Origin of the sequence: Pseudoalteromonas byunsanensis, from assembly GCF_001854475.1 — a bacterium.
GTDB classification, from domain to species: domain Bacteria; phylum Pseudomonadota; class Gammaproteobacteria; order Enterobacterales; family Alteromonadaceae; genus Pseudoalteromonas; species Pseudoalteromonas byunsanensis.
Genome location: NZ_MNAN01000027.1, coordinates 115,344 through 230,686 on the forward strand (window position 1 = coordinate 115,344; position 115,343 = coordinate 230,686).

A 115,343-nucleotide genomic window follows, 5' to 3' on the forward strand; every position below is an offset into this window, starting at 1 on the left:
GGATGCGGCCAGTCATGATGGTAACGACCAAAATTGGGTTCAGCCAAATTTAGACGCACCTGTGGTAAAAAGTTTAGATGGCCAGTCCGTCAGTTTGCCTGGCTTTGTCGTACCACTTGAAGGAGACAGTCAAGTGATCAGTGAATTTCTACTGGTACCCTATTTTGGTGCTTGTATCCACGTTCCACCTCCACCACCTAACCAAATAGTGCATGTTAAAATAAAGGGCGGCGTGCCTATCGAAAGCTTATATGACGCGATTACGGTCACGGGTGTTATCAAAGTCGAAACATGGCAAGGGGATCTCGCACAGACAGGTTATACGATGCAGGCTGTTGGCGTGGCACCATTTGAGCTGTGATAACACATTCCCTAACATGGGAAATTCTTTTCAGCTAAGCGTTGCTAACAACAAAACAGACCAGTACTGTATCGACATATGCGGTACAAACCGGTTATAATATGTACTGAGGCCGAGCCTTATGGTTTCGAACATATAAAGCACTAAGTGTGTTCGACCCAATTACACAGACCAGCAAATTTGTGTATAGTGTGCTGTTAAAGTAATACTCAGCGAGTACATACTCCATGTATCTCTAAGTAAGGCCGCCGCTGCGGCCTTACTTGTATTCTCACCTTTTAGTCATCCCGCTGCCCAGGGTAATAAATAATCGCAGGTTCAGAGTAATTTGGCACATGGTCATAACTGAAAACCGCATAGTATTTAGCAATATCTGCATTACCAAAATTATCCAACGTGTATTGATCCTGACCCCCGTATAATTTCACGCCGTCAAATGGTGAGCGCGGAGGATGAAACCTATTGCGCACCACAAAGCTACCAACTAAATCAGAACTATCCGTATTTAACCAAGTTAACTTAACCACACCATTTTCCACTTGCGTTTGCAGGTGAGTTGGCGCTGGCAAAGCCTCTATTCGCCGCTCTATATATTCAACGTGTAACTGCGCTGGTTGCGTATCCTGACAATCTCGCCAATTAACCAAAGCATTGCGCGCTTGGGATTCGGCCGTCGCGCGTATAATGAAATACAGTGGAGTCTGTGCTTTATGTAAACGGGCAAGCTCTTTTAGGCTGTAGCTATCAAAGATGAAATTATGGGCCGTGCGCTCTTTGAGCTGCTCATTACTCACCTCATAACCAATATACTCAATCTTTTGCCTTTGCTTAACATGCTTAAAATCCACATCTTTTAGCTCAACCAACTCCACAGTAAAGCGCACGTCTTTCGCAAAGGCCAAACAATTAGAGCTGTACAATGTCAGGCAAGCACCAGTAAACACCGTGCGTTGAGGGTCGAAACATTCATTGAGTTCGAACGCTAACTGTCCATAGACAATTTCACCATCAGCGTCAAAACCGGATGAAAGTTTATCTGCTAGCACCTTGTCTTTATAAATCGTATTACAACTACTAGCATAAACCGTCGATGATAGCTCAGGTAACTGATAAATCAGCTCAAGGTTTGGGCGATAATGTAAGCCTCCACCAAAAGAGCCATAACCAATATCGAACTGCATCACTTGTGAATCATTGCCTATGGGGAGTGTTTGTGGCCCCTGAATTCTGAGCAACAAGGTGTTCTGACCAAGCAAAGACTCCAACAGCGTACGCTCCACGCCATTAAGTGCCCAACGCAGCCATATCCCCTGCGTCATTTTGTCCGATTCAATTGTTTGCCCTAAGGTATGAAGTGGTTTGGCATCGTGAATTTTCGCGAAGTCATAGATATCGTCAATTAAGCTGGCATCTAATATTGAAATTGACCACTCTCCATACTTTTCAATTTTAGCGGCTACCCGATTCATCGGGTATAAAAAGAACTGCGCCGTTTCAATGTGCGAGCCCTCAGGAATCGTACTCAAATCAAACGCAATAACACCAATGCTAGTACCACGATTTTTATCGACACCAATAAACATCGAATTGTAACCAAAGTGCTCTTTATTCTTGCTTAAATAGTTTTGTGATAAATACCCTACCTGCTCTCGGGGCGGGAATAAAGTACGTCCACATTGGTTGTCGGCCAGCGTCGTTTTTAAGCGTAACTCTGGACTAAATGGTGATTTTATTTTAGTAACTTTATCAACCGCACGAATGTTATAAAAATAGAAGTGACCGCTTTTAAGCTGAGAGTCCACAAATGATAAAGACTTGGTGATCGCAACTAGATTCTCTTCAGTACACGGGGCTTTATTATGCTCACTGCGATACACTTCAAAATAAATATCATCTCGTTCCAGATATTCCCACTCGAGTTCCACATTGTCATGTCCAACATGCTTAATGGTAAAATCGGCTACTCGCGCAGGAGCTAAAGGAGAGTAATTAATGGCTTCGCTCAGCGCATAAGCAACAGCCGGAATATTTTCAGCCACGCTTTGAGCCATATTTTTCATATAATCTGGAATGTTACGTGTGCCCACCTCAACCACTGTCGCGATGATCCCTTTTCGGTAGTAATATTCTCGTCCACTTCCTTGGATCAGTTGAGCAGGAGGTTTGCCTCGGTGGATACCGTACTGGCGTCCCGTCACCTTTCTGATCTCATTGTTCATATTGGCACACAGTACATTTAGATCTGTGCCTTCAATTTCTACTTCATGGTTAAATTTATGGGCAGGGAAAAATACATTACCTTGTGAGTGATAATCTAGTGCAATACGAATATTCTCATGCCTTTCGACAAAATCTCTAATAGCCGACGTTTCTGGTTCTGAAAACGCGTGTGGCCCGCCATATGTATTTGATTGCGTGTTCTGATTGCGCATGAACTTAGCATCAAAATTTCGATTCAAATCCACCCCAAAAGTGCCATCCCCATTATTACGGCGGTTTTTACGCCAGAATGAGAAATGATTTCGTGAGTACTCAAATCCATCGGGATTTAAACACGGCACCATATACAAGGTATTACGTGTTAAAGCCGTTTGCAGTTTGGGGTTGAACTTATAGTTATCAATTACATACTGAATAAATTTAATCGCTAACTCATTCCCAATCCACTCTCTGGCGTGAATAGATCCGGTGTAAAGTAAAGCAGGCTTATCATCCGCATAAGTTACATCCAGTGAAACGGTCACTAGCATAATTGGCCGCCCTTCCCACGTTTCACCAATACTTTGCAGACGGATCAGGTGGGGATGCTCACTCATACTCTGGCGTAAAAAATCAATGGTATCTTGATACGATGCGTACTGGATTTTCATAATATTTCCATACAACTAACAACATTTTATTGCCTCAAAAATCGCCATGTCACACAGGTGACACGGCTATGAAGCAACCATACAATGAGAGACACAAACTTAATGACACGACTTTGCGACCTGTTGCCAGTGGGTCAGTATCTTTTCGAGCTTTTTATCTTTGAGATTTTTAACCGTACACAATTGCTCGGGCGCAGTATTGAGTGCTTCAACCACACCATGGGCACCAAATGTATTCATGATTTCATCAATCATCTTTTCCCCAATTCCTTTGACTTGAGATAAGATTTCACGAATTTGCGCATCATCAAATTGCATGCTGGGATAACTATTGAGTTGTGTTGTTTCGTCACTGCCTGGCACAGTCTTTAGTGTTTTCGCACTCACAACAATGCCTTGTAACTTGAAATTATCTTGGTAATTCCATATCTCGCTAGGCCACTCTTCCTGAGCACTGTATTTGGTGTCTAAAATTGGGTAGTTTTCATCGTCCATACGTGAGAACAACTCGCCACAGTCTTGGCTTGGGGTGTAGCGAGAAAAACCGATATGACGCATAGTGCGCAATAAACGTGAATCTATCTTCCCTAACTCTTCCCAGTTATAAAGTGGAATATTTGGTTTTATGAAACGGCCATCACTCAATAACCACATCAAATACTGACCGATCCAATCACGGATGTATGGAAACGCAGCGAATGCGGTGGCGCACTCTAAAATACGTAATTTACCATCCTTACCAAGCGCTATATCACATGCCCAATATTCTGCATTAGCGGCCTTAGAAGCAAGGACTGCCAGCTCTAATACGTTTTTTGGTACATCCTGATAATCCATGCTGCCACCTTGGCTGGTATTGGTTAACCACTCCCCTTCGGGTGGGCGACGCCAAAATGCACAAACCGGTTTATGCCCCACCAGCATTACACGTATGTCAGCTTCCATTGGAATAAAATCCTGCACATACACTGGGTAGTAGTTCTTTTCATTAAGTAACGCCAGAGCTTGCTCATAACTATCTACTTTGTGCACAAAATAGCCACCATAATTTGATGGCCCATATGAGCGTTTAATAATCTTTGGATACTGCGTGCTGGCTAGATATTTTTTTGCTTTTTCAGGAATATAGAAAATCTCAGTATGGGGCGCGGGCAGGTTATATTTACGACAAAAATGCGTGACATTTTCTTTTGATTTATTAGCAAACTGGCTATCAAGAGAGGGTAAAAATCTCACGTTAGGCAGTGAACGGGCAATATCTCGAAACGTTTCATACGCGGTCGCAGGAATATTACCAATCAGTACATCTATTTTTTTTCGCTTCACCTCAGCGATAAAGCGCGCTTTATCGTTACCCCAGTGATAGGTAACCTGTTCAATTTTATCTGGCCACCCTTTAAAATTAGACTTGTCGAAAAAGCGCAGTACATAATCTAGATAGAGCAGCCCTATTTTGGGCAAAGTGTTTTTTATTGTCATCGTCTTACGCCACCTTAACTGAGTGAAGAGCTCTTTTTTGCTGAACAGTTCTTTCTATCAGTTCCACCATTGCATCAAGCTTGTCCTGATTGAAATTAATACCTAGCTGCTCTTGCTCAGGCGTCGCAAAGGCTGGAATAGTGTTCACCTCTAACACCACATACCGCTCTTGCTCTCGGTCATAAATCAGGTCTACGCCCGCTATTTCCAAACCCAATGCTTGTGTTGCCTTAATTGCCAGCGCAACCACTTCATCATTTGGCTCACGAACAAATACCGAACCACCGCTGGTAATATTGGTTTTCCAATCGTCTTTTGGGGCTTTGCGGCCATAGCAGCCAACACATTTTCCATCCACAATATCAATACGGTAATCAGTATTGTCATAATCAATAAAGCGCTCAACGTAGAAATAACGCAAATCCGTGCGACTAAGAAACGGCAACAACATATCGAGGGCATGTTCGCCATCAATTTTCACAATCCCTACACCACCCCAACCATCGGTTGGCTTGTAAACCAACTTGCCGCCAAAGTCACGAATTGCGGCCTTTAACCCAGCAATATCGTTTTTATGGCACAAGCGGTAATCGGCTGTAGCAATACCATGGCCATTTAGTAAGTGAGAGGTACGAAACTTATCTTCTGCTAGCGCAAAGGAGCTAAAGTTGTTGAGTGTCGGAATAGACTGACTAAGAGCTTGATATAAGTACAACTGATATTGCGTTTGCTGCCCTGCGTTATAACTCAAAAACGCATCTAGGTGCTCCATTACAATACCATTACATAGTATTTGCCCGCCCTGTGCACGTGCGTCTCGCAGATTTAGTCCGGTACTTGACTGAATGCCACGTTCAGCCAATGCATGAACGAGCCTTTGTTCAATGGCTTTACCGCCACCGTTTTCGTACATCCAAATTCCGACATGAGGTGCTGTCACTGTGTTCTCCTTGATCCTTTAGTTGGGGGTGCGTTTTTCTACCCGGCTATTGTAAAAGGATCTGTGTGACACATTTTTGACCAAAAGCAGCGGACAAAATTTGTTCATAAAAGCTTCACTGAAATGCAACTGAGCCCAGCCACGATGAGCGCCAATGCAACCAAGGAAAGCCGTGATGACAAAATTAAATTTTGACGAGCTAGCAAGCCTCATTACATGCAACTCTCACAGTAAGAATAAAGCGGGCGTGGATCTACACGGCGAGCAAATGATCGAATTATTAGCGCCATTAGGGTTTTCTCTGACACGCTATCAACGTGAAACAATTGGCGATCACCTATTGTTTCACACACCAAAGCAAGCGGGTAAAAAGGTACTGTTGCTTGGTCACTTAGATACTGTATTCCCAGAACACACTTTTACTGACTTTAACCAAGATGAACAATGGGTATACGGTCCTGGAGTATGTGACATGAAGGGCGGCAATTTTGTCGCATTGAATGCTTTGCGCGCTTTACGTTCGCAATTTGGGCCTTTACACAATATTGATTTTTTACTGGTCAGCGACGAAGAAATCGGCAGTGACGACAGCAAATATTTAACTGCAGAATTGGCCAAGCAATATGATGTTTGCCTAGTTTTTGAAGCCGCGGGAGAAAACCACGAAGTGGTGACTGCTCGCAAAGGCATTGCCACATTTGAGATAGATATCACAGGCAAAGCTGCTCATGCAGGTAACCATTATAGCGATGGTGTGGACGCTAACTTTGCTTTGGCAAACATGCTGCTAGAGATGACGAGTCTAACTAACTTAAAACGAGGCAGTACCGTCAACGTAGGTAAAATCCTAGGAGGCATTGGCGCCAACACCATTTCGCCCCATGCAAGTATGGTTGTGGAAGCCCGTTTTTCTTCCCTTAGCGAGCAACAGCGCTTGTTAGAAGGGATCGAAAATATCTGCTTGGCTATCGAAGTGACTGGCGTCGACATTACAATTAGAGGAGGCCTACAACGTGGCGTAATGACTCCTAGTGCAGCGCAAAAAGCATTGTTAGAAGAGATCAATCAGATTTTGGGCAAACCTTTACTCACTGAACAGCGTGGCGGAGTGTCAGACGCCAATATCGTATCCTCTGTGGGCATTCCTACATTAGATGGTTTTGGTCCATTTGGAGATGGCGATCACACCCGTCATGAACGGGCGTTAAAATCGAGCTTTGAATTGCGGATTGAGCAAGTCACTAGGATCCTAGCTACTTGGTGCTTTGAACATAACAAACATGCCGCACAAAGCTTAACCGATGAAGCGTTAGCGCAATAAATAAATTATTTTTGACATTGAGCGCAGTACACCGTGCTGCGCTGTCCTAAGCGAATTTCTTGTAACGAACTTTCACAGCGAACACAGGGCTTTCCTTTGCGGCCATAAACAAGTAGTTGCTGCGCAAAATAACCCGGCTTACCATCACTTTGCGCAAAGTCTTTTAGGGTGGTTCCACCTTGTTTTATTGCCGCACTCAGCGTCTCTTTGATAATGGGCGCTAGAGATTGATAGCGTTTCAATGAGACTTTTCCAGCTTCTCTTTTGGGATGAATGCCCGCTTTGAACAAAGACTCATTGGCATAAATGTTCCCCACCCCAACAACCACATGGTTATCCATAATAAATTGTTTTACAGGTACTTTTTTATTTCTTGAACGTTCGAATAACCACTGTGCGTTAAACGCATCGGTTAACGGCTCGGGGCCAAGTTTTGCGAACAGAGTATGGCTATGCTGAGGCTCCTGCCATAAACAGGCGCCAAATCGGCGAGCATCATTGAGCCTAAGCGCTTTGCCATTACTAAAATGAAACTCGATATGGTCGTGTTTTTTCAATGCTTCACTTTGCGGCACTATGCGCAAATGACCCGACATACCAAGGTGCAAAATCACACTACCCACATCGGTATCCAACAACAAATACTTTGCTCGTCTTCGTACCGAACGTATGACCTGCCCCTCAAGACTACGTACCTCATCTGGCACGGGCCAACGCAGACTTGAGTTATGGACTAAAACCTTAGTTACTGTTTGCTGTTTTATATGGGGTTGAATACCTAAACGGCTTACTTCTACTTCGGGTAACTCTGGCATGCTTTTCTCAAAATGTTTATTAAAGTTTGTCCAGTGTGAGTGGTGCAAATAACTGTTGCGCCTGCTCGAATGACAGTACGAGCCAGTGCTGCTGCTGTTTATCAAACAAGTAATATTGACCATCCGCTTGATAAAGCTGATAACTCAATGGCAACTCCTGTGCAGCAAGCCAAAATTGGGCAACACTAAGTGCTTGCTCTTGATGTAATGACACCTGTGCGACATCTAATTGCATAGTTTGCCACAAGCTGATCAGCGCCTGCAATTGTTTGGGCTGCGCCTGCCACGGCCCATCTATACGCCAAGACGTGCCGATTCGCTCAATTTTGAAGCCAGGAAATGCCAAAGCAAGCACAAAACTTTGCTCTGGGAGCAATCGCTGGGGTCCCTCGGACTCCGTTTGAGGATTCAATTTGTGGTGCAAACCATTGAGAAAAAAGATCATCAATAGCATCGAAATAATCACCACATTATTCCACGCTTTAGTGCCTAACCTCATGTGCTCTCCAAATTGCTGTGTTATTAACTATACCCTGTGACACAGCCAGAGTATTTTTAATCATCGCAAGATAATAAAGGTTATTGGTGAGTATAGCCATGCCCTCTGCCTGTGATGGTTAAGTTATGACTCTTCCAGTTGCACTACCTTCATCAAGGTCTGTTCAACTATTTGCTCATTTTTGCAGTACTGGACATTCGCATAAGAAACTAAAACCCAAATAGATATAGAATTTAAATACAAAGCGGTTAGGCTCAGGTGCATTATTACTTATCTAATTTGACCTAAATAAAATTGGTTAAGTATTTGCGCGAGCGCTTGCGGTTGTTCCAGTGGTAACATATGTCCGCAGTCATCCAGCCACAGAAGTTCTGCATTGGATAGCTGTTTAGTCATTGCTTGTAAATCTTCCTGGGGTACTTTTTGATCCTGTCGCCCACCGATTATCAGTACCTTACACTTGAGTTCTGCGAGTAACAAACTTAAATCTTGCCGCCATGACGTTTCTTGAATTTGTCTGAGTAACGTTGCACCACCTAGCGATTTATCCATATCTTTGATCACGCTGTGCAGCTCATGATCTTGCCATCGCTGTTGACTAACAAACTGCCTTATCCGAGCGCTCGACATCCCCTGATAGGTGTGTGTTTGTAGAAAATCGAGCATCCCTTTACGAACTTGCTTTTCATCATCACTTAAGCCAAGGGCGCTGCTGGCTAGCAACACCAGTGAATGCACTTTATTAGGATGCTCTAATGCATATTGTAAAGCTAAATAGCCGCCCATAGAAAAGCCTAGCAAATGTCCTCCCAGAGAGAGTGCCCTGTCAATTTCTGCCAGCATTTGTGCATGTGTGGCACATCTTTCTATTGCTACATGATTGGACTGTATCTCTCCATCTAGTAATGGTACTAAACGCTCCCACAAACGCTGATTACATTGTGTGCCCGGAACCATAGCTAGGTTTAATTTGCTCGAACTGCTCATCTGACATCCATATTAAAGTGATAAAGTTGTATGTTCTGGTCTCGCTCATCAATTAACACGGTACTAGAATCTCGATAAATATCGAAGCCCACAATTAAGCGGAACAACAAGGCCATTGCCATAATACGCCAATAGCAATGTTTGACGTCACGATTTATCCCAATATAAACACTAATACAACGATAAAAATAAACATTTTAATAACACTAATACTGTGATTTATAACAGCCTATCAAGTAAGCGGCTTTTTAGCTGTTTAATTGCTCATATTCTTTGCTAAAATGGCGACCAAAATTTAAGGAGTTCCGTCTAATGGCAATGTACGTAGTGGGTCACAAGATCCCAGATTCAGATTCTATTTGCGGTGCAATTGCACTGGCATACCTAAAAAACAAAATCGGTGAAGCCGCTATCCCAACACGTTTGGGCGAAGTATCACCTGAAACTCAGTTTATTCTTGACCGTTTTGGGTTTGAAGCGCCTGAGCTTAAAATGAGCTATGCGGGTGAAAACGTATATATCGTTGACCATACAGAAAAAACACAAGCACCTGATGATATCGATCAGGCAACCGTTGTAGGCGTAGTTGATCACCATAAGTTAGGTGACTTAACGACCTCTACACCACTTGAGTGTTGGATCCGCCCGGTAGGCTGTAGCAACACCATCATTAAAATGATGTATGACTTCTACGGCGTAGAAATTCCTAAAGATATTGCTGGCATCATGATGTGTGCCATCCTAAGTGATACGGTTATCTTCAAATCACCAACGTGCACCACCGCTGACATTAAGTGTGTTGAAGCACTTGCTGAGATCGCAGGTGTTGAAGATTTCAAAGAACTTGGCATGGACATGTTCAAAGTAAAATCAGCAGTCGAAGGCACACCTGCACGTGACCTAGTTATGCGTGACTTTAAAGATTTCAATATGAACGGCAAGCTTGTTGGTATCGGTCAATTAGAAGTAATTGATTTATCGGTATTTGATGATATCAAAGCTGACCTTGAAGCTGACATCGCCAAGCTAAAAGAGGAAGGTGGCCGTCACTCTGTATTGCTACTTCTTACTGACATCATGAAAGAAGGGTCACAAATGCTGATCGCATCAGATGATGAAGGTGTAATTGAAGCAGCTTACGGTGTGAAGCCAGAACAAAGCCGCGTTTGGCTAGATGGCGTACTGAGCCGTAAAAAACAAGTCGTACCGCCACTGCAAGATGCGTTTGCTTAATATATTAAACGTTTAAATAAAAAGCCGAAGCACATGCTTCGGTTTTTTGTTATGGTCAAAACATGAAAACGCTATTTTTAGAGCCCGGTATACTCGCCATTCACACTCAAGTGCTAGACACAACAATGCACCAGCATGCGTTAATACAAGTCACTTTACCCGACCGGCAAAGCACTTTGAGCGTTGCAAAGCATCCTCCCATACATAATGTGATAAGCCTCTTAGAAGCGAATATCCTGCATCAGTTAACCATGCAACAAGGCTGGGTGATCCTCATAGAGCCAAGTAGCCAATTAGGTCTTCAAGCAAGTACCATACTCGATAATAATCATTATAAAACGTGGCCACCCGCTGACATTTCAAACATGGTCAACCTCAGCGAGTTGCTCACAATTGTAGGGCTGCATTACCAACCGGCCATTTGTGAAGAAAGTCGCCATTTAGACCCTCGTATTGCCGCTTTGCTTGCAAAGCTCAATCAATGCTTTAGCCAAGATTGCATAAAACCCGAACACTGGCTTGCCAAAGATATTGCCCATACACTGAACTTATCCGAAAGTCGTTTTTTACACTTATTTAAAGACAATATACACTTACCATGGCGGCCTTATTTGCTCTGGCGACGTCTAATATGTGCAATACAAGCACTCAATAAAGGACATAACGCAACACAGGCAGCATATATTGCTGGTTTCTCCGACAGCGCCCACCTTAGCCGCACATTTAAAAAGCAGTTTGGGATTACTTTACGTGATGCCCTAGCAAGCTTATGAATAGTGATTGAACATTCTAATAACTTTGTATCTAACGCTCAATGTGACTCTTACTAACGACTCATTATTGCAATAATATTTAGATTGCACCAAGAAACTTTAAATAGTATTTTTAAAACGTTGGCTTAACTATTAAAATCAGCACCTAAGCAGCTTTTTTTAATTAAGTTAAAAACTTAGTCAATTAAGCATGGACAATGAAAAAGGAGTAAAACAATGAAAAAGTATTTATTATTATCTGTAGTAATTTTAGCAACAGGATGTGCAACAACTTATCAAGCCCCACAAACTCCAGAAAAAGTAATTTCTGCTCAACACTCAAAAAGCACTTCTGAATTATTAAGGTCAGCAAAGCAAGTCTTACTTTTAGAAGGTTATCAAATTCAAACTTATGACGATCAAGCTGGTATTATTTCGACTACTTTAAAGAACAAGAAACTCACAATTGCACAAGCTGATTGTGGGACCACGATGGGTATTGATTACTTAAAAGACAATCGTACCAAAACAGAAGTTGCCCTCAATATAATTGTGAACGACAGTGCTATCACTGTTAAGTCCAACATTCATGGTGAATATAAGCCTGGTAGTGCAACCAATGATATTACTTTGACCTGTGTATCGAAAGGGACTATTGAGTCTGAAGTTCTTAAAAAGATCACTAGCTAAACAGAACATACCTCTTTGCACTCAGATGATGCCTTGTTTGAGTGCACGCTCTCTGAACAACGACTGAAAATAGTAAATAGCCGGTTTATTCAATTTATTCCTTCAGCACATTGGCATACTCGTAAAAACAACGAAGGAGTATAACCATGAAAGAATATCTAGCCCCGACCCCATTATTAAACTTTGCACACCCCGCAATACAAAAATTACTTAAAACACAGCAGTGGCAGTACCTCAATAGCCTTGATGCGCTCAAAAGCATCTACGACTTTGTTAAAGATGAGATTAAATTTGGCTACAGCAGCGATGACACGCTCAGTGCTTCACACGTGTTAAAAGTGGGGTATGGTCAATGTAACACCAAAGGCACGTTATTAATGGCGCTACTGCGTGCCGTTGGTATTCCCTGTCGCTTGCAAGGTTTTGTCATTAGCAACGACTTAAAGCAAGGCGTCATGCCCTCTTGGATATTATCACTTGCCCCCAAAACCATCATTCATAGCTGGGTTGAAGTCTATATCAATGAGCACTGGCTAGAACTGGAAGGATACATCATAGACAACGCCTATTTAAAAGCGATACAGCAGCGCTTTAAAAACCATCATGGACCATTTAAAGGGTTTGGTATCGCAACTCCTTGTCTACAAAAACCGGGCAATGAATTTGTTGGCAGCCATACCTACATACAACGTGACAGTATCATCAAGTCTCTTGGATTATTCACTATTCCCGACTCGTTTTATCACAGATTCAGTAATTTAACCGGTATAAAAAAATGGTTATATCAGCATTGGCTGCGTCATATTATCAACCGAAGAATTAAAAAAATTAGAGCCAGCTTATGAACGAAAAAAGCCGCATTAAGCGGCTTTTTATTCAACTAAGGGCAAGCCTGTCCACTGCACGTAACACCTTTATCGAGCAAAACTTCCGTTAGTTTGTTATTCATCGTTAAATCAATTTCCAACAGCAGGTTACCTTCTAAACGTAATGTTTCCAGTACCAAGTTTTGACGTACATCTATTGCTGTTAAAGAATTTGCCGTTAAATCTAGCCAAGTCAATTGCGTGTTGGAACGGGTATCCAAGTAGCTTAGATTAGCCCCAGCAATGGAAATGGACTTTAGCTGGTCATTTTTACTCAAATCTAAAAAAGTCAGTGGGTTATCAGATAATTCTAGGCTTTTTAACAATATATTGTTCGTTAGGACGATATCTGTAAGCAGATTATCCTCTATACGTAATTGTTCCAGTTCTGAGTGTTTAGATAGGTCTATATGAGATATATTATTATCAAATGCCCACAGCAGCTTAAGCTTCTCATTGTTGCTCAAATCTAATTCAGTGAGCTGATTAAGTTGAATGAATAAATCTTCCAGCGCTGTATTTTGACTCAAATCCACATTTTGAAGTTGATTTAACTCAAGATGTAACTGCCTAAGATGAAAATTATTACTTACATCAATACTGATCAAATTATTTGAAGCAACGCTCAATGATGTAAGGCTAATATTATTGGTCACATCAATACTATCCAGCTTGTTTTGTAGGGCATTCAATTCTACAAGAGTTACATTATTACTCACATCAAGGTTAGATAGCTGGTTGAATGCAACATCCAACTGCTGAAGTTGAGTGTTTTTGCTAACATCGATTTCCGTCAAAAGGTTATTAAGTAGCACAAGCTTTGTTATTGCAGTCATGTACTCAATCCCCTGTACTGAAGTGATCCCTTTATTTACACACGATAGCTCATCCACTTCAAACGCATATGTGTAGCCAGCATCCAAAGCACACTGCAAAAAAGAATCATCTGCGATAACATCTGCTAGACGTTTTGCTTCTACAACCCTTACTATTCGCTGCAATGATGCTTGATTTCCAGATTTATCAGTAGCTGAATAAGTTACCGTGTAGTCACCTTCTTTTGTGATATCCAGATCATGGGAAATCGTCACGGGTAGCACACCATCCACATCATCGACTGCAACGGCTCCGAGCTCTTGATAGCCTTGTTGCATGATAGCTGTTACATCAGCTTCTCCATTGAGGGTAATAACGGGTGGAGTCTTATCTACCTGCTGGCTGCCACCCGTATTCGATATCGAACCTGTGTTAGAGTTGGTCCCCGTATTAGATTGCCCTTCTGAGCTTGAACCACCGCCACACCCAGCTAATAATGCAAAGCTGAGTAACCCTATTATTTGATATTTAATTAAATTCATTTATTTTTTTGGCCATTTATTATATTTGCGAGCAGCGTGACACAACTCTGTGTTCAGGTTAATTGACGAGCAATAATATCTAACTCTTAACCTAAAATGAATACAAGTGTTAACATAGAATGAACTAACCTTTTCCACATATGTCTTTAACTGCTACTCATTTGCCGTGCTTAGTAATCTAAACTACTTTTGATATGAACCAGTTACGTTTAACAGACGTACCTGTCTGGTCGGTTAATTTCTGCCTCAGACACTTGTAAATAACGAAAACTGACAACAATCAGCATCCAAAAATCACTTTGACACGTTTGGCTATATACACTTGGAAATAAACAAGCATTCGCGCAATTGTATCAGGCAACCTGTTCGCAGCTTTATTCGGTGAGCTTTAAGATGTTAAAAAATAAAGCATTCCTCCAATGGAGGCTGGAGCGTTTTTAAAGAAGGACTTAAAAGCACGCTGCAGTCATCAATATCAAAAAAGCCGCATTAAGCGGCTTTGGACTGTGGACACAGTCACTTGTAGGAAATGGCTAGGTGTAACACTTGCTGTGAAAATAAGCGTTACACCGAGTGCTGCGCTAGTGTTGTTCAAGTACTTTGGTGAGCGCTTCTATCACTGTTTCTGGGTGCTCAAACAGTACTTGATGGCTGGCATTTTCTAACGCAAAGTAATGACCTTGGGTACGATGAGCGATGTCTTTACTCCATTGAGTGCCTTGTGTTTGCCATTGGATCAATCCTTCCTTTTCCTCTTCAGTCTCAGCATTGGCAATATCTAAGCGTTCAAAATCACTGTCTATGATGGAGATTGGTATGTTAATACTCTCAGCAAGGTAACGCGCAGCTTCAAGATCATCATGGTAGTTCATCATTTCTTTGATACGCGTGACTTGCTTGTTGATTTGACTGCGTTGCGCCGTCACAGCATCATAATAATCCCAGTCCATGTGCGGCATATTCTTTTGTGAAATGAGTAACCCTATTTCTTCTCTTTCTTGTGCGACACGCGCTATCGAGGCTTCAGTCCAAGGGCCCTCTGACACATATTCAATGTATTCCTCTTTATACTCTCTAAGAGAAGCAACTGGTCCAGACTGATATTGATTGATTGAATGTGGCAGCAAAATATCGGGGTCTATCCAGATCATCCCTTGAGTGTTCACTTTTTCACTAGGTGCATGTTGATAGATTAAAGTCGCTAAATTGCCATTAGCAAATGCCACAAATATTGCCGACTCTACCTTAAGTGCTTCTAGTAGCTTTGGTAAATCAGCAGCAAATAATGAAAACGAAGGTTCTTGAGTATCACTACTCCAAGCATTGCCTAGACGGTCTATCACATGTACCTTGCCTAGTTCGGCCAACATAGGATGAATAAGAGTGCTCCATGCTGAATCGCTGTGAAAAAACTTATTGGCACCTGAGAGCAAAATAATATCGCTTTTGCCATTTGACTCACCCATGCTTCGAACATGGTAGTCTCCATTTTCTAATCGATACAAAGCAGAATGAGCGGGTAATTTTATATCACTGCTTTGATCAAAGAATGCCAATATTTGCTCACTGGTATTAAAATTATCGAAAGACCAAGTATGAAAGCCTCCCTTAATTGTAACCAATTGATTCACAACAGACTGCTCACTGCGATATGTTCTAAGTAATACATTTTCGGCCAATGAGTCACTATCATAGGGAGAGTCTATTTGATTTTGATGGGCAATTAACTCAATAGCACTCGGCGCAGAGATCAAACCAAAGTTGCTATGTTCAAGCCCGCTATAGGGCAAAACACTGTCTTTGTCGCCCTGCACCAGCATATAATTAGTTGGCGATGAAATTGTGCATACTTGAGCTAGCTGTACCGACATCGGTGATGCCACACTTGCAACGCCTTTGAACAGCTCACTATACTTACACATCATATTTTGGCTGAACAGGCCTCCTTGCGAAAAACCAACTGCGTAGTTTTCACCTTCTAACAGATTGTACTCGGCGTGCATTTCCTGAATGATTTCAACCACAAAACCAACGTCTTGTGCATTAAGCCTATGGGCAACATTACAGCCGCACCCATCATCCCACTCCACTTCTTTTGACTTTGGATAAACAACAAGATAGTCATCACTCAAAGATTCAAACTTTACCATCTCCTGCATCCCCTTGGCACTTTGCCCAGAGCCATGAAAAGCAAGTAATAACTTGTAGGTCTTATGTTCATCAAAGCCACTATCGGGAAATGCGAGACGATACATTCGGCCGTTCAGTGATATTTCTTTAGTTGTGTCAATTGGTTGAACTTGCTTCGCCTCACCTGGAGCATCTGACTGTGTTGAATTGTCATTACCACCACAAGCTCCAAGTAAGGTCACACATAGCAACCAAGGTAATAGTTTAAGCATATTGTTCTCCTTGTGTTTTGCCGTTACCCTAGATTGCCTGATACATTGGTGCTTAACTTATCATCGAATTTATCATTACCTTTTCGTTACCATTAAAATAAGCAAAATAATCAATAAGTTGAAAAATGAAATATCTGCTAAATGGAATAGTATTTGACCCTAAACAACGTACACTGACTGACCATACCCAAGTCATTCAGTTAGAAGCAAAGTCATATGCGCTGTTAATGGTATTTGTGACACATCAAGAACAGGTATTGTCACGAGATAAGTTAATTGAACTTGTCTGGCATGGTAGCGTTGTTACCGACGGCGCCGTTAATAAAGCAATCTCGAAGCTACGCCAGCACTTTGTGCAGTTAAACCCTGAAGCTGCAGAAGTTATCATCACCAAGCCAAAGTTTGGTTATGTGCTTAATTGTGTTGTACAAGAGTATATTGAAGCTAAGCCCAAGGGCAGATATCTAACGCCAAGAACCTATTTAGTCGCCTTAGCACTATTAACTCTGGCAGTACTATTATTGGTGCTTTTTACGCCTAGAACCAGTTCACCTCCTACCATCATTAATGTTGAACGCGTTACCGCTCTCGAAGGTATAGAAACGATACTCAGCGCCAGCCGTACTGGCGAAATATTATTTTTTTCCAGCACATCTTCACGTTCTATGCCACAACTTATCTTAAAATCTTTGCATCGCGGGGACACTCAACACATTCCAGCAGACCCCAATGCAACTATTTTTGCCAGTCTAAGCCCTTCAGGTAAACAGATTGTTTGGGTTGAGCAAACGCCTAAGCAATGCCAAATAAAGCTCTATCACATTGCCAGCACCCATCAGCAACAAATCTATGATTGTGCTGCTTTACAAGGTATAAAGTTAAGTTGGCAAAATGATGAGCAAGCAATTTTTATACGTGCACGTGACAACAATGCTTCGCCTTATGTGGTTTATAAGCTGATGATTGCAACTAGCACTCTTCAACAGCTTTCATTGCCGCTGCAACATGCACATATGAAAGGAGACTTCTTACTCGCAGCGCATCCAAGCAAGCCTTTGCTGGCGTTCGTACGCTATGTGGAATCAAGCCTAAATGAAATACATATTTTAAATAGCAACAGCCTAAAAACACTGGCCGTTCACACCATTGACCATACACTTAACGCAATCACATGGAGCACACAGCAGGATGAACTATTTATTGTTAACCATAAATCACTGTACCGCCTTGCCATTGACACAGGTGCCAAACAACATATAAAACAATTGAGTTACCCCATTGAATCTATTGCTGTAACCAGACAACAGCCTGAACGGCAAATGGTCTTGATCAGTCAATATCATGCCAGTTCAAAAATACAAGCGTACAACCTTGCAGACGATAACACGACGACTCTTTTTAGCAATGCGGCCTTGAACCGACTTCCAAGGAGCAAAGGTAATGATATTTTTTTCATCTCAGATATGGGCAACCAACATACTCTTTGGCAGCACCACAATGAACAACTATCAAAACTAGATATGCCATTTGAATTTGGCTTTACTCGTTATCATATTGCACCAACACAGAAAAAACTTGTCTTTGAAAAACTTGGTGCAGTTTACGAATATGATATTAGCAACGCGCAATTACATACATTATTTAGCGCAAGCCACCAAGCTTATGCCCCCAACTATGCACTCAACACCAATTCGGTGCTCTACAGTAGTAATAAAAGCGGCCAGTGGCAATTATGGCTGTACGACAAAAAGCAGAAAACACACCAACAGCTCACAGAGAAAGGCGGCTACAGCGGCTATTTCTATAATGGAGAGTTATATTTCAGCAAGCGCGACCAGGGGGGATTATGGAAATTAGTAGCAGGTGAAGAACAACTAGTACTCAATGACTTTAGCAATATAAATTGGCTTAACTGGCAAATACTAAACAATCATGTGTACTTTTATCGTAAGGGTTCCGGTATTTGGCAATACAACCTACAAACTCAGATACAAAAAAATGTCATGACCGAACCGGAGGGTTTCCTTCACCAATATCATGTAAAGGCTGACGAGCAACAAATCATCTTTGCACAATTACAGCCCATGCAAGGCGATATTCAAGCACTTATTATTGAATAATACTCATTGCACAGCACAAATAATGTAGGGATATGTAAAACAAAAAACCCAGCAAATGCTGGGTTTTTAGTATTCTGTAAAAAGCAAAATTACTTGATTTTTGCTTCTTTGAAAATCACGTGCTTACGAACTTTAGGATCGTACTTTTTGATTTCCATTTTTTCAGGCATGTTACGCTTGTTCTTGTCGGTAGTGTAGAAATAACCAGTACCAGCAGTTGAAACTAAACGGATCTTATCACGCATGATTCAAGCTCCTTAAACTTTTTCGCCGCGAGCACGGATATCATTCAATACCGCGTCGATGCCTTTCTTATCGATAATACGCATACCTTTAGTAGTAGTACGTAATGTAACGAAACGTTTTTCGCTTTCAACCCAGAAACGGTGTGTTTGTAGGTTAGGTAGGAAGCGACGCTTAGTAGCGTTGCGCGCGTGTGAACGGTGGTTACCTACCACTGGGCGCTTACCTGTAACTTGACAGACTTTAGACATGTCTATGTATCTCCAATAACTTCGCTCGAGCTTAATTTTCCCTTGGACCTTAACTGCGTAGCCCCGGGGTAAATCAGAGGGCGCTCTTTATACAGCATCTACAGGCAGAGATCAAGGATCTGATCCTATCTAATCAGCTCATGTGTAAATTTGATAGCGGCCAATTATAATGATCGAATGCCCCTTAGGAAAGCAAAAACTGCATTTAAATTAAACTAATTTGTAAAAAACGCCGCAAAGTGATGTTTTTTACAACTTTGTTACCCCAAAGAGCTTAGATTAAGCCCCTGTGTGCAAATGAGATACACTGATTTCCCGCTACAATAAGGTGATCAAGTACATTAATATCAACCAGCGCAAGTGCATTTTGTAATTTTTTGGTGATTAATTTGTCTGCCTGGCTTGGTTCGGCCACACCTGATGGATGATTGTGCGCAAATATCAAAGCGGCCGCATTATGCTTTAGTGCCGCTTTAACGACTTCTCTAGGGTACACAGAAGCCGCATTGATTGTACCTGTGAACAAAATTTCATCCTTTATAAGCCGATTTTGATTATCAACATACAATGCCATGAATACTTCGTGGCTTAACCCTCGTAACTGTATCGTTAGATAGTCGCTAACAGCCTGTGGCGAGTCAAATAACGTTTCACGATGACAGCGCTCCTTTAAATAACGCTTACTTAGCTCCAGTACCGCTTGCAACTGCACATATTTGGCAGTACCAAGCCCCTTTAAAGCACTGAACTCACTTAGACTGGCATTAAACAAATTGTCTAGCGTATGATTTTGTGTCAACAACGATTGGGCCAACTCAATGGCATTCATACCTCGAGTTCCGGTACGTAAAAAAATAGCTAACAGTTCAGCATCAGTTAATGCTTCAGGGCCACTGTGGAGTAATTTTTCACGTGGGCGCACATGCGCCGGAAGGGTATTTAATTGCATCTCTTATCCTTAGAGTTATCTGTCCTTAGAGCTCTAAGTTTAGCGACCAAATTCGATTATTCAAAAGCATCTGTTTGCTGCCATAAAAATACCTCTGTGTTATCTTTAGCGTCTACTTAATTAATTCTGGATTTTGGACATGAGCCAACAAAATAAAAATATTGTTCTAGGGATCAGTGGCGGTATAGCTGCATATAAATGCGCTGAGCTTGTCAGACGTTTAAAAGAGCAAGGCTGTACAGTAAAAGTAGTCATGACCGAATCCGCTAAGCACTTTATCACTCCACTCACTATGCAAGCTGTATCTGGCGAGCCCGTTTCTGACTCGCTGCTTGACCCAAATGCTGAAGCCGCAATGGGGCATATTGAGTTTGCTAAATGGGCGGATCTGATCCTTGTCGCCCCCGCCAGTTGTAATATCATCGCCAAAATGGCACAAGGTATTGCCGATGACTTGCTAACCACCTTGCTACTTGCTACACCTGCTCAAGTAGCTATTGCGCCAGCGATGAATCAGCAAATGTACGCGCATGCCGCGACTCAAGCCAATCTTCAAACACTTCAATCCAGAGGGGTTGCCATCTGGGGGCCAGGTAAAGGTGAGCAAGCTTGTGGTGATGTAGGCGCAGGTAGAATGTTAGAGCCTCATGAATTACTGGAGCTATGCCTGGCACCAGAACCCGCAACTGTACTTGCCGATGTCACCGTAACAATTACCGCGGGCCCAACTCGAGAAGCATTAGACCCAGTTCGTTTTATAAGTAATCACAGCTCAGGAAAAATGGGCTACGCGTTGGCAAGTGCTGCTTTAATGCTCGGTGCTAAGGTTAATCTGATCTCTGGTCCCGTTACTATCAAAGCACCTAATGGCGTGAACTTAATTAACGTTGAAAGTGCAATACAAATGCGAGATGCCGCTTTAGCGTATGCACCAAAGTCAGACATTTTTATTGGCTGTGCTGCTGTAGCTGATTATCGAGCTGCTCAGGTGGCGGAGCAAAAAATTAAAAAACAAGGTGATGATATGCTCGTCACTATGGTTAAAAATCCTGACATTATTGCCGAGGTTGCAGCTTTGACCAAAAACCGCCCTTATACCGTTGGCTTTGCAGCAGAAACTCAGAATGTCGAACAATATGCGCAGGGTAAGTTAAAAAACAAAAAGTTAGACATGATCTGCGCCAATGACGTTTCTCGCGAAGGGCTAGGGTTTAACGCAGACCATAACGCTTTAACGCTATTTTGGTCCGATGACAGTGTGGAGTTACCCGTAGCTGACAAACAAGCACTAGCGATGTCAGTATTGCATGAGATCACAAAACAACTAGATAGTGAAGGTCGATAAATACAACCTTTTAAAGTACTGGCACCGAACTGAATAAAACATTAACATAAGTCCCCGAGCATAGGTGTGAGCTGCTTGGGGTTTACACTGACCATAATAACGATAACGAAAGGAAAGTTCATGCCAGCGACTAAACGCAGTAATCGCAAAGAGCAAATACTACAATCTCTCGCACAAATGCTTGAAACTAGCCCAGGTCAACGCATTACTACGGCTAAGTTAGCCGCAGAAGTTGGTGTATCAGAAGCCGCATTGTATCGACACTTTCCGAGCAAGGCGCGCATGTTTGAAGGCTTGATTGAGTTTATTGAAGATACCTTGCTTTCGCGTATTAACCTGATCTTAGAAAATGAAAAAGAAACCCAAGGACGTATCTACAATATTCTGATGCTATTGTTAGCTTTTGCAGAGAAAAACCCAGGGATCACGCGAATTTTGACCGGCGATGCACTGCAAGGTGAACAAGAAAGATTAAGAGAGCGTGTACAAAGCCTGTTTGAAAAGCTGGAAACCCAATTCAAGCAAGTGCTACGCGAGAGAAAGCTCAGAGAAGGTAAAGCGTTTGCTACCGAAGAAGGAGCCTTAGCTAACCTGTTTCTTGCTTACGTTGAAGGGAAAATGAACCAGTTCGTGCGTAGCGACTTCAAAGCTCTACCTAGCAGTCAGTTTGAGAAACAGTGGCTCGAACTACAAAAAATATGGCTCGCATAACAATGTGAGCCAACCAACATAGTTCGCACTAAAGACAATAAAAAGCGCTTTTTTATCTCCTTCACTATGACATTTGCCGCAAGAGACTTTAGAGCACCCGCTTGTTCGTGTTAAAACAGGCTATTAATAATTAACAAGCCTTAGCACATGAAACCTATCTACTCCCTACTGAGCGCGAGTATATTACTTGCAGGCAGCACACAAGCACTTGCCGCCTCGGACAAAAAACCACTCGAATTTAAAGATGTTTTTGATTTTCGCTATGCACATGACAGCGTATTATCGGAAAATGGACAGTTTTTATCATTCTCAGCACAGCCATATCGTGGCGACGGTAGTGGGCATGTGTACGATTTAACAGCTAATGAACTGATTGCTCAAGTACCACGTGGCGTAAAACCGCACATCAATAAGTCTGCAACTTGGGTGGCATTTACCCAAAAACCGTCCTTATTAGCACAAGAAACCGCGAGCAAAGAAGATAAAAAGAAGCTCCCTTTGCAGTTAGTACTGGTAAACACAAAAACTAAACAACAACAGACATTCGACAATGTTGTAGATTATCAGTTATCTAATGACGGCACCTGGCTGGCTTATCGAGAAAAAGCAGACGATAAAAACAAGCCATCCAACAGTGATACTAAAGACAAAGACGACCCTGTTGGTATTGCACCGGATAAAAAAGACAAAGCGTATGAGCTTGTCATCATCAATCTAAACAACGACAATCTTCAACGCATAAAACGTGTAGGCCAATATAGTCTAAGTCCCACAGGACTTGGCGTGTTATTCAATCAAATAAGTGATGATGGTAGCAACAATCGCATTAGCTTTGTTGAACTAAGCAATTCACAACAGCATATCTTATTTGACGAACCTGGGATCACCCTAAGTCAAGCTGCTTGGCACCCACAAGGACAAAAGGTTGCGTTTTATCAAGGTAACTACGTAACAAATGATGCTCGTCGTCGTCACTACCAACTCACGCTGTGGGATGCTAAAAACAACTTAACAAAACAAGTTACCAATCCACAGGAGTGGTTTAGCGCCAAAACAGCATCTTTAAAATGGTCTGAACATGGCGAGCGGTTATATTTTGAGAACCGCCCGGTGCTGGATACGAAAGAAAAACAACACAAATACAAAGACGATGCATCACTGACGGATTTCGAGACAATCCGCGCGCAAAAAGGCCTTAAAATCTGGCACAACAACGACCCTGAAATCAAAACTCGTGAAGTTAAAAGCTGGGAAGAAACGAATAAACATCGTCATTATCAAGCCGTCTATCATCTTAATGGTGAACGCATTGCTCAGTTGAGTGACCCTCGTACACCCAATATTGAGCTCAACACTGAAGCTGAGTTCTTGTTGGTCAGTAATGATCAACCCTATCTTGAACAAATCATGTATAAAGGGTTTTATCGTGACTACTACGCGGTACAGGTTAGCACAGGCGCTAAACACTTTATTGTTAAAGAATCGCCATTTACACCTAGCCTCTCCCCCACAGGACAACATGCGCTATTCTTTAAAGACCAGCATGTGTGGCTAAAAGCATTAGACTCGCAAAAGGAATCTGTGCTGACTAAGGCGATTCGTGATGCTATCTTTGCCGATGATAAGCACGACTACCCAGAGCCTCAGCCGGGTTATGGTTTCGCCGGTTGGCAACTTGATGGCAGCATTGCGTATGTTTATTCCAAATATGATATTTGGGCGTTTGATGTAAATACCCAACAGGCCACTCGTCTAACTCAAGGTAGAGAAACGCACACCCAGTATCGCATTGTACAATTAGATGACAACAAGCTCGGGTTTGCTCACAATGAAACCCTACTGCTGAAAGCTCACAACCTTCAGAACAAACAAACACATGTGGCAACCCTGGCACTGGACTCAGGCAAACTCACGACCCAACTAAGTGGTAAAGCACGTTTTGATTTAGTAAAAAAGGCCAAACATAGCGATAAAATCATTTTTACCAAACAAAGCTATCACCAGTTTCCTGATTATTGGCAAACTGATACGCAATTTAGCAAACCACAGAAAGTGACCAACCTTAACCCCCAGATGAGTCAGTTTGCATGGGGTAAAAAGCCAGAGCTGGTGCAATACAAAGGCTATAACGGTGAAGACTTGCAAGGTGTGTTGATAAAACCGGCCAACTATAAAGAAGGCGATAAAGTGCCTGTGGTGATCTACTTCTATCGCTACATGAGTCAGCGTATGTACGACTTTCCAAAAATGGAGCTCAACCATAGACCAAACTTCCCGATGTTTACATCAAATGGTTACGCCTTATTCTTACCGGATATTAGATTTGAAATTGGTCATCCTGGACGTTCATCAACGCAAACCATGATCAATGCAGCGCAAAAACTAATAGATATCGGTGTCGCTGACCCAGATAAGATTGGCTTACAAGGTCACTCATGGGCAGGCTATCAAAGCGCCTTTATGGTGACTCAAACCAACATGTTTAAAGCAGTTGTATCTGGTGCTCCGGTGTCAAACATGACCTCAGCCTACAGTGGTATTCGTCTAAAATCAGGGCTTGCTCGCCAATTTCAATATGAGTCAGGCCAAAGTCGCATTGGCAAAACCTTGGTAGAAGCGCCAGAGCTTTACATTGAGAACTCTCCGGTATTTTTTGCCGACAAGGTTAACACCCCTATTTTGATTATGTTCGGTGATGAAGATGGTGCAGTGCCATGGCAAGAAGGTATTCAGTACTACTTAGCACTACGTCGCCACAATAAAGATGCGATTTTCTTGCAATATGAAGGCGAACCACATCATTTAAAACAGTTCCCTAACCAGTTGGATTTTTCAATTCGCATGATGGAGTACTTTGATCACCACCTCAAAGGCACACCAGCTGCAAACTGGATAAAGCAGGGCGAAGCATATACAGCCGAGTAACCCACCAGGGCCCAAGTAACTCGCTTGGGCCTTTTATTGACTAGCTTATATCAAGCGTAACGTTTAAAATGTGCGTTTAGTTTAGATATTGGCTACGGCAAAGCTTCGCCACTTCATTTTAAGAGCAACATCCTATGACAACGACAACACGTGGTAATCTATTTATTTTGTCAGCCCCATCAGGCGCAGGAAAATCAAGTTTAATCAAAGCTCTACTAGAAAAGCACCAAGACATAAAAGTGTCTGTATCTCACACTACTCGTGCTGCGCGTCCGGGCGAAAATAACGCTGAACATTACCATTTTGTTTCGGTTGAACAATTCGAAACTCTCATTCAGCAGGGCGATTTCTTCGAATGGGCAAAAGTATTTGATAACTATTACGGCACCTCTAAAGCCGCTATCGAAGAACAACTAAACAGTGGTATTGACGTATTTTTGGATATTGACTGGCAAGGTGCGCAGCAAGTTCGTAAGTTGGTGCCTGACGTTAAAACCATCTTTATCCTACCACCATCACAGCAAGAACTTGAAAACCGCTTAAATGGTCGCGGACAAGACTCAAAAGAGGTCATTGCCTCACGCATGGCACAGGCTAAATCAGAAAGCTCTCACTACAATGAGTTTGATTACGTGCTAATCAATGATGATTTTAACACGACCCTGAGCCAGCTTGAACATATCGTTATGGCTGCACGTATGGAGCTTAGCGCACAACAAACTCGTCACGCAGCACTAATTAGCGATCTTTTACGCTAAATTAGTGATAAATTTTAACCATCCACTTGGCGTAGCGGCTCCCTTGCAGTAAACTAGCCTTTTGGAAATGAATTAACTTTGGAGTGCTTCGATGGCTCGCGTAACTGTAGAAGATGCAGTAGATGCAATTGGTAACCGTTTTGATTTAATCTTGGTAGCAGCGCGTCGCGCTCGTCAAATCGCGGTAGGGGGCAAAGACCCTATGGTTGACGCTGAAAACGATAAGCCAACGGTTATCGCTTTACGTGAAATTGAAAAAGGTCTAGTGAACAGCTCTTCATTAGATGTAATCGACCGTGAAGAACAGCAAAACCAAGAAGCTGCTGAGCTTGCAGCTGTTGCAGCCATTGTAGGTGGCAACAACTAAACCTGTTTCGGTTTGTAAGACAATGCCAGCATTTTTGCTGGCATTGTTGTTTTACACTTCTGATAAAATAAAGTCCCGACTAGTCGTTGGTTTATCTTTCAATTCATCGTATATTCGTTACATATCGATAACTTCACTGGAACATTGGAGTGTGAATGTATCTTTTTGAAGGCCTAAAAAAGAAGATCTCTGAGTATTTATCACCCACTGACGTAGAGCTGGTACAAAAAGCTTATGTGGTGGCCCGTGAAGCCCATGAAGGGCAAACGCGCTCAAGCGGAGAGCCTTATATTACCCACCCTGTGGAAGTGACACAAATACTCGCTGGTATGCGCCTAGATCATGAAACCTTGATGGCCGCATTAATGCACGATGTGATTGAAGATACCGACTTTAGTCAGCAAGACTTAGCGGAAATTTTTGGTGAAACAGTCGCAGAGCTGGTTGAGGGGGTGAGTAAACTAGATAAACTCAGCTTCAAAGACAAAAAGCAGTTTCAAGCCGAAAACTATCGCAAAATGATTATGGCAATGACGCAAGATATTCGCGTTATTTTGATCAAACTTGCCGATAGAACTCACAATATGCGTACTCTTGGCGCTCTCAGACCTGATAAACGCCGCCGTATTGCCCGTGAAACACTGGAAATTTTTGCACCAATTGCTAATCGACTGGGTATTCATGATATCAAAAATGAGTTGGAAGACTTAGGATTTCAAGCGCTCTACCCTATGCGACATCGCGCATTGCGCTCTGAAGTCGCTAAAGCTCGAGGCAACCGTAAAGAAGTCATCAGTAATATTCAGACTGAGATTGAATCTCGTTTGGCAGAATCTGGTATCAAAGCGTCTGTCAGTGGTCGTGAAAAGCATTTATATAGCATCTACAAAAAAATGCTCAACAAAGAATTGATGTTCAACGAAGTGATGGACATTTATGCCTTTAGGATCAATGTAGATAACTTAGATACTTGCTATCGAGTACTCGGTGTGGCGCATAACTTGTACAAGCCCATAGAAACCCGCTTTAAAGATTATATTGCGGTGCCTAAAACCAACGGCTATCAGTCATTGCATACTTCGTTAGTGGGCCCACATGGTATTCCTGTTGAAATTCAAATTCGCACTCATGACATGGATCACATGGCAGACAAGGGTGTGGCAGCCCATTGGATGTATAAAAAAGCGGGCGATAGCGCGGGCCACACAGCGCAACAACGTGCCCGCCAATGGATGCAAAGTCTATTAGAACTACAACAAAGTGCAGGGTCTTCATTTGAGTTTGTTGAAAACGTTAAAACAGAACTCTTTCCAGAAGAAATCTATGTATTCACACCCGATGGCCGCATTGTTGAACTTCCTATGGGCGCAACTGCGGTAGACTTTGCTTACGCAGTGCATACCGATGTTGGTAATACCTGCGTGGGTGCTCGTGTCAATCGTAAACCATACCCATTGAGTAAAGCCCTCGATACAGGTCAGACCGTAGAAGTGATCACCAGCTCAGGCGCACACCCCAATGCCACTTGGTTGAACTTTATCGTAACTGGTAAAGCACGCTTAGGAGTGCGTAACTACCTCAAGAGTCAACATCAAGAAGAAGCGATTCAGCTTGGACGCCGTTTATTAGACTCAGCCCTTGGCGAGAACAAACTCGATGATATTCCTCAAGAAAATATCGATCGCGTACTAGAGGAACACAAACTCAGTACCTTGCTCGAACTTCTGGTAGAGATTGGCACCGGTAATATTATGAGTGTATTAATTGCCAAACGCCTGTTGCAAACCGATGATGGTATTGAAAATGTTGCCAAAAGAGCCAAAGCCGCTATTATCGGAACAGAAGGTATGCTGGTCAATTACTCGAAGTGCTGTCGTCCAGTACCGGGAGATGCCATTACAGCCTATGTGAGCCAAGGTAAAGGTCTCAATGTTCACCGCCAAGAGTGTAAAAACATTAAAGGCTGGGAAAGTGAGCGCTCCAAGTATTTTGTTGTAAAATGGGAAGACAACCCAGAAAAAGAATATATTGCTGCATTAAGAGTGGAAATTATCAATCACCAAGGTGCATTAGCAAAGCTCACCAACGTGGTAGCAAGTACACAAGCCAATATCGTTGAAATCGCTACCGACGAAAAAGAAAGTAACTTATACGTGATAGATTTAGGCATTACCGTTAAAGACCGTATTCACGTCGCTAATATTATGCGCCGTATTCGGGTTATGCCAGATGTACAACGCGTATATCGCAAGAAATAGGATTAAAAATGAATAAAGCGATTATCTCTACCGATCAAGCTCCAGCGGCTATCGGTACTTACAATCAAGCAGTTAAGGTAGGCACGGCAGTTTACCTTTCTGGCCAAATTCCATTAGTGCCAGAAACAATGGAAATGATCTCAGAAGACTTTGCTGAGCAAGCGCAGCAAGTGTTCAAAAACCTAACCGCTGTATGTGAAGCGGCCGGTGGTCAATTGCAAGATATGGTAAAAGTAAATATCTTCTTAACTGACCTAAGCAACTTTGCCACGGTGAACGAAATCATGAGCCAACATTTTAGAACACCTTACCCTGCTCGCGCAGCTATCGGTGTAAAAGAATTACCTAAGGGTGCTCAAATTGAAATTGACGGCATTATGGAACTTCCGTCAACAAACTAATTATTTAGTATTAAAAAGCCACCACGAAGTGGCTTTTTTTATGTCTATTCTTTGATCTCAAGCACTTGACTCTATACTCTTTATTAAGCACTCTAAAGCTAATACTTTGGTTTTTGTTATGGTTTCGTTATTGAGCCTCAAAGGTAAGGGTGATAAACGTGTTCAAATTGGCACACAATGGAAATGTCCTGTTAGACGTTGCTCAACTAAATCCACCTAATGCAGCTTTCATTATTGAAGCGCTAGAACGTTCTCCTTATGCCGATTGTGAGGTCGACAGAGACTCTATTGATGCATTTTTTAAAAGCGACTTCCCTGAGAAGCAACTTGTTGTCGCCAAAAAAGTCGACGCACAATTAACCATTGAGCTCTCGGAAGACAAAATGATCGCTACCGCCCACTTGGTAACCGCAAAAGGCGGCGCAATGATCAACCTGGAAAAAGCTAAAAAAGCGATCATCAACGCGGGAGTAAGCCGCGGATACAAGCAGGTCTACTTAGAAAAGCTTCTGCAAAAACAATTAGAGCTACCAGCAGGTTCAACCGCTAAAGGAATGATAGCTCAAGGTCGCCTACCTCAAGATGGCCAACCAGCTAAGCTGGTATCGCATGTCGTTACCATGAGAGAACGTTTAAAGCAGCCAAAGCTAAGAGAAGATGGCTCTGTAGATATGCGTGACTTTGGTAAACTGGCAAGCGTCGCACCCGGAACATTGCTCATCTCGAAGCAACCAGCCACGCCCGGAAAAGATGGCTTCACCGTGACAGGTGACAGCATTGAAGCCAAAGAAGGTGATGATTTCGAAATCAGCGCTGGCGAAGGTACTGAAATCTCGGCCAGTAATCCACTCGAGCTGGTTGCAAGCATTGCTGGCTGCCCCTCTGATATTCAAAATGGTATGCGCGTTGATGACGTGTTTACCATTAAAGATGTAGATGTGCGTAGTGGTCACGTGGACTTCAATGGTAGTGTGATAGTCACCCATACCGTTGCCCCAGGCATGAAGGTAAAAGCCAAAGGCGACATTACGGTAATGGGTTCCGTGGAATCTGGAGAACTTATCAGCGGCGGACACATTGATGTTAAACAGGCAGTAATTGGCCACGTGGACCATCAAAACAATGATCAAGGCTTAACCTGCCGCTTAGTTGCACAGGGTGATATTCATGTGGCACACGGCCAGTATAGCTACCTTGAAGGCAATAATGTGTATATTGCCAAGCAAAGTAACCACTGTACCATCAAGGCCAATCAACTGGTGCAAATTGGTGCTGATGATAACCCTCGAGGTAAACTAATTGGCGGTGAAGTGCTAGATACACAAATGCTGATCGCAGGTGAAATTGGCAGTGAATCAGGTGCCAAAATGATTGTGCGCTTAGCACGTAGCGGTGTAGAGCTGACAGCTGAAACCGATGAGTGCCTTAAAGCGCTCAGTAAAACCAGTGAACAGCTCAATACCCTGCAACAAACCATTGAAAAAGCGGATCAACTCAAAGATCCAGAGAAAAAGAAACAGCTCATGGCTAAAATTGGTGCCACGCAAATGCACTACTGCCAAGAGGCTGAAGTCCTTGAAAAGAAAATGTCAGACATGGAAAACCAACTCAATGAGCTGCTTGAAAACACCAAACTGGTTGCCAATCAAGCCCTCAATCCAGGCGTTGAGATCCATATTTTTGACCGCGTATTTAAAACTACTCGTAGCTACCCACCGTGTACCGCAGCTCTAGTCGAAAGCAAAATAGAGATAGAGTTTAAGACCAGTTGATATTGCTCAAATAATTATGTTTTATCAGTCGGACAGGAACAAAACTATCCGACCGTTTGGGTGGCTACTTAGTTCACCCCACATGTTATGAGTTAATTATTCACAAGGTACTTGAATAACTTGACCATTGCTGAATGTGCGATAGCAGTATTCAATTGGCGGTATTACCACTTCCCTCCCTTCTCGATGACCAGCGCCATCAGAACCATCACCAGAACCTCCACCGGAACTGCCTCCAGCTATCTGCTGGGGTGTGTAAGAGCGGCCATTTCGAACGATAGCAATAACATTGCCACCTTTAATCACAAGCTGATCACCTGCCTTGAGTTTGCTTTTACTTTCACCAGTAAAAATGAATGCGAGTCCTGAAGAAACTAATCCCGTGCTTATACTATTTGACACAGCTGTCCCAAGCGAAACACCAAGTCTCATAAGGTTTTTCACAGCCCAACCAGCAGGTTGAGCAGTTAAAGCACCTACGGTAAATGTGTATATCAACTTGTAACCTGCATCAATACGATCTATATCGCCTTGAGTTAACGTATGTCTCCATTCATAATTCTCGATATGATATCTAAGGGCAAGAATATATGGTCTTTTTGTTCTGTGATAATCATCCCACGCTTCACAGTCGTAATCTCTGTCATGTTCACAGCTAAGCGCAGCATCGAGTACTCTCACATCCGAAGTTGGCTGTTTTGCGCGTGAGACGTTATTCTGTACTATTGAATTAACTTCAACCCCCTCATCCTTGAGTACGAACAAAGTGCTATCTTCATTCTCTTCTACATATTCACTATTTATATAGGAGTTTATCGAATTCTGTAATTCACATACCGTGTCATTACATAGAAAGGTTACTTTTTTATCGTAAGAAAAAACGTTACCACTTGCCAACAGCCAACAATCGAAATATATTTCCGTTATTCATTTTACTTTTCCTTTTTATTACAAAATATAAAACCTGACTTTTCACAAAGTGTAGTGGCCAGATCATCTATGATAAAAAAATAGAAATAAATAAAGTCATTATTTTCTAATCATTTTGTTAAATAAAAACCAAGCATAAGACAAGCCCCCCCCCTCGATAAAGGTAACCGCCACGATCCAAAACCACTCTATGTCTTTACTTCGCATAACGTCAGCCGTACACAAAACAACAACGATGAGGATAAATACATACCATGCCGGCATACTTGCAATCTCTTGCTTTTTTTTATTTTTCATGTATCTATTCCAATCATCAAATAACTCAATTTCAAAATATCCTAGGAAAACAGTAAACAGCTCCACCCATATTGTAAAATTATTTTTAAAAAGTGTCGCTTTGTCAGAGTGAAAGACGTAACAAAAAAAGCGGCATCACCCGAAGGTGATACCGCTTTGCGCTACTAAACAACACTCACTTAGAGTTTGTTGCTTCCCAGGTGATGCCTACATCTAAGAGTTCACCTTACCCACTTAAAACCTATTACGTTGTCGGCTTGATAGCTGCCCACTTGAAAATGTTGAAAAAAAGCAACGCCACCTTACGGCGACGTCGCTTTGCACTCATTTTAAAACGAGACCTTTAGCGAAGAACGTCGCCTACTTGGGTCTTTAATTCATCGCTCCACACACCCACTTGTACTTGGGCAATGTGCTGCTTCTGTAACAGCAGCATGACTAAACGCGACTGACCAATACCACCACCAATGGTTTGTGGCATCTCGCCGCTTAAAAGCAGTTGGTGCCAGTCTTGCTCTACGCGGTCTTCATCCCCGGTAACTTTAAGCTGTCTTGCTAACGCTTCTGGACAAACGCGAATACCCATTGAAGAAATTTCAAAAGCATCTTCAAGTACTGGGTTCCACACTAAAATATCGCCGTTTAACCCCTGATATTTTTCACAGGTTGCGGTTGACCAATCGTCATAATCTGGCGCACGCACATCGTGAATTTTGCCATCCCCCAGCGCGCCACCAATACCAATCAAGAACACAGCGCCATACTCTTGTGCAATCGCTTTCTCACGTTGTTTGGCACTAAAGTCTGGATACATCTGGCGCAACTCTTCGCTGTGTACAAACGTGATTTTCTCTGGTAAAAATGGCGCTAAACCAAACTCATCCGCCACCACTTGCTCTGTGGCTTTAATACCTTGGTAAAGCGTCTCTACTGTTTGCTTTAAAGTCACCAGTGAACGCTCAGACTCAGCGCAGATGACTTTTTCCCAGTCCCACTGGTCAACATAAACCGAATGGATAGGAGAGAGTCGCTCTTCATCTGGACGCAGTGCTTTCATATGGGTGTATAACCCCTCGCCCACTGCAAAGCCATAATCACCCAATGTTTTACGCTTCCATTTTGCTAAGGAGTGCACTACTTCAAATTGTGCATCAGCTAACGTTTTTACTTTAACTGACACGGCTTTTTCTGTACCGCTTAGGTTGTCTTGAATGCCATCACCGACTTTCGCCAAAATTGGCGCTTGTACTTCAATTAACCCTAACTGACTCTCTAGTTGTTGTGAAAAAACCTGCTTAACGCGGCTGATCTGCTGCTGTGTTTGACGATATGTGCTGTGCATAATTTAGGACCTCATTCCCAGTATTCTTTATTGATTTGTTTGCCGTGTGTTTATCGGCTTGAAGCTATCGTCAACAAAAACCGATACAATTACAATAACCATCAATAAAAATAGCAAAACACCCTATTTTTCATCAAAAATAAAAGCTATATTTTATTGAAACGAGAATCACACGGTAAAATATCCATGGAAAATTATCAGATCGATAATCTTGATAAATCGATTTTGCACGCATTAATGGATAATGCGCGGACACCTTATGCCGAATTAGCAAAAAGATTTGCCGTCAGCGCGGGCACCATTCATGTACGCGTAGAGAAAATGAAACAGGCCGGTATTATTGTCGGCACCAAAGTCACCATCAGTGCCAAAAAGCTCGGTTATGATGTGTGTTGTTTTATTGGCGTAAACCTAAAACACGCACGCGATTACCCAAGTACCATTGCCCAATTACAAGAATTTGAAGAAGTGGTAGAAGCGTATTATACAACGGGCAATTACAGTATTTTCATTAAGGTCATGGCCCGCACAATTGACCACTTGCAGGACGTATTAATCAATAAAATTCAAACGATTGAGGCTATTCAATCCACCGAGACACTGATCTCGCTACAAAACCCTATCGCCCGCGAGGTGATCCCCTAGCAATATACGGGTATAATCAGGCGCTATTTTGATTGTAATGAGCAGTAACTGATGAAAGAAACACGTTTTCATCGCGTAAAGCAGGTGTTAGATAGACGCCAAACAGACCTAACCGTGTGTCTCGACGAAGTACATAAACACCATAATCTATCAGCCATTGTGCGCACCGCCGATGCTGTTGGATGCCACCATGTACATGCCGTATGGCCTCAAGAGCAGCGTCGTTTAACCAATAATACCTCTGGCGGCAGTAAAAATTGGGTTGAAACCCATATGCATGATGACATTGATGCTGCGGTTGCTGCGATTCGAGAACAAAACCCTGGAATTCAATTACTGGCGACCAACTTGAGTGATGAAGCGGTAGACTATCGAGAAATTGACTATACCAAACCAACCGCAATTATTGTCGGTCAAGAGCGCTTAGGTATTTCAGACAAAGCCTTAGCCCATGCAGATAAACACATAGTGATCCCCATGCAAGGGATGGTGCAATCATTGAATGTCTCAGTGGCTGCAGCGCTCATTTTGTACGAAGCTCAGCGCCAACGAGATGAGGCGGGTCTGTATGATCGTAATGATATGCTGGACGCGCACACCAAACATACTTTATTGTTTGAAGGCTGCCATCCAATTATTGCCAACCGATGCGTGGAAAAGGGCTTACCTTATCCTGCATTAGATGAAGAGGGCGAAATTGTAGCAGACGAAGCTTTTTGGAACGCCCTCAAATTTAAAAAAGTGACTTAAACAAGGAATAGCATGTCTTCGCCAAATTTGTCTCACTACCCCATCACCGAGCTAAAAGGCGTAGGTCCTAAGGTAGCCGAACGATTGGCTAAACTCGGTATTTTTACCGTGCAAGATATGCTGTTTCACTTACCACTTCGCTATGAAGACCGCGCGCGCACGTATGCCATTGCACAGTTGATGTTGCATAGTCACGTAAGTATCGAAGCGCAAATAGAACACAGCCAAATCACCTTTGGCAAGCGCCGTATGCTCATTTGCCACGTTAATGATGGCACAGGTCGACTAACGCTGCGGTTTTTCAATTTCAATGCAGCACAAAAAAATGCCATGGCACCGGGTAAAGTGATCCGTTGTTTCGGTGAAGTCCGTCGAGGTCAGGCGGGACTGGAAATGGCCCACCCTGAATACAGTATTCGAGACAGCCATAGCGAGCCAAAAGATCCTAACTTGGCAACACTCACAGCAGTTTACCCAACTACTGAAGGCTTAAAACAGCTAAGCATTCGCGCTATCGCTGACAAAGCGATTGAGCTACTGCGCAAGTATCAACTTGAAGAGTATTTGCCTGAGCAGTACCGCCCTGCCGGACTCAGTTTGAAAGACGCAGTGCTAACATTGCATAAGCCACCGCAAGACACTGATTTATCCGCACTAGAACTTGGTCAGCACCCAGCCCAACAACGATTGGCCTTTGAGGAGTTATTGGCGCAAAACCTGAGTTTGTTGCAATTGAGACACCGCGGTCAAGCGGTCAAAGCCGTACCACTGCCTCCCAATAACACGCTAGAGCCCGAGTTTTTAGCCAATTTACCGTTTGCGCCCACCAATGCACAACAGCGCGTTGTTGCTGAGATAAAGCAAGATTTACAGCAGCCCTACCCCATGATGCGCCTAGTGCAAGGCGATGTTGGTTCAGGTAAAACTCTGGTGGCAGCACTTGCAGCGCTGGGCGCCATTGCCAAGGGGTATCAAGTGGCGCTAATGGCACCCACTGAGATCTTGTCCGAGCAACACAGCATTAATTTTAGTAATTGGTTTCTTAATTTAGGTATTGAAGTCGCTTGGCTCGGGGGAAAAACTAAAGGTAAAGAGCGTGAGCGCACCTTACAAAATATCGCCAGCGGCAAGGCGCAAATGGTGGTTGGTACCCATGCCCTGTTTCAGCAGCAAGTGGCGTTTTTAAATCTTGCTTTGATCATCATAGATGAACAACACCGTTTTGGTGTACATCAACGATTAGCGCTGCGTGAGAAGGGTCAATTCAATGACTGCTACCCTCACCAACTGGTTATGACTGCCACCCCTATTCCGCGCACGCTTGCCATGACGGCGTATGCGGATCTAGAAACCTCAGTGATTGACGAATTACCACCTGGACGTACTCCTATCACCACCGTTGCCGTACCAGACACCCGTCGTGAACAAGTGATAGAGCGAGTAAAAAGCGCCTGCATTGATGATAAGCGTCAAGTTTATTGGGTATGTACACTCATTGATGAATCTGAAATGCTTCAGTGTCAGGCTGCCGAAGACACAGCCGCTCAGTTAGACGAACAATTACCTGAACTCTCTATTGGCCTTGTGCATGGCAGAATGAAAGCACAAGAAAAGCAAGATGTCATGATGGCTTTTAAACGCGGTGATATTGATGTATTGGTTGCTACCACCGTAATTGAAGTTGGTGTTGATGTGCCCAATGCCAGCCTAATCATTATCGAAAATCCAGAGCGTTTAGGGCTTGCACAACTCCATCAATTGCGCGGACGCGTGGGTCGAGGGTCCATTGCATCTCATTGCTTGCTACTTTATCACGCACCATTATCTGTTACCGCACAAAAGCGCCTTGGGGTTTTGCGTGATAGCAATGATGGCTTTGTGATAGCAGAACGAGATTTAGAAATTCGCGGGCCAGGTGAAGTACTAGGCACTAAACAAACGGGGCTGGCGGAGTTTAAAGTAGCTGATTTAAACCGTGATAAAGCATTACTGGATCAAGTCAGACCTATCGCATTGCGGCTAATAAAAGAACACCCCAACTGTGTAGAGCCTTTGATCACTCGTTGGTTGGGGACTAAAAGTGAATTAGCTATGGCATAAAAGCAAATTATGCAGATAACCATAACCATCATTATCTGCATAGTTACTCTTACTTAAATTAGTCTTGATAGCCGTTTGGATTGTTACTTTGCCAACGCCACGTGTCTTGCATCATAGCGTCAATATCACGCGTTGCTTGCCAGCCTAATTCCTGTTGTGCCTTTTCAGGCGCAGCATAACACGCTGCAATATCGCCATCACGACGAGGCATTACTTTATAAGGTACTGGCTTGCCTGAGGCCTTTTCAAACGCACTTATCATCTCAAATACCGAGTTACCTTTACCCGTACCCAAGTTATAAATATGTGTGCCCGCTTGAACATTGAGTTTATCCAGCGCCTTTAAATGCCCAACAGCTAAATCTACAACGTGAATATAGTCCCTCACTCCAGTACCATCTACCGTGTCGTAGTCATCTCCAAACACGCCTAATTGCTCAAGTTTTCCGACAGCGACTTGCGCAATATAAGGCAGCAGATTGTTGGGAATACCATTGGGGTCTTCGCCAATCAGCCCTGATTCATGAGCACCGACAGGGTTAAAGTAGCGTAAAATAGCAAACGCCCAACGCTCATCTGATTTGGCTACATCTTGCAGTACCATTTCCACCATCAACTTAGAAGTGCCGTATGGATTGGTCGTGCCGCCTACAGGGAAGTCTTCGCGGATAGGTAAGCTTTTCGGATCGCCATACACCGTTGCAGAAGAGCTAAACACTAACTTAAACACACCTGCATCTCGCATTGCGTCCAATAACGTCAATGTCCCTTGTACATTCACCTGATAGTATTCGATAGGTTTACGTACCGATTCGCCTACAGCTTTTAAGCCAGCAAAATGGATCACTTGATTAATATCATAACGGGAAAATACATCATCAAGAAACGCCTTATCGAGAATATCTCCTTGATAAAAGCTCACCGTTTTCCCAGTAAGTTGAGCGATACGTGTAAGCGACTCTTGTGATGCGTTGCTTAAATTATCAATAACTACAACATCTTCACCACGTTGTAATAGTTCAAGTACCGTATGTGAGCCGATATATCCTGCTCCACCTGTGACCAATATACTCATACAACTTCTCTTAATCCTAACAAACAGTCCGCTATTTTAGAGCATTTGCGGCCATTTTACAGGGATAATTATGATTTATCGCAGACAAACGCTAACTTGCCGTATTTGTAGCTCAAACGAGAAATGTTGGTATCACAGTATGGGCTCAAGTTGTGCCATTGTGATACCGCTTTTGGTGCAGTGAAATCACGCATATAAACACGATTACCAATCGCATAAGCCACGCTTTTATCATCCAACCATGTATAATCTTGCACCCCCTCAGGCATCACAAAGTGATCCGTTACCTGTTGTGTGTTTAGTGAAAAGCTGGCAAACCATTGCTGACCATTTTTAAAATGGGTAAACGAATAAATGTTCTTTGCTTCGTTAAACGCCAGCGTACGACCTATATCTTTGGCAACTTTTGTGGGTAAATGACCGGTAAGATCAGCATGCTGTAGAGTATGAGGTTCTCCCAGAATAAACATAATGAGATCTTGGCCTTTACCCCAAGCATGGTACCCTACAGGCTCGATATGATCGAAAATGCGTTCAGGGTTCTTTTGCTCGTCAAATGGATAAAACCATAATTTTTGCTTACCATCAGGTTCAACAACAACGCTCGAAAGGCCCTCACCATGCGGATAGAGTGTTGGTGAAAACTCAGATACTGAACTGTTCGTTAAATTACGGCTTTGTTTGCTAGCAAACTCATAAAAGAATAAGTCCGTTTGTGCCCCCTGTGCTGAAGGCACTTCTTGAGTAAAATATACCCCGTTATCGGTGACCAAAGGTTGATTGTGATAACTGTCATCTGATGTCAACGAAGTCACTTTTATCGAGCCTGCTACTTCACTGGCCAACAGAATTTGGCTTTTTGGCATGGCTGCTTGCGAGGTTAAAGTGACGGTTGCTAACACACAGCCAGCAAGTGCTATAGATACTTTCATCATGGTCCTTTTTATTTTTCTTTTATCATACTGAGTTACACATTAAACCACAAAACTTGCTATTCGCGTCGCTTCGAGTAACAATCGAATTTATTCCGTTTGTTAAAATTTTGAGAATTTCGAGGCGTCACTATGTCCCAAAAACACCCAATTATTGCCATTACCGGTAGCTCAGGGGCAGGTACCACAACAACTACCAACGCTATCAAACATATATTTCGAAGCTTAAGTGCAAATGCAGCCTTTATTGAAGGAGATAGTTTTCATCGCTATACCCGCCCTGAAATGGATAAACTCAAACGCGAAGCCTTACAAGAGGGCAAACACATTAGTTACTTCGGTCAAGAAGCTAATGATTTTGCAGCACTAGAAGAGCTTTTTAGCCGTTATGCTGAACATGGAGATGGCAAAATAAGGCGCTATTTGCACACCTTTGACGACGCAGTTCCTTATAATCAGTTGCCAGGCACCTTTACACCCTATCAAGATCTGGAATCCAATACTGACGTACTTTTCTATGAAGGGCTACATGGCGGTGTTGTGACCGAAGAACATGATGTTGCCAAGCATGTTGATTTACTGATTGGCATGGTGCCTATCATTAACCTTGAGTGGATCCAAAAGCTCATTCGTGACACCAATGAGCGTGGTCATTCAAGAGAAGCTGTAATGACATCTATCGTGCGCAGTATGGATGATTACATCAACCATATTACACCGCAATTTTCACGTACCCATATCAACTTCCAGCGCGTCCCCACTGTAGATACTTCTAACCCCTTCAGCGCGAAGGACATTCCTTCACTGGATGAGAGCTTTGTGGTGATACGCTTTCGCGGCATTGATGACGTAGACTTTCCATATTACTTACAGATGATTGACGGCAGCTTTATGTCTCGCATGAACACCCTCGTCGTTCCTGGTGGGAAAATGGGCTTAGCGATGGAACTGGTACTGACACCACTCATTAAAGACTTGCTCATTAAAAAGCGTGCACTTGAGAATATGGCCCCCGTAGACTTACCTATTTAACTTGCTTGCTCACCTCGTGCAACTTACACTAACCCTCCTCTTTTTGCCGCTGTAGGGAGCAAGTGATGGCACAAAATAAGACTTTAAAAGTGCTGGTAGGGTCTAAAAACCCAGTCAAGGTAAACGCCGCAAAACACGTTATTCAAGGTTATTTCCCAGACTACCAAGTTGAATGTTCAGGCTTACATGCGCCCAGTGGCGTACCCGAACAGCCTCTAGGTGAAGACGAAACACGCCAAGGCGCACAAAACCGAGTTAGTTACTTACAGCAGCACCATCAAGCAGATTTTTATTGTGCGATGGAAGGCGGAGCCCATCAATTCAGCTATGGACCTGCCACCTTTGCTTATGTAGTGGTAGCAAACGAGCATTATACCAGTGTAAACCGCAGCAGTAATTTACCCCTACCTCAGCCAATTTATGATGCGCTAGTGGCCGGAGAAGAGCTGGGCCCTGTGATGGACCGCGTGTTTAATACCACCAATATCAAACAAAAAGGCGGTGCAATTGGCTTGTTAACCAACCATGTTGCAACACGCGAAAGTACTTACACTCAGGCTTTGACACTTGCTATGGCACCTTTCTTACATCCTCATTTGTACACAGAAAAAGATACCCGCAATGAAGTATAGCCATATTCTATTTGATGCCGATGAAACCCTATTCAGTTTCAATGCATTTTTGGGGTTAAAAACCCTGTTTGCACAATATGATGTTGAATTCACTGAACAAGATCATAAAGAATATCAAGATGTTAATGCCCCTCTTTGGCTTGATTATCAAGCGGGTCGCATTGATGCAAGAACGTTGCAAGTCACCCGCTTTTCCAAATGGGCAGAGCGTCTTAAGGTGCCAGCAAGCGTCTTAAACGAGGGGTTTTTAGAATCTATGGCCAGTATTTGTGAGCCCCTACCCGGTGCTCGTAGCCTATTGGCACACCTAAAAGGTAAAGCAACACTTGGCATTATCACTAATGGATTTGCGGCGTTACAAGAGAAGCGTCTGGCACACACAGGGCTGAGCGATTGTTTTGACTGTGTAGTCATATCTGAATTAGTAGGTACAGCCAAACCAGACCCATATATTTTCGCCCACACACTTTCTTTATTGGATAATCCAGATAAAAACAAAGTACTGATGGTGGGTGATACCCCAAGTAGCGATATTCTGGGCGCAAATAAATTTGGCATTGATAGCTGTTGGCTACAGCACCCCGGCAAAACCTGCCCTGAGGGAGTAAAACCCACCTATACGGTGCAATCGCTGATGGAGTTAGAAGCTATTTTAGGCACTGACCATTAACTAAGCTACTGTGTAAATACTACAAAAAAAGCGCAGTGTCATTACTGCGCTTTTCTAACTGTTTATAACATTGACTAAATCGTATATTTACAACGCACTGCGCTGTCTCAGTACTTCAAACAGACAAATCCCAGTCGCAACCGACACATTCAAGCTAGACACCGTTCCCACCATTGGAATTTTCACCAAAATGTCGCAGTGCTCTCGTGTTAAACGGCGCATACCATCTCCTTCAGCCCCCATCACTATGGCAATAGGCCCAGTTAGGCTGGCATCAAACACACCTGTGTCTGTTTCACCTGCGGTGCCCGCCACCCACACACCCGCTTCTTTAATATCACGAAGTGTACGTGCTAAGTTAGTTACTTGAATAAGTGGTACGGTCTCTGCCGCGCCACAAGCTACTTTACGCGCCGTACCATTAAGTTTGGCTGATTTGTCCTTTGGCACAATCACCGCATGTACACCCGCCGCATCAGCACTACGCAAACACGCACCCAAATTATGCGGGTCGGTAACGCCATCTAGTACTAAGAAGAAGGGTGTAGACTCTCTCGCTAAAATTTCGTCCAGATCTCGCTCGCTGTAGGTACGCGCAGCTTTTACGTTCGCGATGATCCCTTGGTGCTGCTCACCATTGGCTTTGTTATCTAGTGCCTTTCTTTGCATAAACTGCACTGAGATACCAAACTTTCGTGCTTCGTTGATCAGTGGGTTTAAGCGTTTATCTTCACGTCCTTTTAGCGCGTAAATCTCTAAAAAGCGCTCAGGTTCCTTCGTTAAGATCGCTTCAATCGAATGAAACCCAAAAATTAATTCGTTACTCACCTTTGTTATGCTCCAGAGCTATTATTGTCGCGTTTTCGCGCGTTTTTACCCGGCCTTTTCGCCTTACTTTTCTTGGCTTTCGTTTTGGCTTTTCCCTTTGGCAACTCAGCTGCTGCTTTTTTCGCTTTTTTGAGTTTACCCTTAGGGGTGGCTTTTTTACCCTTTTGAGGCTTTCGATCGTCTTTTCTATCCTTGTCAGAGTCTCCCTTACTTGGGATCTTACCCGCCTTCAACTGAGCCCTTACACTGCTAAGTGCTGGTTTGTCTTCTGAAGTGGAAGACTTGTTACGACGCCTTGCATAGCGATCAGGTAACTGTTCCCCTGCCATCGCCAAGTTAATACGTCGCTCATCCAAACTCACCGATGCTACCACCACTTTTAATTTATCGCCTAAACGATACACCTGACGGCTTTGCTCTCCAACCAAACAATGTTTGGCACCGTCAAAATGGAAATACTCTTGCCCCAAAGTGGAAATATGGATCATGCCGTCAATTTGCAAGTCATCAAGACGAACAAATAAACCAAAAGTCGTAACCGACGATACAACCCCTGTAAATTCATCTCCCACATGATCTTGCATAAATTCGCATTTAAGCCAATCAGCTACTTCACGCGTGGCATCATCCGCTCTACGTTCTGTGGTTGAACACTGCTCACCTAATTGGTCCACTTCATCATTATCATACACATATGCGCCAGAGGTGCTGTGTCCTTGCTTATTCAAGATACCTTTAATAGCTCTGTGAACCACTAGATCAGGGTAACGACGAATTGGTGAAGTAAAATGCGCATAGGCATCCAACGCCAGTCCGTAGTGCCCGATGTTGTCAGGTTGATAAACAGCCTGTTTCATTGAGCGAAGTAACATAGTTTGAATCAACTCTTGTTCTGGTCGCTCACCGAGTTGATTCAACGCAGCGGTCAATTCTAGCGGAGATGGATCGTTTGGCAGTAAGCTTTCAATGCCTAAATCATTTAAAAACTGTCTGAAATGACTTAACTTTTCCTGATCTGGTTCATCATGAACACGATACAGAGCACTGGCTTCATGCTTTTCAAGCAATTTGGCCGCAGACACGTTAGCCAGAATCATACATTCTTCAATCAGCTTATGGGCATCATTGCGAACCAAGGGCACGATGGACTCAATCTTCCGATGAGCATTAAATACAAATCGAGTTTCCGTAGTTTCAAATTCAATAGCACCACGGATTTGCCTTGCCGACTTCAGTGCCATATACATTTGTTGTAAATCCGTCAGGTGCGGCACTAAAGACGCATATTGCTCTCGTAATTGTTCATCCCCTTGTAAAATGGCATGGACTTTGGTGTAGGTCATTCTGGCATGAGAGTTCATCACCGCTTCAAAGAATCGATAGCCAGATAAGTGACCATCCTGTGAGACCGTCATTTCTGCCACCATACATAAGCGGTCAACTTCAGGGTTAAGCGAACATAAACCGTTAGACAAGACCTTTGGCAACATAGGGATCACTTGTTCAGGAAAGTACACCGAGTTACCGCGCTCTATCGCTTCTCTATCAAGTGCACTTCCTTTAGGGACATAATGAGATACATCAGCAATAGCTACCCATAAACGCCAGCCACCTGATTCTTTGCGCTCACAATAAACCGCATCGTCAAAGTCACGAGCATCTTCACCATCTATGGTTATTAAAGGTAAGTCTCTTAAATCCACTCGACCTTGTTTATCTGCCTCTTCCACTTCTTCACCATGGACGGCAACCTGAGCTAATACAGCTTCAGGCCAAATATGTGGAATATCATGGTTACGCAGAGCAACCTCAATTTCCATTCCCGGTGCCATGTGCTCACCAAGCACTTCAACCACTTTACCCACCGCGTTCATTTGGCGAGTTGGGCTTTGCGTGATCTGCACCTGCACCATTTGGTTGTGTCGTGCGCCATTCTCACTGCCAGGTAAAATGATAATATCCTGCGTAATACGCGGGTCTTCCGCTACCACGACCGAAGTACCATGTTCGACAAAATAGCGCCCAACTATAGGTGTCCGCTCAGCCTCTAGTACTCGAACAATACGCGCCTCTACCTTGCCACCCGAACCACGACTAGCTGCTTTTGCCAGTACGATGTCACCATGTAACACTGAATTCATCTGGTGTTTAGCGATAAACCAGTCTTTTTGTTCACCTTCAACGGCTAAAAAGCCAAAACCGTCACGGTGGCCAATAACGCGCCCTTTGACTAAACCATCATCTGTTGGGATCACATAACGCTTGAATTTGTTAAAATGTAGTTGTCCGTCACGTTCCATAGCACGTAGGCGACGCTTAAACGCAATTTGACGTTCGTCATCCAATACGTTGAGGCTATTACAGAGTTGACTAAAGGTGGTCGCTTTGTCGGCAGTTTTTATATGCTCTAATATAAATTCGCGACTAGGTACTGGGTTTTCGTATTTATCTTGCTCTCGACTGAGATGAGGATCCTGTTTTGACATTCACTAACTTGTTAATTGAGTTATGTTGTTATTTTAACCCAAAACCAGCTAATGAGACAGCGACAGGACATGAAAGTTTTATTTAACGTATCACAAGTCAGTTTCGGTAGATTGGTAAGCACTTTTGAATAATCGCATGATACACTGCCTATTCACTAAAACTAAATGATGTTCACCATGCGTCCAGAACAAACTTCACTTATCTATCTTCACATCGCCGTGTTGCTATTTGGTGGTACTGCGCTGTTTTCTAAGTTGATTAACTTATCAGCACTGGATATTACCGTGTACCGAACAGGGGTGGCATTTTTAGTATTAGCCGCACTACTTAAACTCAGTGGTAAAAAACTACGTTTGGCAAATGGTCGTGATTACCTAATCGCGGTGCTACTAGGTATTGTTGTAGGCCTTCATTGGGTTACCTACTTCGCGGGGATGCAAATGGCGGGCATTGCTACAGGGATCATCGCATTTTTTACCTATCCTGTGATCACGGTATTTTTGGAACCCTTATTCACTAAACAGCGGATTAAAAATAAAGACGTCGTCAGTGCATTCATTGTTCTGTTCGGCATCTATTTACTTATTCCTGAAGCAAACATTGGCAATCAAGTAACGCTGGGGATTATCACTGGCATTTTTTCTGGCGCCTTGTTTGCAACACGCAACCTACTACAAAAACGCTTTTTCGCCTCCTATAGCGGTCCGCATACGATGTTCTATCAAACGCTCACCGCTTGTGTGATGCTAGCTGCTTTCGTTGAAGTTAAGCCAAGCGCGCTTCCCAGCCAAGATGTATACTACATTTTATTAGCGGGAGCCGTATTTACAGCAATCCCACATGCATTGTTTGCAAGTAGTCTGAAGCATTTATCAGCCACAACCGCTGGATTAATTTCTTGTTTGCAGCCCTTGTATGGGACACTATTGGCCTTTATGCTGTTGGCAGAAAAACCAACAATTATGACCTTACTCGGGGGAGTGCTGGTGATCAGTGCTGCCTGTTTCGAAACTTGGTCTATTACGAGGAAAAAGCCACATGCTAGTATTCGCGCATCGGGGTGCCAGCGGTAATTACCCCGAAAATACTCTCAGTGCTATTCGCGCCGCTTTGCAAGCCGATGTAGATGGCATTGAACTTGATGTGCAAAGTTGTGCCAACGATTACGCTATCGTACATGATACTTGGCTCGATAGGACCACCAACGGCACAGGCAGGGTAAATCAAACCACTCTGCAAGACATTCAATTATTGGATGCTGGTAACGGCGAGCATATTCCTAACTTACAACAGGTGTTTGATGAGATTGGTCAAAAAACAATGATCAACCTTGAACTGAAACATACCTTCGGTTTAGATCAGTTTGTTGCCTGCATAGAACAAAATGTACAAAAAGGCGTGATCAACAGAGATCAACTCTTGGTTTCTTCTTACGACCATCATCAATTGGTTTGGCTCAAACAAAACATGCCTTGGGTAAAAATTGGGGCACTCACAGCTTCTATCCCTTTGCATTACGCTGAGTTTGCACAGCGCTTACACGCCTACAGCATCCACATTGACAAAAACTTTATTAATCACCAATTTGTTGATGATGCCAAACAACGAGGTTTAAAGGTTTTTGCCTATACTGTCGATAAACAGCAAGACATTGAAGAAATGCGCGCGTTAGGAGTAGATGGTATTTTTAGTAACTTTCCATGTTACGCAAAAATGATTTTATCGCGTTCTTAGCATATATTATTGATTAAAGAAGTATTTGTGTTTTACCTACTTGTCACTGCGTCGCCGCGAACAAGTGCACTTAATAGAATAAACATGGATATACAGAGCTAACAATGAGTTTATACATGCGCTTATATAATCAAATTGAACAGAGTTTTTTCTATACGCTGTCACGGAAGATCTTTGGCAACTTAAGTTTCGTTTTTGCTTTTCAAATCATTACATTAATTTGGCTTTACAATGAGCTAGAAGGTAATAACAGCACAAGCCTGGGATTATTTTGGCTGATGGCGTTGGGCGCTGTAGGTGGTTTTATATTTACGTTGTTTTATATGCGATTTTTAATTGTTCGCCCAGTACGGGCGATGCGAGATAGTCTCCAGCAAGCAAATCGCCAAGATGGTAACCTTAACGCTACATTACCCAAATTCACATATGATGAATTCAGAGAGCTGAGCGAGCAGTACAATACGTTTACTCAGCATCTACGCGAATTACTGGAAAAAACCTATGAGGGTGCGCAAAGTGCTGCCACCAGCAATTACCAAGTCACTCACTCAATGGGGCAAACAGCGGAGTTCGGGGCGCAGCAAATTAGTATGAGTGATTCCATTATCGCCGCCAGTGATCAAGTAACCCATAGTCTACAAAGCATCGTCGTCAATACCGATCAGGTGTATCAGGCCAATACTGAAAGTTTACATTTCGTCAGGAGTTCTTCACAAGCGTTAGCCACCTTAGTCGATGAAGTAAAACAAATTACCGTATTGCTGGGTAACTTTTCTAGCACGGTATCTGGTTTGAAAGAAAACAGTGAAAATATTCGCAGTATCCTAAAAATGGTCGAAGAGTTTTCCGATCAAACCAACCTGCTAGCTTTGAATGCAGCAATTGAAGCCGCTCGCGCAGGTGAAGCGGGTCGCGGGTTTGCCGTGGTAGCGGATGAAGTTCGTAGTCTCTCTGTCAAAGTCAATGACGCGACCAGGCAGATCAGTGATTTTATAAACCAAATGAATAGCTTAGTGGGTGAAACCAATCGCGAATCAGAGCAACTGATCAGCCATTCTAAATCTGCGGAGCAAGCCATTAGCGAAACCTCTAAAGGCTTCTCCGATATGAGCCATGATTTTGAACGCAACCAGTCACAACTTGAACAAATCGCCAGTGCGGTTCACCAGCTAGAATCAACCCAAGCGCACACCCACGAAACAGTACAGCAAATTGTGGCTCTGGCTCAGCAGGCAAAAACACAAATTGACTCTGCGCTTAGTGATTGCCAACGAGCACAGCAGCTAACCGAAAACACACAAAAAGAGCTACAACGCTTTGTTTAATATATCGTTGCTGTGGGTTGTTATGCCCGCCCCACAGCAAACGAGATAACCTCATCAATACGGCTTTTACCCAAAGCCAGCATGATCAATCTATCAACTCCTAAGGCAACCCCTGAACAAGCTGGTAAACCTTGCTGCAATGCCTCAATAAAATGTTGATCAATTGCGACTTGCGGTAGCCCCATCTGCGCGCGCAACTGATTATCCTGCTCGAAACGTTGTGCCTGTTCAGCAGCATCCGTCAGCTCGTTGAAGCCATTTGCCAGCTCCATCCCCTGATAATACAACTCAAACCGCCCAGCAACACGAGCGTCTTGCTCGTTCAGTTTAGCTAGCGCCGCTTGTGAGGCGGGAAAGTGATAGACAAAACACGGTGCATCGATACCAATTTTTGGCTCTATTTGCATACAAAACAACAATTGCAGCAAGGTATCTGGATTTGTTTCTGCAGAGGCGATATCAGCATACCCGTGCTCACTTGCACATTGCTTCAATTCGTCCAGACTTGCACACAGAGGGTCTAATCCCAATATATCTAAAAAGGCTTGCTGGTAGGTCATACGTGAACAGGGCTGGCAATTTAGCACTTGTCGCATCAACTGCTCTATTTCATCCATTAACGCAAATTCATCAAAGCCCGGACGATACCATTCAAGCATAGTAAATTCTGGGTTATGGTGTCGGCCAGATTCTTCATTGCGAAATGCCTTGGCAAGCTGATATATCGGACCGCTGCCAGCGGCAAGCAACCTTTTCATCGCAAACTCGGGGGAGGTTTGTAAATATAAATCTTGGCCTTGGTGATTACCCGGCCCAACAAATCGAGTTTTGAAACTAACCAAATGCACGTCGGTCACACTGGCGCCACACATACTGGGAGTTTCCACTTCCAATACATCACGTTCTGCAAAAAATGCTCTGATTGTGGCTAATATTTTAGCGCGCTGTTTTAAGGTAGAAATATCGGCACTCGGTGCCCAAAGTTGCTCTGACATTACACTCTCTCACTAACCAAAAATCCCAGCAATAGCTGGGATTTTTATGCCTGTCAGTCTGAAAACTCAGACATGTAATTTAAAAATTACTTCACACGGCTTACGTATTCACCGGTACGAGTATCCACTCGGATAACCTCACCGATTTGCACAAACAATGGTACGCGTACCACAGCGCCAGTTACTAAAGTAGCTGGTTTGCCACCCGTACCCGCCGTGTCACCTTTTAGGCCAGGATCTGTTTCAGTGATCTCAAGCTCAACAAAGTTAGGAGGTGTAACCGCGATAGGGTTACCATTCCACAACGTGATAGTACATACATCGTTTTCTACAAGCCATTTTACATTATCGCCAACAGCTTTCTCGTCAGCTGCGATTTGCTCAAATGTCTCATTGTTCATGAAATGCCAGAACTCGCCATCTGTATACAAGTAAGCTAGATCTGTATCCATTACATCTGCGCCTTCAACCGAATCGCCTGACTTAAAAGTTTTCTCCAACACTTTACCAGAGATCAACTTACGGATCTTAACACGGTTGAACGCCTGACCTTTGCCAGGTTTAACCATTTCATTTTCCAAGATGGCACAAGGTTCACCATCTAACATAATTTTTAAGCCGCCCTTGAACTCGTTGGTGCTATAATTCGCCATCGTATCCTCTAATCATCTTTTATCGAGTAATAAACCTGCTAATGATACAAACAAATGAAGTAAATTTGCATAGTAACTGGCAAAAAGAATTGGCAAATGTAGTAACTTGCCCACAAACCTTACTCAATATGTTGGGTTTAGAGTCGTATTTTGACACAAAAGACCTAGAAGCGAGACGTTTATTTCCTGTTCGCGTGCCACTACCGTTTATCAAAAAAATGCGCTATGGCGATGCAAACGACCCTTTATTGTTACAAGTCTTGCCTGTACATCAAGAATTTTTAGCCAAAGCAGGGTTTAATAAAGACCCTCTTCAAGAGCAACAAAGCGCACAACCAGGTGTGTTACATAAATATCGTTCACGCATCTTATTGATGTTAAAAACAGGCTGTGCGGTAAACTGCCGTTACTGTTTTCGACGTCATTTTCCTTATCAAGAAAACCAACTAAACAAGCGGTCTTTACTTGATGTAGTCGAATATGTAAAACAACACCCACAGATCAACGAGGTCATCTTAAGCGGTGGTGATCCACTGATGGCAAAAGATGATGCTATTGACTGGTTACTTAACCAACTTGAGCCACTTGAGCAACTAAAACGTTTGCGGATCCACAGCCGTTTACCCGTAGTATTACCTTCGCGCATTACCGAAACACTGTGTGAACGATTAGCAAACAGCCGCCTTAAAGTGATTTTGGTGAACCATATTAATCATGCCAATGAAATTGATGAGACTTTTAGCCAAGCAATGCAAATGCTAAAACGTGCCAATGTCACTTTACTGAACCAAGCGGTGTTGTTAAAAGGAATAAATGATACATCAGAGGCACAAATTGCTCTGAGCGAAGCATTATTTGAAGCGGATATACTTCCCTACTATTTACATTTACTTGATAAAGTCGAAGGCGCCAGTCATTTTGACGTAGACGAAGTTCTGGCCAGAAGTATTATGGCGCAGATGTTAGAAGCATTGCCTGGGTTTTTGGTGCCCAAATTAGTGAGAGAAATCGGTGGCAAAACAAGTAAGACACCGATTGATTTACAGCTTGATTAACGATTCGAATAACGCAAGCGTTAAACGTAAACGTTAATGTTGTTACCTAAACTTGCTGTGGTTGATTTTGCAGGACTTTGCGCAGCTGCGCTAGACCCAGCGGCTTCAATCAAAGCAAGGGCAGCTTTCCCGTCTGCTTGCTGTTGCTTTTTAGCTAAAGAGGCACTGTATACTTCGCCACTTGAGCCTGCACCAGACATCACAGGCAGGTTATTTCCGGAAATATTCATAAGCGTTACCTGACTTTTTAGATGAATCCAAGTAGACTATCGGCCGTTTCAACAATAACTTTAGGAAAAATATGCAAACTATCATTGAAAAATTGAATGAAAACCTAAAAGTTGTTTACCGTCAATCACTTGATGCTGATAAAAAATTAGATGAATTACAGCAGCAGGGCCATGGCAAATTTAAAGCTTTATTCACCGAAGATGCAGGCTTTACCTTTGAAGCTAAACGCTTTAAACCTTATGTATTAGATGTCGCGGCAGATGTTGAAGCACTGTCTAAGGCTGATCAGATTGATGAACAAAGGTTGGCCTTTGTAGTTAAAAAACTACAACACCTGCTACAGTTGCTAGCCACATTTAAATAGTTAAGTCTCTACCACTTAGAGTAAAAAAGGTGCGCGCCCTAATGAGCGCGCTTGCGCATTCTATTTTGATCCAACAGCCGACATGACTTTTTCTGAAAACCATTCGCTGAGCAAACGCTTTTCATAATAAAGTGTTTGCTCATGACCAATCTTTGCTCGGTCCATGAACCCCATATCTTTGAGGTTAACATCGGATTCACTGACTAGCTGCTGCCCGCTGTTATCCACTAAGCTATAGCTGATATCTAAACGTGGAAAATAGATAGGTTTTACCACACGTATATCATCTATGTTAAAACGCACATCGCCCGCCAAATCAATATCATCAAAAGTTATACTTAATTTGTAACCTTCGGGCATTTTTTCAGCCAATTTCGCTAAATGCTTTTCCAGCTGATGAGCCACTCTTTTGTGATAGCTCCCCCGTGCTTCATTAGACGGTCTCACATCACGGTAATCTTTAAAGTCTTTGAATGTCACCTGAGCCTCTCCAGCATGAACTGCATACACACTGAAGATGCTCACAATCATTAGTATTAACTTATTCATAGTTAAATCTCCTCATATCCTCATATCCATCTTTGAGCAATTTAGCTGAATTTATGCTGACCTGTCTTTTAGGTTTACGCTCTTTTACATTAATTTGCAGTAAACATCATCGCATTTACAATGCGCTAATTCACAAGTAGCGTCCACTTCTGTTTCCAGCTAATAAACTTTTATGTAGGACTTAACGGCTAATTTGCTTTCACTTTTTGTTCTGGCACAGAAAAAAGTATTGCGTACAACACAGGCACAATCCCAAGCGTTAAAATGGTTGAGAACAACAACCCCCCCATAATGCTAAGCGCCATTGGCTCCCACATTTCACCGCCACCGAGATACAGAGGTAACAGCCCCAATACCGTGGTTGCGGTGGTTAATAAAATCGGTCTCATTCTAGCTTGTGCAGCCATAATAATTGCCACTACGGGGTCTTCTGGGTTATTGTCGAGTTCAGTTTTTATTCTCTCTAGCAATACGATCGCATTGTTGATCACAATACCTGCAAGCGAAATAACGCCCAACAGCGTCATAAAACCAAAGAATGATTGACCGATAAATAACCCTGCAACCACACCAATAAACCCTAAAGGGATCGTGACTAATACCAACAACGACTTACGAATAGAGTTAAACTGCGCCACCAGCAACAATACAATGATCAATACCGCAATGGGTAGCTTCTCAGCGATTGACTGGTTAGCTTTGCCTGATGACTCTGCTTCTCCACCCAGTTCGTAGGTATAGCCAAACGGCCAGCTTTTTTGTTGTTCATTTAACCAAGGCGTCAATTGCGCAAATCCTTCACTGGCAGTAATGCCATCGGTTTGAGCGCCAAGAACTACAGATTTAACTCTGTCGCGACGGAAAATTTGCGCGCTTTCCCATACCACCTTAACATCGGCCACCTGCTGTAACGGCACCGAATTGCCGGAAGCTTGTGAATATACCGCCATGGCTTTTAGCTTGGCAATATCTTGTCTGTCAGCGGCTACAGAACGTAAAATCACCGGAATTGTGTCTTCTTTTTCTCGATACTGGGTCAGCTCCATACCACTCAAGCCCGTTTGCAACGAAGTCGCAATGTCTTCACTGGAAACTCCAGCACGGCGGGCACGAGCTTGGTTTATGTTGATTTCTAACTTTTTAATGGGCAGACCCCAGTCGTCACTGACCGACTTTAACCCCGCAGTTTGCCGCATTTTCGCCTTAACTTGCTGAGCAATTTCCATCAGTTGCGCTTTATCTTCACCCATGATGCGAATTTCAACAGGGTTATCAATCGCTGCGCCATTTTCAATCTTGCGCTGTTTAAGTAATAAATCGGGATGATTCTCAAAGCCATATCGTTCAATCTTGGCCATCAGTTCATCAATCAAAGTATATGAGGTCACCGACACTATCATCAGAGCATAATTAGCACTGTTAGGTTCAGGGTTATGACTGAGTAGAAACCTTGGTCCGCCGTTGCCTATGTAACTTACCCATTTTGTTACACCTTCTGGCCGCTGCGCGCTCACTTTCAGCTCACTATTTAAAAACCTGTCCATGTCTTTAACTAAAGACTCTGTAGTTTCTAAGCGTGTTCCCACGGGAAGCTCTAACTCTACCTTGAAGTAGGCTCGATCAGAGGGAGGGAAAAACAGTTTAGGAATAAATTGCAAAGCCTGAATCGCGATTACCAACATCAATATGCAGGCCCCCACAGTAAGCCAACGATACTTCATTAAACCCGTTAAGATGACTCGATAGCCTTTGTACCAGCGGCTATTAAATGTTTCTTGTTGCTGTGCTTTCACCCTAACAAACTTCACGCATAGCATGGGGATCATGGTCAAAGCCAATAACCACGAGCACAGCAAGGTAATCGTTACCACCTTGAACAAAGAAGCGGTGTACTCCCCCGTCGCCGACTCCGCCAGAAAAATTGGCAAAAATGCGGCGCCTGTGGTCAGTGATGACACTAATAGTGGGATTTTTAGCTCTTGTGCTGAGTCTACAGCGGCATCCACCGCACGCCGCCCTTGCTCCATCTGCACCATGATGTTTTCTGACATAACGATACCATTGTCTACCAACATACCTAAGGCGATGATAAGTGCCGCCAAAGAAATCTGGTCAATGCTGATATCAAAGAAAGACATAACCAATATGCCAAATACCATACTCATTGGAATTAAACTGGCAACCACGAACCCCGTGCGCAAGCCCAAAGTAAACAACATCACCACGGTGACTACCAAAATGGCTTGTACTAGGTTAGAAACAAAATCATTGACCTTTTTCTCCACTTCTTGTGGTAAAAAAGACAGCAGCTTAAACTCCACGCCTATCGGGTACACACTCTCCAAACGCACAATGGCTTGCTTGACCTGTTCACCGAGCTCAAGGTTATTGCCACCTTTACGCATCGAGATACCTATTGTCAGCCCTCGCTCACTGCCTACTCGAACTTTGGCCTGCGGCGGCTCTATGTGATCACGATAAACTTTGGCTATGTCTGAGAGTAAAATAACCTGCTCACTACCTGGAATATTAATAATGGTATTAGCAATTTCTGACACTGACTCAAAGTTACCGCTGGGCTCCACAACCAGAGTTTCATCATTGACGTATAACGTCCCACCTGGGTTTACAATATTGCGGGCTCTCAGCTGTTCTCTTAGGTTGGCAGCTGATAGCTCCAGCGCCGCTAAACGGCTATTTTCAAATTCAATAAATACGCGCTGTTCTTGAGTACCATAGATTTCAACTTTAGCCGCCTCTGGAAGGCGCAGGAAAGTGTCACGTACTTGCTCGGCTACATCCTGCATTTCTCGATAACTATATCCTTCAGCTGTCAGCCCTACCACGATGCCAAATACATCGCCAAACTCATCATTAACAATGGGCGCCTGAGTACCGTTGGGCAAATCACCTTCAATGCTTTGTATTTTACGCCGCAGGTTATCCCAAATCGGGCGCATATCTTTGTAACTTTCTTTGATATTAACACTGACAATAGACACACCAGTTTTGGAGGTACTTTTTACAAAGTCTAACTCGGGTATTTGCTGCACCACCTTTTCAATCTGATCAGTGACGAGCTCTTCCACTCGCTGTGGGCTCGCACCAGGAAAATACGTAACAACCTGAGCGGTACGAATAATAAAGCCCGGATCGTAATCTTTTGGCATTTTGTTAAATGCCAAAATACCAAACAGCAACATGGCAGCAAAAATAACCCAAGCGGTGCGATCATTTTCAAGCGCTAAACGAGTAATATTCACTGCGCGCCTCCATTGAATTTAACCAGCTGCCCATCCGTCACCTTACTCATGCCCGCCGACACCACTTGCTCACCAACAGATAAGCCACTGGTGATTTGAAAACCATATTTGGTCATATCACCTACAGTCACAGGGGTTTTGCTAATTTTCCCCTTGCCATCTGCCACGCTTGCAACGGTCCAAACATAGTTACCGATATCATCTTTTAGCACGGTATTTATTGGCAGGTAGATAGCTTGCTGGTCAGCCGATACTGCGCTGGCAAACACTCTGGCAGTCATCCCCGGAAGAATGTTGTAACCTGAAGGAGGACTCATTGCCAGCGTAACCTCATAGGTATTGGTCACTTCATTTGCTTTGGTACTCACTTCAACAAAGGTCAGTGGAAAACGGGCATTTTCAATCGCCGAGAACTCAGCGTAGATCTGTTTGGGAACATCCTTTGAAACCGTGATCATCATGCTCTCTGGAACATTCACTTTTATGTTGACGGTTTTTATATCCTGTAATGTTGCTATCGGCTGCTTGGACTGAACCTCTTCGAACTGCTCTATGTGCGTACGTGCAACCACGCCACTAAAAGATGCATGTAATGTGGTATATTCTAGGTTATTTCTCGCGGTTGCTAGCTTGTTCTTAGCGCTGGCATATTGTAGTTTTAATTGGTCATAGTCAGCTTGAGAGATAGTGCCCGTTTTAAGTAGTTTTTCTGCGCGATTGAAATCAGCACTGGCTTTATCAAACGATGCTTGCGCTTCATCAAAGGCCAACTTGTAGCTGGTGTCATCCAAAACCGCGATAACCTCTCCTTTGTTAACTTCCTGCCCTTGCTTTACGAGCAGCTTGGTTACTTCGCCAGATACCTTAAATGACAATTCTGCGGTATTCGCTGCATCCACCACCCCCGGAAACTCTTGAACTGGCCCCTCATGAAACAGGCCGACGGTGAGTGTTCTAACCGGTCTTAGCTGTGAGCTCTGATCATTTTCTTGTTCTTTTGGGCTGCACGCGATCAGTAAACAACATCCAAGTAACATCCAATACTTGCTAACAAGTCCCATAATAGGCTCCTACGAGATGTGGCGAGTTACGCCATTTGTTGAACTCAAAGTTAGCTTAATAATAGACTAGATAAGGCAAAGCACTTCAAACGTAGGTAATTAATTTAATAACAGTTTATACTGTTCACCCGTGGCGACAGACACCAATAGTACCCGTGAGCTTCGGCTCACGGGCAACTTGGTGGTTAGACACCTTCAACCATCAAGCGGCGTTCAACACGACTGATAGCATTGAGTGCTGCAGCTATCGCTCCTTCTTGCCAACCCTGCAGCGAAGACAGTTGCTCGCCAATCACGAAAAATTTAGGGTTAGGGTGAGTTTGTTTATCACCAGTATGAATACTGCTGCCTTGTGCTAACGCATTGAAATGCACAACCGCATGCCATTGCGCCCAACCGCCTTTGATGTAAGGCATATTTTGCCAAGCAATCGTTACACCATGCTCAAGACCTTCTCCAAACGCCTTACCGAACAGTTTGGCACCGGAGCGAGCTTTATCTAAACGCTTCTCTGGCGGTAACTTACCCCATTCATAAGCAACCTCTGAGAAATTATATGCCCCAGTTAGCACCCCTTCCTCAGAATCAGGCACGGTGAGTACCTTCTCTTGGCAATCTGCGGAAGATCGAATAGCAACCTTGCTACCTTGCCATAAGCTCTGCATGTGATTTAACTTTGGAATGGTTATCCATGGTTTGTTTCCTCCTATGAAAATATGGCGGGACAGTCCACCATATAACCGCTCACTCTGCGGTTGCATCTGAACGTAGTCGAACAACCTAGCAATAAGAATTGCACGGTGTTACATGTCTATATGAGGAGGTAAGAGAGGCGATGAACCGAGTGTGAGTTTACCGCTCAATGGAATTACTTGAGTATTTGTGTGATTTGCCCCCCACCATCGCGAACAGAAACTTGTGCACAAGCACCATTGAATAGAGTTAGATTAGGTGACAAATGACCTATGTCCACATCAAAAATTACTGGAATGTTTAGGCTGCCAATCACATCATCCAAAGCCTGCTGTGATGTAATGTCTTTGTCAGCACTGCGTGTAACTGCATTACGACCCACCAACAGGCCGTTAATTTGTGCAAACACGCCTTTGAATTTTAAGCTTAATAATGCTCGCTTAAAGGCGGTTGGAGACAACTCCGCATTTTCGATATATAAAATAATCCCCTTAGGAGCAAAGCGCTGTTTTACCTCAGTTAAATCAAGATAAGGTGTTCCGATTAAATACTGTAAGGTATCGAAGCAACCCCCTATCAACCGCCCTTGAATCGCCATCGGCTCCCCAGAGGGATGTGCTTGCCACGTTGTACGCTCGGTAAGTTGAAGCGTTGCATTGGGGTTTCTGGCAAATGATTCGCCATTGAGCTGGTAATTATTTGACGCATTTTGCACACAACTGTAGCCACTTTGCGCTTGTGTTAATTGCGTGAGTGTTTGCGCTGTTAACTGTTCAGTTTCATCGGGATGTAACTGCATTAAGTTGCTGCAATGGGCACTTGACCAGCCAAGTTTACTCATAAGCGCAAGTTGCACAGTACTAATGTCAGAAAAACCAAACAACCACTTAGGCTTGGCTGTTTTCAAGCGTTCAAAATCTAACAGCGGCAAAATTTCCATGGCAAATTCACCGCCCCAAGGAGGAGCAATCGCAGCAATGCTATCGTCACATAAAAAGGTCATTAACTCTTGTGCTCTTTGCTCGGGTGGAGCACTGGCATGCTTGAAATTGTCTCGTAGACATTTACCTTCGATGACCTCAAACCCTTTATCTCGCAGGTGAGCCAACACCAGCTCTAGACGAGGGTGAAATGCTTCATCGACTCCTGAAGAAAAAGCCGTAACCGCTATTTTACTGCCAGGCTTAAGCGCTGATGGATAAATTATTGTGCCCATAAAAGCTTCTCTTCCTTACCTGTGAATTTTATTTCCAGTACTCAATAATTTTCGACACTTTTTGCCCTTTAAACTCAAGCACTGTTAAGTGGTTTTCGGTTTTTCCTTCGTGGATTTGCTGTCGCTCTACAGAAACGGCATCATGACCTGCTATCATAGTCACTATCTTAATATCGTGGTGTCGTGCGTTTATAATTCCCAGCGTTGAGAAATTTAACGTAATTATCATACAAATGCTGCTTTGAATATGTGCCACCGTATACTTCGTGGGTCTATTCAAAGTCATCGGTAAAATTAGCAAATAGCGCGTCAACATCCACCACCTGCGAGTCTTTTATTAACACTGAATAATATAAGACGTTGATTTACAATTCTTTTTCTTTGGTTTTTTGCTGCTTGCGCTTGTTAATTCACCCGCATAACCCCCAATACTCAACACCGATAGCATGACAAAGAGTATAGTTTTCATATTACTTTGCTATTTTTGTTATTCTATTGCTATTAATTCATTAGTTGCAAAATGCCCCCTCCACCTTAATCTACACAACGCTTTTTCGACAAGCGCTAATGGCTTTATCAAATCCAAGTAAAGGTGAGAGCGATAAACCGCTGAACTACAAAAATCCATCTTTAGATGTACTTATTTTTGTATTGTAAACCATGCCCATACAAAACATTTTATTAACAATTCAAGTAGACCACATTGCTCATCGCAGAGCTTTATATTATCTCATTCACTCACATACAGAGCTCGATTTTACTGATACGAAACCGTCACAGAACATGCAACCACAATTTTTTATACTGAAATAATTCAGACATATATAAAAAATAAATTTATCACAGTCACAAAATCAAACCTCTAACTCCATATAATTAAATAGCTTTGTAAGGAAAAAATAAAAAGCAAAAAGGAATACTAGTGCAATAAAAGTATAAAAAAAATGAAACATTAAATTATTAATATTTTCACCTGTAAGGAAATTGATTTTGATAAAAATATAAGGAATATTTATGACCAGTTGTAACTTACTAGAATTTTCAGAGTCAGGTGGATGTGGATGTAAGATCCCACCTAATATGTTAGGGAAGATTTTAAAAACTACCAGTCAGAACAACGACTCTGTTGACCCTAATGTGCTATTAGGCTTTGAAACATCTGATGATTGCGCGGTATACCACTTTGGCAATAAACACTTACTTTTTTCTACGGACTTTTTCAGCTCGACTGTAAGCTCCCCATATTTGTTCGGTAAAATTGCAGCTGCAAATGCACTAAGTGACATCTATGCCACCGGCGGCAAACCCCTAATTGTGAACTCTATATTGGCCTTTCCACCAGATGATATTCCAATGCACTACGTAGAGGATATGATCAAAGGAGCACAAGAAGTACTGGCCCAATGTGGCGCAAAAAATGTGGGGGGGCATACCATCAAAAATGCACAGCCACTTTATGGTTTCTCCGTGATAGGAGAAGCTGAAGAACATCACATCAAGCGTAATAATACACCACAGGTTGACGACTTGGTTATCATCACCAAACCCGTTGGCATCGGTGTACTATCCAATGCATTAAAAATGGAACTGCTAAATGAAAAGGATTTAACAGAGCAGACTATTGAGTATATCACCCGAGTCAATAATATTGGATATGAGCTCGGTAAACTCTCTGGTGTGCATTCAATGACTGATATTACTGGGTTTGGTCTCATAGGGCATTTGAGTGAGATGGTTGAAAACTCTAGCTTCGATGTGCACATCAACACACAAGATGTGCCATTAATTAGCGGTGTGAAAGATATTTGTATTGCCGCAACTAAAAATCCTAGTGGCACGTATAACAACATCAGTCGTTATGCTAAGTACTTAAATTATGAGGAACATATCAGTGAAGAACTAAAACTACTTTTACATGATCCTCAAACCAACGGCGGGCTATTAATTACTGTTGATCAACAAACTTACGATAATCAACTCCATGAACTATCACAAAGTCACCCAGATCAATTTCATATTATCGGCAAAGTGAGCACTGGTTCAGGGAAAATAGTTTTAAAATGAATCAAGAGTTACTAGTTGGATTTTTTGGCATCCTGACGGGATGCCTTTCTGGGCTATTAGGTATTGGTGGCGGCATTTTGTTGGCCCCTCTACTTATCATTTTCATGCCTCTACTTACCAGTATACAACTTCCTTTGCTAACCATTACAGGCTTAACAACCGCTCAAAGCTTTTTTGGATCAGCGAGTGCGATGTTTCATCATGCCAAAAATAGTATGCGCAACAATACCGTAATTTATCGGTTTGGTGTCCCCATGGGCATTGCAAGTTTGGTTATCTCATTCTTTGCGTTACATATTCCCGATCAAATAGTGCTGATTGTCTTTTCAGTTTTAGCTATTTGCTCAGTGATAATTACTATTTTTGATAAATGGTTTTTCACATTTTTTGAAGATATCAATATACAAAGCTCTCTTACATTACCTTTGATGGGCATCATACTTGGTTTGATGTGCGGAGCCGTTGGACAAGGTGGAGGCTTTATTTACCTGCCGGTCATGATTTATATCTTTCGTTGTAACCCCAAAGTTGCGATCGCATCCGCGCCCATTATCGGCCTTCTTTCCTCAATCAGTTTGTTTTCTGGTAGAGCACTCAGTGGCACGCTTGATTGGTCGCTATGTGCATATTTGGTTGCTGGTATTTTTGTAGGCGCAAAAATAGGCGCAATTATCTCCTTAAAACTTAATGAAACGATTTTAAGGAAATGCATCAATGTATTCGTTTTTTTCAGCTCTATAAAAATCATCTCTATGGCTTTTTAAAAAATCGAATATGTCATCACGTTTATTCAGCTTTTTTAGGTAGATACTAAATAAGCGCATTATTAAGGAAAATTATGATTAACGCAGACATCAGTGGCTCAGCACCTGTAAAGCCTGAAGTGATCGAATTACTCAATGAGCATCTCAAATTGAATAAGTTTGCTAACCCTAACTCAGGTCACCGTTTAGGCAGTAAGCTGTTTGGCGAAATTGAAGAAAGTCGTGGAGTGCTCTGTGCGCTCCTCAATAGTGACGCAGACAATATTATTTTTAATAGTGGCTCTACAGAAGGAATACGTTCAGTATTTTTTCATATGTTTGAAAATGCTCCTATTGAAGAGTCGATTATTTTTTACTCTCCACTAGAGCATTCTGCCACCATAGAAAACGTCGAGTACTACCAAAAGAAAGGTATTGAGACAGTTGAGATTGCACATTTAAAAAATGGCTTGTTGGATCTGAGCGATCTACAAAAAAAACTGGAAGGATGTAGTAAAAAGAATAGCTTAGTAGCAGTAATGGCCGCTCATAACGAAACAGGAGTTATCCAAAATTACCAGCAAATAGGTGCCTTATGCCATCGTTATAATGCACAGTATTATTGCGATACTACACAATTAATCGGTAAAGTTCCTTTTGATTTTGAGGGAAGTAATATTGATTATGCCGTGGGGTCTGGTCACAAGTTTGGAGCGCTTCCGGGTACTGGCTTTTTATTGATAGGCGATCCCTGGCGATTTAACCCACTCATGCTAGGTGGAGGGCAAGAACATGCACTCAGAGCTGGAACACAAAATTATTTAGGGATCTATTCGCTTGCAATCGCATTAAAGGCTGCCCATATAGATATGCAGGCACATAGCTCGGTCAAGGAAGCGCAACAAACCTTTGAACGTGCATTAAAAGAAAAATTTCCAGCCAGCGAGATCTTTGGAGAAGATATCGTTCGAGTACCCGGTATCACTTTTTGCTCAATTGCCGGTCTAAAGAGAAACAAAATATTGAATGTGTTTGATCAAGAAAATATCTTAGTTACTTCTGGTTCTGCATGCTCCGATAAGAAAAATAAGGCTTCCAAAACAGCATTACATTTAGGCTACGATGAAGCACTCGCACAAGAAACTATCCGTATCAGCTTAGGCTTAAACGCATCTAAAGCCCACTATGATAGGCTCTTATTCTTGTTAGAAGGACTGGCATTAGATGACTTAGTCGCTTGATATTACGGCTACACTAACCCCATCAGCACGTTGAAACATTACGAGCTTAGGTAACAAGCATCAACCGCCTTTCAGGACTAATTAACTCTATAATAAAAACTCGGCAAGTGCCGGGTTTTTATTGCTAGATGCTGGAGGTGATGCTCACATCATGCCGCCCATGTGGAGCTTAAGCACCTAAGAAAGATAGTGCACTTATTTTCAAAAACACAAATGCAAACAACAACCTTGAGGAGTTTTCTCTTCATGCTGGAAAAAGTGTAATTAAAGGAAAAAATATGCGTGTAATATTTGGGTTAGGTATAACGAATTTTATAAAAATTTGCTGCTTGTTTGGCTGTGTAGTTGCGTATGCAAATGAGTCAAAAGTACTTCCTGTAGATACCGGTACTCAATATATTGGGTTTTCGACTATCTCTGTTGCTGGCTCCACTGTAAAAGTGTTCTACGAAATATATGATGCAGACTTCAAACATGCTGAGGTTTATAACGCAAACCTCTTAAATGGCGAGCCGACGCCACAACGAGAAGAGCTTAATCTGGCCAAGAAATATAATCTGACTGCTCTGCCATCATTTGTGTCAAATAAGTACCTATACATCGTCACATCACAAAAATATTGGGGTAAAAATGGTTCAGTATTGAGAGTAAACACCGAGAATAATGCTATCGAAAAAGTGGTAATGCCCAGAGGCTTAAGTGTTGGTTCACTTCTTAGATTTAAAAGTCTAACTGATGGTAAAGTACTCGCGACTTATCGAGCTGGAAAAAGCAATATATTTGTTGCCAAGAGTAAGGATGGTTTAAATTTTGTTGGTGAACAAAGTATCACTGTGGGCACCATGCCCGATATTTCGAGTTTTGGAGATGGTCGTTTAATTTCGACTTATCAGGCAGGGCCTGATTTGCACAATATGCAGGTATATTTTTCTATTCTAGATAAAAGTGGTTCAGTCTCTCAGCCCAAGCGAATTGCAGAACACAAGAACATTCACGACGCGTTTACCCTACTCAGGAGTGATGGCAATGTAGACGTGTATTTTGTCAAACAAGCGGAAAATGATGAAAGGCTTATCCTATCTCGAAGGTGCACTGACCACCAAGGTAACCTAGGAGTCGAAGAAGTCCTGTTAGATGACAAAAAATACAATGTCGCTAAACCAAGTGCTCAAACATTTAATGGTAATGAAGTCATCGTTTCATTTATCAATCAAACAGGCCCAGCAAGTTCAAGCCTCCATTATATGAAACTTGATGGTGAAGCGCCTTCTTGTGAAGTGTTAACTCCTAAGGCAGGATGATATATCAAGAGCCACTACCAGCATCCCTAAATATAAGGCATTAAAAGAAACTAATGCAAAACTTTGCAGCGCACTTTTTATGCTCTAAAAACAACACATGGGCGTTAAATCGATCCCCCCACTTTATACCCCTAAAAAAATGAAGCTTTAGCAAATTTCAGACATAAAAAAACCCTTACATCAAACTGCTAGGGTTTTTCTAAATAGCGATTTTGAAATATTTTCAATTATAAATCAAACACCTTTCAGTGAAATTTATTTTAACAACTCTCTCAGAACTTGGTTATAAAGTACTTTATGCTCTTTGTCACAAGCTTCGTAGCCATTACAATTGACTAAGATAGCGACCGATGTCGATGATTCTTTGATATAAAAATTGTAGGTTGCGTATCCGAGTTCCGAGCCGTTATGATGAATAACCTCTTTACCATTTATCACTTCTTTAAATAAACCTAAACTGTATTCCAAGTCATCGATCCCTGTTGGGATGAAACTATCTTCTCCCATTAATAAATTATAAGAAACCCGGCTCAACTGTTCGCCACTGACGATAATTCTAAGTAAATCGGCCATATCTTTCGCTGTGCCAACCACGGGAGCATCCGCAACGCCAATATTTAGGTAGTAAGGTTTAGTATTTATCCGTTCATTTACATTCAAAAAGTAACCGGAATTGATAGCAGCAAAGTCTTTTTCAATTCCGCCATAACTCATGCTGCTAAGACCAAATGGTTCAAAAACCTGCCTCCTCATCGCTCTAGAATGATGCTCACCTAGTATGTTATCAAGAATAAGCCCCGTTACTAAGTAACCAGAATTTGAATATCTCCAACCTTCTCCTGGCGCAAAATGAGCGCCTTGCCCATAGACAAATTGCATAGCATAACTATCTGTTTTTAATGAAAATGGATCGTTTAATACAGCATTGTAAAATGCCCCATCCGAGTCATTAAGATAATCGAATAGTCCTGCTGAGTGTTGCAACAAATGTCTAGCAGTCATGTCATCAGCAAATTCAATCTGTGTGGTAACGTTTTCTGGCAGGTAATGTGAGATCGGGGCATCTAAATCAAGCAGCTGCTCATCTACCAGCATTGCCGCTAACAGTGCGGTAAGCTTCTTACCTGCACTGCCATTTGGAATGCGCGCATCGATTTGCATAGGCGTTTGCTCATCTAAATCAGCAATGCCCGCCGCGCCATAGAAATGTCGCGAGGGTGAATCGACGTACAGTACGACACCCGGAATTTCACCTTTTACGCTGCTATCAAGCAACGCTTGAAAGTCGATGACTAACGGAGTTGGCTCAGCAATTTGTGGGGCAGCTTTATTACTTGCGCCGCACGCACTTAAGGCCAATGTCACTGCGCAGCTGGTTAAAGCTAAATAGAAAGATTGCGTGTTCATGTAATGTCCTTACTTTGTCAAATTGCACGTAGACTAATAAAATGAGCACTTTTGTACTGTAACGACATAAGATATATTGTAGCGAATTGTATCTAAATCCTTTGTTAATCATACTTAACGCCGCATCTGCGCACTTTCTGATACACATTGATACAGTTTGAGAGAACCTGATACGGTTTAATTCGTATTACCGCTTTATCCTAAATGCAAATTAACAAACATAAGAAATTGCAATGAAAACGCTATTATTAACTCCCCTGCTTTTGTGCAGCGCAATCAGCTCTGCTGACGAACCAGTCGATGCAACGAGTTGGTTGAAGACATTCAGTGAGAAACGCGAGAGCGGCGGCTATTTGTCGGCAGGATTATCACTTCAATATCAACAAGGGCTATATCAAGAAAAAGAGCTTGCGGTCTCTGCGCAACTTCGTGGCGCCTATTATTTCGAAAGCGGTCTGTTCGTCGAATATCCCGGCCAAACCAATAAATTCGAAAACCAATTTACCGCAGGTTATAACGTTGCCAACATTGGAGATTGGGAGTTTGATGCTATCTTATCTTCTGCTCATGGCTCTCTAAAGTACCACTATCAAGGCGATAGTTTTAATAAAAGTGCTACGCCATACTTGGGGCTTAGGGCCACAGGCACCCTAGCTGGTTTCGATACTATGATTGTTTACGGCATAAATAGTAACAAAATGGACTTTCGCGGAGGACGCTACGCTGCGGCTTGGCTGGCTAAAAGTTGGCAACTACAGAACTGGCATTTATATGGTTCACTCGGCGTGCAATATCGCAATGAAGACCTTCTCAACTATTATTATGGTGTACCTGAAACTGCCAATCATCACTTAACTTATCAAGCAGATGGCGGCATCAATGTCATTTACAAGTTGGGCATTAAAAAACCCATTTCTGAACACTGGTTAGTCGAAAGCTTCTTCAGTTATACTGACTATGCGGATAGTATTGTCGAAAGTCCCTATACTCAGAACATTCTTAAGTATAACGAGAACCGCAGCGATAAACGCTCCGCACTGAACCTCTCTATTAGTTACGTGTTTTAGGAGAGGACGATGACATTATTTATACGTACTTCTCTTATTCTGCCGCTTCTCATTAGTGCACCAAGCAGCTTAGCGCAACAAAATCCGCCACCGTTCGAGTTAAATGTATCACCTAAACAATGCACAACTTTAAACCAAGGGGAAATGTGCTACTTAGAACTCGACGTTACATGGCAATTAGCACAGAAGCAAACAGTCTGTCTTTATGCAAACGAGCTGCAACTCGAATGCTGGCAAAATCAAACTCGAGGGCAACTGAAAAAATCACTATCAGTGCACAATGATTTAATTATCTCTTTGCAAAACAAAGATCGACAGGTGCTACAGACACACACGATACGTTACGCTTGGGTACATAAGAAAAATAACAATAAGGCCATGCGCTGGCGCATGTTTTAAACATTATGATTTCAATCGCACTTGTTGAAGATGACAAAGAATTAGCACATTGGATCCGTGACTACCTCTGTGCGAAAAACTATAACGTCAATATTTACTATGATGGGCTTCAAGCCTATCAAGCATTGTCTGTCTCGACACCCGATCTCATCATTTTAGATGGTATGTTACCTTCAATGGATGGCTTAGAAGTTTGTAAATTATTGCGATTGAAATCAGCCGTACCTATCATTATGCTCACTGCTCGTGATGAAGAAATAGATGAGATTCTCGGTTTAGAGATGGGCGCAGACGATTACTTGACCAAACCTGTGCGTGGTCGGTTGCTCGAAACTCGAATCAAATCACTATTACGTCGAGCTTCTCCATCTTTATCGTCGCACGTTGAGCAAGACACTATCACGCTAGGTCACTTACAGATCTGCAAACCAACGCGAGCGGTAACACTCAATAACAACTCGCTAAAACTATCTAGCAATGAGTTTGATATCCTTTGGATCCTTGCCAAACACGCTGGGCAGGTTGTAAGCCGAGAGTCCCTTTATCAACAACTGCGTGGATATGAATACGATGGCTTGGATAGAAGCATTGATTTACGTATCTCAAGACTACGCAAAAAACTCTTAGATGACGCCTGCGAACCATACAAAGTCAAAACCATTTGGGGTAAAGGTTACTTATTAGCCGCCGAGGTTTGGCAATAATGTGGCGGTTCGTACTTGCATTACTTTGTGTTATCTTTATCAGCAGTATTGGTATTGGCCTGCTCTTCGATGCAGTGGTAGCTGAGTCCGACTCCCCCTCCGAACACCATCAGCAACAGGCATTAATTGAACACAGTAAGTTGATAATTAGCGCTGTTGAAAACGGAATACCTACCAACCAAATAAGCACATGGCTAAGTTCACTTTCAGCTGAGTCTCAGTTGCATTACACCTTACAGGCCCTACGCGATTACCCATTGCCAAATAGCTTAATGGCCAAGGTAACAGCTGAGAGGGTCATTATTCTGGAATCAAACGAAGGGCTTAGTGCCTACTCGCTGCTCGACAGTGAAACGGCTTTATTGGTTACTCAACACACAACATCTAAGCAGTTTATAAACCCATGGCTTCTCACTGGGGGGTTCTATTTCATTGTATTATCATTGATATTTGCTTTCTTAGCGCCGTTTATATTGCGCCTATATCGCTTAAGAAATATAGCGCTCGCTTTTGCCAGTGGTCATTTAAATGCACGATTGCCAGTTGGCTCTTTGTGGTATTTGAAAGATATCGAACAAACGTTTAATCACATGGCCACCCGTTTAGCTCAGCTCATGAATGATATGCGTTTGCTATCGGGGGGCTTATCACATGAGTTAAGAACTCCACTTGCAAGGGTCAGAATGGGACTAGACACATTGTGTGACAGCAATGACCCCACTCTTAGAGAAGACTACGAAATACGGATAAATCAAAACCTTGATCATATGGAAGCCCTCATCAACGCTCTCCTTAATTTCTCTCGCCTACAACATACTCTCGATACGACCAATAAAACAGCGGTAAATTTAAGTGCGCTCATTAAGGAGCAAATAATTAAATTCGAAGATCCACGCTGCGTACTGGTCAATGAACCAACTCACATCGCAGTGCTTGGAAACGAGCAATACCTCAGTTTATTGCTAAGTAATTTACTTAATAATGCGCTTAAACATTGTAATAACCATGTACAAGTTGAACTCACCCACCAACAAAATAACTGTACTCTTAGAATAAGTGATGATGGAAAAGGAATTAGTCACGAAGACAGTTGTAAAATTTTCCAACCGTTTGTAAGACTCACTGGGCAAACTCCAGCCAGTCAACGCGGGTTCGGTATTGGTTTAGCGTTAGTTGAACGAATTACTCATTGGCTAGACGGCACAATTCACGTAAGACGGTGTGAGCAACTCGGTGGAGCATGTTTTGTGCTGACTTTGCCACTTCCTCTGAAGGGATCTAGCAATCAAAAATAGAAGATATGGCGCTGTCACCTCCAAACGCACATTTCGTCCTAAAAACAACTTGCGGTTCATAAATTAATCGGCCAACCGATACCGTTACATTTAACGATTGGTGTTCACCCAAAGTAAGCGAAAATTGACCATTGCTATAAGGTAATTGAACCAATGTTTTCGCAGAACTTTGTAAATATAGGATTGGAATTCTTAGCAATGAGGTGTGTGAAAATACACCATTATGTCCAAGCTCCACCATATTGGGCAAAGTGTTGAAAAAAGTAAGTTAGAACACAGCAGGTCCGCACTAGAACACCCCCATCCCCCTTAACATGAGACATTAAAAGAAAGTAATACAAAACCTTATAGCGCACTTTTAATGCCCTAAAAACAACACATGGGCGTTTAATCAATACCCCACTTTATACCCCTAAAATAATGAAGCTTTAGCAAATTTCAGACACAAAAAAACCCTAACATCAAAATGTTAGGGTTTTCCTAAAGCGTTTAGTGCTTAGGAGGTGATGTTTATCACATCATGCCGCCCATAAAGAGCTTAAGCTTTTGTTTCTATTAAACTATTAACATGGGCAAAAGTGGCGATACCCCACTTTATACCCCTAGAGTGAAATAAAGGCTAAATTTATTTATTTTTCAATTCATTACCTAGATTAAAAGTCTAAACAGTCAAACTAAAGCCCAAAAAAACACACAAAAGAAACATTTAAAAAACAAAAACGTAAAACTTGTTGCATATCATTTTTACTGTTGGCATATTTTCAAGGCCCACGAGCATTGTCGTGGGTTCATAATTTAAATATTAAGGATCGATAGAATGAAGAAAAATATAATTTTACTTGCTCTTACTTTGGCTTCTACTTCAGCCTTCACAAGCGAGGAGACTTTCAGCATCAATGATGTAACACTTCTTGAGTTGGGTAAGCCATTACCTCTAAAATCAGAGGGTGGTATAGAGGCATTTGTCGCATCAGGCGCTTGGACAGATGTAGTAACCAACCCAACAATTAGAAGTGCGGGTCAAGTTTACCGCGGACCTATTATGTCTCCATCTGCGAATACCCCTTCAACATCAAAAGTTACTAACATCACATGGCAATGGAATATCTTTAATTATAATTCAAGTCTTATTACCTATTTGTGTGAAACAGCACAAGGCAGATGTATTGATGTAAGTGGCAACTTTGGTGCTGGAGCAAACCTAGAAGGGGCCAATGTCTCAGCCTCAACATCTTGGCAATTCTTATTCTACATGCCTGGAAGTGGGACATTAAGCCCAACCATGTATGGACAAAATGGTTCTGTAGCAGTCACGTATCAATAAGCTTGTGTTGTATGTGCAGTCTATTTAGAAGTTAAACTGCACATTTATTAATCCAGCTACGCATAAACATTAACGTAATTTGGCGTTGCTGCAACCAACTTCTCATAATTGTCAGGATGAGCAAGCCCTTTGCTTCCCCAATTAGTCCCCATCTTGAATAACTCTGATTGTTGATCGCGCAACGCGACAATCTCTTGTAGAATTTCCTTTGAAGACTTTCCAGCTTGCTCACCTTCATTAATAATTGCGAGCTCCTGTGTGTGATATTGCTGTGCCTCTACATCAAAGTGATCAATCGCCCTGCCAATACGGCCATGCATTTCGTCTTGATTCGCTGCATTTACAATATCGCTCATTCTAAACATGGCTACTGGAGGCCCATATTTTTTAATTGCATCAATAGATCCTGCCAACTGTTCCTCGCTGGCTGAATTTATATATTTGACGTAACTGTCTCTGTTATCGACTTCAGGTGCAGAGCCACTATTGTGTACTTGCGAATTTGCCGCTCTTTCAGCCGAATCAACTGTTGTGTTGCTTGCTCTATTTACATAGTTGGTTGCTGTATAATTATTTACATACATAAAAATTCCCTCTTACATTGCTGTAGACTTAGCAGATCTTTCAATCTGTTTGCCGTTTTAGGCAATCTTTTGCCACTTGAATATGTAACGCTGCTAATAATGAGTGCCAAAGCCATGCCGCACTCAAGTTATTAGCAATTTACGAACCAAATATTTACAAATATATATAAATTTTCTACTAGCCTTTATGAGGCAAAAAATGAAAGTACATTACAAGGCAGTCACTCTCTTTTCCGCTCCAAAAACAACACATGGGCGTTAAATCGATACCCCACTTTATACCCCTAAAATGATGACGCTTTAGCAAATTTCAGACACAAAAAAAACCCTAACATCAGCATGTTAGGGTTTTTCTAAAAAGCGATTTGGACCGATTTTTTACTACATCATGCCGCCCATACCACCCATTCCGCCCATGCCGCCCATATCTGGTGCAGCTGGCTCGTCTTTAGGTAGTTCAGCAACCATTGCTTCAGTGGTGATCATAAGACCTGCGACTGACGCTGCGTACTGAAGTGCAGAACGCGTTACTTTAGTTGGGTCAAGAATACCCATTTCAATCATGTCGTTGTATTCGCCGTTTGCTGCGTTGTAACCATAGTTACCTTCACCCGCTTTAACGTTGTTTACAACTACCGATGCTTCGTCGCCAGCATTTGAAACGATTTGACGAAGAGGTGCTTCCATGGCACGAAGTGCCACTTTAATACCGTGGTTTTGGTCTTCGTTGTCACCTAGTAGGTCAACAAGCTTGTTCGCCACACGTACTAGTGCAACACCACCACCTGGTACTACGCCTTCTTCAACCGCAGCGCGAGTTGCGTGTAGTGCATCTTCTACGCGGTCTTTTTTCTCTTTCATTTCAACTTCAGTTGCTGCGCCAACTTTGATTACTGCAACACCACCAGCAAGTTTTGCCATGCGCTCTTGTAGTTTCTCTTTATCGTAGTCTGACGTTGCTTCTTCGATTTGTGCTTTAATTTGTGCAACGCGGCCATCAATGCCTTCTTGCTCGCCAGCACCATCGATGATGGTTGTATCGTCTTTAGTGATAACAACGCGCTTAGCTGTACCAAGGTCTTCAACAGTGGCTTTTTCAAGCTCTAGACCAATCTCTTCAGAGATAACCGTACCACCAGTTAGAATAGCGATGTCTTGTAGCATTGCTTTACGACGGTCGCCAAAGCCTGGGGCTTTAACCGCTGCAACTTTCACGATGCCACGCATGTTGTTTACAACCAAGGTTGCTAGCGCTTCACCTTCTAGGTCTTCAGCAATGATAAGTAGTGGCTTGCTCGTTTTAGCTACCGCTTCTAGAGTAGGTAATAACTCACGAATGTTAGAGATTTTCTTATCAACTAGTAGGATGTGTGGGTTATCTAGTTCAACCGCACCTTTTTCAGCGTTGTTGATGAAATAAGGTGATAGGTAACCACGGTCAAACTGCATACCTTCAACAACGTCTAGTTCGTTTTCTAGCGACTGACCTTCTTCAACAGTAATTACGCCAGACTCACGGCCTACTTTTTCCATTGCATTAGCAATGATTTCACCGATTTCTAAATCAGAGTTAGCAGAGATAGTACCTACTTGTGCAATCGCTTTGGTGTCAGCACATGGTACTGAAAGCGCTTTAAGCTCAGCAACTGCAGCAATTACCGCTTTGTCGATACCACGCTTAAGGTCCATTGGGTTCATACCCGCAGCAACCGCTTTTAAACCTTCGTTTACGATAGATTGTGCAAGTACTGTAGCGGTGGTTGTGCCGTCACCCGCTGCATCATTTGCTTTTGACGCAACTTCTTTAACCATTTGTGCGCCCATGTTCTCGAACTTGTCTTCAAGTTCGATTTCTTTCGCTACAGATACACCGTCTTTGGTGATCACAGGTGCGCCGAATGATTTGTCTAATACAACGTTACGACCTTTAGGGCCAAGCGTAACACGTACTGCGTTTGCTAAAATGTTTACACCCGCTAGCATCTTAGTGCGAGCATCATTTGCAAATAAAACTTCTTTTGCTGCCATTGTTAAAATTCCTATTTAGATTTGGTTAATTTGAAAAGTGAAAAGTAGGGTTAGCCTACAATGCCTAAAATGTTATCTTCACGCATGATCAGGTACTCTTGACCTTCGATCTTTTCAGTTTTTTCAACATAAGAGCCAAATAGCACGGTATCGCCTGCTTTTACTTCTAGCGCTCTTACTTCACCATTGTCTAATACGCGGCCATTACCTACAGCGATAACTTCACCACGAGTTGACTTCTCTGCCGCAGAGCCAGTTAATACAATACCGCCAGCAGATTTTGTTTCTTCTTCAAGACGCTTGATGATTACGCGATCATGTAAAGGACGAATGTTCATTTGTTATGTTCTCCTAACAGTTTCTGAACAACTACAGAAAAATTCTTTAAAACTAAGTTGCCATCATTTATGGGGATGCGGCCCATAAAACCCAAGTCAAAAAATAAAAAATTTTTTAATCTTTTCGTTCGTACTCACCCTCAATGGTGTTAGAGGGGCGGTTGTTTGACTGCTGTTCTTTGTGCTCAAAAGGCTCAGCCTGCTCATGCTCTGTGTAGGCATTTTGCGAGTGCTGCATGGTAGTGTGCATTTTTACCGTCATCTTTTTCATTAATGCTTTAGCGAGTATTGAACGAATAGCCGGGGTTAATAGCATAAAACCGAGGACATCAGTCATTATCCCCGGTGTCATCAATAATACTCCAGCAATGATCACACACAACCCCGTAAACAGTTCACTGGCAGGCATCTGACCACGCGCCATTTGCCCCTGCACATCACTATACGCACTCAAACCTTGTTGTTTTACCAACTTTGCACCTAAAATTGCGGTTAAGATCACCAAGGCAATGGTCGCAAACCCCCCGATAACGTCACTGACTTGAATAAGCAGCGCTATTTCAATGATCGGCACCACAACAAACAGTACAAATAAAATCCGAAACATACTTTCTCCTAATTTAATGAAACTTAAATATGGGTGACTCGGTCTCATTTCAAGCACAAACGACTCCACATTGTTAAGTTAGATAATTTTGCTTTCATCTATAGACACTTGGGATAGATGATAGTTTGAGCTACTATGGCGAAAGTTCATATATTTGTTGAAGGAATAGAGCATGGCTCCCCATTACAAACTGGTTTTGACCACCTGTGAAAACCAAGATGTCGCTCGCCAACTTGCCAAACAGCTGATCACCCAGAAACTAGCTGCCTGTGTGAATATTTTGCCTGCCGTCGAGTCGGTATATATGTGGCAAAACGAGGTTGTGCAACAAACCGAAACTAAATTATTTATAAAAACCAAATCAGAAAAAATAAATAAGATGATACAAACCATCAAAGAGTTACACAGTTATGAAGTGCCTGAAATTCAGGTCGTCGATGTAACCGCTGGTAACCTTGCTTATTTTCACTGGTTGGATGAGGTATTAAATTAATGCGCGCGCTGTTATTTGTTTTCTCGCTTATGTGGCTGTTACCAGCACAGGCCAACAATGATGTTCTAAATAGCTTGTTAGCCCCAAAGCAAGATACCTTTTTGCCTGTCAATGAAGCTTTTAAATTCGACTTTGATCAACAGGGCAATATTTTATTCACTGGTTGGGATATTGCGCCAGGCTATTACTTATATAAAAAGAAGCTGGAGATCATTGCCAAAAATGCTGATATCGACGTGGGAGAGTATGCCGACGGCGTAGAAATCGAAGATGAGTTTTTTGGTAGGACTGAAGTATACTTTGATTCATTCTCAGTGGTATCAAAACTTAGCAATATTAGCGATGATGCGGTGGTTAAAATCCGCTACCAAGGCTGCGCTGAAGCAGGGTTGTGTTACCCTCCAGAAGTGATCACCATACCTCTTTCGCCACTGGCGATGGTGCAAGGTAGTGGTAAATCCACTGCTAATACTCAAGCCACGAAAGCCGCAGTAATTAGTGAACCAACGTCTTCAGATGAAGAGCTTTCCTTTACGGAGCGCCTAGCTAATCAAAGCTTAATGGCTAACTTAGCTATCTTCTTTATGGTTGGTGTTGGTCTGGCATTTACACCGTGCGTCTTTCCTATGTTCCCTATTTTGTCTAGCCTCATTGCAGGACAAAAAGGGCTATCAACCAAGCGAGCATTTTCGCTGTCATTTGTTTATGTACAAGGTATGGCTGTCACTTACGCATTGCTTGGCCTTGTGGTAGCAGCGTTAGGCGGACAAGTGCAAGGTTACATTCAGCACCCTGCGGTACTCATTAGCTTCAGTTTATTGTTTGTATTACTGGCTATGGCAATGTTTGGCTGGTATGAAATTAAGTTGCCCAACAGTGTAATGAGTCGACTCACCGCTATCAGTAATCAGCAAAAAGGGGGTAACTATCTGGGCGTATTCTCTATGGGAGTGCTTTCAGGTTTAATTGCTTCACCATGTACCACCGCACCGCTTTCAGCTGCATTACTTTACGTTGCCCAAAGCGGCGATTATTTTATCGGTGGTATAACGCTATATGCTCTGAGTTTAGGCATGGGTTTACCGCTGTTATTACTGGGCACATCAGGTGGTAAATTACTCCCTAAAGCGGGCGCATGGATGGAACAGGTAAAAACTCTGTTTGGCTTCATTATGCTCGTGGTTCCGTTGATACTGCTCGAGCGCATAGTTGATTTTGACATTATCCTTTGGCTTGCCAGTGGTTTAATGCTTGCAACCGCGCTTTATTTACATCATTGGCAAAGCCAGCAAAACACTGGGCTACTAAAAACCTTACTGTGGGGTATTGCCTCACTACTATTAGTCAGTGCTTTAATGGTAAGCAAACACCTGATCTGGCCGAGCAAAACAATTAATGTGGCACAAACGACACAGGGTGAGAAAAAGTTTCAATTAGTAGCTGATCTAGACGCTTTACGAGAGGCCATTGAACAGGCCAACGACAATGGTCAAATCGCCATTGTCGACTTGTACGCTGACTGGTGCGTCGCTTGTAAAGAGTTCGAGAAATACACCTTTTTTGAGCCAGAAGTTCAACAACAATTCAAACACTTTGCATTATTGAAGTTAGACTTGACACAAAATAACGATAAAAGCATTGAAATTATGAAAGAGTTCAACGTATTTGGATTGCCCACTATGTTGTTCTTTGATTCTCAAGGTAATGAGCTGCCAGATCTTCGAGTAACAGGCTTTTTGGGCCCTGAACCGTTTGCAAAGCACTTGGAAAAGGTGCGTGTTGCCGTACAGTAGCCTTCCAGTTCCCACTCGCTGGTCACGTATGACCAGCGACCTCCCTTCTGATTAGACCAGTATTTTGCTGCTATTTACCGCGAAATATCTATAATACACAGCTAAAGTGAGAAAAAGTTGCTATTTTAGTCTGAACAGCTTAAGTTATTTATTAACTTATACAAAAAATCACGTTAATTTCAATTTAAGGGGTTTTCACGGATTATGACTGCAAAGTTGAAGATTTTAGTCTTAAATGGGCCAAACCTTAATATGCTTGGTCACCGTGAGCCACAGACTTATGGCACGCTCACACTTGATGAGCTAATGACCAGAGTAGACGAACACGCTCAGCAACTAGGCGTAACACTCTCTCATTTGCAAAGTAACAGTGAAGCTGAACTTATCAGCACCATACACGATGCATGGCAAAAAATTGATGCCATTATCATCAATCCCGCGGCATTCACACACACAAGTGTGGCGCTGCGAGACGCTTTATTAAGCGTCAATATACCTTTTTATGAAGTGCATATCAGTAATGTGTATGCACGAGAGCCGTTTCGCCATAAGTCGTTTTTTTCCGACGTGGCCGAAGGGGTGATATGTGGATTAGGCGCAATTGGCTATCAGGCGGCTTTAACAGCAGCAGTAAGCAAATTGCACAACAAAAATAACGCAAATTAACTAACAGGCGGGTCATTATGGATATTCGCAAGATCAAGAAACTTATCGAATTAGTAGAAGAATCAGGTATTGCTGAATTAGAAATCACTGAAGGTGAAGAGTCAGTACGTATTAACCGTTACAGCAATGCACCAGTTATGGCACAGCCACAACAGTATGCTCCAGCTCCTGCCGCAGCGCCAGCTCCTGCAGCGGCTCCTGCTGAAGCTGCACCAGCAGCTCCAGCTGCACCGACAGGTCATCAAGTGCTATCACCAATGGTTGGTACTTTCTACGCGGCAGCTTCTCCTGAAGCACCTGCATATGTAGAAGTAGGTTCAAAAGTAAAAGTAGGCGATACACTATGTATCGTTGAAGCTATGAAAATGATGAACCAAATTGAAGCTGATAAAGCGGGTGTGGTTAAAGCAATTCTTGTTGAAAACGGTGAGCCTGTAGAATTCGACCAGCCACTATTCATTATCGAATAATCACGCAATAAGAAGGCAAACGCTATGTTAGATAAAGTAGTCATTGCGAACCGAGGTGAAATAGCACTTCGCGTATTGCGTGCCTGCAAGGAGCTTGGGATCAAAACGGTGGCTGTGCATTCAACCGCTGACCGCGATCTTAAGCACGTGCTTCTTGCGGATGAAACCATTTGTATCGGTAAACCGGCTGCATCTGAGAGCTATCTGGATATTCCACGCATTATTGCAGCAGCAGAAGTTACTGATGCGGTAGCAATTCACCCAGGTTACGGATTCTTATCAGAAAATGCTGATTTTGCTGACCAAGTTGAGCAAAGTGGCTTTGTATTCATTGGCCCTCGCGGTGATACAATACGTTTGATGGGTGACAAAGTATCAGCCATTGAAGCAATGCGTAAAGCAGGTGTACCTTGTGTACCCGGTTCAGACGGTCCATTGACCGACGACAAAGAGCGCAATGCACAAATCGCCAAGCGCATCGGCTATCCGGTGATCATCAAAGCCGCAGGTGGCGGTGGTGGCCGTGGTATGCGTGTTGTCAGAAGCGACGCTGATTTGCATAACTCTATTGCATTAACACAACAAGAAGCAAAGCAGTTCTTCGGCAACGGCATGGTTTACATGGAGAAATTCCTTGAAAACCCTCGCCACATCGAAGTACAGGTACTTGCTGATGGCCAAGGTAATGCGATTCATTTAGGTGAGCGCGACTGTTCAATGCAGCGCCGTCACCAAAAAGTCGTTGAAGAGGCTCCAGCACCGGGTATTACCGCTGAAATGCGTAAATTCATTGGTGATCGTTGTACTCGTGCGTGTATCGAAATCGGCTACCGTGGCGCTGGTACTTTTGAGTTCCTATACGAAAATGGCGAGTTCTACTTCATTGAAATGAACACCCGTATTCAGGTTGAACACCCAGTTACCGAAATGGTGACAGGCGTGGATTTGATCAAAGAGCAGCTTAAAATTGCCGCAGGCCAGCCGTTATCTATCACACAAGAAGACGTTGTGATCCGAGGCCATGCTATCGAATGTCGTATCAATGCTGAAGACCCAGAAACATTTATTCCATCACCAGGTAAGATCACACGCTTCCATCCTGCTGGCGGTTTAGGTATTCGTTGGGATAGCCATATTTACGCTGACTACACCGTACCGCCTTATTACGACTCAATGATTGGCAAGCTTATCACTTATGGTGAAAATCGCGATGTGGCTATTGCTCGTGCGCGTAATGCACTCAATGAGTTGGTAATTGACGGTATTAAAACCAATACACCGCTACATAAGAAGATCTTAGCGGATGAAAACTTCCAAAGTGGTGGGACAAACATCCACTACCTAGAGAAGAAATTAGGTTTATAAGTATTTATAATTTTAAAAGCCGACAAATGTCGGCTTTTTCTTTTGTATTTAATCCAGAGACAACCTAAATTGCTCTAAATTTAATCATTTGATTTATCAATAGTTAAATTTATGGCTTTTGCTAGTGACAAGGCTTTTAAAAGTTTTTATACTGCAACCCGCTTACCAACATTGGTAAGTCTGTTTACCTGCACTTCCTAGCAGGCACAATAATGGCCCCTTAGCTCAGTTGGTTAGAGCACACGACTCATAATCGTTAGGTCCCCAGTTCAAGTCTGGGAGGGGCCACCATTTTTCCTAAAGTAATTCTCAACTACTCAAAATAATTACAAGCCTTTTCACTTCATTATTTTTTGCGATTTGATGGGTGTCACATGAGTGTCAAAAACAAAAACACCGCGTTATACGCGGCGTAAAATATTCAGAGTTTATTGAGTAATACTAAGCCACGCAAATCCCATATCTTGGCAGAATAATATCCACAACATTTAGGCGGTGTTGTTTTGCGGCGTCATGGAACAGCTTCCAATTTGATGTTAAAAATGCTGCTGTAAAAGTATATTCATCTTCATCTTCGTCATCCAAAATGGTGCCAAGTGCCTCATGCTTCCAAGAACCTTCACCCTTGGCGATGTAGGATAACTGATAGGCCCCCAATGAAAATCTATCGCTGGCAATTGCTTCTAACCATAAGGCAAGTCGATGCTGGCCGTCATCCATATTAAATTCAGCAAAACACTGAGCTATCTGTTGTTTAAGCGCTGCATTCAAGCCGGTTGGCTGCTGTTGAAGGTAAACCTGATAGACTTTGCATAACTCATCAGCTGCTTCTAAAAAGTCGACCGGATTGTTACGCTCTACAACCTCTCCTAACCCATTGGTATAGCTCCAATGTTGATGCGGCAAGTCTGGGTTAGATAATGCTTGACCGTGCCCCAAGCTTGGAATGTCATCTTGGATCATCCCCATAAAATAGTCAGTGACTCTTTTTCTCCAATGCTTATCAATTTGACCATTGTGGTCTTTAATATTCTCTACCTTGTTAATGCTGTGCTGTATGCCCGCGAACCCTTTATGCCCCCACGTATCAATAAATACATGTGAGGTGATCCCCAGCAAATGCAAAGCATAAGGCTTGTGTTTATTGGCAATACACTCATTCACCATATCACGGGCAACATAGGAGTTAGGCTTACATACTAACTTGTGAATAAAGCTACCTGATGGGTTACTCTTTGCCGGTAACCCACTATTACCTGGTAAAAAATGAAATGGTATCCATACTTGTTGATTCTCTAAACTTTGAATATTGCGATAATCCAACATTTTATGAGCAGTGGTAATTCGTTGATAAGCCGCGCCATTGCTAAACTTGATACACCCCTCATTAGTTGCATCATCAACATATTGTGACGCATGGGCAATGATTTGTGCCTGTTCATTACTAAATCCTGCGGCACGGGCTACCACCCAAGTCATGCCAAGGTGAAGATCTATCTGCATAATGATCCTTTTAAATACGCTGGATATAACTTCATGATTATATCACCACAAGCAACAATAACTGTATCTCAGAAAGAGTATTATCCATTAAGTTTGATTATTCCAACAGGTCACTTTTTGTAGTAGATCAATATCTTTAGTGCTCAAACAGCTATGTTTTTATATTTTGAACTAGACTTAGTTATCCTGTGTTCAACTTAATCAACTTCATGCATCTCTTTACACAAATTAGAGTTATGCTCGCCGTCCAATACCTATGAGTAAAGAACTATGAAAGCGTTATACTCTATCAACCTTAAGCTATGGCTGAGTATTTTAGCAGCACTTACTTTTTTGGTATTTGCCATTGTTATCACCTTTCATACCTATTACACGCAATTGGACACACTTATTAGCAGTAGCCGTGCTTCGTTAGCTCAGGAACTACCTCTTTTTACACGTAAGCTTGAGCAGGCGCTTTCGGTCAACAACACTGAGAATGCCTCGTTTGCACTTAACACAAAGAAGAGTAGGGTCAATTACCAGCATGTTCTAATACTTGGACCCAATGGTCATATAATCTCAGCACCTGAGCGGCATCAAGAAACACAGCACTTTCGTAACTTTGATCTGCCGATCGATGCCCAACTATTGCAAAAAGCATACTCTCAGAACACGGAAATAATTGAATTCAATGAATCAAAACTTATTTTTGAAGCATACTTTCCTCTACAGTTACAACATCATAGTGACACGCAAGCTGCCATACTCTTTGCGACTTATCACATTGCTCCTGAAGTACAAAGCGTCCTAGAAATTGGCCTAAATAAGAGCCTAATTGTGGCCCTACAGCTACTGAGCTTGATCTGCTTTACAGCCTTGTTCGTGTACATTTTTATCACCAAGCCAATCAACCAACTGATTTTTGTTGGACATAAACTGCGTTCACTTGATTTTAATCACAGAGCAAAAATTAACGGCGGCGGTGAGCTGAAGCTACTCGCAGATAATCTCAATGACATGGCAGACAGTTTGCAGGAAAAAATTGCCGCACAGAAAGCTGCTGAGCAATACGCTTTGTCAAAACACAACTTGCTTGAAAGTATTTTTTCGGCATTACCTGATTTATTTATCGTTATTGACTCACAGGCAAGAGTCGTTGAATTTAACAACACTCATCACATTGATATATTTACTGAGAAAGCGCCGCAGATAGGCGGTGACATCACCGCGTTATTGCCTATTGCGATTGCCAAACGTTTTAAAAGTGCTATCAAAGAAACCAGAAAGTTCAAAAAGCTTACTTATCTCGAGTATCCCTATACCCAAAGAGATCAAGCAAAGTTTATGGAAGTGCGTATGTCGGTTATGCCCCTCAGTAATAACATCGTCATCGTATTTAGAGACATAACCCATCGAAAGCGCCAGGAAGAGCTGATTTTTCACCATGCATTTTACGATACCCTCACCAACCTACCCAATCGCTTTTTAGTCATGGAGCGACTAACTCAGGAAATAAAAACAGCTACCAGAAATAAAACTACCATTGCTGTGATCTTTATTGATCTGGATGACTTTAAAAAAGTTAATGACTCTTTAGGGCACGAGGTCGGCGATAAACTTCTCATCGCTTCAGCACAACGATTACAAGAAAACCTGCGTGACGAAGATACCGTTGCCCGCCTTGGAGGTGATGAGTTCGTCATTTTAATCAGTAATTTACAAAGCAGCGATGATGTTATTCCCATTGCTACTAACTTGGTTAGACGATTTCGCATTCCTTTGAATATCGACAAAAGAGAATTCAGCATTTCATTGAGTTTAGGTGTTGCTGTCTATCCACAAGATGGTTGTACGCCCAGTGCATTACTGCGTAAGGCTGACTCTGCTATGTACCACTCAAAACAACAAGGTAGAAATACTTACTCGTTTTTTACTGAGAAAATGAGTCAGGATTTATCTAGACGTTTGTTGTTAGAAGAGCATATGCGACACGCCCTTGAACAAGGAGAATTCGAGGTCTATTACCAGCCACAATTTATGATTGATAGCAACGAGCTGATTGGCGCTGAGGCATTGCTTCGCTGGCACAACAAAACGCTAGGCACCGTTTCACCGAGCGAATTCATCCCTTTAGCCGAAAGCAACGGCGAAATCGTCGCCATTGGGAAATACGTGCTTCAATCTGCTATCGCACAGATTAAAACGTGGCAGTCAGCATATGATCGACCATTGAAAGTTGCGGTTAATTTATCTCCACGACAATTTAAAGATCGCACTTTAATTGCAGATATTCGTAAGTACATTCAGCAATCACAAATCCCCACCTCTTTGCTTGAGCTTGAAATCACCGAAGGTGTGCTCTTATCAGCAGATGAAGAGCTCAAAGACTCTCTGAATGACCTACACCAACTAGGGTTAGTCATTTCAATGGATGACTTTGGCACAGGATATTCGTCTCTCAACTACCTACGCCAATATCCTTTTGACATATTGAAAATCGACCAGAGCTTTATTGCGGACCTATCCACCAGCCAAGCCGCCGATGACTTAGTAAATTCTATTATTACAATGTCCCATAGCCTAGGAATAAGAGTCGTCGCTGAAGGTATAGAAACTCTTTCCCAGCTAAAAATTTTACAGAGCTATCAATGTGATATCGGGCAAGGCTTTTTACTCGGAGAGCCAATGACTAGCGAAGATTTTGAACATTCGATTGGCATCAAAAGTGTGAAGTATACCCAAAGCTAAGGTATTATTTCTTAATCAGCAAACCGCACTTTTTCATGATAACTTACTCTGTTTATAAGACTATTAAAAAGAATATGTTAGTATTGCGGTGCAAGGGTAAGGATTAAGATGATGAATGTAGAGTTACTGATCAGCAAAGCTAAACAAGTGTGTGATAATCGCGGGGCCAGATTTACCCCTATCCGTGAGAAAGTATTTCGTCTACTCGCCAGTAAACAAGGCGGTGTCGGTGCATATGACCTGCTAGAAGAGCTCAAAGTAACAGAAGCCGCAGCTAAGCCTGCAACTATTTATCGCGCTTTAGACTTTCTTTCTGAATTAGGATTCATCCACAAGATTGAAAGTACAAACTCATTCATGCTTTGTCATCATTTTGACCATATTCACCCTGTACAGCTGCTGATCTGTGACCAGTGCGGTAATGTTGAAGAACTGCACTCAAGTGCTATTTCTCATGAGCTGAATAACCTTGCTGCCGAAAAAGGCTTTGTTGTGAGCGCTCAAACAATTGAAGCGCACGGTAAATGCGAAAAGTGTAAAGAGTAAGTGCATCTGCTCCAAAACCACACTACACTCAAATACTATCTCTAAAACAATATGTAATTAAAGGAAGTCATATGAAGGTAGAGTTTATAAACCCCTTTTTATCGTCTTTAATCAATGTATTGGCGACTATGGCGCAAACGGAGCTAACGCCAGGAAAGCCAAAAATCAAAAAAGATGAAATTGCTCAGGGTGATATCTCTGGACTCATCGGAATGGTTGGGCCACAAACTAAAGGCTCTTTTTCTATTACGTTTGACGAGAGCTTAGCCTTAACCATTATGGAAAGAATGCTAGGTGAGCGCCCGGATGCCATAAACGAAGAAGTGACCGATATGGTTGGCGAAATCACCAATATGGTAACAGGTGGGGCTAAAAACCTGTTAGGTGAAAAGGGCTACGAATTCGAGATGGCCACGCCAATAGTTGTGTCAGGTAAAAATCACACCATTACACATAAGTGTGAAGGTGCAAAAATTATTATGCCTTTTACATCACCAGATGGTGATGCAAATATAGAAGTCAGCTTTGACACGTTATAGTGTGTGAAGGCAGCAAAACTAAGAGCGTACTTCACCCTGCAAGGTAACAACAAGGGTTCTGCTTGATGCATGATCCCTGTGCTCGCATAAATAAATCCCCTGCCACATCCCCAATGCCAAGTGTCCATTAGACACAGGTACACTCTGGCTGCATCCAATTAAAGTAGATTTGATATGTGCAGGCATATCATCAGGCCCTTCATAAGTGTGTATGTAATATGGCGCATCTTCAGGTGCAAGCACATTAAAATGGCTTTCCAAATCCTGCCTGACAGAGGGGTCTGCATTCTCGTTAATTGCTAGTGAGGCCGATGTATGTTGAATAAATATATGTAGCAAACCAATGCGCAGTTGTTTTAACTCAGGAAGCTGTTGTTCGATTTCATCACTAATGAGGTGAAATCCTCTTTTTCTCGCTCTGAGTACAATTTTTTTCTGTAACCACATAGAAACATTCCTGCGTTGTAGTTATTTACTGTGTTGAAAATATAGATGTCACGGCTGGTTTTTATTTACGTATTCGTAGCTCACTCGCGGGGTCACATTACATAGCAACTCATAAGGTATGGTATCGGCATATGTAGCAACTTCTTCTACAGGTAAATTAGGGCCCCACATTTCGACCTCATCTCCTACCACAATACCTGCCTGATTATCACCAATATCTACCGTTATCATATCCATAGATACGCTACCCACAATACCAAAGCGTTGATTGCGGATCATCACTGGCGTACCATTTTTCGCGTGACGCGGATATCCATCGCCATACCCCATTGCAACGATAGCAAGTTGTGTTGCACGCTTGCTCTGCCAGCGCCCTCCATAACCTACAGGTTCATTGGCAGGTAAACTGCGAATGGCAATTACGCGAGTAGTTAGGCGCATTACAGCCCGTAAACCATGATCAGTACCTTTCTGATCTTGCATTGGTGAAACACCATAGAGCATAAGACCTGGACGCACCCAGTCATGATGACTTTGCGGCCAACCTATGATTCCTGCAGAATTTGCCAAGCACAGCGACTCTTCCTTATTGCCTACCAACCGGGCAAACTTATTGAGCTGCACTTTAGTTTTACTATTTTCGAGATCATCTGCACATGAGAAGTGAGTCATCAAATTGACCTGAGGTTTCACATTTTCAGAGCTTTTCAAGCGGCTGTAAAACATATCCAATTGTTCAGGCTCAATACCCAGTCGATGCATCCCTGTATCAACTTTTAACCATGTTGCAATCGGCGCATCTAACTTTGCGCTCTCTAACGCATTGAGTTGATACTCGTTGTGAATCACCGTTTGAAAGTTGTTCGCTAAAAGGATGGGTATATCACTGGCATTAAAGAACCCTTCAAGTAACACTATTGGCTTCGTTAAACCGCCCGCTCTAAGCGCTAATGCTTCGTCGATTCGGGCGACAGCGAAGGCATCAGCATCTTGTAAATTTTGGGCAATAGTCACTAAACCATGACCGTATGCATTTGCTTTTAGCACGGCCATAATTTTAGCATTCGGTGCCAACGATTTAATACGCTGTAAATTATGCGTCAATGCAGATAAGTTAATCTCCGCCGCCGCTAGCTTCATGTGCGACTCTCCTAGTAATCGTCGTCGACCGCAGGACCTGCGTAGTTGTCAAAGCGCGAGTATTGACCTTGGAAGGTTAACCTAACCTTACCAATTGGACCATTACGCTGTTTACCTATAATGATCTCTGCAACACCTTTATCGGGGCTATCTTCGTTATAAACTTCATCGCGGTAGATGAACATGATTAAGTCGGCATCCTGCTCAATAGAGCCTGATTCACGTAAGTCTGAGTTTACTGGACGCTTATCAGCTCGCTGCTCTAGTGTTCGGTTAAGCTGAGAAAGTGCGATAACTGGGCACTGTAATTCTTTTGCCAACGCCTTCAAAGAGCGAGAAATTTCGGCAATTTCTAAGGTTCGGTTGTCTGACATGCTTGGTACACGCATAAGCTGCAAATAGTCCACCATGATCATACTGATACCACCATGATCACGTGCAATACGCCTAGCTCTAGAGCGAACATCCGTTGGTGTCAAACCTGATGCATCATCGATATACATCTTGCCCTTTTCCATCAACAACCCCATGGTTGAAGAGAGTCTAGCCCAATCGTCGTCATCCAACTGCCCCGTACGTACCTTTGTTTGGTTAATACGACCAAGAGACGCAAGCATCCTCATCATGATCTGTTCTGAGGGCATCTCTAATGAGTAAATAAGTACCGGCTTGTCTTGGGTCATAGCCGCATGTTCTGCAAGGTTCATTGCAAATGTGGTCTTACCCATTGATGGACGAGCAGCAACAATGATCAGATCCGATGGTTGCAGACCAGCAGTCATTTTATCTAAATCGGCATAGCCTGAACTTACTCCTGTCACACCATCTTGAGGTGACTGGTATAGCTCTTCAATCTTATCTACTGTTCTTTCTAATATATTGTGAAGATTTTGTGGACCTTCCGTACTTTTTGTACGTTGTTCAGCAATTTTAAATACTTTACTCTCAGCCAAATCAAGTAAATCGTGGCTATCTCTACCTTCTGGATTAAATCCAGCTTCAGCTATTTCATTAGCAACAGTTATCATTTCACGGATAACTGCACGCTCCCGCACGATATTAGCGTAAGCATCAATGTTAGCGGCACTTGGAGTATTTTTTGCAATTTCAGCAAGATACGCAAAGCCACCTACATTTGCGAGCTGATTGTTTTTCTCCAAATTTTCAGAGATGGTGATCAAATCAATGGGGTTGCCTGTTTCTACCAACTTTTCCATCGCTTCAAAAATCAGCTTATGTGTACGCGTATAAAAGTCCTGCGCAACAACAAGTTCAGCAACTCTGTCAAACGCTTGATTATCTAACATAAGACCACCGAGAACGGATTGCTCGGCTTCAATTGAATGGGGTGGAACTTTTAGCGTATCAACTTGATGATCTGGTTTTGCCATAGCACTACACAATTTGGAATTCAGAGGACTATTTTATCCGCTCATGAGATAAGTGCAATGTTATATCCAAAACCATGGGTAATTAAAGGACGCACCATCAAAAAGGGGTTGATGGTGCGAGGGAGATTAGTTCTTTTTCAGTTCGATGTGCCCACTCACCGTATCGATCTCTACATCGGCATTACCACCGTTAAGCACAAACTCTAACTCTCGTGAGGGACCATATTTTGCCTTTTTCATTTTATGATCACTCAACTCATTGATAACCTTGCCACCTGCATGCATATCAATGTCAAACCGTGCTGAAACATCCGCTGGAAAGTAGAATCGAGCATCACCACTAACCGAATCCAAGCTGATATTAGCGTTATCTTTTAACTTATTGATACGTACATTTATTTCACCATTTACAGTGTTCACACGTAAATCAGTCAGCTCATCTATACGCAAATCGACTTCACCATTAACATTTTCCAGTCGCACATCCTGAGCTTTTGTGTCGCTCTCAATATCGCCATTTACAGCATCAAACTTCAACTTACCATCCGAACCTCTGTCATTAATGTTACCATTAACCGTTTCATAGTGGATATGACCGTTCAGCTGTGATGCATCAATGTTACCATTTATGGTCTGTAAAGAAATTTTTCCTTTTAAGTCAGAAACTTGTATATCACCTTTAACAGTTTTAATACTCGTACCTGCATATAGCTGACTGGCATTTACATCAACACTTACACCTTCAAGATTTAACTCACTGTTTTTAGGCATATGAATTGTCAGCTTTGAGCCATCGTGGCTATTTTTCCAACCTCTGTACTGATTCGGCATTTGTACAATAAACTCGGTCACAGAACCCTTAGTTTCTAACTTGTAACCTTTTGCTTTTTCGTCCAAGGTACCCGTAACCTTAAAGCTGTCTTCATCCCAAGTTTTTACAATAATGCTACCACGTTGATTCTCAATAAATACCTTACCTTGCTTTGGTAACGATATCTGCTCGTCAATGCTTTGCCCTGCAAAGACCGCCAGTGGCAGTAGTGCTAATCCAGCTATTAATGCTCTCATATTCATCTCCTAAATTTGTTGCCAACGAGGTTCATGTACCTTGTTTATTAAATCCAATTGCTGTTGATAAACTTGTGCCAACATTTGTAACAGCGCCGCATTCTCAGGATCGCTCTGTAACGCAGCCTTGATAGCTTGTTCCGCGCTTTCCAGTTCAGCCAACTGGGCCTGCCAATCTGAAGTCAGTGCAGGCTGAGCCTCATACTGCACCAGCAAGCTCTGTTTTTGTTGTTCAAAGAACGCACTCATGTTTGTCATCGTATTTTGTTGTGGTTGATTCAGCACTACCTGCCATGCCATTAAACCGGCTAACAGACAGGCGGCTATTCCTGTGAGTTTTGGCCAATAGCTGCTTTGCTTATCTTCTAAAGGTGCTGAAGCAATTGCGTTCTCAATTCCTTTCCAAAGATCTCGCCTAGGCGCGATGTCTTTTGTTTGTTCGAGCGACTCTTTTAAAAATTGCTCAAAGTCTGGTTTATTCATTGTCGTACCACTCCTGCAATAACTGACGAGCACGATGATATTGCGATTTACTTGATCCCACCGCCATGCCTAGCATATTGGCAATTTCCTCATGGCGATAACCTTCTACCGCATGTAGTACAAAGACTAAACGAGCTCTCTCTGGTAAGCGTACAACCAGTTTGTCTAGACCATTAAGCCCGTGACACATATCGACCGATTGCTCATTCATACCGCTGCCTTCAATACTTACAACCTTTTGCAACCAGTTTTTATGCTTACGTAGGTAACTTATTGCAATGTTGCTTGTCACACTGTGAAGCCAAGTTGAAAACTGAGACTGCCCCTTGAACTGAGCAATTTTATGCCATAGTTGCACAAATACCTCTTGGGTCACATCTTCTGCATACTCCGGTGAAGCAAGTAACCTTAGGCACAGGCCATATACTCTCTTTTCATGCTTTCTATACAGTTGCTCAAAAGCCTGTTGATCACCCTGTTGTACTTTGCGCACCAACTCGTCAATAGGCGTTTGCTCTGTATTGGACAATGCCTGGTTGGCATCTATTAACATTTTTTACTTTCCCTTTTTCTTGGTCGAGCTAGCTTGATATAAATAGTGTTTGCTTTCAAGTTGCTAAGTAAGACGTCTTGAAAACAAGAAAAGGTTTAAATTAGTAGAGCATTTTTTAAAAAAAATAAAAAAGCCCGCAATAACGCGGGCTTTTTATCATCAATAAAGTTATTCGCTGCTATTTGGTAACCTGTAATACCAGCGCTCAAAAGTTAGTGTTGGCTTGGTTTGAATACTTCCATCTTCATTACCCACACCTAAGTCTATAGTCTTTAACGCTTCGTCAAAGTGGTAATCCCCGCTGCCGGAGCCATAGATAAAAGCACCTATGATGCTCCCGTAAAGAGAACCACTACCAGTCACAGATACTGTTGATAAAGGTGCATAAACCTTTGCGTACATATCGCTATTGCCACCTAATGAAACACCTTCACCAGACTGAGACGAGTAAATATTAAATGCAGCATGACCACTCGTAGTTAGTCCATGCTGTTCAACATAGACATTACCACTACCACCTAAATCTATGTTACCTGTTACAAAAATGCTCAGGCTACTACCAGCCTTAATGGTCATTCCCGATCCCCCTTGAATAGAGAAATCACCATCAATGAGAAAGATAACATCACCACCTTGAATCGTCACAGAACCATTACTGCCCACTGTAAATCCTGTCATGCCATACACATATTCAAGATCACTATCACTTTGAGCAACACCTTCAGATTGCTGTTTCAAGGTATCAAATATATAAATATCTTTTTGCAAAGCGGATATCGCACTCAGGTCATCATTGCCACTATTGCCGTTGCCATTTCCGTTGCCATTTCCGTTGTTATTGCTGTTGCCATTTACAGTTTCGTAATAAGCCCAAGTCGGAGCAAATGTATAGTGCTGGTTGGCTCTTACCTCATAGTATGGATAACTATCACTGTCACCAATAACGTCATCCATATTCTGAGTCAGCGCTAACGGATCGCATTGAGGTGAATCAGGCGCATGGATCTCTATCGGCGTCAATTGAGGGTTAACGTTAAAACGACTGTTCGAGTAATGAATCCCATTTTGGCTAAATCCACTTTCATTTTTAGGAAAAGTGCCTGTACCACCATATTGAATATCAAAATCATCATTACCAAGATTCGCAATTGAGGCACCTGATTTCATGGTAGCACTACCATTGGCGCGCACGTAACCCGTGATTTCTCCACCTTGATGTAAAATGTCTCCAAGTGTCTGTGCATTGCCGTCAACACGCACACCACCACCTGAAGAGATTGTGATCCCAGTATTGGATTTAATATTGCCATAAACAGGTGACGAGCCCATTAAATTGATAGCGCCGGACGCGTTAACATCACCTTTAATTATTGAGTGCCCACTCAATACAACATCGGCATTACTGCTTGATGTATTGATCACTGCATTACTACTTTTGGTTTGCTCGTAACTACCAACGGACGAGTCATAACTGTCGATTAATGAGCTACCTTTTAGACTAACCCCAGTACAGCCCGCCATAAAACTGTCGTTTACAGATGCAGAGTTACCCGGTGTAAATTTGTAATGGGCCGTTAATTTATCGTTTGAATCTCCACTATAACGCTCACCCGAACTTGTGATCACTACAATATCTGGCTCATCTCCTGCGGATGCAAAAGCGTCAAACTTGAGATCATCACCCGCACTACCGCCCCCAGAATATGAACATTGTGACATCACTAACTGGTCGCGAGTTAACGACGGATCCTCGATTAATTTGTCTTTTAGACATTTCGCAACAATATAAATACCTTTTTCAGATAAAAATCTGGCATTCATACTTTTTTGAAAGTTGCCTGATAAACGTTCTTGAACGAGTGTCTCTCTCATCGCACCAAACACAACAACAGCAGCCATCGTGCTTAATAGCAAAACCTTTATCAGTGTAAAGCCATTTTGCTTTTTCATATTTACCTCATAATTACCCTGGTAGTAGCTAGGCTAATCACAATGCCTGTAGCAAATTGCGCTGGTACATCTTGTGGCGTAACGTTAATATTAATTAACCGTCCGCTTTGACTACTACTAAATCCAAGCGCCTGTACACCTTTTAAAAGGTTTAAGACCCCAATACTATTTCCACCATCTTCCAGATTTAATATCTCGCAGGTTAAGTATCCATTACTTAGAGTATAGACCTCTTGATAACTAAATGTAGGAACCGAACCATGACAAGAAGGGCTGTACGAGTCTTGTTCGATGGTAATTATCGTTCCATTTTCTGTAATGGTAGGAATAACAGATGTTTGCTTTACACTTCTAGACATAATGTAATTTATATAACGTACGACTTCCTGTGCATGAGACAGTTGCTGTGAAGTAATCACTGTGCCCTTTATTGCGGTATATGACATCCCAATCCCCGCTAATAAAAAGCTTCCAATGGCCAAAGCAACCATCAACTCAACCAATGAATAACCGCTACATGCGTCTCTATTTATTCGCATGTTTCATCCAAACTCATAAATGTGGCATTCAGCACCACTTGGTTTTCCCCATCAACATCAGGATCCATACGTTCATCCACCCAGTTCACCTGAATATTCATTTCATTTGCATAAGCCTGTGGCACAATTACTTCGAATGATCCGCGTATACTTGCTGGCGCTAACAACCACTCTCTAAAGGCTTCGTCTTGGAACAACGATGGGTTTTTATGTTGAATATCACACAACCGAGACCAAATTTTTTCCATCGCGTTCTGACCTATCACCAACCCAACTGTATAGTCAAAACTATTGGTTGCATACTGCAAAGTTCGAAGTTGTGCAGCAGCTAATCCTAACAGGGCGATACTGGCTATCAGCATCGACACCATCACTTCTACTAAAGAAAAGCCTTTCGTTAAACGCAATTTTTACCTGCCTCACCAATCCAACTTTGCCCGCTTTGCAGCACGCACAAACGGTAATCTGTAGTATCGGCATCGTTGTCAGTAATCAAGATGTTTAATGCCTGGTCTATTTCTCCCGTTGACGTGATAACTCTGTTTGCATATTCAACTTCTATAGAATCATCCTCAACCGAAAACTCATGTACCGTTACCCATTGACCATCAATCAGTGATTTCAGTAGCCATTTAGACGGGTCCGCAACCAATTGCAATGTTTTAGATTGTTTTACAGCCTCACTACGTGAATACTTGTAAAAAGCACTCAAATAGTTGGCATTACTAACTATTCTGTCCTGTTTAATTTGCCTAACAAAGGAAGGCATTGCGAGCGAAACCACCATAGTTAAAATCAAAAGCGTTATGAGCAGCTCCGCCAAAGAAAAGCCTCGAACATACTTGCTACCAGCAATCATCACCTTGCGCCCCTTGCGTACCAATGTGATTCAGAGTCAACTCACCACAAGGATCTGAGTGTTGTGCTGTCCCTGTTTTTGGTGTTGCTGTGAGTAAATATGAACGACTTGTGTAATTTGCTCCACCTGCAGGCTTATTTAAGTGTTCATATTTAAGTGTATACATATCTAATGTAGGTAAAGCCGTAAATTCATCGCTATCTGGGTAACCACCATTGCGTGAATATGTACGTTCTAATATGATCGCCACTTGTAACATTTCTTGCTGTACTTGCGTGCGTCGGCCCTCTTGCAAAGACTCTAAGTATGAGGGGTACGCCACTGAGCCGAGTATTGCAACGATTGCAGCAGCTACTAACAACTCTGTTAATGAAAACCCTTTACTAACCATATACACCTCAGAAACCTTAAATTTACCCAATACAAGGACAGCGCTGTCAATTTGTTCGTCTAAATTATAGCAACTATTGCTACAGTACTTAATTCTTACTTTTTGTTTCTATAAGTTAACACTGCACGGTGCGAGTTGGAAGTTCCATGCAATAGTATTTGTATAAAAACCATGCGAACCATTAAGTTTCAAGCAATCTCATGACTAGTAATAACAGTAAGTTATGCAGTTATTCAAAAGCGCTCTTTGGCTTTTATCTGAAAATTAGAGTTGTTTTTGTATATTTCAGGAGTGATAAATAAAAAACCGCGCACGGACGTGCACGGTTTTACTTAATTCTAAAAATTAAGCTTCAGCAATAACGATTACTTTGATAGTAGCAGTTACGTCTGAGTGTACTGCGATTGCTACGTCAAATTCACCAGTCTCACGGATAGTACCTAGAGGTAGACGAACTTCTGACTTAGCAACTTCAACACCAACAGCTGAAATAGCTTCAGCGATGTCGCGAGTACCGATAGAACCGAATAGCTTACCTTCGTCACCAGCTTTAGATACTAAAGTAACTTCAGCTAATGCTTCTAGCTTATCAGCGCGTGCTTGTGCAGCAACAAGCTCTTCAGCGATTTTCGCTTCTAAATCAGCACGACGTGCTTCGAAAGTTTCAATGTTTGCTTTTGTCGCAGGAACTGCTTTACCTTTAGGGAATAAGAAGTTACGTGCGAAGCCAGATTTAACTACAACCTGGTCACCTAGGCCGCCTAGGTTAGCGATCTTGTCTAGTAGAATAACTTGCATGTCTCTACACCTTTTAAAAACTGTTAATCCGCTGCTTACTTGTGTAAGTCAGTGTATGGAAGAAGGGCTAAGTAGCGAGCACGCTTGATAGCAGTTGCTAGCTGGCGCTGGTATTTAGCGCTAGTACCTGTGATACGGCTAGGTACAATTTTGCCACTTTCTGTTACATAGTTTCTAAGAGTAGCTAGATCTTTGTAATCGATTTGTTGTACGCCTTCCGCTTTAAAACGGCAGAACTTACGACGTCTGAAATAACGTGCCATGAGTAATTTCCTCAATTAATTCTTTCAATATGTTGTGCATGTAATACCAGTTGACTCAAACCATTACGGTTCTCGTGTCGGTTTAAAAAACCGCTGACTTGTATTGCTTGCCCAACGTATAAATGCTGAGTTTGAGACTGGAACTTATGCCCACTGGCTACCACTTGAATGCGAACGTAACTATTACGGTTTAGGTCTGCTTCAATTTGCGTAGATTTATGCTCAAGCACAAAAATACAATGTGGAATGCCGGCTGGGCTTTGATTAAATTTGGGTGTTTTACAAATCACGCCCGAAAGCACGTATTGATTTGTATACAGGTCAGCCTGTTCTTGCACCGCAAACCCTCAATGTCCAGAGTCAATAACGATTAAGCAGTAGCTGCTTCTCTTTTCTCTTCTCTTACAAGAGGAGATGCTTCAGTTACAGCAGTTTTAGTACGCATAACTAGGTTACGTAGTACTGCATCGTTGTAGCGGAAAGAAGTCTCAAGCTCGTTGATTACTTCAGTTGGTGCTTCAACGTTCATAAGAACATAATGTGCTTTGTGAAGCTTTTCAATTGGGTATGCCAATTGACGACGGCCCCAATCTTCTAAACGGTGAATAGTACCGCCAGCTTCAGTGATAGAACCAGTATAACGCTCGATCATACCAGGTACTTGCTCACTTTGATCTGGGTGAACCATGAATACGATTTCGTAATGACGCATGGATATTCCTTACGGTTAATATAGCCTTTTCCCGTTTCGGCCAGTCGGGTGAAGGCAAGGAACTAAATTTGATAGCCGAAAGAGCGCGTATTTTACGTAGAGTTGGATTATTAAGCAATTAAAATTTGCTATGTAACGAAGAAATTTAAAAAGTGATTGATGGAAAAGAGATTTAATAAGACATTTCAAAAAGAGAGATTGGAGCGGCACACGAGGTTCGAACTCGTGACCTCGACCTTGGCAAGGTCGCGCTCTACCAGCTGAGCTAGTGCCGCTTCGTAGTTGCTCTGTTAACAGTTGAGCTTACTGGGAAAAGTTGGAGCGGCACACGAGGTTCGAACTCGTGACCTCGACCTTGGCAAGGTCGCGCTCTACCAGCTGAGCTAGTGCCGCTTCATAGTTGCTCATATTTTCTGACCGCTGGAGCGCAACCTTGGGTCGCGTCTAACAATCTAGCAGCTGAGCTAGTGCTGCTTCATAGTTGCTCATATTTTCTGACCGCTGGAGCGCAACCTTGGGTCGCGTCTAACAATCTAGCAGCTGAGCTAGTGCCGCTTCGTAGTTGCTCATATTTCTGATCGCTGGAGCGCAACCTTGGGTCGCGTCTAACAATCTAGCAGCTGAGCTAGTGCCGCTTCGTAGTTGCTCATATTTTCTGACCGCTGGAGCGCAACCTTGGGTCGCGTCTAACAATCTAGCAGCTGAGCTAGTGCCGCTTCACAGATGCTCTGTTAACAACTGAGCTAAGTATCACTAGGTAATACTGAAAGATTGGAGCGGCACACGAGGTTCGAACTCGTGACCTCGACCTTGGCAAGGTCGCGCTCTACCAGCTGAGCTAGTGCCGCGCTCTATTCTTTCATTGCTTTCACACTAAAAACCCCGCAAGGCTTCTCGTCTTAAGCGGGGCAGGATTCTACAACATAAAAAATGCTTTGCAAGCATTTTTTTAAATATTGAAGAACTTTTCTTGGTATATTTTCAATTCCATAATTGAGTCTTTTATATCGTCCAAAGCCAAGTGTGAGCTTTTCTTTTTGACTTCATCCAATAACTCAGGTTTCCAACGACGGGCAAGCTCCTTCACGGTACTCACATCTAAGTTGCGATAGTGAAAATATGCCTCTAACTCTGGCATGTACTTATTTAAAAAGCGACGATCTTGACCAATTGAGTTACCACACATTGGTGACTTTGCAGGAGGAACCCACCCTTTTAGGAAGTCTAAAGTTTGTTTAATCGCGTCAGCTTCTGTGAACTTACTTGCTTTACAACGTGCGGTCAGCCCTGAACGGCCATGCTGATTTGTGCACCACTCATCCATACCATCAAGTAATTCATCACTTTGGTGGATGGCAATAACTGGGCCTTCAGCCAATATATTCAAATCACAGTCTGTAATTACTGTGGCAATTTCGAGGATTTTATCTGTCTTGGGTTCAAGCCCCGTCATTTCGAGGTCAAGCCAGATCAAATTAGATTCATTAAACGACATAGACTACCTTAGCGGTACTTTCCTTTAGATCCAATGCAATTAGATATATCATATTAGCTTCACCAGCTGACCAAAAGCTTTTTTTTAAAAAGCGGGGCATTTAATTGAGTTATAGACCAATTACATGCAGCTCACAAAACAAACAGTACAGGAATAGGTGAATTTAGACAAATTAACTTATTTTTGAGCGGCAGATCAAAGTAACATGGCAAAAAATAAAAAACTTAGTAAAGGCCAATCCAGAAGGATTAGTGCCAATCACCAAAAGCGTTTGCACAAAGCTAAGCAGCAAAAAGCAGACAACGCGGATATAACTTGGCAATCGGATAATTTAGGGCCTAGTGAACATGCTGTTGTGATCAGTCGTTTTGGTCAACATGCCGATATTGAAACATCCCAGGGTGAAATACTGCGATGTAACATCAGGCGCACGGTAACCAGTTTGGTATGCGGTGATGAGGTATTTTTCCGTCGCGCCAAAGTTAGCGAGGGAGACTTAGCTGGCGTAATTGAAACCACAGAGGAAAGGCGCTCGCAACTGACTCGTCCAGACTTTTATGACGGCGTAAAAGTGGTTGCGGCCAATATAGATCAAATCTTAATGGTCTCTGCAGTGCTTCCTGAATTTACGCCCCACATCATCGACCGATATCTCGTAGCATGTGAAGATATGGGCATTGAGCCTATTTTACTGCTCAATAAAGTCGATTTACTAGATGATGAAAGCCGCCAATATATTGATGAAATCTTAGATATCTATAGAGACCTTGGTTATCAAGTATTAATGGTCAGTAATAAAACTGGTGAAGGTATTGAAGAATTAAAGCAAAAGTTGGTTGGTAAAAATAATATTTTTGTTGGTCAATCCGGGGTTGGTAAATCGACCTTAGTAAACACCGTATTACCCAACGCCGACATTCTAACCAAAGAAGTATCTGAAAACAGTGGGTTAGGACAACATACGACGACTGTTTCTCGACTGCATCACCTACCTAGTGGGGGAAATCTAATTGACTCTCCAGGGATTCGAGAGTTTGGTCTGTGGCACTTAGAGGTTGAGCGCGTTACATGGTGCTTTAAAGAATTTAGAGAGTTCATAGGCGGATGCCGTTTTCGAGACTGTAAGCATTTGAACGATCCAGGCTGCATATTGGTTGAAGCTGTAAATGAAGGAAAAATCAGTGAATTGCGCTTTGAAAGCTATCATCGTATTTTAGAATCTATGGCAGATGGTCGAGCTGGTGCCCGTGCCCCTCGTGTTTAAATCTGTGCTACTATCAGCAAAATTTTTGTAGGAAATAATAACGTGAACTTGGATAAATTTAAAATTGCTATGCAGTACGCGCTACCTAAACATGCGCTATCTCGCCTTGTGGGGAAACTAGCTGGGGCAAAGGCCGGAGCACTCACCACGCAATTAATTAAGTTATTTATCAAGCAATACAAAATTGATATGAGCGAGGCGCTTCACGAAGACCCTGCACATTACAAAACTTTCAACGAATTTTTTACTCGTCCTTTAAAGCCGGGCATTCGTCCACTGGCAACAGACCCAGCTACAATTGCTCACCCTGTTGATGGAGCCATAAGCCAACTTGGCGATGTTGTTGATGGTCAGATCATTCAAGCCAAAGGTCACGACTATAGTTTACAGGCCTTATTAGGTGGTAAAGAGGAAGATTTTTTACCATTTAGTGGCGGTAAGTTTGCGACTATTTACTTGGCCCCAAAAGACTATCACCGTATACACATGCCCGTGGATGGTACTTTAAAACGTATGATATACGTCCCTGGCGATCTTTTTTCTGTTAACCCACTTACCGCGCAAAACGTGCCAAACTTGTTTGCACGAAACGAGCGTGTGGTTGCCATCTTCGACACCGAAATTGGTCCACTCGCCATGGTGTTAGTTGGTGCAACGATAGTCGCAAGTATCGAAACTATCTGGGCTGGCACAGTGACGCCACCTGCAGGAAAAGATGTATTTAGTTGGGATTATCCAACCTCAGGAAGTAATACTGTTACTTTGAAAAAAGGCGAAGAAATGGGCCGCTTTAAACTAGGCTCAACAGTGATCTTGGCATGGGGTGCGAATCAAGCTGAATTCTTAGACAGCGAGCAACCAGAAACCGTAACCCGTATGGGCACGCCGTTTGCTAAACTAAAAGGTAATTAATTATCAAAAAACCCATAGGCGTGTAGCCTATGGGTTTTGGTTTATTACTGGTTTATATACCACAATCACTTAATTCTGAAAGAGTAACTGTGCCAAAATCAAACCTCTTACTTCCCGCAGGTTGGGCATACAACTGATTATTGACGACAGTAAATCGAATTGAAGTATCACCTCGTGAGCCTTCTAACTGTAGACTACCATTTGATAATGTAAGCTTACTCTGCTGAATAACAAATTTGTACCCATCGTAGGTTCCGGTGGTCGTTAAACACCGACTACCCGATAAGCTAGACAAATCAGCTATCGCTTTTTGTGCTTCTCCTGCATAAAAGCTATAGTGGAATGACTCTGTTTGCATATTGCCAAAGCTAACTAATGAGCTTGTAGATTGAATAGCGCCGGACGTTAGCCGTCTTGAAGACTTTAAAAGACTGTCAGTAAGGCGAACCATACCAGCACCATCAAATCCTTGATTAGAATTCGAGTTTAGCTCTACTTTATCCATATCCTCCGCGACAAGCCCTATTAAGCTACCGCTTACATTCACATTGCTAATATAGTTATATTGAGATGAAACTAGCTTAATTGCGGTACCAACGTTGCTAATCGAACTATCCACAATTGAGCTATTAAACATTTTGGATACTTTTACACCCAAGCGACCCGAGATGTTTACTCCTACCGCATCTTGCTCAAGCTGATCTGCACTAATATTCAGACCATGAACACTCAATGCCATCGCTTCTAATTTCATACCGTATTTTGCAGGGTTTCTAATTACGATATTATTAAAAGTATGAACATTATTATAATAGCCAATTTCTCCATTATATTTGTTCCAACCTCCAGTGCTCGGCGAACCATCAACCAGTCGGCTATGCAACTCAACACCAATGTTAACATCACTGATATTTATATCAGAAAAGTTACCCCATAGCGTTTCTCTGCCAGATATACCAACATCAAAACCTGAAATGTTAATATGCTCTAAATTTATACGAAAAGCGCCATTGTTCATGTCTATTGCACGACCAATATTTGATGCATAACTCTGCTCAAAACCTATGTTCTCAATTTCAGTATTATGACTGATATGTAAGAGTGTTATGTCTTGATTTGTTCTTAAAATTGAACCGTTTTTTGATTGGCCAATAAGACGCACTTTTCCAGTTCTTTGGATTCTAAGTGTTGATGAAACATCAAAAACTCCATTAGGAATATATACGCTGCGCCCTGATGATTCAGCTAAAGCGATTGCTTTTTGTATTGCAACAGTATCCGAAATATTGTCATTAGCAATAGCTCCACATGCAGTAACAGGAATAAGACCCTCCTCAGGCAAAGAGCACTCCTGTGCTTGCAAAGCCATACTGCTTAGAGCCAAAAATAGGCAGTTAGTTTTAATAAATTTCATAATAATCCTTGTTTGACATCTAACAGTACAATTAATTTATTTTCTTTACTCGAACCGAGATATTATTCAAGTTAGACTTTGCTTTCAGAAGGTAGTCAGCACCTTCTCTGGTAATCTCTATATCATTCCCGCCTTGTAAAGCTTTATAACTCCAATGGGTTGAGCCTGTGTAATACAGTAAAAGTTCAGCTATTTGCCCATTATTAGAAGTTACATTGATAGATAACACACTCTTATCTTTGACTATGTTACCGAGATTAAGAATCACTTCCCCAGCTTGCTTGCTGCTAATGTCATCAAATTGGTACTCATATGAATCTTGAATATGTCGCGAATTTAGATCTTTTTTAATCGCCCCAGTACCTCGAACCAATGATCCATAAAGTGTTGATTTAACCAAGTTAACTTGAGCAACCCCCCAATCGCCATGTCCGGTGTAGCCAGAAAGCTTTATCTGCTTAACATCATTAGCATCTAAGGCATAGCTATGAGCTACAGCACCTTGAATAAACAGACTATTGATTTCAACAGACTCCAAATTCGAAAGCTTTAAAGATGTATCCACACCTTCAAAATATAAGTTATATAGTTTGCTTTCTGATGTATCATTTAGAATTGCAATACCGTATTGAGGCTCTATACTTTTGCCCTGCATGGTTGAGTTTTGAACAATAGTTCTAAAGTTGCTTGCATAGACACCATAATTAAGGAAGTCTTCCGCATATACTTGATCTAGTACGAGAATATTTCCTTTATTTGAGTCGCTATTTAGTTCTATTGCATTTTGATGATACTTCATTGTGAGAATACCCACATAACCACCTGGACCAAAATCAACTCCTGGCGATGCAACTATTCCCTTAGAAAATCCAACAAGTTTGAGAGACTTAAGAGTGATAGGAGCATTTAATGAGTTTGATGACAACCGGATACCGTTTGCAAACGTTCCTTGTGCTGTCATTGACTCTTTCCCTTGCACATATTGTTCATTACCTAATTTACTTACTAGACTAAGTCTTTCTATAGTGACACCTGAACCATTACCACTATCAATATGCATTTCTATGGTATCAGAGCTACGCGAAGAAAGATCAGAGACAATAACAGAGTCATTTCTTGACTCACCGGTCAGCTTAGCTGAACCTCTAAGCACGATTGGTGTTTTTACATGAAACACACCTGGTGGTATATAAACCGAAGCGCCTGATTGCAGAGCTTCATTCAGAGCTTCATTAATTGCCACAGCATCATCATCAGAATCATTATTTGCTGTTGCACCAAACTCTGTGATTGAATAAATGGATGCAGTGCTTGTTACAACTCTAAACATGGCATGTTCAATATCTGACGCTTCGCCCTTATTATCAATTGCTCTAGCATAAACAACATGTGTACCTTTACTAAGAGAACCAAAGTTATGCTCATATGGTGCAGTGGTATCAGTTACCCAATTGCTTGTGTTATCCAACGAAAATTGTACCGATGTAATCGAGCCATCTGAGTCCGATGCAGTCGCTCTCGCAATCACTGACGTTTTAGAGTCAATAGTTGCTTGCTCGCTCGGAGATGTAATGCTAACGACTGGAGGCGTATTTGTATCTGCCTTTTTATATTCAACGGTTTTGTTATCAGAATAACCACTGCAATAATTGTCTATGTTACATACCTTAATTCTATAACTATATGTACCTTCAGTTGATAAACTCTCGTTATAGCTTAAAGTGTTTGCACTGCTCACTACTTGCCACGAGCCTGATTGACTACCCAAGCGCTCTAACACATAGCTATTGATACCATAGCCCCAAGGCTTACTCCAAGTTAGTGTAAAATTGGCTGTTTCTGTTGAAGAAACTCCATTTAAGCCTGTTCTATTTGGCGCGGTATATGGCTGTACTATATTAACTTCACTAGCACTCCATGAGCCACAACCAGCGACGTCGTTACAAGCTCGAATTTTAGCAACGTAAGTGATTAGGCTATTAAACGTTTCTTGATAAGAAGTATTAGAGCTAGGTATCCTTTGGCTTGATACTGAGCCCCCATATGATTTTTCCACTTCGTAGTAGTCAACATCACCGCTTGGTTTTGACCAGCTATATGTATATGTCCCTCTTTTTATGTGGTATGCAGGACCACTGATAGACATGGAACCTGGAGGTTTAGGAATACTTACATTCACACTAAATATTGATGAATAGTCTGAACACCTGTCATCAATATTACATACTTTGATTCTATAGTAGTAAGTACCATTACCGCTAACATTTTCATTGTAACTCAATGAGTTATGATTTTGAACAACATTCCAACTTGAGGTATTTCCTACAGAGCGCTCAAGTTGATATCTAGAAATACCATGCCCCCATGGTGTTCCCCAAGTTAGGGTGTATGACCCCGTAGAAGAAGATGACGGTCCACGGACACCTGTTCTATTGGGTGCGGTGTAAGGTAAAATCTCGTTAACTTTGGCTCCACTCCAGCTACTACATTCACTATCCTTACAAGCTTTAATGATCGCAGAATATGTACCAGGTTCATCAAACGTTTCCTGATATGAAGTCGTCCCTCTGTATGTAATGCCGTACGGCGATACTGGAGAACCATTTCGCTTTTTATACACTTTATAATGCGTTGCCCCAGCAGAAGGGCTCCATGAATATGTGTAAGTACCCCTCTTAATATGGTATGACGGTCCACTTAGGGATGGTGTACTCGGAGCGGCTGCTTGAGTGACGCCACTGGTCGTCACTAACAAACAGCCGAGTAGAAATGATTTCTTATTCATAAATATCCATTTATTTTGAATGTAAAATTGATAACTTTATTTCCACGATATATTTCAACCACCTCTTCAGATGGCAATATCGAAAAATCATTGTATCAAAAATACCCTTTAAAGGTACACGCAAAATTAGGCAGTATTGTTTTCTTTTGAACAAATAAGAAGCAAAATAGTGGATATTTTAGTTAACTCTGCGAGCAATCGGAACATGAAACATCTTTAACTGGGACGAATGAGCGCAGCACAAAAGTGAGCGCATCAAAACTATAAAAATAGCTCCCTTGGTGATGACCTAAAACAGTATTAACAGCCAACAATGCTTGTTGAGTACCAATCATCCCAAGTAATGGACTCAGCACACCAAAGTTATCGCAATTGGTACTGTCTCCCTTATCACTGCTTGGAAAGATACAGGAGTAACAGGGTCCATTATCTCGAAAATCAAAACACATTACTTGACCTGAAGTGGCAATAGCAGCCCCCGAGATCAGTACTTTTTTATTTTTTAAACAATAACGGTTAAGTAAATAGCGGGTCTCGAAGTTATCGCTACAATCTAGTACGACATCTGAGCTCGCTAACAGTGTACCAATATTGTTAGCTGCGACTTTGGCGCATACAGGGTTTAGCAAGATATCATTGTTTAGGCTCGCCAGTACTTTACTCGCAGCCTTGCTCTTAGCTTGGCCTATATGGTTGACTTTATAAAGAATTTGCCTTTGCAAATTTGATAGCTCGACTTGATCATCATCAATAAAAGTAAGGTTTCCAACGCCACTTGCAGCTAAATAGAAAAGCGCGGGACTGCCCAAGCCACCGCAGCCTATAACAGCAACATGAGCATTCTTTAATTTCAATTGCCCTTGCTCACCGACTTCTTTTAGCAGCAAATGGCGGCTATACCTCAGCCGCTCTTTATCACTTAATGTCATTGTTTAACGGTTCCTTAAACAGGCTTGAAGCTGCTCTATTGCATTGACGTGATCTTCTGACTCTGTAATGGCTCTGACCACAGCAATACTGCCCACGCCCGTTTTCGCGACTTCTGAGGCAACGGATAAATCAATACCGCCAATTGCCACCGTTGGATAATGGCCCGCCATCAGAGGTACAAAATGTGAAAGTTTTTCTAACCCTTGTATTTGCCCCGTCATGTCTTTGGTTGTGGTTGGGTAAATCGCTCCAAATGCTAGATAGCTGGGTCGATAATTGTGTGCTCTAAGCATTTCGTAAAACCCATGAGTAGAAACGCCTAGCTTCAAGCCTGCTTCCTGAATAGCTTGCAGATTAGCTTCACTAAGGTCTTCTTGTCCTAAATGAACACCGTAAGCACCGTGTTTTATCGCCAGTTGCCAGTAATCGTTAATAAACACCCGCGCCTGATATTTTTTACCTAATGTAACGGCTGTTTGGATGTCCGCTTCAAGAGCTTCAGGAGCAGCATTTTTTACGCGCAGCTGCACTGTCGGGACGCCTGCGGATAAACACTTTTCTACCCAATCGACACTGTCAACAACGGCGTACAGCCCAAGCTCCCCATCAGTGTCTGCAAAACCTGCTGCAAAATTGAAAGGTATGGGTTGCTCAAAATCTAGTTCATCGGCAAGCCAACTACCCGCTTCGATAACTTGTGGATAGTCATTAATATCTTCAGGGAACCCGGTATGTGTCAAAGGACCAATTCCTTCACCATAACGCTGTGCATTGGCTAACCCCTTATTGATGTATGCTTTTCCAAGAATAAAAGCATCTTTTAATGGATAACCTTTAGCCAAACAAGCTGCTATAGCTGAAGACAAACTACAACCAGTACCATGAGTATGAGGTGTTACTATTGCTTCATTACCAAGCCAATACTCTTGTTCTTGTGAGACACAATAATCTACACAGTACCCTTTTGGATAATCCCAATGTCCTCCTTTTATCAGCACCGATTGCACACCAAGTTGTTGCAATCTTTGTGCAGCTTCTCGCACCGCATCAGGGCCGATTAAATAAATACCCGTTAGCAATTGCGTTTCCTGCGTATTAGGTGTGATCACATCCACCAACGGCAACAAATGAGTTTTGAGTGCATCAATGGTGTCTTCTTCAGTTAATCGATCACCACTACTGGCGATGGCTACAGGGTCATATACCACCAGTGGTGGCTCAGCCCATTTTGCTTTGTAGTGACTTAGATGCTCTGCCACCAACTGGATTTGCTGCACATTGGCTAACATACCGATTTTTATGACTCGAGCAGGCATGTCGGTTGCCAATGCCTGTAACTGAGATTCAATGACCTCATTGGAGGTTGAGTTAAGCGCCTCAACTCCCATGCTATTTTGTGCTGTGAGTGCGGTAACAACGGTACAGCCATGCACACCAAAACTATGCATAGCTTTAATATCGGCTTGAATACCAGCCCCACCACCCGAATCTGATCCTGCAATACTCCAAACTACATGTGCCATTTCAGACTCCTATCTAATTATCAATTCTGATGCCAAAACGGCATTCCCATAGTTGGCGTTGATGGTGCTGCTACATCTTTTTCAGGCATTGCCTGTGCGATATATGCTGCACGCCCTGCCTGCACCGCATAATTGAATGCTGTGGCCATTTTAACAGGGCAACCAGCTCCCGCAATTGCCGAATTGAGCAATACCGCATCATACCCCATCTCCAGTGCTTGACAGGCATGTGATGGAACACCCAGTCCAGCATCAACAATCAGCGTTATATCTGGTAGACGCTGTCGTATCATGGCCAAGTTATATGGATTTAATAATCCTTTTCCGGTGCCAATAGGTGCACCCCAGGGCATTAAAACTTCGCAGCCAAGAGCCGCTAAACGCTGGCATAATACTAAGTCATCAGTACAGTAAGGCAGCACCTTAAAACCATCTTGTAGTAATAGTTCTGTTGCCTCTAACAATGCAACTGGATCCGGTTGTAAGTTATACTCATCCCCTATCAGCTCTAATTTTATCCAGTCTGTAGCAAATACTTCTCGACACATTTTTGCCAATGTTACCGCTTCTTTGACGCTATGACAGCCTGCGGTGTTCGGTAGCACAGTCAACCCCGTATCTTTTATCAACTGCCAAAAATCTTCTCCCGCTGACACCGAGTTTTGGCGACGTAATGATACCGTCACGATTTGCGACTGTGATGCGCTAATTGCATCCGTCATAACCTGAGGAGATGGATATAGCGCAGAGCCTATCAATAAGCGGCTCTCAAATGTTTGTCCATAAATGTTGAGTGGTTTTTCTTCACGCATCTCTTACCCGCCTTGAATGGGCGATAGCAGCTCAACGCTATCACCATCATCTAACTGGGCCGACGAACACTGATTTCGTGGCACAAAATGGCCATTGAGTGCTACGGCAAAAGGCTCTTTTGCACCCATTTCAATCACTAACGCTTGCAGATTTTGACTGCTGGTTTCGGTTAGCTGACCATTAAACGTTATTTTCATAATAATTCCTTAGCAAGCGCTTGATGCACCACGGCTGGAGCCAGCAAATAACCGTGACGATACAACCCATTGATACATATAACATTCCCCTTTGACGAGCTTCTTGGCCGATTATCTCCAAAAGCAGGGCGCAGTCCCGCGTTGATAGCCATAACTCGCCCTTCAGCAAATCCACTGTGTACAGTGTATGCTGCGGATAGCAATTCTAGTGTTGATCGCACAGTCACAGGACCGCTATCCTGTGACTCTATCTCCGTGGCACCAATCACAAATTCATGATTTGGCTTTGGCGCAATATAAATCGGGTAACGAGGATGCATTAATCTCACTGGACGTTGTAACTGAACTTCAGGCGCATAGATTCGAGCAACTTCACCGCGCACACCTCTTAAACCATCACATTGTGATTTTGCACCAATCCCCCGACAATCAATGATCCAATCAAACGCCTCGCCGTTAACAGTCTCAATATCAGAATGTTGGCATTGGGAATGTAACTCTACTTTTTGTGAGAAGTGAAATTGCACACGTTTTTGCCGTAAATACGCATAACTATGTTGATAAAAAGCTATGTTATCTAGCTGTCCTTCGCTGGGTAAATAGACGCCCTGATGGAATCGTCCTGCCAAGTCAGGTTCTAGTTCAGCAATATCCTTGCTAAGGACACTCTGAGCATGATGTCCCTGCAGGGGTTTTAATCGCTGCATAAAGCTTTGTAGATCGCCCATATCCTGATTATGAGCAACCACTAAAGTTCCAGCTTGTTGAAACATGATATCAGTAGGTAACTGTGCCAATAACTCTGGCCACATAGCCATTGCATCAAGTCCAAGCTTGGCTATATCTGCCTCACAATTGACCGACTCTGCCATCGGAGCCAACATGGCCGCAGCCAAAGCGCCTGCACCATTTTGATTTGCATCACTTGCAGCTTCAAAAATACTCAGTTGATGCTGTTTGTGTAGCATTAACGCTGCCACTCGCCCCACCAAGCCAAAGCCTAATATCGCAACTCGATATTTTTTCATGGTAACGCCTCATTTTTACATGATTTATAACAAACACCACAGTAACGGGTGTCGCTATCAACGTCTTTGGGTAAGCAATGCTTACCCTATACATCATGTTAAATCGCTTTGTGGTAAAGCTCTGAGCCAGAGCGTTTGAATTCATCTGACTTAGCTTGCATTTCGGCTTCAACATCGAGCATTTTCACTTCGATAGCCTCACCTACATTGTTAGGATCAATACCTTTTGCTTCCAAGCCTTTAGCGTAGTCGCGTACTTCTTGTGTGATCTTCATTGAGCAGAACTTAGGCCCACACATTGAGCAAAAATGAGCAACTTTTCCAGATTCTTGCGGCAAGGTTTCATCGTGATATTGGCGAGCGCGGTCTGGATCTAAACCAAGATTGAATTGGTCGTGCCAACGAAATTCAAAGCGCGCCTTGGACAACGCATTATCACGAATTTGTGCGCCTGGGTGGCCTTTTGCCAAATCGGCTGCATGTGCAGCAATTTTATAGGTGATCAAACCTTCTTTTACGTCTTCTTTATTTGGTAAGCCTAAATGCTCTTTTGGTGTGACATAGCACAGCATCGCACATCCGTACCAAGCGATTTGAGCCGCCCCGATACCTGAAGTAAAATGATCGTAACCTGGCGCAATATCCGTTGTAAGTGGCCCTAACGTATAAAATGGCGCTTCATGACAGTGCTCTAATTGCTCTTTCATGTTTTGCTCTATCATGTGCATTGGCACGTGGCCCGGACCTTCAATGAACACCTGTACATCATGCTTCCAGGCAAGTTTGGTCAGCTCACCTAACGTGCGTAATTCAGAGAATTGTGCTTCATCATTGGCATCTGCTATCGACCCAGGACGCAAACCATCGCCTAAAGAAAAGCATACGTCGTACTGCTTCATGATTTCACAGATGTCTTCAAAGTGCGTGTATAGGAAGTTTTCTTTATGGTGTGCCAAACACCATTTTGCCATGATGGAGCCACCGCGAGAAACGATACCCGTTACACGCTTCGCAGTCATAGGTACGTAACGCAGCAATACACCCGCATGAATCGTAAAATAATCAACGCCCTGCTCCGCTTGTTCAATCAGTGTATCGCGGAAAATTTCCCAAGTCAGATCTTCAGCCACCCCATTTACTTTCTCAAGCGCCTGATAAATTGGTACGGTGCCAATAGGTACTGGTGAGTTGCGTACTACCCACTCGCGGGTTTCATGAATATAGCGACCAGTAGAAAGATCCATCACCGTGTCCGCCCCCCAACGAGTAGACCAAACCAACTTCTCTACTTCTTCTTCGATTGATGAAGTGACTGAGGAGTTACCGATATTCGCATTGACCTTCACCAAAAAGTTTCTGCCCACTATCATTGGCTCAGACTCTGGGTGATTGATATTGTTTGGCAAAATTGCTCGGCCTCGGGCGATTTCATCTCGCACAAATTCAGGCGTGATGAACTCAGGAATAGAAGCGCCAAATGATTGCCCTTTATGCTGTTGTGCAAGCAACTCCTCTCGGATCTTTGCGCGTCCCATATTCTCACGAATAGCCACGTATTCCATCTCTGGGGTAACAATGCCTTGACGTGCATAATGCATTTGGGTGACATTCCTACCAGCCTTGGCACGACGTATCTTTGGCAAATGTTCGAAACGGATATGATCTAATCCCTCATCTGCCATACGTTGCTGAGAAAACTTAGAGGTAACAGAGTCTAACCACTCTGTATCATCGCGCGCATCAATCCATTCTTTGCGAAACTTAGGCAATCCCTGACGTACATCTATTTTAAAGTCCGGATCAGTGTAAGGTCCTGATGTGTCATAAACTCTGACGGGGTCATTTTTTTCATAGATAGGGTTGTCTTCGGTCCCACCGACAAAGCTGTCAGATAGTGTGATTTCGCGCATACCGACACGAACGCCTGGCTGCTCCCCTTCAACATAAACTTTATGTGAGCTTGGGAAAGGTTGACCTGTGAGATTGTAAATAAATTCAGATGCCGCTGCACGTGTTTCGCGACGAGATGGTTTGCTACTATTGTTTGACATGACTTGCCTCATTGTTATTTAAGGTGTCTTGTCAGATCTCCTGAAAAAGGAGCGAGATGAGGTTGCCCTCAGATGATCAAAATCTCCAAATTTTTGAGATTTTGGCGGCCTACAACAACAAGTTGTAATACTGGCAGCTTGTTCCCTACGCAGGTTTTAACCTGATCAGGTTCACGGATCCCGCAAAATGCGATCTCAGCCCAAAGGGCACTCCGACAAGTAACGAATTGACAACGAGTGTACTTAAGAAGTGCCTAGCCTGCAACTTGAAAACGTAGTTCCGGCTGACCTTTAAAAATGAGAGTATCGTTAAGCAATAAAACGGGTACACCTTTTTCCAACATTTTCAAAAGGGTACTCTCCATTTTATTGGTCTGCTCGTCACATAATTTTCGTGTCATGCCAATATGATTCACTTTTAATGTGCTGTCGTTGAGTTGCCCTTCACCAAAAAAGCGATTACAGCCGCCATTTCCATGCACTTGCATTGCTTCAATAAATTCAATAGTGACCGGACTGGATTTTGTGATTTTACCTGCAACATGACTAAGTTGCCATTGGGTATGTTTTAGCTGCGTATTGTTCACTTTCCCTGTTGATGTGCAGCCAAATAAAAATGCGCTAGTTGCGAATAAAAGTATCAAGGTTTTCATGTTAAACCATTAAAAAATGAACTAACGCAATTATACACTTGTAAGCGTAATTAGCGGCAAAAAATGGCTAAATTACGCTAAAAAATACTATTATGGCTCAAAAAGTTAAGAAAATAGCTGTTCAATTTCCTCTGTTAGGAACGGACGCCCACGTTCATTGACCGACGTTCCTGTAACAACCGCATCCAGCATAAGCTTACCATCTGATTTTCTAATCACTTTTTGTACAAACGCAAACTTCAGCTTACTTTCTCTTTCCACACTCACTTGCACACAAAATTCATCTGCGGGTTTAAGTGAGTCTTTAAAATTCATTTCACAGCGGATCACTACAAGGTTAATTTTTTGTTCCGCTAAGTGCGCAAAATCAACTCCTTTAGAGAGTAAAAACTCATGCCTTGCATGTTCTAAATAATTAAAATATACACCGTTGTTTACTATCCCCTGCAAGTCACATTCATAATCTCGCACTTTAAAATCTACGCTAAATGTCACATCCACTCCTTAAAAAGATAAGTACCATAAACATAAGTGCCAACGTTATAACACATTTAAATGCTATTTATGTTTTAACCTCGCTGTCATTTGTTAAAATGTGCGCAACTCAAATGACTAACTAAAGATTATGATGTCAAAATACTCTCTATTGAGCGCCAGCATTATTTCCTTGCTATCACATGTCGCTGTGGCTAATGATAACCCTATAGAAACCATTGAAGTCACTGGAGACTTTAAACGAGAAAGTTTACAAACCCTCAGCGCCAGTGCCGTTGTGTTAAGTGCAGATACGATCACTAATCGTGGTGCAAACTATTTGGACCAACTACTCAATAGCACAGCAAACATCAACTTTACTGGCGGTGCATCTCGTGGCCGTTTTGTGCAGATCAGGGGGGTTGGCTTACGTTCACAGTTTGTAGACCCAATTCATCCAAGCGTTGGAATGTTGATAGATAATATTGACTATTCAGGCCTAGGAGGCAGCGCATTGTTATTTGATGTTGAGCAAATTGCAATTTATCGTGGTCCCCAAGGCACGCGTTTTGGCGCAGATGCTATGGCAGGTATGGTTGATGTGCAAACACATGCTGTAACCCACGAACCTTCTTTAAATGTGCAGCTTGGTGTTGGAAACTACAGTAGCTATGAAGCGGGTATTGCAGCTGGCACTTCTTTGAGCGATAGCACAGCCATGCGAGCAAGCTATTATCAGAATCAGTCTGACGGCTATACCGATAACGTGTATTTCAATGATGCAACACAAGCTCAAGATGAACAGGTCGCACGCATCAAACTACGCACTCAATGGAACAATGCATTAAGCACGGAGTTAGTCGCGCACCATATTGACATCGACAATGGCTATGATGCTTTCACTTTAAATAATGACCGCCAAAGTAGTGCTGATGAGCCAGGTCAAGACAACCAGCAAACCGATGCTTTTGCTCTTACCACACTTTACACGGGCTCAGATCTTTTCGATATGACCGTACTTGTCAGTCTGCTCAATGGCGATACACTGTATAGCTATGATGAGGATTGGACTTGTAATGACAGCGCCAAACCCAACATTTGTGCCGCGGGGCTTCACCCATACGGTTATAGTTCAACGGATAGCTATCTGCGTGATCATGATAGAGGTACTTTTGAGTTAAGCTTCTCTGATAAAACCCAAAATTGGGTGAGTGGACTGTCAGCCAAACGTAAGCAAGTTACCTTAACACGCGCTTATACATGGCAAGAGCAAGATTTTAACTCACACTACGACGTAAGCCATTTAGCCCTATTTGGTCAAAAAGTGACAAAGCTATCGGATAAAACCGATTTAATCACTGGATTACGTGGTGAGTATTACGACACTGATTACTTCGATAGCAACGGCATTGTGGGCAATACCGATGACTGGATGTGGGGCACTAAGATTGCCCTTGAGCATGCTGTCGTGCCACGCACTATGATCTACACCAGCCTCTCTCGTGGCTATAAAATTGGTGGAGTCAATGGTCAGGCTCTAGCACAAGCTAAAGATGAAGGGCTTAACATAACCAGTGACAGCTATAACTTTGCCCCTGAATATATGTGGAATCTAGAATTTGGCGTAAAGGGCAGCTCTGAAGACAACCGTCATACAGTGCGAGTCAGTGCTTTTTATATGCACCGAGATGATATGCAGGTAAAGCGCTCCATCGAAGTAGAGCGTAAGTTTCTCGAATTTATCGACAATGCCACACAAGGGCGTAACTACGGCTTAGAGGTTGAGGGCAACTTGCAATATACAGACCGCCTATACCTAACGTACAGTGCAGGCTATTTGGATACCAAAGTAGAAGGTGAGTTCGCTCAGCTTACATTAGATGGCAGAGAACAAGCGCAAGCACCAAGGTATCAATACTCATTCACAGTAAATTATCAAATCACTGAGCAACTATTTGCAGAGGTTTCCGTCGAAGGTAAAGACGACTATTTCCACTCAATCAGTCACGATGCCAAGGCAGATAATAGCAACTTACTAAATGCCAGTATCAGTTACTACGCCAATAATTGGTCTTTGACAGCTTGGGGACGAAACCTGACGGACCAGGATGTTGCCGTGCGTGGCTTTAGATTTCCGAACAATCCGCTTAAAGACTATGTTGAAGAAACGTATGTACAATATGGCGAACCACGTTTGTTTGGCTTAACTTTTAAGTATGAGTTATAAAGTTATTAGACAATAAAAAAGCGCTCATTGAGCGCTTTTTTATTGTGCAAAAGTTATTAATCAACTTCTGGCAGATTACGTCCGTAAAATACTTCTTGGATCTCACGGTCTAGACGCGCTCTGATCTCAGCTTCTTCTTCTTCACTCAGATCATCCGTCGTAATGCCAAAAAGGTACGTATTCAGATCCGTCTCTTTTAACATCATCTTAGTGTGAAACAAGTTTTCTTGATACACATTCACATCCAACATCTGATACGCTTCTTTCGTATCTTCAGTCATATAGTTCTGAATTGAGTGAATTGCATGATCAATGTAATGTTTCACACCTGTCACGTCACGAGTAAAACCACGTACACGATAGTCGATTGTTACGACATCCGACTCTAACGAGTGAATTAAGAAGTTCAACGCCTTTAATGGTGAGATCACGCCGCAAGTTGACACTTCTATGTCAGCTCGGAATGTACAAATACCATCATTCGGGTGAGCTTCCGGATAAGTGTGCACACATATGTGGCTTTTATCTAGGTGCGCAACAACAGACTCAGGCAAAGGCCCTGGCGTTTCGTTGCTATCAAAAGTCTGTTGCTCAACAGGCTCTTCCGACACCAAAATAGTAACACTTGCCCCTTGCGGCTCGTAATCTTGACGCGCAATATTCAATACATTTGCGCCAATAATATCAACTACGTCTCTTAAAATATCAGTTAAACGATCCGCACTATACTGCTCATCAATATATTCTAAATATTCTTTACGTTGTTGCTCTGTCTTGGCGTAACAAATGTCGTATATGCTAAAGCTTAAACTCTTAGTTAAGTTGTTAAAGCCATGGAGTTTAATTTTATCAAAGGGCTTGTTCACGATAGACCAACCTTCAAACTGTAAATCTGCTTTGCAGAACCAAAAGTTCGCGGATTTTATACGAAAATCGCGCTATGAAAAAGCGTTATTTTGCTTCACTTTCAACAACCTCATGGCTGTGCGTAATTTCTACTGCTTTATCAAGCATTAACGCGACAGAACAATATTTTTCAGCAGACAATTGCACTGCTCTAGCCAAGTGTTTTTCCGATACCCCCCGACCAGTAACCACAAAGTGTAGATTTATTTTTGTGAATACTCTAGGTGCTGTCTCTGCACGCTCACCACTTAGTTTTACTTCTACATTATCGAAATCTTGCTTGGCTTTTTTTAGAATACTTACGACATCCACCGATGAACAACATCCAGCTGACATCAAAACCATTTCCATTGGACTTGGGGCCGCACTATCCGAACCTGCGTCAAAAACCACATTATGTCCCGAGTCAGAACGTCCTATGAAAGTATCTCCATCTACCCACTTTACACTTGCTTGCATAAATACCTCAAAATAAAAGCAATAACACCGCCGTTTGGCGGTGTTATCAACCTCGTTGCTATTGACTAGCAGTTGTTTTTATTAAACGGCCGAGTCAAACATGTTTTTAACTAGGCCGGCAAATTCTTCGATAAACTCACGCTGCTCAACAGTAACCCGCTGCTCAGTAACACTAGATAGCACTTCTTGCAGGTCATACACAATACCATCAACCTCACGTACAATCAGGCTGCGTTGTTCTGTTGTGAGTTCGTTGTGTTGCTCACAAATCCGTATCACGTTTTCAGCAATAACATCTTCTATGAGCTCCATAACTTTAGGTGCACCAGGCTCAATTTCACCAGGCTTCTCAAACAAGGCTAAATTTTGCGTCAGATACATGACTAACTCGTCATAACCTTGTTTATCTAAAACCATCTTTATTCCACCTAAGATTTTTTACACTTCTGCTATAGATTTAAGCAGAAACTGACTCCTAATGCTACTTTTGTCGTTTAGTCGAGCACAAAAAAAGCAGCTTTAGCTGCTCTTTTTAGGAACAAAGTATTAGCCTGTATTTTATCTCAAAAAACTAGCTAACACTCTGTAAAATATCTATTAGTCGATGTTCAAGCCCGGACTTAAAGTGCCAGGAAGCGTTACTTTCTCAAGCTCGACAGACGCAACAGGGTAAGCACAGTAATCAGCAGCATAGTAAGCACTTGCTCTGTGGTTACCTGAGGCACCTATTCCTCCAAATGGAGCAGCACTAGATGCGCCCGTGATTGGACGGTTCCAGTTTACAATTCCCGCACGAATTCGGCGCAAGAAATGCTCGTAATCTGCTTCATTATCACCTAATAAGCCTGCCGATAAACCAAAGCTAGTATCATTGGCTTTTTCAATCGCAGCATCAAAATCACTGTAACGGAATACTTTTAATAACGGACCAAAATGCTCTTCATCAGGGAAGTTGGTTACATTAGTGCACTCAATAATACCTGGTGTTACAAAGCCGGTATTTGCTGTGTGTGTTAACTCAAGTAGAGACTCACCACCTAGTTCCTGAAGCTGCTGCTGTGCTGCAACCATGCCAGCTGCGGCACGCTCAGAGATCATTGACCCCATAAACGGCTGCTCTGAATCATCAAAGTTGCCCACTTTAATGGCTTTGGTTGCGCGAATTAGGTGCTCTAGAATTTCATCACCTTGTGCGCCAACAGGTAAGAATAACTTACGTGCGCATGTACAACGCTGACCGCTTGAAATAAACGCCGATTGGATAATGTCGTGTACAACCGCTTTCGTGTCCGATGCATCTTTAACAATTAGCGGATTATTTCCACCCATTTCTAGTGCTAAAATTTTGCCCGGCTGGCCTGCATATTGCTCATGAAGTAAATGACCTGTGCGTGAAGAGCCCGTAAAGAACAAGCCATCAATACCTTTATGAGAAGCAAGTGCTTTACCTGTTTCGACTTCACCTTGTACAAGGTTGATAACGCCGGCTGGAAGACCCGCTTTTTGCCACAATTTTAACGTCAACTCAGCAACATATGGCGTTAACTCTGAGGGCTTGAAAATAACTGTATTACCAGCTAAAAGCGCAGGCACGATATGACCATTTGGCAGGTGACCTGGGAAGTTATACGGCCCAAAAACAGCAACTACACCATGTGCCTTGTGACGAATAACTGCTCGACCCACAGGCATCGGGTTTTCAACCGTACCCGTTCTTTCATGGTAAGCTTTTTCAGAAATCGCTATTTTACCTACCATAGCGCCCACTTCTGTGCGCGTTTCCCATAGAGGCTTACCAGTTTCTTTTGCTATTGCAACTGCCAACTCTTCACTGTTTTCTTTTAGCTCTTGTGCAAAACGCTGCACAATTGTCAAACGCTCAGCCAAGTCTAAATCGCCCCACGCATAGAAAGCTTGTCTTGCTGCCTTGACTGCCGCATCTACTTGCTCAGCAGTAGCTGAGTTAGCTGACCAGATCACTTCGTTGTTTGCTGGGTTAACCGATTTAAATTCACTGCCTAGGCCTGCAGCCCATTCACCATTAATCAGTTGAGCAGGATGTGTTGTCATAATTAATACCTACAATTAGAGTGTTGCAATGCTGACAGTGTCACCATCAACAATGTTCAATGCGTTTGCTACTTCTGCGCTAATAACGACTTCTTCACTTGTCGCATCAACCTGAAGCTCAGCAACCGTAGCCCGATATCCAGCTAGTTTATCATTTGCAACCATCACAGGGGAACCGCCCTGTGTGTTACCAATACGCACTATCTTATTTTGTACCGAACGAACCGTACGTATATTGTCAACTTTGGCTTCTACCGTTGGGCCTGCATCAAAAATATCGACATAACCATTGAAGGTGAAACCTTCACTCTTTAGTAACTCAATAGCAGGCTTAGTATTGGTGTGCACTTGGCCGATTACCGCCTGTGCTTCTTTACTTAGCAAGTTTACATAAATAGGGTACTTAGGCATTAATTCAGCGATAAATACCTTTTGACCAATACCCGTTAAGTAATCTGCGGTCGGGAAATCCATTGAGAAGAAATGCTCTTCTAACCATTGCCAAAATGGGCTTTGTCCATTTTCATCAGACACACCTCGCATCTCAGCAATCACAGTATCAGCAAAGCGGTACTGGTGCTGCTTGATGAATAAAAAGCGAGATTTAGATAGCAACTTTCCGTTTAAGCCCTTGCGATAACCGTCCTTTAAGAACAATGTGCACAGCTCGGTTGCTCCGGTGTAATCGTTACAAAGCGTTAGAATATCTACAGCTTTATATACATCTAAAGTGCGAGAAGAGTGAATAACTTTACTCAGGTGGTAATGATAAAATGCATCATCTAAACCCACTGCTGCTTCAATAGCAC

110 protein-coding genes, 4 tRNA genes and 1 riboswitch (2 of these 115 cut by a window edge) are annotated in these 115,343 nt (G+C 42.6%); of the genes, 47 read left to right on the forward strand and 67 right to left on the reverse strand.

From position 1 onward, the window contains the following. Nucleotides 1–361 carry the 3' portion of a DUF3299 domain-containing protein gene (locus BIW53_RS06490; RefSeq protein WP_070991062.1) on the forward strand. It extends 119 nt beyond the left edge of the window, so 361 of the gene's 480 nt are visible here — the last part of the coding sequence; its start codon lies beyond the left edge, outside the window; the stop codon is at nucleotides 359–361. A gap of 278 nt (nucleotides 362–639) precedes the next feature. Here the strand turns inward: BIW53_RS06490 and BIW53_RS06495 are convergent, their stop codons facing one another. The 3 genes from BIW53_RS06495 to BIW53_RS06505 all read right to left on the reverse strand — a co-directional run bounded on the left by BIW53_RS06495 (nucleotide 640) and on the right by BIW53_RS06505 (nucleotide 5,650). Beyond that, nucleotides 640–3,231: a M14 family zinc carboxypeptidase gene (locus BIW53_RS06495; protein WP_070991063.1), complete on the reverse strand. Its 2,592-nt coding sequence runs from the start codon at nucleotides 3,229–3,231 to the stop codon at nucleotides 640–642. 99 nt (nucleotides 3,232–3,330) lie between these two features. Beyond that, nucleotides 3,331–4,710 (reverse strand): ATP-grasp domain-containing protein, encoded by a 1,380-nt coding sequence (locus BIW53_RS06500; RefSeq protein WP_070991064.1) that lies wholly within the window; start codon nucleotides 4,708–4,710, stop codon nucleotides 3,331–3,333. Between the two features lie 4 nt (nucleotides 4,711–4,714). After that, on the reverse strand, nucleotides 4,715–5,650 hold the full coding sequence (locus BIW53_RS06505) for an ATP-grasp domain-containing protein (RefSeq protein ID WP_070991065.1): 936 nt from the start codon (nucleotides 5,648–5,650) through the stop codon (nucleotides 4,715–4,717). A 175-nt stretch (nucleotides 5,651–5,825) separates the two neighbouring features. Here BIW53_RS06505 and BIW53_RS06510 point away from each other — a divergent pair, with 175 nt between their 5' ends. Then, nucleotides 5,826–6,971 (forward strand): M20 family metallopeptidase, encoded by a 1,146-nt coding sequence (locus tag BIW53_RS06510; RefSeq protein WP_070991066.1) that lies wholly within the window; start codon nucleotides 5,826–5,828, stop codon nucleotides 6,969–6,971. A gap of 5 nt (nucleotides 6,972–6,976) precedes the next feature. Here the strand turns inward: BIW53_RS06510 and mutM are convergent, their stop codons facing one another. From mutM to BIW53_RS06525, 3 genes are all read right to left on the reverse strand, one after another. Then, entirely contained in the window at nucleotides 6,977–7,786 is an 810-nt protein-coding gene (mutM, locus tag BIW53_RS06515; protein WP_070991067.1) for a bifunctional DNA-formamidopyrimidine glycosylase/DNA-(apurinic or apyrimidinic site) lyase, read from the reverse strand. Between the two features lie 19 nt (nucleotides 7,787–7,805). Beyond that, nucleotides 7,806–8,285 (reverse strand): hypothetical protein, encoded by a 480-nt coding sequence (locus BIW53_RS06520; RefSeq protein WP_070991068.1) that lies wholly within the window; start codon nucleotides 8,283–8,285, stop codon nucleotides 7,806–7,808. A 270-nt stretch (nucleotides 8,286–8,555) separates the two neighbouring features. Beyond that, nucleotides 8,556–9,272, reverse strand: a complete 717-nt coding sequence (locus tag BIW53_RS06525; protein ID WP_084228091.1) for an alpha/beta fold hydrolase — start codon at nucleotides 9,270–9,272, stop codon at nucleotides 8,556–8,558. Between the two features lie 312 nt (nucleotides 9,273–9,584). On the opposite strand from BIW53_RS06525, the gene BIW53_RS06530 reads away from it, so the two are divergent. From BIW53_RS06530 to BIW53_RS06545, 4 genes are all read left to right on the forward strand, one after another. After that, nucleotides 9,585–10,505 carry a manganese-dependent inorganic pyrophosphatase gene (locus tag BIW53_RS06530; RefSeq protein WP_070991069.1) on the forward strand — a complete coding sequence of 307 codons (921 nt, stop codon included), beginning with the start codon at nucleotides 9,585–9,587 and terminating at the stop codon, nucleotides 10,503–10,505. 62 nt (nucleotides 10,506–10,567) lie between these two features. Beyond that, on the forward strand, nucleotides 10,568–11,278 hold the full coding sequence (locus tag BIW53_RS06535; RefSeq protein WP_070991070.1) for a helix-turn-helix domain-containing protein: 711 nt from the start codon (nucleotides 10,568–10,570) through the stop codon (nucleotides 11,276–11,278). A 216-nt stretch (nucleotides 11,279–11,494) separates the two neighbouring features. Beyond that, nucleotides 11,495–11,947: a hypothetical protein gene (locus BIW53_RS06540; RefSeq protein ID WP_070991071.1), complete on the forward strand. Its 453-nt coding sequence runs from the start codon at nucleotides 11,495–11,497 to the stop codon at nucleotides 11,945–11,947. 146 nt (nucleotides 11,948–12,093) lie between these two features. Further along, nucleotides 12,094–12,792, forward strand: coding sequence for a transglutaminase-like domain-containing protein (locus BIW53_RS06545; protein ID WP_070991072.1), 699 nt, complete (start codon nucleotides 12,094–12,096; stop codon nucleotides 12,790–12,792). A 35-nt stretch (nucleotides 12,793–12,827) separates the two neighbouring features. On the opposite strand, the gene BIW53_RS06550 is transcribed toward BIW53_RS06545, so the two are convergent. Beyond that, nucleotides 12,828–14,171 (reverse strand): immunoglobulin-like domain-containing protein, encoded by a 1,344-nt coding sequence (locus BIW53_RS06550; RefSeq protein WP_070991073.1) that lies wholly within the window; start codon nucleotides 14,169–14,171, stop codon nucleotides 12,828–12,830. A 581-nt stretch (nucleotides 14,172–14,752) separates the two neighbouring features. After that, entirely contained in the window at nucleotides 14,753–16,573 is a 1,821-nt protein-coding gene (locus BIW53_RS06555; RefSeq protein WP_070991074.1) for an alpha/beta hydrolase, read from the reverse strand. Nucleotides 16,574–16,698: 125 nt separating this feature from the next. Between BIW53_RS06555 and BIW53_RS06560 the strand changes: the two genes are divergently transcribed. Continuing rightward, nucleotides 16,699–18,693 (forward strand): winged helix-turn-helix domain-containing protein, encoded by a 1,995-nt coding sequence (locus tag BIW53_RS06560; RefSeq protein WP_070991075.1) that lies wholly within the window; start codon nucleotides 16,699–16,701, stop codon nucleotides 18,691–18,693. An 89-nt stretch (nucleotides 18,694–18,782) separates the two neighbouring features. On the opposite strand, the gene rpmG is transcribed toward BIW53_RS06560, so the two are convergent. From rpmG to radC, 3 genes are all read right to left on the reverse strand, one after another. Next, nucleotides 18,783–18,938 (reverse strand): 50S ribosomal protein L33, encoded by a 156-nt coding sequence (gene rpmG, locus BIW53_RS06565; protein ID WP_005493124.1) that lies wholly within the window; start codon nucleotides 18,936–18,938, stop codon nucleotides 18,783–18,785. A gap of 12 nt (nucleotides 18,939–18,950) precedes the next feature. Next, nucleotides 18,951–19,187, reverse strand: coding sequence for a 50S ribosomal protein L28 (gene rpmB, locus BIW53_RS06570; RefSeq protein WP_070986275.1), 237 nt, complete (start codon nucleotides 19,185–19,187; stop codon nucleotides 18,951–18,953). Between the two features lie 274 nt (nucleotides 19,188–19,461). Beyond that, nucleotides 19,462–20,136 carry a RadC family protein gene (gene radC, locus BIW53_RS06575; protein WP_070991076.1) on the reverse strand — a complete coding sequence of 225 codons (675 nt, stop codon included), beginning with the start codon at nucleotides 20,134–20,136 and terminating at the stop codon, nucleotides 19,462–19,464. Between the two features lie 139 nt (nucleotides 20,137–20,275). Here radC and coaBC point away from each other — a divergent pair, with 139 nt between their 5' ends. The 8 genes from coaBC (at nucleotide 20,276) to BIW53_RS06615 (ending at nucleotide 30,673) form a co-directional block, all read left to right on the forward strand. Continuing rightward, nucleotides 20,276–21,481 carry a bifunctional phosphopantothenoylcysteine decarboxylase/phosphopantothenate--cysteine ligase CoaBC gene (gene coaBC / locus BIW53_RS06580; protein WP_070991077.1) on the forward strand — a complete coding sequence of 402 codons (1,206 nt, stop codon included), beginning with the start codon at nucleotides 20,276–20,278 and terminating at the stop codon, nucleotides 21,479–21,481. A 120-nt stretch (nucleotides 21,482–21,601) separates the two neighbouring features. Next, on the forward strand, nucleotides 21,602–22,192 hold the full coding sequence (gene slmA, locus BIW53_RS06585) for a nucleoid occlusion factor SlmA (protein WP_070986278.1): 591 nt from the start codon (nucleotides 21,602–21,604) through the stop codon (nucleotides 22,190–22,192). A 147-nt stretch (nucleotides 22,193–22,339) separates the two neighbouring features. Beyond that, on the forward strand, nucleotides 22,340–25,117 hold the full coding sequence (locus tag BIW53_RS06590) for a S9 family peptidase (RefSeq protein ID WP_070991078.1): 2,778 nt from the start codon (nucleotides 22,340–22,342) through the stop codon (nucleotides 25,115–25,117). Between the two features lie 134 nt (nucleotides 25,118–25,251). Continuing rightward, a complete protein-coding gene (gmk, locus tag BIW53_RS06595; protein WP_070991079.1) occupies nucleotides 25,252–25,875 on the forward strand; it encodes a guanylate kinase in 624 nt (207 codons plus the stop codon). Between the two features lie 91 nt (nucleotides 25,876–25,966). Then, the gene (gene rpoZ, locus BIW53_RS06600; RefSeq protein WP_070986281.1) at nucleotides 25,967–26,242 is read left to right on the forward strand and encodes a DNA-directed RNA polymerase subunit omega; all 276 of its coding nucleotides are present in this window, start codon (nucleotides 25,967–25,969) and stop codon (nucleotides 26,240–26,242) included. Between the two features lie 155 nt (nucleotides 26,243–26,397). Beyond that, on the forward strand, nucleotides 26,398–28,500 hold the full coding sequence (spoT, locus tag BIW53_RS06605) for a bifunctional GTP diphosphokinase/guanosine-3',5'-bis pyrophosphate 3'-pyrophosphohydrolase (RefSeq protein WP_070991080.1): 2,103 nt from the start codon (nucleotides 26,398–26,400) through the stop codon (nucleotides 28,498–28,500). A gap of 8 nt (nucleotides 28,501–28,508) precedes the next feature. Then, nucleotides 28,509–28,901 (forward strand): RidA family protein, encoded by a 393-nt coding sequence (locus tag BIW53_RS06610; RefSeq protein ID WP_070991081.1) that lies wholly within the window; start codon nucleotides 28,509–28,511, stop codon nucleotides 28,899–28,901. Nucleotides 28,902–29,059: 158 nt separating this feature from the next. Continuing rightward, the gene (locus BIW53_RS06615) at nucleotides 29,060–30,673 is read left to right on the forward strand and encodes a flagellar assembly protein A (RefSeq protein ID WP_070991082.1); all 1,614 of its coding nucleotides are present in this window, start codon (nucleotides 29,060–29,062) and stop codon (nucleotides 30,671–30,673) included. 96 nt (nucleotides 30,674–30,769) lie between these two features. On the opposite strand, the gene BIW53_RS06620 is transcribed toward BIW53_RS06615, so the two are convergent. The 3 genes from BIW53_RS06620 to asnA all read right to left on the reverse strand — a co-directional run bounded on the left by BIW53_RS06620 (nucleotide 30,770) and on the right by asnA (nucleotide 33,242). Next, nucleotides 30,770–31,570, reverse strand: a complete 801-nt coding sequence (locus BIW53_RS06620) for a hypothetical protein (protein ID WP_070991083.1) — start codon at nucleotides 31,568–31,570, stop codon at nucleotides 30,770–30,772. A 132-nt stretch (nucleotides 31,571–31,702) separates the two neighbouring features. After that, nucleotides 31,703–31,900 (reverse strand): hypothetical protein, encoded by a 198-nt coding sequence (locus BIW53_RS06625; protein WP_070991084.1) that lies wholly within the window; start codon nucleotides 31,898–31,900, stop codon nucleotides 31,703–31,705. A gap of 343 nt (nucleotides 31,901–32,243) precedes the next feature. Then, nucleotides 32,244–33,242: an aspartate--ammonia ligase gene (gene asnA / locus BIW53_RS06630; protein ID WP_070991085.1), complete on the reverse strand. Its 999-nt coding sequence runs from the start codon at nucleotides 33,240–33,242 to the stop codon at nucleotides 32,244–32,246. A 186-nt stretch (nucleotides 33,243–33,428) separates the two neighbouring features. On the opposite strand from asnA, the gene asnC reads away from it, so the two are divergent. From asnC to recG, 3 genes are read left to right on the forward strand one after another with little or no spacing between them, the layout of a single operon-like run. Next, nucleotides 33,429–33,887 carry a transcriptional regulator AsnC gene (gene asnC / locus BIW53_RS06635; RefSeq protein ID WP_070986287.1) on the forward strand — a complete coding sequence of 153 codons (459 nt, stop codon included), beginning with the start codon at nucleotides 33,429–33,431 and terminating at the stop codon, nucleotides 33,885–33,887. Nucleotides 33,888–33,938: 51 nt separating this feature from the next. Continuing rightward, nucleotides 33,939–34,637 carry a tRNA (guanosine(18)-2'-O)-methyltransferase TrmH gene (gene trmH, locus BIW53_RS06640; RefSeq protein WP_070991086.1) on the forward strand — a complete coding sequence of 233 codons (699 nt, stop codon included), beginning with the start codon at nucleotides 33,939–33,941 and terminating at the stop codon, nucleotides 34,635–34,637. A gap of 12 nt (nucleotides 34,638–34,649) precedes the next feature. Beyond that, complete coding sequence (recG, locus tag BIW53_RS06645; RefSeq protein WP_070991087.1) at nucleotides 34,650–36,737, forward strand: ATP-dependent DNA helicase RecG; 2,088 nt, start codon at nucleotides 34,650–34,652, stop codon at nucleotides 36,735–36,737. A gap of 58 nt (nucleotides 36,738–36,795) precedes the next feature. On the opposite strand, the gene galE is transcribed toward recG, so the two are convergent. Together galE and BIW53_RS06655 are read right to left on the reverse strand one after the other, a co-directional pair. Next, nucleotides 36,796–37,812, reverse strand: a complete 1,017-nt coding sequence (galE, locus tag BIW53_RS06650; RefSeq protein ID WP_070991088.1) for a UDP-glucose 4-epimerase GalE — start codon at nucleotides 37,810–37,812, stop codon at nucleotides 36,796–36,798. Between the two features lie 68 nt (nucleotides 37,813–37,880). Next, a complete protein-coding gene (locus tag BIW53_RS06655) occupies nucleotides 37,881–38,744 on the reverse strand; it encodes a hypothetical protein (protein ID WP_070991089.1) in 864 nt (287 codons plus the stop codon). Nucleotides 38,745–38,876: 132 nt separating this feature from the next. Between BIW53_RS06655 and BIW53_RS06660 the strand changes: the two genes are divergently transcribed. From BIW53_RS06660 to yjjG, 3 genes are all read left to right on the forward strand, one after another. Beyond that, entirely contained in the window at nucleotides 38,877–39,776 is a 900-nt protein-coding gene (locus tag BIW53_RS06660; RefSeq protein ID WP_070991090.1) for a phosphoribulokinase, read from the forward strand. A gap of 65 nt (nucleotides 39,777–39,841) precedes the next feature. Next, nucleotides 39,842–40,408, forward strand: a complete 567-nt coding sequence (yjjX, locus tag BIW53_RS06665) for an inosine/xanthosine triphosphatase (RefSeq protein ID WP_070991091.1) — start codon at nucleotides 39,842–39,844, stop codon at nucleotides 40,406–40,408. After that, on the forward strand, nucleotides 40,398–41,078 hold the full coding sequence (yjjG, locus tag BIW53_RS06670) for a pyrimidine 5'-nucleotidase (protein ID WP_070991092.1): 681 nt from the start codon (nucleotides 40,398–40,400) through the stop codon (nucleotides 41,076–41,078). Before yjjX ends, yjjG begins: the two co-directional genes overlap by 11 nt. A gap of 87 nt (nucleotides 41,079–41,165) precedes the next feature. Here yjjG and rlmB read toward each other — a convergent pair whose 3' ends face one another. Both rlmB and rnr read right to left on the reverse strand, forming a co-directional pair. Then, nucleotides 41,166–41,906, reverse strand: a complete 741-nt coding sequence (gene rlmB / locus BIW53_RS06675) for a 23S rRNA (guanosine(2251)-2'-O)-methyltransferase RlmB (RefSeq protein ID WP_070991093.1) — start codon at nucleotides 41,904–41,906, stop codon at nucleotides 41,166–41,168. Between the two features lie 5 nt (nucleotides 41,907–41,911). Further along, nucleotides 41,912–44,392, reverse strand: coding sequence for a ribonuclease R (gene rnr / locus BIW53_RS06680; protein ID WP_070991094.1), 2,481 nt, complete (start codon nucleotides 44,390–44,392; stop codon nucleotides 41,912–41,914). Nucleotides 44,393–44,569: 177 nt separating this feature from the next. Between rnr and BIW53_RS06685 the strand changes: the two genes are divergently transcribed. From BIW53_RS06685 to BIW53_RS06695, 3 genes are all read left to right on the forward strand, one after another. Next, complete coding sequence (locus tag BIW53_RS06685) at nucleotides 44,570–45,466, forward strand: DMT family transporter (protein WP_070991259.1); 897 nt, start codon at nucleotides 44,570–44,572, stop codon at nucleotides 45,464–45,466. Continuing rightward, nucleotides 45,432–46,127, forward strand: coding sequence for a glycerophosphodiester phosphodiesterase (locus BIW53_RS06690; protein WP_070991095.1), 696 nt, complete (start codon nucleotides 45,432–45,434; stop codon nucleotides 46,125–46,127). Before BIW53_RS06685 ends, BIW53_RS06690 begins: the two co-directional genes overlap by 35 nt. A gap of 104 nt (nucleotides 46,128–46,231) precedes the next feature. Then, a complete protein-coding gene (locus tag BIW53_RS06695; protein WP_175442100.1) occupies nucleotides 46,232–47,452 on the forward strand; it encodes a methyl-accepting chemotaxis protein in 1,221 nt (406 codons plus the stop codon). Nucleotides 47,453–47,472: 20 nt separating this feature from the next. Here the strand turns inward: BIW53_RS06695 and epmA are convergent, their stop codons facing one another. Both epmA and efp read right to left on the reverse strand, forming a co-directional pair. Beyond that, nucleotides 47,473–48,447 (reverse strand): elongation factor P--(R)-beta-lysine ligase, encoded by a 975-nt coding sequence (epmA, locus tag BIW53_RS06700; protein WP_070991097.1) that lies wholly within the window; start codon nucleotides 48,445–48,447, stop codon nucleotides 47,473–47,475. Between the two features lie 86 nt (nucleotides 48,448–48,533). Beyond that, nucleotides 48,534–49,100: an elongation factor P gene (gene efp, locus BIW53_RS06705; protein ID WP_070986301.1), complete on the reverse strand. Its 567-nt coding sequence runs from the start codon at nucleotides 49,098–49,100 to the stop codon at nucleotides 48,534–48,536. A 41-nt stretch (nucleotides 49,101–49,141) separates the two neighbouring features. On the opposite strand from efp, the gene epmB reads away from it, so the two are divergent. Then, entirely contained in the window at nucleotides 49,142–50,155 is a 1,014-nt protein-coding gene (gene epmB, locus BIW53_RS06710; RefSeq protein WP_070991098.1) for an EF-P beta-lysylation protein EpmB, read from the forward strand. Nucleotides 50,156–50,175: 20 nt separating this feature from the next. Here epmB and BIW53_RS06715 read toward each other — a convergent pair whose 3' ends face one another. Further along, nucleotides 50,176–50,385 (reverse strand): hypothetical protein, encoded by a 210-nt coding sequence (locus tag BIW53_RS06715; RefSeq protein ID WP_070991099.1) that lies wholly within the window; start codon nucleotides 50,383–50,385, stop codon nucleotides 50,176–50,178. Between the two features lie 71 nt (nucleotides 50,386–50,456). Here BIW53_RS06715 and BIW53_RS06720 point away from each other — a divergent pair, with 71 nt between their 5' ends. Beyond that, nucleotides 50,457–50,750 carry a prephenate dehydrogenase gene (locus BIW53_RS06720; RefSeq protein ID WP_070991100.1) on the forward strand — a complete coding sequence of 98 codons (294 nt, stop codon included), beginning with the start codon at nucleotides 50,457–50,459 and terminating at the stop codon, nucleotides 50,748–50,750. Nucleotides 50,751–50,810: 60 nt separating this feature from the next. Here BIW53_RS06720 and BIW53_RS06725 read toward each other — a convergent pair whose 3' ends face one another. From BIW53_RS06725 to BIW53_RS06750, 6 genes are all read right to left on the reverse strand, one after another. After that, on the reverse strand, nucleotides 50,811–51,299 hold the full coding sequence (locus BIW53_RS06725; RefSeq protein ID WP_070991101.1) for a DUF3016 domain-containing protein: 489 nt from the start codon (nucleotides 51,297–51,299) through the stop codon (nucleotides 50,811–50,813). Nucleotides 51,300–51,487: 188 nt separating this feature from the next. After that, complete coding sequence (locus BIW53_RS06730; RefSeq protein WP_070991102.1) at nucleotides 51,488–54,562, reverse strand: efflux RND transporter permease subunit; 3,075 nt, start codon at nucleotides 54,560–54,562, stop codon at nucleotides 51,488–51,490. Continuing rightward, nucleotides 54,559–55,623 (reverse strand): efflux RND transporter periplasmic adaptor subunit, encoded by a 1,065-nt coding sequence (locus BIW53_RS06735; protein WP_070991103.1) that lies wholly within the window; start codon nucleotides 55,621–55,623, stop codon nucleotides 54,559–54,561. Before BIW53_RS06735 ends, BIW53_RS06730 begins: the two co-directional genes overlap by 4 nt. 185 nt (nucleotides 55,624–55,808) lie before the next feature. Further along, a complete protein-coding gene (locus BIW53_RS06740) occupies nucleotides 55,809–56,288 on the reverse strand; it encodes a flavin monoamine oxidase family protein (protein ID WP_070991104.1) in 480 nt (159 codons plus the stop codon). 203 nt (nucleotides 56,289–56,491) lie between these two features. Next, nucleotides 56,492–57,532, reverse strand: coding sequence for a S66 family peptidase (locus BIW53_RS06745; RefSeq protein ID WP_217495705.1), 1,041 nt, complete (start codon nucleotides 57,530–57,532; stop codon nucleotides 56,492–56,494). Nucleotides 57,533–57,560: 28 nt separating this feature from the next. Continuing rightward, entirely contained in the window at nucleotides 57,561–57,761 is a 201-nt protein-coding gene (locus tag BIW53_RS06750) for a hypothetical protein (RefSeq protein ID WP_070991105.1), read from the reverse strand. A gap of 785 nt (nucleotides 57,762–58,546) precedes the next feature. On the opposite strand from BIW53_RS06750, the gene selD reads away from it, so the two are divergent. The 4 genes from selD (at nucleotide 58,547) to BIW53_RS06770 (ending at nucleotide 62,881) form a co-directional block, all read left to right on the forward strand. Further along, the gene (gene selD, locus BIW53_RS06755; protein ID WP_070991106.1) at nucleotides 58,547–59,596 is read left to right on the forward strand and encodes a selenide, water dikinase SelD; all 1,050 of its coding nucleotides are present in this window, start codon (nucleotides 58,547–58,549) and stop codon (nucleotides 59,594–59,596) included. Further along, nucleotides 59,593–60,360: a sulfite exporter TauE/SafE family protein gene (locus BIW53_RS06760; protein ID WP_070991107.1), complete on the forward strand. Its 768-nt coding sequence runs from the start codon at nucleotides 59,593–59,595 to the stop codon at nucleotides 60,358–60,360. Before selD ends, BIW53_RS06760 begins: the two co-directional genes overlap by 4 nt. A gap of 74 nt (nucleotides 60,361–60,434) precedes the next feature. After that, nucleotides 60,435–61,580 (forward strand): cysteine desulfurase family protein, encoded by a 1,146-nt coding sequence (locus BIW53_RS06765; RefSeq protein ID WP_070991108.1) that lies wholly within the window; start codon nucleotides 60,435–60,437, stop codon nucleotides 61,578–61,580. A gap of 278 nt (nucleotides 61,581–61,858) precedes the next feature. After that, the gene (locus tag BIW53_RS06770; RefSeq protein ID WP_070991109.1) at nucleotides 61,859–62,881 is read left to right on the forward strand and encodes a hypothetical protein; all 1,023 of its coding nucleotides are present in this window, start codon (nucleotides 61,859–61,861) and stop codon (nucleotides 62,879–62,881) included. Nucleotides 62,882–63,136: 255 nt separating this feature from the next. Here the strand turns inward: BIW53_RS06770 and BIW53_RS06775 are convergent, their stop codons facing one another. After that, a complete protein-coding gene (locus BIW53_RS06775) occupies nucleotides 63,137–64,288 on the reverse strand; it encodes a serine hydrolase domain-containing protein (protein WP_070991110.1) in 1,152 nt (383 codons plus the stop codon). A 233-nt stretch (nucleotides 64,289–64,521) separates the two neighbouring features. Between BIW53_RS06775 and BIW53_RS06780 the strand changes: the two genes are divergently transcribed. The 5 genes from BIW53_RS06780 (at nucleotide 64,522) to BIW53_RS06800 (ending at nucleotide 69,077) form a co-directional block, all read left to right on the forward strand. Continuing rightward, complete coding sequence (locus BIW53_RS06780) at nucleotides 64,522–65,355, forward strand: MipA/OmpV family protein (protein ID WP_070991111.1); 834 nt, start codon at nucleotides 64,522–64,524, stop codon at nucleotides 65,353–65,355. 9 nt (nucleotides 65,356–65,364) lie between these two features. Beyond that, nucleotides 65,365–65,754: a DUF3019 domain-containing protein gene (locus BIW53_RS06785; protein ID WP_070991112.1), complete on the forward strand. Its 390-nt coding sequence runs from the start codon at nucleotides 65,365–65,367 to the stop codon at nucleotides 65,752–65,754. A gap of 2 nt (nucleotides 65,755–65,756) precedes the next feature. Next, nucleotides 65,757–66,458, forward strand: coding sequence for a response regulator (locus BIW53_RS06790; protein WP_070991113.1), 702 nt, complete (start codon nucleotides 65,757–65,759; stop codon nucleotides 66,456–66,458). Then, entirely contained in the window at nucleotides 66,458–67,753 is a 1,296-nt protein-coding gene (locus BIW53_RS06795) for an ATP-binding protein (protein WP_070991114.1), read from the forward strand. The genes BIW53_RS06790 and BIW53_RS06795 overlap by 1 nt, the downstream gene beginning before the upstream one ends. Nucleotides 67,754–68,570: 817 nt before the next feature. Beyond that, nucleotides 68,571–69,077, forward strand: a complete 507-nt coding sequence (locus BIW53_RS06800; RefSeq protein WP_070991115.1) for a flagellar protein FlhE — start codon at nucleotides 68,571–68,573, stop codon at nucleotides 69,075–69,077. Between the two features lie 56 nt (nucleotides 69,078–69,133). On the opposite strand, the gene BIW53_RS06805 is transcribed toward BIW53_RS06800, so the two are convergent. The 4 genes from BIW53_RS06805 to BIW53_RS06820 form a co-directional block, all read right to left on the reverse strand. Then, nucleotides 69,134–69,661: a hypothetical protein gene (locus BIW53_RS06805; protein WP_070991116.1), complete on the reverse strand. Its 528-nt coding sequence runs from the start codon at nucleotides 69,659–69,661 to the stop codon at nucleotides 69,134–69,136. A 381-nt stretch (nucleotides 69,662–70,042) separates the two neighbouring features. Further along, nucleotides 70,043–71,689: a chaperonin GroEL gene (gene groL / locus BIW53_RS06810; protein WP_070991117.1), complete on the reverse strand. Its 1,647-nt coding sequence runs from the start codon at nucleotides 71,687–71,689 to the stop codon at nucleotides 70,043–70,045. Nucleotides 71,690–71,739: 50 nt separating this feature from the next. Next, nucleotides 71,740–72,027: a co-chaperone GroES gene (locus BIW53_RS06815; protein WP_070986334.1), complete on the reverse strand. Its 288-nt coding sequence runs from the start codon at nucleotides 72,025–72,027 to the stop codon at nucleotides 71,740–71,742. A gap of 115 nt (nucleotides 72,028–72,142) precedes the next feature. Then, nucleotides 72,143–72,634: an FxsA family protein gene (locus tag BIW53_RS06820; RefSeq protein ID WP_070991118.1), complete on the reverse strand. Its 492-nt coding sequence runs from the start codon at nucleotides 72,632–72,634 to the stop codon at nucleotides 72,143–72,145. A 172-nt stretch (nucleotides 72,635–72,806) separates the two neighbouring features. On the opposite strand from BIW53_RS06820, the gene cutA reads away from it, so the two are divergent. From cutA to BIW53_RS06850, 6 genes are all read left to right on the forward strand, one after another. Further along, entirely contained in the window at nucleotides 72,807–73,127 is a 321-nt protein-coding gene (gene cutA, locus BIW53_RS06825) for a divalent-cation tolerance protein CutA (RefSeq protein ID WP_070991119.1), read from the forward strand. Beyond that, nucleotides 73,127–74,920, forward strand: coding sequence for a protein-disulfide reductase DsbD (locus BIW53_RS06830; protein ID WP_070991120.1), 1,794 nt, complete (start codon nucleotides 73,127–73,129; stop codon nucleotides 74,918–74,920). The genes cutA and BIW53_RS06830 overlap by 1 nt, the downstream gene beginning before the upstream one ends. Before the next feature lie 204 nt (nucleotides 74,921–75,124). After that, nucleotides 75,125–75,586, forward strand: coding sequence for a type II 3-dehydroquinate dehydratase (gene aroQ, locus BIW53_RS06835; protein ID WP_070991121.1), 462 nt, complete (start codon nucleotides 75,125–75,127; stop codon nucleotides 75,584–75,586). A 17-nt stretch (nucleotides 75,587–75,603) separates the two neighbouring features. Continuing rightward, entirely contained in the window at nucleotides 75,604–76,056 is a 453-nt protein-coding gene (gene accB / locus BIW53_RS06840) for an acetyl-CoA carboxylase biotin carboxyl carrier protein (RefSeq protein WP_070991122.1), read from the forward strand. Nucleotides 76,057–76,080: 24 nt separating this feature from the next. After that, nucleotides 76,081–77,421: an acetyl-CoA carboxylase biotin carboxylase subunit gene (gene accC / locus BIW53_RS06845; RefSeq protein WP_070991123.1), complete on the forward strand. Its 1,341-nt coding sequence runs from the start codon at nucleotides 76,081–76,083 to the stop codon at nucleotides 77,419–77,421. Between the two features lie 214 nt (nucleotides 77,422–77,635). After that, nucleotides 77,636–77,712 (forward strand) — tRNA-Ile (locus tag BIW53_RS06850). A 150-nt stretch (nucleotides 77,713–77,862) separates the two neighbouring features. Here BIW53_RS06850 and BIW53_RS06855 read toward each other — a convergent pair. Beyond that, entirely contained in the window at nucleotides 77,863–78,924 is a 1,062-nt protein-coding gene (locus tag BIW53_RS06855) for a DUF6765 family protein (protein ID WP_070991124.1), read from the reverse strand. Between the two features lie 270 nt (nucleotides 78,925–79,194). On the opposite strand from BIW53_RS06855, the gene BIW53_RS06860 reads away from it, so the two are divergent. The 3 genes from BIW53_RS06860 to BIW53_RS06870 all read left to right on the forward strand — a co-directional run bounded on the left by BIW53_RS06860 (nucleotide 79,195) and on the right by BIW53_RS06870 (nucleotide 82,739). After that, nucleotides 79,195–81,654 (forward strand): EAL domain-containing protein, encoded by a 2,460-nt coding sequence (locus tag BIW53_RS06860; RefSeq protein ID WP_070991125.1) that lies wholly within the window; start codon nucleotides 79,195–79,197, stop codon nucleotides 81,652–81,654. A 111-nt stretch (nucleotides 81,655–81,765) separates the two neighbouring features. Next, nucleotides 81,766–82,200 (forward strand): zinc uptake transcriptional repressor Zur, encoded by a 435-nt coding sequence (gene zur / locus BIW53_RS06865; protein ID WP_070991126.1) that lies wholly within the window; start codon nucleotides 81,766–81,768, stop codon nucleotides 82,198–82,200. Nucleotides 82,201–82,271: 71 nt separating this feature from the next. Beyond that, nucleotides 82,272–82,739 (forward strand): chemotaxis protein CheX, encoded by a 468-nt coding sequence (locus BIW53_RS06870; protein ID WP_070991127.1) that lies wholly within the window; start codon nucleotides 82,272–82,274, stop codon nucleotides 82,737–82,739. A gap of 18 nt (nucleotides 82,740–82,757) precedes the next feature. Here BIW53_RS06870 and BIW53_RS06875 read toward each other — a convergent pair whose 3' ends face one another. From BIW53_RS06875 to orn, 19 genes are all read right to left on the reverse strand, one after another. Further along, nucleotides 82,758–83,186, reverse strand: a complete 429-nt coding sequence (locus tag BIW53_RS06875) for a secondary thiamine-phosphate synthase enzyme YjbQ (RefSeq protein WP_070991128.1) — start codon at nucleotides 83,184–83,186, stop codon at nucleotides 82,758–82,760. 48 nt (nucleotides 83,187–83,234) lie between these two features. After that, nucleotides 83,235–84,326 carry an alanine racemase gene (gene alr / locus BIW53_RS06880; protein WP_070991129.1) on the reverse strand — a complete coding sequence of 364 codons (1,092 nt, stop codon included), beginning with the start codon at nucleotides 84,324–84,326 and terminating at the stop codon, nucleotides 83,235–83,237. An 11-nt stretch (nucleotides 84,327–84,337) separates the two neighbouring features. Further along, nucleotides 84,338–85,717, reverse strand: coding sequence for a replicative DNA helicase (dnaB, locus tag BIW53_RS06885; protein ID WP_070991130.1), 1,380 nt, complete (start codon nucleotides 85,715–85,717; stop codon nucleotides 84,338–84,340). 126 nt (nucleotides 85,718–85,843) lie between these two features. Next, nucleotides 85,844–86,785, reverse strand: a complete 942-nt coding sequence (locus tag BIW53_RS06890) for a DUF4097 family beta strand repeat-containing protein (protein ID WP_070991131.1) — start codon at nucleotides 86,783–86,785, stop codon at nucleotides 85,844–85,846. 9 nt (nucleotides 86,786–86,794) lie between these two features. Continuing rightward, the gene (locus BIW53_RS06895) at nucleotides 86,795–87,268 is read right to left on the reverse strand and encodes a hypothetical protein (protein WP_070991132.1); all 474 of its coding nucleotides are present in this window, start codon (nucleotides 87,266–87,268) and stop codon (nucleotides 86,795–86,797) included. Then, the gene (locus BIW53_RS06900; RefSeq protein WP_070991133.1) at nucleotides 87,261–87,821 is read right to left on the reverse strand and encodes an RNA polymerase sigma factor; all 561 of its coding nucleotides are present in this window, start codon (nucleotides 87,819–87,821) and stop codon (nucleotides 87,261–87,263) included. Before BIW53_RS06900 ends, BIW53_RS06895 begins: the two co-directional genes overlap by 8 nt. A gap of 168 nt (nucleotides 87,822–87,989) precedes the next feature. After that, nucleotides 87,990–89,771 (reverse strand): DUF7305 domain-containing protein, encoded by a 1,782-nt coding sequence (locus tag BIW53_RS06905; RefSeq protein ID WP_070991134.1) that lies wholly within the window; start codon nucleotides 89,769–89,771, stop codon nucleotides 87,990–87,992. Nucleotides 89,772–89,773: 2 nt separating this feature from the next. Continuing rightward, on the reverse strand, nucleotides 89,774–90,310 hold the full coding sequence (locus BIW53_RS06910) for a PilW family protein (RefSeq protein ID WP_070991135.1): 537 nt from the start codon (nucleotides 90,308–90,310) through the stop codon (nucleotides 89,774–89,776). Then, nucleotides 90,301–90,717 (reverse strand): type IV pilus modification PilV family protein, encoded by a 417-nt coding sequence (locus BIW53_RS06915; RefSeq protein WP_070991136.1) that lies wholly within the window; start codon nucleotides 90,715–90,717, stop codon nucleotides 90,301–90,303. The genes BIW53_RS06910 and BIW53_RS06915 overlap by 10 nt, the downstream gene beginning before the upstream one ends. Then, nucleotides 90,708–91,169: a pilus assembly FimT family protein gene (locus BIW53_RS06920; RefSeq protein ID WP_070991137.1), complete on the reverse strand. Its 462-nt coding sequence runs from the start codon at nucleotides 91,167–91,169 to the stop codon at nucleotides 90,708–90,710. Before BIW53_RS06920 ends, BIW53_RS06915 begins: the two co-directional genes overlap by 10 nt. Further along, entirely contained in the window at nucleotides 91,156–91,560 is a 405-nt protein-coding gene (locus BIW53_RS06925; RefSeq protein WP_070991138.1) for a type IV pilin protein, read from the reverse strand. The genes BIW53_RS06920 and BIW53_RS06925 overlap by 14 nt, the downstream gene beginning before the upstream one ends. Before the next feature lie 345 nt (nucleotides 91,561–91,905). Next, complete coding sequence (gene rplI, locus BIW53_RS06930) at nucleotides 91,906–92,358, reverse strand: 50S ribosomal protein L9 (RefSeq protein WP_070991139.1); 453 nt, start codon at nucleotides 92,356–92,358, stop codon at nucleotides 91,906–91,908. Nucleotides 92,359–92,393: 35 nt separating this feature from the next. After that, a complete protein-coding gene (rpsR, locus tag BIW53_RS06935) occupies nucleotides 92,394–92,621 on the reverse strand; it encodes a 30S ribosomal protein S18 (RefSeq protein ID WP_002962753.1) in 228 nt (75 codons plus the stop codon). Nucleotides 92,622–92,632: 11 nt separating this feature from the next. Further along, the gene (gene priB, locus BIW53_RS06940) at nucleotides 92,633–92,959 is read right to left on the reverse strand and encodes a primosomal replication protein N (protein ID WP_070991140.1); all 327 of its coding nucleotides are present in this window, start codon (nucleotides 92,957–92,959) and stop codon (nucleotides 92,633–92,635) included. A 32-nt stretch (nucleotides 92,960–92,991) separates the two neighbouring features. Further along, on the reverse strand, nucleotides 92,992–93,333 hold the full coding sequence (gene rpsF / locus BIW53_RS06945; protein WP_070991141.1) for a 30S ribosomal protein S6: 342 nt from the start codon (nucleotides 93,331–93,333) through the stop codon (nucleotides 92,992–92,994). Nucleotides 93,334–93,532: 199 nt separating this feature from the next. Further along, a tRNA-Gly gene (locus BIW53_RS06950) sits at nucleotides 93,533–93,608 on the reverse strand. Between the two features lie 42 nt (nucleotides 93,609–93,650). Continuing rightward, a tRNA-Gly gene (locus BIW53_RS06955) sits at nucleotides 93,651–93,726 on the reverse strand. A gap of 379 nt (nucleotides 93,727–94,105) precedes the next feature. Next, nucleotides 94,106–94,181, reverse strand: a tRNA-Gly gene (locus BIW53_RS06960). Nucleotides 94,182–94,282: 101 nt separating this feature from the next. Beyond that, nucleotides 94,283–94,828: an oligoribonuclease gene (gene orn / locus BIW53_RS06965; protein ID WP_070991142.1), complete on the reverse strand. Its 546-nt coding sequence runs from the start codon at nucleotides 94,826–94,828 to the stop codon at nucleotides 94,283–94,285. A gap of 205 nt (nucleotides 94,829–95,033) precedes the next feature. On the opposite strand from orn, the gene rsgA reads away from it, so the two are divergent. Next, complete coding sequence (gene rsgA / locus BIW53_RS06970; protein WP_070991143.1) at nucleotides 95,034–96,092, forward strand: small ribosomal subunit biogenesis GTPase RsgA; 1,059 nt, start codon at nucleotides 95,034–95,036, stop codon at nucleotides 96,090–96,092. Nucleotides 96,093–96,134: 42 nt separating this feature from the next. Then, the gene (asd, locus tag BIW53_RS06975; protein ID WP_070991144.1) at nucleotides 96,135–97,004 is read left to right on the forward strand and encodes an archaetidylserine decarboxylase; all 870 of its coding nucleotides are present in this window, start codon (nucleotides 96,135–96,137) and stop codon (nucleotides 97,002–97,004) included. Between the two features lie 52 nt (nucleotides 97,005–97,056). Here the strand turns inward: asd and BIW53_RS06980 are convergent, their stop codons facing one another. The 10 genes from BIW53_RS06980 to BIW53_RS07025 form a co-directional block, all read right to left on the reverse strand. Beyond that, nucleotides 97,057–98,418 carry a pectate lyase family protein gene (locus BIW53_RS06980; RefSeq protein WP_070991145.1) on the reverse strand — a complete coding sequence of 454 codons (1,362 nt, stop codon included), beginning with the start codon at nucleotides 98,416–98,418 and terminating at the stop codon, nucleotides 97,057–97,059. Between the two features lie 31 nt (nucleotides 98,419–98,449). Then, nucleotides 98,450–101,203, reverse strand: a complete 2,754-nt coding sequence (locus BIW53_RS06985) for an Ig-like domain-containing protein (RefSeq protein WP_084228092.1) — start codon at nucleotides 101,201–101,203, stop codon at nucleotides 98,450–98,452. 182 nt (nucleotides 101,204–101,385) lie between these two features. Continuing rightward, a complete protein-coding gene (locus BIW53_RS06990) occupies nucleotides 101,386–102,132 on the reverse strand; it encodes a HesA/MoeB/ThiF family protein (RefSeq protein ID WP_070991147.1) in 747 nt (248 codons plus the stop codon). 3 nt (nucleotides 102,133–102,135) lie between these two features. Continuing rightward, on the reverse strand, nucleotides 102,136–103,656 hold the full coding sequence (gene thiE / locus BIW53_RS06995) for a thiamine phosphate synthase (RefSeq protein WP_070991148.1): 1,521 nt from the start codon (nucleotides 103,654–103,656) through the stop codon (nucleotides 102,136–102,138). A 20-nt stretch (nucleotides 103,657–103,676) separates the two neighbouring features. Further along, nucleotides 103,677–104,468 (reverse strand): thiazole synthase, encoded by a 792-nt coding sequence (locus tag BIW53_RS07000; protein ID WP_070991149.1) that lies wholly within the window; start codon nucleotides 104,466–104,468, stop codon nucleotides 103,677–103,679. A gap of 3 nt (nucleotides 104,469–104,471) precedes the next feature. After that, complete coding sequence (gene thiS, locus BIW53_RS07005) at nucleotides 104,472–104,666, reverse strand: sulfur carrier protein ThiS (RefSeq protein WP_070991150.1); 195 nt, start codon at nucleotides 104,664–104,666, stop codon at nucleotides 104,472–104,474. After that, nucleotides 104,663–105,694 carry an FAD-dependent oxidoreductase gene (locus tag BIW53_RS07010; RefSeq protein ID WP_070991151.1) on the reverse strand — a complete coding sequence of 344 codons (1,032 nt, stop codon included), beginning with the start codon at nucleotides 105,692–105,694 and terminating at the stop codon, nucleotides 104,663–104,665. Before BIW53_RS07010 ends, thiS begins: the two co-directional genes overlap by 4 nt. Before the next feature lie 98 nt (nucleotides 105,695–105,792). Next, entirely contained in the window at nucleotides 105,793–107,745 is a 1,953-nt protein-coding gene (gene thiC / locus BIW53_RS07015) for a phosphomethylpyrimidine synthase ThiC (protein WP_070991152.1), read from the reverse strand. Nucleotides 107,746–107,870: 125 nt separating this feature from the next. Beyond that, nucleotides 107,871–107,970: riboswitch (TPP riboswitch) on the reverse strand. Nucleotides 107,971–107,999: 29 nt separating this feature from the next. Then, a complete protein-coding gene (locus BIW53_RS07020; protein ID WP_070991153.1) occupies nucleotides 108,000–108,398 on the reverse strand; it encodes an META domain-containing protein in 399 nt (132 codons plus the stop codon). Between the two features lie 105 nt (nucleotides 108,399–108,503). Further along, nucleotides 108,504–108,893: an acyl-CoA thioesterase gene (locus BIW53_RS07025; RefSeq protein ID WP_070991154.1), complete on the reverse strand. Its 390-nt coding sequence runs from the start codon at nucleotides 108,891–108,893 to the stop codon at nucleotides 108,504–108,506. Between the two features lie 130 nt (nucleotides 108,894–109,023). Here BIW53_RS07025 and BIW53_RS07030 point away from each other — a divergent pair, with 130 nt between their 5' ends. Next, entirely contained in the window at nucleotides 109,024–111,099 is a 2,076-nt protein-coding gene (locus tag BIW53_RS07030; RefSeq protein WP_070991155.1) for a TonB-dependent receptor, read from the forward strand. A 56-nt stretch (nucleotides 111,100–111,155) separates the two neighbouring features. Here BIW53_RS07030 and speD read toward each other — a convergent pair whose 3' ends face one another. The 5 genes from speD to astA all read right to left on the reverse strand — a co-directional run. Beyond that, a complete protein-coding gene (speD, locus tag BIW53_RS07035; protein WP_070986382.1) occupies nucleotides 111,156–111,965 on the reverse strand; it encodes an adenosylmethionine decarboxylase in 810 nt (269 codons plus the stop codon). An 85-nt stretch (nucleotides 111,966–112,050) separates the two neighbouring features. Beyond that, nucleotides 112,051–112,464: an OsmC family protein gene (locus BIW53_RS07040; protein ID WP_070991156.1), complete on the reverse strand. Its 414-nt coding sequence runs from the start codon at nucleotides 112,462–112,464 to the stop codon at nucleotides 112,051–112,053. 81 nt (nucleotides 112,465–112,545) lie between these two features. Then, nucleotides 112,546–112,881 carry a DUF3802 family protein gene (locus BIW53_RS07045; RefSeq protein WP_070991157.1) on the reverse strand — a complete coding sequence of 112 codons (336 nt, stop codon included), beginning with the start codon at nucleotides 112,879–112,881 and terminating at the stop codon, nucleotides 112,546–112,548. A gap of 180 nt (nucleotides 112,882–113,061) precedes the next feature. Further along, nucleotides 113,062–114,534, reverse strand: coding sequence for a succinylglutamate-semialdehyde dehydrogenase (astD, locus tag BIW53_RS07050; protein ID WP_070991158.1), 1,473 nt, complete (start codon nucleotides 114,532–114,534; stop codon nucleotides 113,062–113,064). A gap of 15 nt (nucleotides 114,535–114,549) precedes the next feature. Next, nucleotides 114,550–115,343: the 3' portion of an arginine N-succinyltransferase gene (gene astA / locus BIW53_RS07055; protein WP_070991159.1), read on the reverse strand. Its footprint extends 223 nt past the window's final position; 794 of the gene's 1,017 nt are visible here — the last part of the coding sequence; its start codon lies beyond the right edge, outside the window; it ends in the stop codon at nucleotides 114,550–114,552.

Coding starts and splice junctions, on each gene's coding strand:
- BIW53_RS06495 (WP_070991063.1), bottom strand. CDS start 3,231: ATGAAAATCCAGTACGCATCGTATCAAGATACCATTGATTTTTTACGC.
- BIW53_RS06500 (WP_070991064.1), bottom strand. CDS start 4,710: ATGACAATAAAAAACACTTTGCCCAAAATAGGGCTGCTCTATCTAGAT.
- BIW53_RS06510 (WP_070991066.1), top strand. CDS start 5,826: ATGACAAAATTAAATTTTGACGAGCTAGCAAGCCTCATTACATGCAAC.
- mutM (WP_070991067.1), bottom strand. CDS start 7,786: ATGCCAGAGTTACCCGAAGTAGAAGTAAGCCGTTTAGGTATTCAACCC.
- BIW53_RS06520 (WP_070991068.1), bottom strand. CDS start 8,285: ATGAGGTTAGGCACTAAAGCGTGGAATAATGTGGTGATTATTTCGATG.
- BIW53_RS06525 (WP_084228091.1), bottom strand. CDS start 9,272: ATGAGCAGTTCGAGCAAATTAAACCTAGCTATGGTTCCGGGCACACAA.
- BIW53_RS06530 (WP_070991069.1), top strand. CDS start 9,585: ATGGCAATGTACGTAGTGGGTCACAAGATCCCAGATTCAGATTCTATT.
- BIW53_RS06535 (WP_070991070.1), top strand. CDS start 10,568: ATGAAAACGCTATTTTTAGAGCCCGGTATACTCGCCATTCACACTCAA.
- BIW53_RS06540 (WP_070991071.1), top strand. CDS start 11,495: ATGAAAAAGTATTTATTATTATCTGTAGTAATTTTAGCAACAGGATGT.
- BIW53_RS06545 (WP_070991072.1), top strand. CDS start 12,094: ATGAAAGAATATCTAGCCCCGACCCCATTATTAAACTTTGCACACCCC.
- BIW53_RS06550 (WP_070991073.1), bottom strand. CDS start 14,171: ATGAATTTAATTAAATATCAAATAATAGGGTTACTCAGCTTTGCATTA.
- BIW53_RS06555 (WP_070991074.1), bottom strand. CDS start 16,573: ATGCTTAAACTATTACCTTGGTTGCTATGTGTGACCTTACTTGGAGCT.
- BIW53_RS06560 (WP_070991075.1), top strand. CDS start 16,699: ATGAAATATCTGCTAAATGGAATAGTATTTGACCCTAAACAACGTACA.
- rpmG (WP_005493124.1), bottom strand. CDS start 18,938: ATGCGTGATAAGATCCGTTTAGTTTCAACTGCTGGTACTGGTTATTTC.
- rpmB (WP_070986275.1), bottom strand. CDS start 19,187: ATGTCTAAAGTCTGTCAAGTTACAGGTAAGCGCCCAGTGGTAGGTAAC.
- radC (WP_070991076.1), bottom strand. CDS start 20,136: ATGCAATTAAATACCCTTCCGGCGCATGTGCGCCCACGTGAAAAATTA.
- coaBC (WP_070991077.1), top strand. CDS start 20,276: ATGAGCCAACAAAATAAAAATATTGTTCTAGGGATCAGTGGCGGTATA.
- slmA (WP_070986278.1), top strand. CDS start 21,602: ATGCCAGCGACTAAACGCAGTAATCGCAAAGAGCAAATACTACAATCT.
- BIW53_RS06590 (WP_070991078.1), top strand. CDS start 22,340: ATGAAACCTATCTACTCCCTACTGAGCGCGAGTATATTACTTGCAGGC.
- gmk (WP_070991079.1), top strand. CDS start 25,252: ATGACAACGACAACACGTGGTAATCTATTTATTTTGTCAGCCCCATCA.
- rpoZ (WP_070986281.1), top strand. CDS start 25,967: ATGGCTCGCGTAACTGTAGAAGATGCAGTAGATGCAATTGGTAACCGT.
- spoT (WP_070991080.1), top strand. CDS start 26,398: ATGTATCTTTTTGAAGGCCTAAAAAAGAAGATCTCTGAGTATTTATCA.
- BIW53_RS06610 (WP_070991081.1), top strand. CDS start 28,509: ATGAATAAAGCGATTATCTCTACCGATCAAGCTCCAGCGGCTATCGGT.
- BIW53_RS06625 (WP_070991084.1), bottom strand. CDS start 31,900: ATGAAAAATAAAAAAAAGCAAGAGATTGCAAGTATGCCGGCATGGTAT.
- asnA (WP_070991085.1), bottom strand. CDS start 33,242: ATGCACAGCACATATCGTCAAACACAGCAGCAGATCAGCCGCGTTAAG.
- asnC (WP_070986287.1), top strand. CDS start 33,429: ATGGAAAATTATCAGATCGATAATCTTGATAAATCGATTTTGCACGCA.
- trmH (WP_070991086.1), top strand. CDS start 33,939: ATGAAAGAAACACGTTTTCATCGCGTAAAGCAGGTGTTAGATAGACGC.
- recG (WP_070991087.1), top strand. CDS start 34,650: ATGTCTTCGCCAAATTTGTCTCACTACCCCATCACCGAGCTAAAAGGC.
- galE (WP_070991088.1), bottom strand. CDS start 37,812: ATGAGTATATTGGTCACAGGTGGAGCAGGATATATCGGCTCACATACG.
- BIW53_RS06655 (WP_070991089.1), bottom strand. CDS start 38,744: ATGAAAGTATCTATAGCACTTGCTGGCTGTGTGTTAGCAACCGTCACT.
- BIW53_RS06660 (WP_070991090.1), top strand. CDS start 38,877: ATGTCCCAAAAACACCCAATTATTGCCATTACCGGTAGCTCAGGGGCA.
- yjjX (WP_070991091.1), top strand. CDS start 39,842: ATGGCACAAAATAAGACTTTAAAAGTGCTGGTAGGGTCTAAAAACCCA.
- yjjG (WP_070991092.1), top strand. CDS start 40,398: ATGAAGTATAGCCATATTCTATTTGATGCCGATGAAACCCTATTCAGT.
- rnr (WP_070991094.1), bottom strand. CDS start 44,392: ATGTCAAAACAGGATCCTCATCTCAGTCGAGAGCAAGATAAATACGAA.
- BIW53_RS06685 (WP_070991259.1), top strand. CDS start 44,570: ATGCGTCCAGAACAAACTTCACTTATCTATCTTCACATCGCCGTGTTG.
- BIW53_RS06690 (WP_070991095.1), top strand. CDS start 45,432: ATGCTAGTATTCGCGCATCGGGGTGCCAGCGGTAATTACCCCGAAAAT.
- BIW53_RS06695 (WP_175442100.1), top strand. CDS start 46,232: ATGAGTTTATACATGCGCTTATATAATCAAATTGAACAGAGTTTTTTC.
- epmA (WP_070991097.1), bottom strand. CDS start 48,447: ATGTCAGAGCAACTTTGGGCACCGAGTGCCGATATTTCTACCTTAAAA.
- efp (WP_070986301.1), bottom strand. CDS start 49,100: ATGGCGAATTATAGCACCAACGAGTTCAAGGGCGGCTTAAAAATTATG.
- epmB (WP_070991098.1), top strand. CDS start 49,142: ATGATACAAACAAATGAAGTAAATTTGCATAGTAACTGGCAAAAAGAA.
- BIW53_RS06715 (WP_070991099.1), bottom strand. CDS start 50,385: ATGAATATTTCCGGAAATAACCTGCCTGTGATGTCTGGTGCAGGCTCA.
- BIW53_RS06720 (WP_070991100.1), top strand. CDS start 50,457: ATGCAAACTATCATTGAAAAATTGAATGAAAACCTAAAAGTTGTTTAC.
- BIW53_RS06725 (WP_070991101.1), bottom strand. CDS start 51,299: ATGAATAAGTTAATACTAATGATTGTGAGCATCTTCAGTGTGTATGCA.
- BIW53_RS06735 (WP_070991103.1), bottom strand. CDS start 55,623: ATGGGACTTGTTAGCAAGTATTGGATGTTACTTGGATGTTGTTTACTG.
- BIW53_RS06740 (WP_070991104.1), bottom strand. CDS start 56,288: ATGCAGAGCTTATGGCAAGGTAGCAAGGTTGCTATTCGATCTTCCGCA.
- BIW53_RS06745 (WP_217495705.1), bottom strand. CDS start 57,532: ATGGGCACAATAATTTATCCATCAGCGCTTAAGCCTGGCAGTAAAATA.
- BIW53_RS06750 (WP_070991105.1), bottom strand. CDS start 57,761: ATGATAATTACGTTAAATTTCTCAACGCTGGGAATTATAAACGCACGA.
- selD (WP_070991106.1), top strand. CDS start 58,547: ATGACCAGTTGTAACTTACTAGAATTTTCAGAGTCAGGTGGATGTGGA.
- BIW53_RS06760 (WP_070991107.1), top strand. CDS start 59,593: ATGAATCAAGAGTTACTAGTTGGATTTTTTGGCATCCTGACGGGATGC.
- BIW53_RS06765 (WP_070991108.1), top strand. CDS start 60,435: ATGATTAACGCAGACATCAGTGGCTCAGCACCTGTAAAGCCTGAAGTG.
- BIW53_RS06770 (WP_070991109.1), top strand. CDS start 61,859: ATGCGTGTAATATTTGGGTTAGGTATAACGAATTTTATAAAAATTTGC.
- BIW53_RS06775 (WP_070991110.1), bottom strand. CDS start 64,288: ATGAACACGCAATCTTTCTATTTAGCTTTAACCAGCTGCGCAGTGACA.
- BIW53_RS06780 (WP_070991111.1), top strand. CDS start 64,522: ATGAAAACGCTATTATTAACTCCCCTGCTTTTGTGCAGCGCAATCAGC.
- BIW53_RS06785 (WP_070991112.1), top strand. CDS start 65,365: ATGACATTATTTATACGTACTTCTCTTATTCTGCCGCTTCTCATTAGT.
- BIW53_RS06795 (WP_070991114.1), top strand. CDS start 66,458: ATGTGGCGGTTCGTACTTGCATTACTTTGTGTTATCTTTATCAGCAGT.
- BIW53_RS06800 (WP_070991115.1), top strand. CDS start 68,571: ATGAAGAAAAATATAATTTTACTTGCTCTTACTTTGGCTTCTACTTCA.
- BIW53_RS06805 (WP_070991116.1), bottom strand. CDS start 69,661: ATGTATGTAAATAATTATACAGCAACCAACTATGTAAATAGAGCAAGC.
- groL (WP_070991117.1), bottom strand. CDS start 71,689: ATGGCAGCAAAAGAAGTTTTATTTGCAAATGATGCTCGCACTAAGATG.
- BIW53_RS06815 (WP_070986334.1), bottom strand. CDS start 72,027: ATGAACATTCGTCCTTTACATGATCGCGTAATCATCAAGCGTCTTGAA.
- BIW53_RS06820 (WP_070991118.1), bottom strand. CDS start 72,634: ATGTTTCGGATTTTATTTGTACTGTTTGTTGTGGTGCCGATCATTGAA.
- cutA (WP_070991119.1), top strand. CDS start 72,807: ATGGCTCCCCATTACAAACTGGTTTTGACCACCTGTGAAAACCAAGAT.
- BIW53_RS06830 (WP_070991120.1), top strand. CDS start 73,127: ATGCGCGCGCTGTTATTTGTTTTCTCGCTTATGTGGCTGTTACCAGCA.
- aroQ (WP_070991121.1), top strand. CDS start 75,125: ATGACTGCAAAGTTGAAGATTTTAGTCTTAAATGGGCCAAACCTTAAT.
- accB (WP_070991122.1), top strand. CDS start 75,604: ATGGATATTCGCAAGATCAAGAAACTTATCGAATTAGTAGAAGAATCA.
- accC (WP_070991123.1), top strand. CDS start 76,081: ATGTTAGATAAAGTAGTCATTGCGAACCGAGGTGAAATAGCACTTCGC.
- BIW53_RS06855 (WP_070991124.1), bottom strand. CDS start 78,924: ATGCAGATAGATCTTCACCTTGGCATGACTTGGGTGGTAGCCCGTGCC.
- BIW53_RS06860 (WP_070991125.1), top strand. CDS start 79,195: ATGAAAGCGTTATACTCTATCAACCTTAAGCTATGGCTGAGTATTTTA.
- zur (WP_070991126.1), top strand. CDS start 81,766: ATGAATGTAGAGTTACTGATCAGCAAAGCTAAACAAGTGTGTGATAAT.
- BIW53_RS06870 (WP_070991127.1), top strand. CDS start 82,272: ATGAAGGTAGAGTTTATAAACCCCTTTTTATCGTCTTTAATCAATGTA.
- BIW53_RS06875 (WP_070991128.1), bottom strand. CDS start 83,186: ATGTGGTTACAGAAAAAAATTGTACTCAGAGCGAGAAAAAGAGGATTT.
- alr (WP_070991129.1), bottom strand. CDS start 84,326: ATGAAGCTAGCGGCGGCGGAGATTAACTTATCTGCATTGACGCATAAT.
- dnaB (WP_070991130.1), bottom strand. CDS start 85,717: ATGGCAAAACCAGATCATCAAGTTGATACGCTAAAAGTTCCACCCCAT.
- BIW53_RS06890 (WP_070991131.1), bottom strand. CDS start 86,785: ATGAGAGCATTAATAGCTGGATTAGCACTACTGCCACTGGCGGTCTTT.
- BIW53_RS06895 (WP_070991132.1), bottom strand. CDS start 87,268: ATGAATAAACCAGACTTTGAGCAATTTTTAAAAGAGTCGCTCGAACAA.
- BIW53_RS06900 (WP_070991133.1), bottom strand. CDS start 87,821: ATGTTAATAGATGCCAACCAGGCATTGTCCAATACAGAGCAAACGCCT.
- BIW53_RS06905 (WP_070991134.1), bottom strand. CDS start 89,771: ATGAAAAAGCAAAATGGCTTTACACTGATAAAGGTTTTGCTATTAAGC.
- BIW53_RS06910 (WP_070991135.1), bottom strand. CDS start 90,310: ATGCGAATAAATAGAGACGCATGTAGCGGTTATTCATTGGTTGAGTTG.
- BIW53_RS06920 (WP_070991137.1), bottom strand. CDS start 91,169: ATGATTGCTGGTAGCAAGTATGTTCGAGGCTTTTCTTTGGCGGAGCTG.
- BIW53_RS06925 (WP_070991138.1), bottom strand. CDS start 91,560: ATGGTTAGTAAAGGGTTTTCATTAACAGAGTTGTTAGTAGCTGCTGCA.
- rplI (WP_070991139.1), bottom strand. CDS start 92,358: ATGCAAGTTATTCTACTAGACAAGATCGCTAACCTAGGCGGCCTAGGT.
- rpsR (WP_002962753.1), bottom strand. CDS start 92,621: ATGGCACGTTATTTCAGACGTCGTAAGTTCTGCCGTTTTAAAGCGGAA.
- rpsF (WP_070991141.1), bottom strand. CDS start 93,333: ATGCGTCATTACGAAATCGTATTCATGGTTCACCCAGATCAAAGTGAG.
- orn (WP_070991142.1), bottom strand. CDS start 94,828: ATGTCGTTTAATGAATCTAATTTGATCTGGCTTGACCTCGAAATGACG.
- rsgA (WP_070991143.1), top strand. CDS start 95,034: ATGGCAAAAAATAAAAAACTTAGTAAAGGCCAATCCAGAAGGATTAGT.
- BIW53_RS06980 (WP_070991145.1), bottom strand. CDS start 98,418: ATGAAATTTATTAAAACTAACTGCCTATTTTTGGCTCTAAGCAGTATG.
- BIW53_RS06985 (WP_084228092.1), bottom strand. CDS start 101,203: ATGAATAAGAAATCATTTCTACTCGGCTGTTTGTTAGTGACGACCAGT.
- BIW53_RS06990 (WP_070991147.1), bottom strand. CDS start 102,132: ATGACATTAAGTGATAAAGAGCGGCTGAGGTATAGCCGCCATTTGCTG.
- thiE (WP_070991148.1), bottom strand. CDS start 103,656: ATGGCACATGTAGTTTGGAGTATTGCAGGATCAGATTCGGGTGGTGGG.
- BIW53_RS07000 (WP_070991149.1), bottom strand. CDS start 104,468: ATGCGTGAAGAAAAACCACTCAACATTTATGGACAAACATTTGAGAGC.
- thiS (WP_070991150.1), bottom strand. CDS start 104,666: ATGAAAATAACGTTTAATGGTCAGCTAACCGAAACCAGCAGTCAAAAT.
- BIW53_RS07010 (WP_070991151.1), bottom strand. CDS start 105,694: ATGAAAAAATATCGAGTTGCGATATTAGGCTTTGGCTTGGTGGGGCGA.
- thiC (WP_070991152.1), bottom strand. CDS start 107,745: ATGTCAAACAATAGTAGCAAACCATCTCGTCGCGAAACACGTGCAGCG.
- BIW53_RS07020 (WP_070991153.1), bottom strand. CDS start 108,398: ATGAAAACCTTGATACTTTTATTCGCAACTAGCGCATTTTTATTTGGC.
- BIW53_RS07030 (WP_070991155.1), top strand. CDS start 109,024: ATGATGTCAAAATACTCTCTATTGAGCGCCAGCATTATTTCCTTGCTA.
- BIW53_RS07040 (WP_070991156.1), bottom strand. CDS start 112,464: ATGCAAGCAAGTGTAAAGTGGGTAGATGGAGATACTTTCATAGGACGT.
- BIW53_RS07045 (WP_070991157.1), bottom strand. CDS start 112,881: ATGGTTTTAGATAAACAAGGTTATGACGAGTTAGTCATGTATCTGACG.
- astD (WP_070991158.1), bottom strand. CDS start 114,534: ATGACAACACATCCTGCTCAACTGATTAATGGTGAATGGGCTGCAGGC.